Below are 115,343 nucleotides of genomic sequence, written 5' to 3'. Positions count from 1 at the left end.
TACACGCAGCCGAAAAGCAATATGAACAGACAGGGCTTATCCGCATCACCTCATACGAGGACATTCCACTGGATGTGGAGATTTATAACGTGCTCTGCTTCTCCTTTGATCAAGCCAAGCTGGATCGGGGGCGTGAGCGTTACCGAGGTTTTCACGATTTGAACATGGTTATCTCCTCAGACCGTAACTTTGAAGTCGAGCACAAAGATGCATCCAAAGGCAATGCATTGCGTTATCTGGCGAATCATCTGGGCATTCCCATGCAGGAGACCGTGGCGATCGGGGACAGCTATAACGATATTTCCATGCTGACGATGGCCGGAAAAGGCATCGCCATGGGCAATGCAAACGACGACATCAAGGCCGTCTGCTCCGAAGTGACCCTGACCAATGTGGAGGATGGCGTCGCTCATGCTCTGTTGAACATACTCAAAACCGTCGAGGCTGAAGCTGACATTGTAAACTGAAAATTCACATGTTTGTGCAGCACCATTTCGCCTAATCCGTTATTATATACATTTTCCAGTCCCGCTTATACAGATTTTTCCGATCATCGTATTTCAAAACGGATTATTGACAAAAAGGGATATATACAAAAAGGACACTCGCAAGCATCATTCCGATGCACACGAGCGTCCTTTTCTGTTACAAAAAACCTACGGAGAGAGAGGGATTCGAACCCTCGCACCGCTTTCGCAGCCTAACCCCTTAGCAGAGGGTCCCCTTATAGCCACTTGGGTACCTCTCCATGGCTCCCCGAACAGGACTCGAACCTGTGACAACTCGATTAACAGTCGAGTGCTCTACCAACTGAGCTATCAGGGAACATTGCTGTAAATATTCATACAGTATGGTTAATTTACCATGATTCAGGGGGTGCCGTCAAGTGCTAACAAACGGAGTTTACTTCCACATTTACCACAGCGGTAACGCTGTGGATTCATTTTACGCCTCCGCAAATATTCCTGCCCACAGGAAACGCACACCAGCTTGTAGCGATAAGGCTGCGGCTTTCGCTCCAATCTTCCCGGCAGGGTCTGACAATGCCTGCTTCCTCCTACACGGGCCAGCCATGCCTTGAAATCTGCATCCCGATGCCGGTAGCCCATTCCGCGCAGATGCAAATGATAGTGGCACAACTCATGCTTAATAATTTTTTCTACCTCAGAACGTCCGTAGGCTGCAAGCTGATGTGGATTAATTTCAATATGATGACTTTTCATAAAATACCGCCCACCTGTAGAAGACAGACGCGCATTGAAGCGGGCTTGATGCTGAAATGGCACACCGAAGCTTTCCATCGAAATATGCTCCACCCACTCCTGAAGCTCTTCATTACTCATGGACTTGGACTCCATCCTGGCCTTTCTCCCCCTTTGTCCCATACTGACAAGCATATTACAAAATAACGATCGAAGTCTAACCCCAATTCAGAAGCACACTTTAGGTACTCATCCCATATGCTAAGCAGACAAAAGTAACGTGGAGGAGGAGATTGGCTTGCCTCAATGGCTCAGCAACCAGCTCATGCGGGCCTTTTACAAAAAGGACCGTCGTCAAATCAAACTGTTGAACGATTGTTGGTTTTTTTATCATAAAGCCCCTGGCGTGGAGTTTGATGCCAACAATGGCTAAACGCAAAGGCATCAAAAATGAAAGCCGGAGTCTCCGATGCGGTTCGGAGATTCCGGCTTTTTTTTGAAGTATTATGCCTGCGATTGCGCCTCTGCTGGAGGTTTCATCGTCAGACCCACTCTGCCCTTTTTCAAATCGACATTCAACACCCATACCGTTACATTATCGCCAACAGATACGACATCCATCGGATGCTTCACGAAGCCGCTGCGCAGCTGCGAAATATGAACCAACCCGTCACTTTTAATGCCAATATCGACAAAGGCGCCAAAATCAATGACATTGCGGACGGTTCCCTGCAGCTCCATGCCAGGTGCCAAATCTTCGATCTTCAGCACATCCTTGCGGAATACCGGCAACGGCAGTTCATCACGCGGGTCACGCCCCGGACGCTGGAGACTCTCCAAAATATCGCGCAGCGTCGGGACACCAACCTCCAGCTTCGCAGCCAATTGCTCAATGCTGGAGATATTTAATGCCTGCCCCGCAGCCTTCGTACCCAAATCGTGGGCACTGATCCCCAGCTCAGCCAACAAGCGGTCAACCACAGCATACGATTCAGGGTGAATCGGCGTGCGGTCCAACGGATTTTCTCCACCCGGTATACGGATAAAGCCAATGGATTGCTCGTAGGTTTTTGCACCCAGACGCGGGACCTTTTGCAACTGACGACGATTGCTGAACTTACCGTTTTCCTCACGGTACTTGACGATGTTTTTGGCAATCGTCGCGTTAATTCCTGCTACATAGGACAACAGTGCCGGGGAAGCGGTGTTCACATCTACACCGACATGGTTAACGGCCGATTCTACAACATCCTTCAAGCTTTCATCCAGATGCTTCTGCGATACATCATGCTGGTATTGGCCTACCCCAATGGCTTTGGGCTCAATTTTGACCAGCTCAGCCAGCGGGTCTTGCACACGACGCGCGATAGAGGCCGCACTGCGCTCAGCCACGTCCAAATCTGGAAACTCCTCCTGTGCCAGCTTGGAGGCAGAATAGACGCTCGCGCCCGCTTCATTGACAATCAGGTATGCCAGGTTGCTGTCGCCAATCTCCGCGATGACTTCAGCTACGAACTGCTCTGTCTCGCGCGAAGCGGTTCCGTTACCAATGACGATCAGCTCAATGGCGTATTGGGCAATCAGCTGCTTGAACTTCTCGGCAGCCTCGCGCTTCTTATTGTTCGGCGGTGTCGGATAGGTCACCGCCACTTCCAGCAGCTTGCCCGTGTCGTCGACAACCGCCAGCTTGCAGCCTGTCCGGTATGCCGGATCGACACCAAGCACACGGCGGCCTTTGATCGGAGCCTGCAGCAGCAGGCTGCGCAGGTTGCCTGCAAAGATAGAGATGGCTTGCTGCTCGCCCTTCTCCGTCATTTCGGCGCGCACCTCACGCTCAATCGATGGCGCGATAAGTCTTTTATACGCATCCTCAATGACGCCGCGCAGCAGCTCCTCCACAACAGACGAGCCTTTAATCACTTGACCTGCCACGTAATTGTAAATCGAATCTGGCACGACCTCCAGTCCGACCTTAAGAATTGCTTCACGTTCCCCGCGGTTAATCGCCAGAATGCGATGAGGCGGCATTTTCTTAGCCAGCTCACGATAGCTGTAATAGTTCTCATACACAGACTCTTGCTCCGCATCCTTCGCTTCGGAGGTCAACATACCATGGTCGAGTGTATATCGACGTACCCATTGGCGAATCGTCGCATCGTCTGCCATATTTTCTGCTAAAATGTCCAAAGCTCCCTGAATAGCCGCTTCGGCGCTTTCGACTCCCAACTCTGCATTCACATAGGATTCGGCTTCTTTCAGAGCATCGCCCTGCTTCGGCTGGCTCCAGATCCAGATAGACAGCGGCTCTAATCCACGTTCCTTCGCCACACTCGCGCGGGTTTTGCGCTTTTGCCGATAAGGACGGTACAAATCCTCCACTTCCTGAAGCTTGACGGCAGAGGTGATAGCGGCTTGGAGTTCTTCTGTCAGCTTCCCCTGCTCCTCAATGATGCGGATGACCTCTACCTTGCGATCCTCCAGATTACGTAAATACAGCACACGGTCTTCAATTTCACGCAGCTGGTTTTCGTCCAGCTCTCCTGTCATTTCCTTACGATATCGCGCGATAAAAGGAATCGTATTTCCTTCATCCAGCAAGCTGATCGTTGTCCGGATTTGCTTGAGTGCCAGCGACAGCTCTCTCGCCACTTGTTTGACAATCCGCTCCTGGCGTTCTGCTTCGTTCGGCCCCTGTCCGATTTCCGTTTTCGTTTCCTCGTTAGACAAACCTATCCCTTCTTCCTTACAGCTCTTGTCATACACCATGTCTTTCATTATCACAAAAAAAGATTCAAAGCGCCAGCAGGGGACGTTAAAGCAAGGCCCTGCCTGCATTTTCATCGGACATGCAAAAGGACAGCGCCCAAGCGCTGCCCTTTTCCCGTTTCACTCGTCGTTCCAATATGCTAAAAATCAATCAAACCAAGACTGATTTGAAGCGAATCGCTCACTTTGCGCATGGTTTCTTCATCCAAATGGGTGATTTTGTCGGTAAGCCTTTGTTTGTCGATCGTCCGAATTTGCTCCAGAAGAACGACAGAATCGCGATCAAATCCATGCGTCGCCGCGTCGATTTCCACATGTGTGGGCAGCTTTGCCTTCTGAATCTGGGCGGTGATGGCTGCCACGATCACGGTAGGACTGAACCGATTGCCGATATCATTTTGAATGATCAGCACTGGTCTGACGCCACCTTGCTCGGAACCGACTACGGGTGAAAGGTCTGCAAAAAAAACGTCGCCGCGCTTTACGATCAATATGGATTACACCCCGCTAACTGTACGGCCCAAGGTGCTGTTTGCATCTTCCTCCGCGTGAAAGGCTTCGGATGCCATGGTCAAGTTAATTTTAGCCATTTCCATGTATCCACGCTGCATCGCTTCACGAATGTAACGTTTTTTACGTTCGCCTACATACAGCTTCATGGCCTGCCTAATAAATTCACTGCGATTGGAATTTTCCATAGCTACGATCCCGTCCACTTCCTGCAAGAGATGATCCGGCAAACTGATCATTATTCTTTTGGTGTTCTGCAAATTGGCCAACTTCTCTTCCACCCCCAAAACCTTGTCGCCATTGTACCATTATAACGTTATTCCCGGTAATTTATTCAAACGGAATATAAGAGAATGTATATGATATTCGTATATCATCTATGCTGCATTCCATTATAAACTACGCAGTTCGCTTTCGTACAGGCGTTTGATCCCCGAAATACAAGTGTCAGCGGAGCCTGGTGCGTTTTTTGACAGCTATAGCCCTCTTTTCTTTGCTTTGTACATATTTCGGGACGTTCTGCGAAAACTCCTGCTTTTCTCCGGTAATTTACGTTATGAAATTAATTCCAGCGGGTTGGAAGAAGCGAATTCACTCGAACAACAGGAACATTGCCACGTGTGTATACACGCGGTACCCTGTCTGCAATCATGCAGATCACCTCATAGTGGATCGTACCTAGCTTGGATGCCAGCTCATCCGCCGCAATCATTTCGCCGGACTGCTGACCGATGAGAACAACCTCTTCGCCGATTTGAATTTCTTCCGCATCCTCTGCGAAAGATTGTAAGGAAACCATACACTGGTCCATGCATATTGTACCGAGTACCGGGACGCGGCGACCGCGTATCAACACTTCGACCTTCCCACTCAGCATGCGGGAGTATCCATCCGCATAGCCGATCGGCAAGGTACCGATCCGCTCTTCCGTGGAGGTCACATACCGGGTGCCATAGCTAATCCCCCAGTCGGGAGGAAGCGTTTTGGCATAAACCACCGCCGTCTTCAATGACAGCACAGGCAACAGTTCGATAGCTTGCCGGTTCACCTCATCAGACGGATACAGTCCGTATATACTGATACCAATTCGTACCAAGTTAGGGGAAAGCGAAGGGGTATCAATGCTGGCCGCGCTGTTGCCCGTATGTATAATGGGAATGGTAATACCATGTTCCCTTAGCGCTTCAACCACGCCCCGAAACCGATCATATTGAAGCAGTGTATAGCTTTTGTCTTCTTCATCCGCGCGGGCAAAATGGGTGTACATGCCTTCCAGCTGCACTTGCTCTAACTGCTCGGCCTGCCGGACAAAGGCAATAGCCTTTTCTCCGGGTAGTAGCCCCAGTCTTCCCATGCCGCTGTCTATTTTGATGTGCACCTTCAGCTTGCGTTCGCTTCCTTTGCGATCCAATCGGCGGATACCCTCCAGCACTTCCTCACTGAACACCGTTAGTGAAATGTCATGCTCCCATGCCGCTTGTACAGCTTCTGGTGAGGTATAACCGAGTACAAGGATCGGAAGTCCAATCCCCGCATGACGAAGCTCCAAAGCCTCATCCAAAAAAGCGACGCTCAAATAATCCACACCCAGGCGTTCCAATTCCTTTGAAATTTCTACGGCACCGTGTCCGTAGGCATTAGCCTTGACACAGACCAGCAGCAGCTTGTCCGCTGGCAATGCCTTGCGAAAAGCTTCATAATTGGCGCCAAGGTGATCCAGGTTGATTTCGGCCCGGGTCGATCTGTATTGTGCTTGCAAAATCCAGTCACCTTCTTCAATTGTTAGCCTGTAACATAACCTTTTACCATTCGGAATGTTGCAAAGTCCTTACTTCTAAAGGTTAATGGTAATGTTCAGAAACGTGGCTGTCAATGGCAGGGGACATTTGCCAGCCTCCTCCAACAATCTCTGCAATGAACAGGACGTACAAGCGATGCACATCTTAGACTGCGAATGAACAAAAGACGGATACGGGCGGCAGCAGAGCATTTTACACTCTAGACCGTCTGCATCCGTCTTATAAGGTTTTATTTACCCGATTGATCCTGTATAGAAGCGGCAATTTGCATCATTTCGCTCACAGGCAGGTCAGCACTGGTGATTCGGAACTCGATTCCATCATTCATCCAGGTCAGGGTCTGCTGCTCACTGCCTGTCAGAACGGCAAAGCTTCCTCCAATATCAACCAGTTCACCTGCGGCCAGGGCGACCGCCCGATCTTTCGGACGTGCCTCCACAATCGTATAATTGTACGTTCCGCTATACCGCAACATCACCGCATGTGTACCAATTTCATCCAGCTCCGGCGTATCCTTGATTTGCACCCCGGCTGGCGTATAGGACGGTTCGATCAACCCGAACTCACCCATCATAGCTTCTGCAGCATCCGGGTCCGCCGATGTTCCGGCCGCTGCATCAGATGCTCCCGGACTTTGCTGCTGCTCCGTGCTGGCTGCTGTATCCGGTTTCGAGGTATCGCCTGTGGCAGCTCCGTCCACCTTCGCTTCCCCAGACGGCTGCTGAGTCGCATCTCCCGTTGTTCCCTGCTCTTGTCCGGCTTCGCTGGACTTCACGCCAGTCGCCCCATCGATTGCACCGCTAGGATCAAGCTGACCACTAGAATCCACTGCTCCGGAAGATGGCGCCCCTTCACTCTTCGTATTCGTTTTACCTGAAGCCATATTGCGCTCCATATCAAAAGAGTCCTTGTCGAACTTCGTATCAAACGCAAATTGATCGAATTTCAGATCAACGACGACCTTGGCGTTCGCATCAGAAACCTGTACCTGAGTGGGTGCATAGTTGCTTTTGGACAGCCATATTTTTTGTCTGACCAGCGCGTGGCTATTATAATTCGCCGCCACATCAAACACATAGGATTTATCATCGGTAGCCAGCTGACGTGAGGCATCTCCGATAATGCTGCGAACCAGCGTTTCATACAAATATACCTGGCCTTGGTTGTTCGGCCAGTCGCTTTTAAAGCGAAAGCTCTTGTTCAGGCTGGGCGTTAGTACAAATACACCCTCATCATTACGCAGTACGATCTGCGTAACATCTTTTTTCTCGTTCGTCATGGCAATTCGGTAATAGGACGGCTTGCGGTAGGAAATATCCACCTTGTATTCCTGTGGCGTGTCGCCGGTGTGCAGCGTCATCAAGGCTGTACCGTGGTAGCTGTTCAGGTCGCTCACCACGTCACTCAAATCTTTAACCACATCGTCCGCGCTCTTCTTGCCGCACCCGGCCAGCAGCAGCGTTACACACATGACCATGGCAAGCATCCATGAAATCCGGCGCATGTCATCAACCCCTTCAGCACATGTTTTAAATGAATTAGTACATGTCTATGAAGGACTTGTTCGATTTATGCAGACTGGCATGACAAGCTTGAGCGTATCTATTGCAGTATCTAATGTAGCAATGCTATAAAATCTTTTGAATACTTAAAACAAATTTATACAGGAAATAAACCGAAAAACCAATCAAAACCACACCAGCACTGATCGTAACCCACTTGATGGCAGTTCGATTCATGGCTTTGCGTGTTGTCGCTACAAGAGTCATCAAGCCTAAATCATGGATAAGAATACCCAATAGAATACCTAAGCCAACAATCAGGAATTGACTTGTATTTGACCGATCAAATGAACTTGCCAGCACCGTCCCAAAAACACTCACCCAAAACACTAAATTTCCTGGTGAAACGGCTACAAGCAGCCCATTTTTATAGGAAGAAAATAATGATTTTGTCTTTTTCTCTCCTTCCAGCGCAATATCATGATCCGCATTTTTAATACTGTCGTACCCCACGTAGCACAAAAATATGGCTCCAATGAGCCACATGATCACCTGTACAACAGGTAATGACAAGACCGAGGCCAAGCCAAAATATAAACCAATGATTAATAACAAATCGACGGTCATTCCCCCAAGGCCCACAATCCATCCATGCATGAATCCATTCTTTAGCCCTTGCTTCGTCATTTCAACCGTAATGGTACCTACAGGTAGTGCTATAGAGAAGCCAAGTAAAACATATGTAATAAACAATGCCATTTCCTAAACCCCTTTCAAATGTATAAAAAGGACATTCTATATCATAAAAAATGACAAATCAATAGATTTTTGAAGGCTGTACAAGCCAAAAATACATGAGGCTTATTTTGTACAAAATCGGATTCATTGACCAAGTTTGTCCATTGAGTATTGAGGGACCATCGCTTATTATTGCTTTTGTGATAATAATTCTCATTTACAAAATTCTGAATCACCCAATCATACGGAGGTTACTATGATCAACAAGAAAGCTACGATCAATAAGAAATCTACTCGACAATACACTGCTCTGATCTGCCTATTCTCTCTTATGGGGGCATTGCTGCTGGGATGCGGCGCATCTGACAATCAGACTGCAAACAGCAACACAACAGCACCCGTAGCAGGATCAGCAGCATCCACAAAGACTTCAGAAACAGCTTCAACACGCGCCTACACAGACTATATGGGACATACGGTGAACATACCCGTGGCTCCCCAGCGCATTGCTTACTTCGGAGAAAACTATGGGGACCTATTGGTTCTAGGCGTACAAGCTGTAGGTACATCGACTTCTACGATTGAAGGCAAGGTATATGAGAAACAGGTTCAGAATGTGTCGGACCTAGGGTTTCCCATTGATTTGGAAAAAGCATTGGCTCTACAGCCAGATCTGATCATTACAGGCAATACGGATGAAAAGCAATACACAGCGCTGACTAAAATTGCTCCTACGGTTATGTTCGATACCTTCGCTCCAATAAACGAACGCTTGCTACTTCTCGGAGACATTGTGAACAAGAAAAAGGCTGCTGAAGACTGGCTTGCCCAATATAAAATCAAGGAAGCGGAGATGTGGACCAAGCTTCACGAAAACGGTGTTAAGGCGGGAGAAACGGCTTCAGTCTTTACCTACTATCCCGGTGACCGCTTGTTCGTAATGGGACGAACAGGATTGTCACAAATTTTGTACGAAGAGAACGGACTCAAGCCGACAGCTCCTATTCAGAAAGCACTGGATGAAGACAAAGGATTCGTGCAAATATCGCAGGAAGTGATCGGACAATACGCTGGAGATCGGATTTTTATATTGAGTACTCCAAGTTCGGAAGCCCAGCAATCCACCGAACAGTTAATGAAAAGCAAGCTGTGGCTCCAGCTCCCTGCCGTCAAGCAAGGACATGTATATATACAGGACATTGGCAAAACTGAAAGTGATGCATCCACCCGAGAATGGCTACTGGAGGAATTGCCTAAGCTCATAAAATAATTTTAAAGAAGCTTATCGACACTTGTTGATAGGCTTCTTTTTTGTTGAAACGAAAGAAGGTATACTTAGATTCATATGATAACCATTCTCAATAAAAGGAGCGTTACACCGTGAATCTGTTCTCGTCGTCCTCATCCCCTCCTCCGTCCAACTCGCTGCTTTTTCATTTTAAGTGGATTGAGCTGGTTGGCGAGCCTGTAGCTCCCTCATGTCCAGTTCCAGCTCACTGCCTGCTTATGTTCATCGGCGGGACAGGTATGGTGGACATGGGACAAGAGCAGTATCTATTCCATACAGGTCATGGGTATTGGCTAACGCCAGGTGAATCCTATCGAATCGCTCCCATTGATGGAACGGTGTCCGAATACTATCGGATCACGTTCGAGGTCATTGCTATGCCATCGGAACCACCATCAGACGCAGCTTTGGGTGAACATACAACGGGCATACCATCCATATATAATGGACCTGTCCTGCCCAGACCACGTGAGCACATCGTTTCCTCTTCTTTTAAGCTCATTCAGTTGACCGAGCAATTATTCCATAGCGCCCAACAACCGATGCACCAGCATAACCCCATGTCCGCATTACAGCAGCAAATCATGTTTCAGGAGCTGCTCCTGCTGTGGCAGGAATCGCATGAACAGGCAAGGAATAGAGCCAGCTCTAATTCTGCATTGCCAGCATCCGTCGAAGGCACCATCACTTTTATGGAAAATCACTATGAAAAGCCTATCACCGTCAAGCAGCTTGCCGAGCAGGCGAACGTTTCCATATGGCAATACTCGCAAATGTTCCGAAAAATGACAGGCAAAAAGCCGCTGCATTACCTCACTGAGCTGCGCTTGAATCATGCCAAGCGGCTACTGCTGGAATGCAAACGGCCTTTACGTGAAATCGCCCGTCAGGTTGGTTTCTCTGACGAATATTATTTTAACCGACGCTTTAGGCAAATGACCGGGATTCCTCCGGGACAGTACGCGCTTAACATTTCCTGTTCCGTAGGCGTCAAGGATTGGACAGGCCACCATATTCATATTCCGCGCCGTCCAAGCCGCATCATCTATCACGGAGAGACGATGGGCGATCTGCTTGCGTTAGGGGCCAAAGCCGTTGGAGGAAGCCTGCGTCTCAGTAAATACAGTGTCTATAAGCATCGTCTGGGGAGCGTTGCCGATATCGGACTTCCGCTAGATACCCGTTTGACCAGCGCTCTCGAGCCTGATCTGATTATCCTTGCCAACTCGGATGAACAGGAATATGAGCGCATTGCCAACATCGCACCTACTGTCACCTTCAACTCCTTCGCCACGTTGGAGGAACGGCTGTGCACGCTTGGCGTCTGGCTCGGCAAGGAACGCGAGGCCGAACGATGGCTGTCTACCTTCGCTGCCCGTAATCTGGCGATGTGGCAGCAGCTTGGCACGGTAATCACAGCCGGGGAAACAGCCTCCGCCTTCATCTTCGACCATGGGCATCGGTTGTTTGTCATGGGCATGTCCGGTTTCTCATCGGCCCTCTACCACCCGCAGGGCTTTCAGCCTGTCGAGCCGATCCAAAAGGTGCTCGACGAGGGACACGGCTTCGTAGAAATTGAGCCGAACGAGTTGCCTGACTACGCCGGGGACCGCATATTTATGCTCGTCCCCACAGCTCCAGACTCCAGACGCACGCTGGAGCGCATGATCAACAGCTCTCTTTGGCGCAGCCTGCCTGCCGTGCGCCAAGGCAGGGTATACTTCGTAGATGCAGACCGCTGGAACTGGAGCGATGCCATGACCCGGCAAAAGCTGCTCACCACCCTGCCCAAGCTGCTTGGCGCGTCATTATAAGATGGTAGTATTTTTCATGAAAATACTACATTAAGCCCTGAATACTTCCATCCGCCTCCAGCGACATATGCTCGGCAGCCGGGGATTTAGGCAGTCCAGGCATCGTCATCGTATTGCCCGTCTCTACGACCACAAAGCCTGCGCCTGCGGATAAAGAAGCGCTGGACACGTGAATTGCAAAGCCCTCCGGGGCTCCCAGCAGAGACGGCTGATCTGAAAAAGAATAGGGTGTTTTGGCCATGCACACAGGCAGTTGTCCGAAGCCAAGCTGCTCCATACCGGACAACGCCCGTTTAGCCGCAGGGGTGTATACTACATCTGCCGCACCGTATAGCTCTTTCGCTATAATGCCAATTTTCGCTTGCAGGTCAAGCGCAGTATCATAGAGAGGTGCGAAGCTGGCTTTGTCCTCCTGCAGCAGACTTAACAGGCTTTGAGCCAAGCGTTCTCCCCCACGGCTTCCCTGTGCCCATACCTGTGACAGCTCGGCAGGTACACCCAGCCTGCGGCATTCCGCCAGAATCAGCTCCAGCTCGGCTTCATGATCTGTTACAAAATGGTTAATCGCTACCAGTACAGGCACGCCAAACTTTTGCAAATTCCGTATATGTCGGTTCATATTGGCCAAGCCAAGCTGTAATGACTCCAGATTTTCCGCATCCAGCTCGTTTTTGGAGACACCGCCGTTATATTTCAGTGCTTTCGCGGTGACGACCAATACAGCTGCGTCCGGCTGCAACCCGGACTGACGGCACTTGATGTCAAAAAACTTTTCTGCCCCCAGCTCAGCCCCGAACCCCGCCTCTGTGACGACGACCTCTCCCAGTTTCAACGCCAGCTTTGTACCGATCAGACTGCTGCATCCATGTGCAATATTGGCAAAAGGTCCACCATGCACAATAACGGGAGTTCCCTCCAACGTTTGCACCAGATTGGGCTTCAATGCTTCCCGAAGCAGCACAGCCATGCCTTCCACCGCGTGCAGCTCCTCTGCTGTTACCGCCTTACCCGCTTCGTTATAGGCAATCACCATCCGGCCCAATCGCACTTTAAGATCGTCCATATTTTCACTTAAGCATAGTACCGCCATGACTTCCGAGGCCGAGGTAATCAGAAAGCCGCTTTCTCTCACTGCTCCATTCCCCGTACCCAATCCGGTCACAATACTTCGCAAGCTCCGGTCATTCATATCTACAGCCCGTTTCCACACGATCCGTTCCGGCTTCAGCCGCAAAGCATTTCCATGAAACAAATGGTTATCAATCATCGCTGCCAGTAAATTATGTGCTGCCGAAATCGCATGTATATCACCTGTAAAATGCAGGTTAATGTCTTCCGCCGGAACAATCTGGGCCTTTCCTCCCCCGGTTGCTCCCCCTTTCATACCAAAGCAAGGTCCAAGGGACGGCTCGCGTAGTGCAGCAACGGTTTTGTGTCCAAGTGCATTCAGCGCCTGTGACAGCCCGATGGTTGTTAGCGTTTTTCCCTCTCCCGCCGGAGTAGGATTCATCGCCGTAACCAGCACCAGCTTCCCATTCGGACGATCCTTCAACTGCTCCCACAGAGACGGATTCAGCTTCGCTTTATATTTTCCATACGTCTCCAAATACTCTTCTTCAATTCCTGCTTCCTTGGCTACATCAATAATCCTCTTCATTGCTCGTTATGTACCCCCCGTTTTTAAATCAGATCTATGGTGTCAAATACTTTATATTCTATTTTACCAAAGTGTGCCGTTTATTGCGCTATGATTCATTTCATCGCAAGCACTACCATCATATGAGCTGATAAAAAAGAGTATCCCCGTCCGCATGAACTTTGGTGGATACTCTTTTGGCACGTTTTGTTTAACGAACGGCTCTTTAACCTCAGCGTTATCAGCTCAAACACGTTCCAGGTTATAATGCTTTTCTAATGCTTCTTTAAAAGTATCAACAGGATACTGGTATTGAACCGTTTTAAACACAATCCGGTTGTTGCACTGGTTTTTTTCCAACTCGCACCCATGCTCCATATCCAATTCCTTCATGACAAAAATAAGCTCTTCCAAGGTTCTCATCACACTATGGCTGTTTGTCGTCGTAGCCAGCATATGCTCGCCTTCCTGTATGTATGCCTCTACGATCTGCTCATCAAAGCCTTCGCTGATCATGAATTCCTTCAAGGCTTGAATAAAAAGAGTCGGCAGATTTTTGTACTGCGATTTTTTAATGCCAAACAGCGTAATGCTCAAGCGGGTTGCATCATGCATAAACACAATATTTTTTCTCCGATTCAGTAAAAACAAGCTGGCATGCCAACTATTTAAAGGCGGATAAATATCAACGTGAAGTGGCTCGGTATCCCATTCCTTCAGCAGTTTTTGTGTTCCCCGTATAACAAACATCGTTGCTCTCCTTTATTGACGGTCCTGTGCCGCAGCTCATGATTCGACATGCCTGATCTTTTGCATAAAGCATGTCCCGGATATCATAACACCTTATTCCTAAGATTGGATTGTAAACTCTTTCAGTATAATATAGGGGAATTTCAACTGCTAGTAATTTGATTACATGTTGTGGTTAAAGATTGGTCAAAATCCGGGTGATCACGGAAATTTTCAAAATACATAGTTACTCAATTCCCCTGTTACAAAGCAAAAACCGGACAGTGGAACATCGCTAGGATGTACACTGTCCGATTTAATTTTTCATTATGTAAGCTGATTGTACTTTTTCCTGCACCATTAGTTCCAGCAAAAATCGTCATTCTAGATGTGGAACTATTCATGGAATTCATACTCTTTACGAATTCCCAAAGTATCGAAGACGATTTCATACTTCTGTCCATTAGCATCTTCGCGTACACGCTTGCCATTTTTAATATAGTAAATAGAAGCTCCTGCTTCCTTTGCTTGCTTACGGGCAAATTCATTTGCTTGTTTTAATATACGCTGAAGTTCTTCTCTATTCGTATGCATATTCTTTCCTCCAAACAAGTCGGCAGTAATCTTATTTTAGCATAAACCTCCTTCGGAAATTTGCCTACACATATTCATTGGATATTTTTTATGGAAATCCCCTCCACTGCTCTATATAATTCAGGTACAGTTCGTCATACGAGCTTAATCCAAAAATTAGGGGTGTTCCACACCTATGTCACAGAATATTTTACTTATTGAAGACGATCCATCCATTGCTGAAATGCTACACAAAGCACTTATCAAAGAAGGCTACAAGCTAACCACCGCTTCTGACGGTGAAGAAGGGCTGCTTGCCTTTGTTCGTTACACCTACGATCTGGTTCTGGTGGATTTGATGATGCCGAAGGTGGATGGTATGGAAGTCATCCGGCGAATCCGCACCAGTAGTGCTGTGCCGATTCTGATTATGTCAGCCAAGGACAGCGACGTGGATAAAGCACTTGGACTGGGATTTGGAGCGGACGATTATGTCGCCAAGCCCTTTTCGATGCTGGAAATGACCGCACGTATTCAATCTGCCATCCGCAGATCCACTACATATGCTCGGCAGCAACAGCAGGAGGGACAACCGAAAGCACCAGTTTTGACCTATGGCAAGCTGCATATTGATTTGGATCATTTTACAGTCATTCGCAATGAAAATGAAATTCAGCTAACCGCCAAAGAATCCGATATTCTCAAGCTGTTTGTAACCAATCCGAACCGCGTATTTACGAAAGCTCAATTATACGGATTTATCTGGAAAGAGGATTATATGGGCGACGAGAACGTGATTAACGTCCATATTCGCCGCCTGCGTGAGAAAATCGAAGAAGATCCCTCTCACCCCGTCCATATAAAGACGCTTTGGGGGATCGGCTACAAATGGGAGAACGGCTGATATGAACATCGAGAACATTTCGGAATGGATTGTCGTCATCATCCTGACCGTCGTTATTTTATGGCTTTGGCGGGAGCGTGTGGCCTACAAGCGCAGTATTAAGGATGTCCGAACCCTACTGGAGCGGATTGTAACGGTGAACCATGCGGAGAAGCTGCTGTATGTCACAGGTGATGCTGAGCTGCAACGGCTCATGACAGAAATCAACCGTCTGCTGGACCTGAATCTCAGGGTGTCGGTAGATTACAACCGAAGCCAAATCGCCATGCGCAAAATGATTTCAAACATTTCGCACGATCTTAAGACCCCGCTTACGGTAGTGCTCGGATATGCCGAGATGCTGGATGGTGATCCGAATATTTTGCCGGAAGAACGTGTAAAGCTGTTATCCAAAATTCATCAAAAAACAAACGAAGCGATTGAGCTGATCGGCAGCTTTTTTAGCTTGGCGAAGCTGGAGGCCAATGATACGGACATTCCACTGACACGGCTGGAGGTTGGAGAACTGTGCAGGCGCAGCATTTTGGAGTTTTATGATCTGCTGACCACACAGGGGTTTGCCGTGCATCTTGATATCCCGGAGCATCCCGTTCATGCCTTGGGGAACGAAGGAGCATTTGGGCGGGTGCTCAACAATCTAATTTCTAATGCGATTCGCTACGGAGCAGACGGCCGAACGCTGGGACTGACTCTATTGGAACAGCAGGACACCGTGCGTATAGAAGTATGGGATCGTGGGAAAGGCATACAGGAACCGGAGCAGGACAAGGTTTTTGAGCGTATGTACACATTGGAGGACTCACGCAATAAGGCGGTACAAGGCAGCGGACTGGGCCTTACGATTGCCAAACGCCTGGTCGAGACGATGAACGGAGAGATTCAATTGACCAGCAAGCCTTATGAGCAGACGGTATTCTCTTTTACCTTGAAGAAAATCAACTATTAACTATTCATTGAACTTAATAAATTTGTAAGAATCACGAAAGAAAAATGAATATTTCACCCTTTATTCTTGAATCATCAACAGTACACGAAGGGAGAACACCCATGACTTACATATTACGTACACATCAGCTGACCAAAGCCCTGAAGGGCAATGAAATTGTAGCAGGGGTCAGTATGAATGTCCGAAAGGGGGAAACCTACGGCTTTCTCGGTCCCAATGGAGCGGGCAAAACGACGATGATGAAAATGATTACCAATCTGCTCAAGCCGACATCAGGTGAGATTGAATTGTTCGGTGAAAAATTAACGCCAAAATCGTACCATCTACTCGGACGGATGGGTTCGATTATTGAATACCCGATTTTTTATGACAGGCTGACAGCCCAGCAAAATCTGGAGCTGCACTGTGAATACATGGGCTATTATAACAAGCAGGCTGTTCAGGATGCACTGGAGCTAGTGAACTTGCGCAACGCGGGTGACAAGCCGGTAAAGGATTTTTCCCTGGGGATGAAGCAGCGTCTTGGGATCGCCCGAGCCATTGCTACCAAGCCGGAGCTGCTGATATTGGATGAACCGATTAATGGTCTGGACCCGGTGGGAATCAAGGAAATTCGCCAGTTATTCCACATGCTGTGCAAGGAATACGGGATGACCCTGCTCGTGTCCAGTCATATTTTAGCGGAAATTGAGCAGATTGCAGATACAGTGGGCGTCATTAATCACGGGCGGCTGGTTGAGGAAGTGTCGATGGAACAGGTGCGGGAAACCAATACCGAGTACATCGAATTTTCAACCAACGATTGCAAAAAAGCAGTCTACGTCCTTTCCCATCATCTGAATCTGAGTAACATTCGGGTGCTGAACGAGCAAAGTGTACGTATTTACGATACAAGTGTACCGCAAAAGCAAATTACGAAAACCCTTATTATCAATGATGTTGAGGTCGATTCCATTCATCAGAAAAACAGTACGCTGGAAGACTACTTTTTGCGTCTGCTAAATGGAGGTGAACTCCATGCTTAAATTGATGCAGCTGGAGCTGAAAAAATTTCATCTGGCGGGATATATCCGTTCAGCCCTGATCGCCAATGCCTGTATTCTTGGGCTGATCTGCCTCATTGCGCTGGACAGCCAAAGTGAAGGAGTGCCCGAATTTACACGGTACACTCAGCTTCTGGATCTCATAGACAACTTTGTCAGAGCCACCTTTATCATATTTGCCTCTGTTTTGCTGTGTCGCTTTATTGTAGGTGAATTCAAGTCCAAGTCGATTACCATCTTGTTCATGTACCCCATTCACCGCAAAAAGCTGATGATTGCCAAACTCTTGGTCGTGCTGCTGTTTACGTTCCTGTCCATAATTATATCGGAAATTGTCATTACGGCTGCCATTCATCTGCTGAACCAGTTTGTTGTTATTGTACCGGATCAGCTTACTCTTGCTGTATTGGGCCAGCAGTCTGTGCGGACGCTGATGAATGCCGTTGCCACCAGCTTTATGGGATTGGTTCCACTGTATATGGGAATGCGAAAATATTCTGTACCCACAACCATTGTGACCTCGATCCTGATTGTAGCATTGCTTTTCTCTAATAATAACGGCTCTACGCTTAGCTCCATTGCCCTCGTACAAATTGGCTTTTCTGTGCTGGGAATGCTTGTCGCTTATGCAGCGATCCGCCGCATTGAGTATAAGGATATTGCCTCGTAAAATAAGTACACACATTTTTCACTGGACTTCATTCTAAAACGGGTATATCCTATAGGAGAAATTAAAAAAACGGAATAAGGATCTTCGGGGTAGGGTGTGATTCCCAACCGGCGGTATGGCTCATGGAGCTAAGCCCGCGACTCTGTATCTGGCAACAGGATACGGACTGATTTGGTGAGATGCCAAAGCCGACGGTAAAGTCCGGATGGAAGAAGATCGAAGCATAAACATGCCGTGAAGTAATGAGTGCTGCGAGATTAGTTGGGCGGCAGCCTTCATTTAACTTCTGTAAAGCGGCAAGTTTATTTGATCAACCCCCGTCTTGCATGGCTTTCGTCATGGACGGGGTTTTTTGTGCCACCGGTCCTGTATTCGCAAGGAGCTAATTGAATATGAGTCAATCATCAACTGTACTAACTTCCAAGAGCTTTGATCGCAGCTCTCACATGAAAAGCGGTTTTTGGCTAGTCGCGATTGGAGCAGCCTTGTGGGGTGCTGACCCACTGTTTCGTATTATTTTGTTAAAATCATTCACCTCAGCCCAAATTGTACTGATGGAGCACGTGCTGCTTTTTATTGCTTTGGCACCGATCCTGTGGAAGCACCGCGAGGAGCTTAAGACAGTAAGGCTTCGTCAGGTTTTTGCTATTTTGTTCGTCTCGTGGGGCGGATCAGCTCTGGCCAGCGTGATTTTCACCATGGCACTCAGCAACGGTGATTTGAATGCCGTTCTGTTACTCCAAAAGCTGCAACCGTTGGTCGCAATTATTTTGGCACGTATTATTTTGAAGGAAATGCTGCCGCGTAATTTTGGATTTTTAATTGTTATCGCTTTGTTGGGGACGTATCTTCTTACCTTCGGCTGGTCGCTCCCCTTTGGGCATGCCCATGATTTTGTCCAGGTCGGCAGTCTGCTGGCACTGGGAGCAGCGGTACTATGGGGCGGCTCCACTGTTATGGGAAGCTATTTGCTTCGCTCGATGAAATATGAGACGGTAACCTCCCTGCGCTTCATGGTGGCGCTCCCTATGCTGATTGTCCTCACCTCTGTGGAACATGCGCCATGGAATATGCCTGCTGGTACATGGGCGGGCGCAGCCGTGATTATCAATCTGTTATTGCAGGCGCTGCTGCCGGGTCTTCTCAGCCTGCTGCTGTATTACAAGGGATTGAGCACGACCAAAGCATCTTATGCCACCATGGCGGAATTGAGCTTTCCCATGGTCGGTGTCGTAATTAACTGGATCGCATTCCAGCAAATTGTTACCATAGCACAACTGACTGGTTTTATGCTTATCTGGATTACGCTGTTTATGATTTCACGTCAGCAAAAAAACTAACAGGTTCATCATATCCATTTCATCACTAACTTAAGCCAAATCGCGATGATGCTTTTGCGTCTCCGATTTGGTTTTTTATGTATAAGTATTAATACATAATATGATACTTTTGAACTATTTTTAAATAAAAACAGCTAAAACATGCAACTATTCCTCGTTTGCCATAGATTACATCTATAAAATCAACTGCTTTTTGTCGAATAAAACAATGTAGTGATCATCAGACACAGAGGAGAACAACTATGACTAAAGCAAAACAAACAATTCCGTGGTGGGCCAGATTTCTCAGACAGTTTTATTTAATGAGAACAAGATTGATTGTAGCTTTTTTGGCTGTCTTATTGATTCCAAGTGCACTTATTGGATACTTTTCTTATCAAGGTGCTACAACGCAACTCAGTCAGCAAATGGGCAGTTCTGTGTCCACGAATCTGTATCTGATTCGAAGCAATGTCAATCAGTATGTATCGCCTATTATGAAGGATGTGGACGTGCTGGCCACTGAAATCAAATCTGATTCCATTGCTGCCGACGAAGATGCCCTTCAGAAAAAATTGAATGTCATCGTCAAGGCTCATCCCGAGTTGGATGCTGCGCTCCTCGGCAATGCGAAAGGACAATACATTCGTACGCCGAAAAAAAAGGAGGCCGATTATGATCCAAGGGAGAGAAAATGGTACAAAAATGCGATGCAGGAAAAGGACAAAGTATCCGTCAGTGTTCCAGCTGTCAGCGTCACGACAGGAAATTTAGTGGTTAATTTATCAAAAACGCTGGAGGACGGTCAAGGAGCTATTGCCCTCTCTTTGAGTCTGGACAAAATGAGTCAAAACCTCCAGTCCGTTAAGATTGGCGAACGCGGGGGACTCTTTATTGTTGATTCTAATCATAAAATTGTGTCTGGAGCTGGAGCAGCCTTTAACAATTCAGGAAAAAAACCGGCAGACACCATTAAGGGACTTCCCGAAGTGGAGAAAAACGCTGAAAATGATACTCCTTCCATATCACAAATTCAATTTATGAATAGAGACGTGCTGGCCTTTACACTCAGGGACTCTGTCACCGGGTGGAACATAATCGCACTGTCGGATCTGGAGGATTACAGTGATGCTGCTCAACCGATTTTGAAACAAAGCCTCATCGTTATCGCCATATCCGTACTGGTTGCTGCTATCATTATTTTCCTGATGATTCGTTCATTCCTGATTCCGCTGCGCAAGCTGCAAGCAGGGACACGTATCGTCCGTGATGGAAATCTGACTGAACGTGTTAATCTGTCCAGTAAGGATGAATTCGGCGAGCTGGCCCAGAATTTTGACCAGATGACACATGCCTTGCATACGATGGTCTCCGAGGTTAATCAAACGTCCTCCCGACTTGCTTCCTCTTCCCTGATGATCAAGGAAAGCACGGAGCAAACGACCGAATCGGTACAGCATGTCGCGGAAACCGTCATGGAATCCGCCGAAAATGCAGCCACCAGCGCCGAGGCTTCTGAGCAAACCGCCAATGCCGTTGAAGAAATGGCCAGAGGTGTCGGCACCATTGCGGAATCGGCAAGCTCCATCGTGGATTCCGCAGGACAAACCGAGCATGATGTTGCTCAAGGCAGCAAAATGATCAGCAATGTGCGGACACAGATGGACCGTATTCTGGAAGCTGTAAGTCAAACGGCTAGCCTGATGGATGAGCTGTCACAGCTCTCCGACGATGCGAAGCAGATGAATAGCGCTATTGCTGCCATTGCCAAGCAAACGAACTTGTTGTCTCTGAATGCATCCATTGAGGCTTCCAGAGCAGGCGAAGCCGGGCGTGGATTTGCCGTGGTCGCAGTAGAAGTACGCAAGCTGTCGGAGCAATCCAAGGAAAGCGCCGATTCCATCAGTCAGATTATTACGCAGATGCTGGATCTGATTCAACGCTCTACCGCTACAATGAACGGCAATGTTCGTAACCAGGTGGGCGAAGGATTGCGCATCAGCAAGGATGCAGAAGGTGCTTTCGCAAATATTGAGCGCTCCACCTCTCATATCGTGGAACAAATTCAAAGCGTATCCGCTGCCGCTGAAGAAATCTCGGCCAGCACGGAAGAAGTTTCGGCTACCGTGACCCATCTGGCAAGTCTGTCCCGCAGTTCGGCGGACAGTTCACAGACTACATCCGCTGCTGCTCAGGAGCAGATGGCGGCCATGGAGGAAATCGCTTCTTCGTCCCAGGAGCTGTCCAGGATGGCACAGGATTTGCAAGAACTCGTGAAGCGATTTAAAATTTAACTTCCACATTAAAAACAAGCCTTCGTCCGTATACGAGGGATTGAACCCTGTCTCACTAACAAGGTCAGTCCCTCATTACAAGCGAGGGCTTTTTTTATTAAACGGGTTAAATGAAGTTGTTACTTGCTTATATATCCATCTGCCCCGTTAACTGACGCCGTTTATCCCCTTCCGGGTCATACTCCACAGTGATATTCTCATGAAAAAGGGTCGTAGCGCGTTTTTCCCTGTCATACGCCGGCCATTCCCTTTCTGGTAGCACAGGCCTTCCAGTACATGCAAAAGTCACCCATGCCTGCTGCATATCCTGAGCCAACGTCCGCATCGACGGTTGAATATCTAATGCGAGCTTGCCCAGTAGCTCCAGATTATCGAAAACAAACGCAATTTCCGCGCCATGAACTGCCTTGCTAAAGGTTGGATGCTCCTGAAATGTCCAGTCAAAACGATACATCCATACCGGCGCGTATGCTGACTGTGCAGCCGCGAGAGCTAAGGCAGGACGCCAAAAAATCAGATCGGTCAGCATTTGCGCCTGACCCTCAATCGTAACAGGAAAAGGTTCTGTCACCTCGGCGATATCCGGCATACCCGTCATCATTTCCAATGCGAAACACGCTGTCTTTTTGTCCATAAGATGGGATTCTTTACGGATGAAATAGTCACCCTCATGCAAGTTTGTTCCGATCAGAACACTTACCTGCTTCGCTGCTCCTTGTGCAATCGCAGTCAGAGGCTCGTTAGGCAAAGTCACACCGTCCACCACGGGCTGGTAAATCATCGCCATACCCGGTCCGATCACTTCATGCGTCTTCGCCATCGCAAGCATCAGGGCATCCGTCGGCAGTGTAAACAACCGTTCTGGATGTTGAGTGTCCACACCCAATTGCTGCAGATACACAGCTGCTATTTGCTCTGCCTGCGGAGTAGGCAGCACCTGCGAAGCACCGCTCTGCAAGATCGCGCGCTGGAACAAACCTTCAGCAGTCGGCATCGCCAATAAAGTGGCAATACTCATCGCACCCGACGATTCACCGAACACCGTTACCTCATCCGGGTTACCGCCAAAGGCGGCGATGTGGTCCCTGATCCATTCCAGCGCAGCAATTTGATCCAGCAGCCCCGCATTAGAGGTCAGACCATCTCCACGTGGAGTCAGATGCAAAAATCCTAACGGCCCCAGCCGATAATTGATCGTAACGACGACAATATCACCCTTTTGAGCCATTCGCGCCCCATCATATAAAGGAATAATTCCAGACCCGGTGACGAAGGCTCCCCCGTGAATCCACACCATCACCGGACGTCCCTCCACAGGAGCCTCTGAAGCTGGTGTCCACACGTTCAGGTACAAACAATCCTCCGACTGCGCAGGCGGTTCTGCCAGATTCCCGGTCATACTGTCTGCTGATGGCATAGGTTGCGGACAGATCGGCCCAAACCTCGTCGCAGCCCGCACACCCTCCCAAGGCTTCAAAGGCTGAGGTGCGTGAAAACGCAGTTCTCCAACAGGAGGCTGGGCATATGGGATACCTTTCCATGAATGATATCCGTCCCCCGACTCCCCACGCAACTGACCTAGACGGGTATGTACTGTAATATTCTCCATCATCAACCCTCCTTTATCTCGTATGTTCAACACAAACGGACAATATCAATCCTTACATATTCTCTATTATACCTTGTGCAGAGGGACAAACCAAAAATCGAGTGAAGCCAATCCATCCATTTTAAAGTGAAACACAAAAAAACCGGAAGCGCTTTTGGCGCTCCGGCATGTTGCAGACAGGATAGGACAAAGGCAATTAATCTTGTACTTCTTCCTTCGGAATCAGCTTGTAAATTTCTTCACTCTCCAAAGAGTCAATTAATCGGTCTAACCACTTATAATAAGCTACGGCCTGCTTCATTTTCAGACGGTCTTGCTGGAGAATCGCCTTAAATTCCTCATATTCTCCACCCTGCTCTATCAACCTGTTCAGCTCATCAATGGCTTTACGCAGCACCAGCAAATTCGTTTCCACCGCTTTTCTCCATTTAATAGCGAAGAAGTCAGTGAATGTTTGATGCCAATCATATTCGACTTCATACAAGTCCTTGCGCGAGCCTTTGCTCCACACCTTGTTCACCATTTTCAAATCCAATAGCGTCCGTACACCCGTACTCATGCTCGTTTTACTCATTTCCATTTCACGGCCCATCTCATCCAGCGTCATCGGTTTATCCGCAAAAAAAAGCAAACCGTACAAATGCCCCGCAGACAGAGTGATCCCATACAAGTCCATGTTTTTACCTATAGCTTCTATGACACGTTTGCGAATTTTTTGCAGCGAAGCCTGCTGCTCATCACCTAACTGGTACAAGCTCATGCTTGCAACCTCCTAATTTTAGAGCATTTTGCACAACTTAATATGAACGAATCACCCGTGGTCGTTCAAAATCATAATTCGCAAAATTGCTAATGATAGTTAATTTTCAAAATTATGGATATTTATAATTCTTTTTCTTATGGTTATATTTCATTGTCTATTTTAAAAAAAGCACTATCGGTTGTAAAGTTCCGAATGTTTGAGCATTCTAAAGAACGAAGGAGCATTTCGGAGTAAATTTTGTACAGTTTTTTCTGTACGTACTTTACAAACAGTTTTTTCGTTTGAAAAATAAACGAAGCTTCTGTTACAATTAATTTTGTCATTAACCGTTCAGGATGCTCGGAATTATGATTTTTTATACCCAATCCATCATGCAACACGGGGTTAATACCAAGCAAAGTATAGAAAGAAGAGGTGTATGTATGACGATTTTGGAAGTCAAAAATGTCAGCAAACTCTTTGGTCCTCACGCAGAGCAAGGTGTTCCGCTCCTGGAGCAAGGCTGGGGTAAGGAAAGGCTGGCCAAAGAGAAACAAATTACTGTTGGTGTCAATAGAGCCAATATGGAGATTAAGCAGGGCGAAATATTTGTGATTATGGGTCTATCAGGCAGTGGCAAGTCCACCTTGGTGCGAATGCTAAATCGCTTGATTGAGCCTACCGCAGGTGAAATACTTGTCCACGGCAAGGATCTCCGTAAGATGAACAAAGAACAACTCCGCGAGGTTCGCCGTAAAACCATCAGCATGGTTTTTCAAAAATTCGCACTGTTTCCACATCGGACTGTATTGGAAAATGTAGAATACGGCCTTGAAATTCAAAAGGTAGAAAAAGTGTCGCGCCAGGAAAAGGCACAGCAAGCGCTGGAGCTGGTGGGTCTTAAAAATTGGGGCGATAAAATGCCGGATGAGCTGAGTGGCGGTATGCAGCAGCGTGTCGGTCTGGCACGGGCACTGGCTAACGACCCTGAAGTGCTCCTGATGGACGAAGCGTTCAGCGCATTGGACCCTCTCATTCGCCGCGACATGCAGGATGAGCTGCTGGAGCTTCAAGATAAAATGAAGAAAACAATTGTTTTTATCACCCATGATCTGGATGAAGCGCTTCGGATCGGTGACCGGATTGCATTGATGCGGGACGGGGCGGTTGTACAAATCGGTACACCGGAAGAAATCATGATCCAACCGGCTAACTCATATGTAGCGCGCTTCGTCGAGGATGTGGATCTGTCCAAGGTATTGACGGCCGCCCATGTCATGCTTCGTCCAGAAACAATTACCATGGATCGTGGTCCACGTGTTGCTCTGGAATTGATGCGGGAACGCGGGATTTCCAACCTGTTCGTCATTGACCGTGCCAAAAAGCTCCTGGGTGTTATTAACGCCGAGGATGCTGTTCATGCACTGCGCAACAATTTGAAGATTGAAGATATTTTGATGACAGACGGGCCGCAGGTTGCTGCCGATACCGTCATTAACGATTTGTTTGAAATTACTAGCTCGTCCAAGGTTCCACTGGCTGTCGTCGATGATAAGCAAAAGCTGCTGGGCGTTATCGTCCGTGGAGCTTTACTGGGCGCACTTAGTGGAGATGTATCCACTACAAAGGAGGTGAATGCTCATGATACCGAAACTGCCAATCGCTGAGTGGATTCAATCCATTGTAGACTGGATGGGTATTCATCTGGCAGGATTATTTAATGTTATTTCTTCCGTTATTGAAGCGGTAGTAGGCTTTTTCTCAGGCCTGTTCATGCTTCCACACCCGCTGGTGTTTATCGTAATCATCGGGATTATCGCCTTTATGATCGGTCGGGTTCAGCTTACGCTGTTTACCGTCATCGGCTTCCTGCTGATTGACAATCTGGGCTATTGGAGCGAAACGATGAACACGCTCGGACTGGTCATCACGTCTGCGCTCATATCCATTATTGTCGGGATTCCCATCGGAATCTGGTGTGCATACAGTAAATCGGCGTCACGCATAATCACGCCTTTGCTTGATTTTATGCAGACAATGCCCGCATTCGTGTACTTGCTCCCTGCGGTTACCTTTTTTAGCCTTGGTGTTGTACCGGGCGTAATCGCCTCGGTCATCTTTGCCATCCCGCCGACCATTCGCATGACGAATTTGGGGATTATGCAGGTGTCGGGTGAGCTGATTGAAGCCTCTGACGCATTCGGTTCAACATCAGCGCAAAAGCTGTTCAAAGTGCAGCTTCCACTGGCATTGCCTACTCTGATGGCTGGTATTAATCAGACGATTATGCTGTCACTGTCCATGGTGGTTATTGCTTCCATGATCGGTGCGGAAGGCATCGGTGCGGTTGTGTACCGTGCTGTGACACAGCTGCAAATCGGTAAAGGTTTTGAAGCCGGCCTGGCTGTCGTTGTTCTGGCTATTGTGCTTGACCGTTTCACGCAAAACCTGATCAAGCCAGCGAAAAGAAGCAAAAGCCGTGTATCCGGCAAACAAAAAGTGTGGATTGCCTCTGCGGTTACAGCCGTCATTCTGATCGCCGGCGCATCACAATATTTTGTTGGAGCCGATCATTCCGCATCTGGGAAAGGTAACGCCGCCGTCAATCCGGTTGGCGAAGAGGTCGATTACAAGATTATCGGTATTGACGCCGGGGCAGGCATTATGAAATCAACTGCCAAAGCGATTAAGGACTACAATTTATCCGATTGGAAGCTGGTAGAAGGCTCCGGTGCAGCCATGACGGCAACTCTGGACAAAGCTATTAAAGCGAAAAAACCGATCATTGTTACAGGCTGGACTCCTCACTGGATGTTCAACAAATATGATCTCAAATATTTGGAAGACCCTAAAAAGTCTTATGGTGAAGCCGAGGGTATTCATACGATTGCACGTAAAGGACTGCAGAAGGATGCCCCTGTCGCTTACGAATTCCTGAAACGCTTCAAATGGACTCCGGAAGATATGGGTGAAATGATGGTTGCCATTCAAGCCGGAACCAGTCCTGAGCAAGCTGCCAAAGATTGGGCAGAGAAGCATGCCGATAAGGTGCAGGAATGGACTCAAGGACTGCAACCTGTCAATGGAAGCCCTTTTAAGCTGAGTTATGTGGCTTGGGATTCCGAAATCGCGAGTACGAATTTGCTAAAATATATTTTGGAAAATAAACTGGGTTACAAAGTAACCGCATTGCAAGTTGAAGCCGGCCCGATGTGGACGGGAGTTGCCAGCGGTGATGTCGATGCTTCGCCAGCAGCATGGCTGCCGTTGACACATGCGGACTACTGGGCTAAATACAAGGATAAGCTTGACGATCTGGGTGCTAATATGACCGGTGTTAAAACCGGATTGGTCGTTCCAGCTTATATGAATGTTAAATCGATTGCTGATTTGCAGGACAACGGAGTTGCTTCGGCTCCAGCTTCTGCCACCGCTGGGGGCTTTGGCAAGGAGGTCGGCTACCGCATTGTCGGTACCGATCCCGGCGCTGGCTTGATGAAGCTGACTGCCAAAGCCATGAACGACTACGGCCTGTTGGACTGGAAGCTTAATACACTTATATATTTATAACCAAAAGGCAGATCAGGAGTAACATCTGATCCGCCTTTTTATATTTGGAATATTAAGAGTTAGTTTCAGCCTTTAAGCGTGAAACCTTCTTGAGCGGGAACATCAGCATGCTGCCCCGCCGTCTGATGCTGTCTAAAAAACAGCGGATAGATAGCGAAGGACACCAGAAGACTCACACAGCCAATGACGCCCAAAGCAATCGTATCCTTAAAGACGTATGTGATATCCAGTCCTTTGAGCGTAATATTTCGTACAGCATCCAGATAATACGTCAGCGGTAATATTTCGGCAATCCCCCGCAAGAAGCCAGGCATTGCTTCCAGCGGCCACGTATAGCCTGATAACATAAAGGAAGGAACAGCAATCAGCATCAGAGTTTGAGTGGCATCCACTCTTGTCTTGGAAAAAAGACTGAATAGAAATCCTAAACCACACAATGCAAAGTTAAAGGCCAGCGACACCAAAATCAGCGGAAGAACCTGTCCCCTGAATGGAATATCAAAGCATAGCGCGCTGATACTGAATACAGTCAGCACATTGAAGGCTCCCGCCGCATAATACGGTGCCAGCTTGGCAATAGCCAAGCGCCAGGGAGTATTTTTCCATGCGCCAAATCTCCCCCACGTTCCTGTCTCCTTATCACGTGTGCAGGATAAAGCAATACCAAGCAGCAAGCACTGCTGGAGTGCCGCCGAAATAACCCCTAAGGGCATGAAAAGCTTATAATCATAGACCGGGTTAAATAGTACTCTGGATCGGAACGGGATCGTACTCAGCGTTGAGGCAGCCTGATCGGCGTTCATTCCCTTTTGCTTCATAGAATTGATAGATACTCCGGCACTTACGCTACTGATGACCTGATTCGCGATCCGACTGGCACTATTGGAATACATCATATTGCTGCCGTCAATCAGAGTTAGCACCGGCGGGTTCTCCCCATGCTTAAGCCGAGTGGTGAAATTGTCGGGAATGACGATCCCGACCTTCGCTTCCCCGGTCTCCACCTGATGGACAACATCCTCCTGATTGGTCGCTTGCCGTGTAACGGCAAATGAATCTGTCGCGTCGAATGCCTGAATGATTTGGCGACTGAGCTGTGAGTTATCTCCGTCATATACCGTGACAGGCATCTCGGTAATCCGCTGATGTGAATACAGGAAGCCGAACAGTATCGTATACACAATCGGCGTAATCAGCAGAATTGCCATAAAGCGGCGATCCCGGAAGATGCTCAGCCACTCCTCGCGAAATACATCTCGGATACGAAGTCTTTCCTGTTGATCCTGCATACTATTGCGCCCCTTTGCCTGTAAACAGAACCGTAGAGCCTGTTGGAACCGAGGCAGCAAGATCCGGCAATGCTACCTTAACGCCAAAGGAACGGACATCCTTATCACCGGAGCTTTGGCTCGGCTTTTGAATGGCGAAGTCGGCAGCCGATTCCAACAGAATCACTTTACCCTTCAGCTCCTTGCCACCCGACAGCAGTTTAATTTGAACGGTATCCCCTGCTTGCAGACCATTCAGAGATGTTTCCGGTACATAGAACTTAGCCCAACGCTGTGTCGAAGTTTCAATCGTATAGACCGGGAACCCTGCACTAGCCATTTCCCCCAAGCTAAGTGATTTGGATTTCACGATTCCATCCTCGGACGCACGCAGTGTGGTGTAGCTCAAGTAGGTTTGTGCTTCCTGGAGCGCGGCTTCCGCTTGTGCTACCTGTGCATTGGCACCTGCAACCGCAGATTGTGCCTGTTCCACCGTGGATTGCGCCGCCTTCACAGCAGATTGCGCTTGCTCTACCGAAGCCTGTGCAGCTTTGACATCTTCCTGCTGCAAAACGACTTTGCCTGCTCCTGCCTGTGCTTCCTTCACTGCAGCCAATGCCTGACGGTACTGCGCTTCAGCCGCCGTAATTTCCTCCTTGCGGCTTCCCTCACGTACCATATTCAGCTGTTGAGATGCCGAATTGTACTTGGCTTCAGCCTGTTGATGGTCCAGTGTCGCTTGATCCAATGACGCCTGTGTTGCCGCTCCGGCTTCTTGGAGCTTTTTGGCACGCTCCAGATTTTTAACGGTCAAATCCAGCGTTTCCTTGGCTGCCTTCACAGCTACTTGGGCTTGCTCAAGTTCCTGCGGTCTTGCACCGCTCTTGAGGGCATCCAGCTTGGCTTTAGCCGCAGCCGCAGCCGCTTGTGCCTGTTCAATCTGGCTGGAGGAAGCCTGTGCAGTTACACCGACTGCTGTTGATCCCTGGCTTTTCTTGGCCTGAGCTGCACTCACAGTAGCCTGTGCCTGGCCTACTCCTGCTTGAGCCTGCAGTACACTGGCTTTCGCTTTGGACACATTACTCTTGGCTGCCAGCAGTGCAGCCTGTGCCTGCTTCACTTTATCTTCCAGCTCACGACTTTCCAGTTTGGCTAATACCTGCCCCTTTTTCACCTGATCGCCCTCTTTTACAAACATCTGGTCAATGCGTCCTGCCATCTTAAAGCTGGCATTAAGGGTATCCGATTCTACGTAAGCGGTGGGAATAGAAGAGGATTGATCCGCAGATAAGCTGCTGCCTCCCCGTGGGAAAGCCGTCAAGGCATAGATCCCTACAGCGATTAAAATAATAAGTACGGCGTAAATCGTATATTTTTTAGCTTTCATGTTCCATCACTCCATCTGTCTATTAATGATGAATGCCTAGTGCATTACATACAAATAATTCAGTACTTTCACGAACTTCCTGCAAATTCATCGTTTCGCCCCATACCATCGAACGCATCGGAATAAAAATGTAAATACCGAACAGGCAATTTGCCGTCGTTTTTGCATCCAGCTTGCTCGAAATTTTCCCGTAGAACTTACCGGAATCGATCTCTGCCTCCATAAAATCAAAATAGTCAGCCAGCACCTGCCTGATATTAAAATGCTGCTCTTGCGAAACCCATCCTTTGCTGACCAGCAGACGGCAAAAGTCCGGCTCTCTCCCAATAAACTCAATATGTACCTGGATCAGCTTGCGAATCCTTAGTTCTACCTGATCCTTGGGAGTTTGAGCCATCGCTTCATGGATATCCCGGACAAAACGTTCCATCCCCATCTTCAAGATGTAGATGTACAATTCTTGCTTATTTTTAAAATTATAGTACAGGGTTCCTTTGGCAATGCCACATACCTTGGCGATCTCCTCCATATTCGTTTCATTAAAACCTCGTTCGGAAAAAGCCTTGAGTGCGCCGTTAAAAATAATTTCCTTTGTCTGCTGTTTCATGCTTCCTCCTTCTTTGAACTGACCGTCCAGTACAAAAATTATGTATTTATTATAAACCCACTTTTAGTTATCCAGCAATAGGAAAAATGCAAATCATTCATTTTAGACAATTCGTCTAAACGGTCGTTCTAAAAAGAAAACAACGTAAAAAACGGATTGAATCAGTGAGAGGGTCACTCATTCAATCCGTTATTTTATAAAAGCGGCCGATAAAGGGGACGTATTACAGTTTACCCGTCGCTTTTAAGGGAAGGCCGATTATTTTTTGACCGTTTGATTGTATTGTGCAATTTTGCCTGTAATCTCCTGCGCCGCCTGATCCAATGCCTGTTTTGGCTGTTGCTGGCCGCTCAGAACGGCCTCGATTGCACCTTCAACAATTTGACGCGCTTCCGGGAATACACCCATCACAGCACCTTGTGTAGCGGTAGATTGCGCCGATGCATGCAGTTGGTCAACCGCCGTCTGGAATTGCGGGTATTTGACCATATTGTCTTTGAGCACCTGCTCATTATAAGCCGCTTTGGTGATCGGGAAGTATCCGGTATTCACACTCCATTGTGCCTGTACGGCCGGAGAAGTGACGAATTTAATGAATTCCCAAGCTGCCTTTTGCTGGGCTTCAGGCTTGTTGTTCATAATGTACAAGCTCGCACCACCTACAACGACGCCACCTTCTTTAGCTTCAGTTGCTCTGGGCAAGAATCCCGTACCTACTTCGAATTTATCGCCAACCTGCTCCACAATATTACGCAGTGAAGCAGTGGAATCCAGAGTCATCGCAATTTGTCCTGCGGAAAAGGCTTTGGCAGTATCATCCGAGTTACGTCCCAGATTGGATACAACCTTTTCATCCATCATTTTCTTCCACCACGTCAGGGTTTTCACACCTGCATCCGAATTCAGCAGTGATTCCGTTGCAGCCTGATTGCGTCCGTTGCCATTATTCACATAATCCGCATTCTGATTGGCAAACAATTGCTCCATAAACCAGCCATAGATGGCGATGGATGCACCGGATTTACCATCCTTGCTCAAGGCTTTGGCAGCCTTTTCGAATTCATCATAGGTTTTTGGAGGATTGGCCGGGTCAAGTCCCGCCGCTTTGAACGCATCCTTGTTGTAGTACAAAATCGGGTTTGACGTGTTGAACGGCATGGCGTTCAATTTACCATCAATCGTATAGTATCGCGTAATATTCGGCTCAAGCTGAGACAGATCGAACTTGTCTGCATCAATAAATTGTTGTACAGGCGTGATCATTTTGGAGTCGATCATGAATTTGCTGCCGATTTCATATACCTGAATGATGTCCGGGCCGCTGTTGGAACCAAGCGACGCTTTCAGCTTGTTCAGGCTGTCATCATATTTGCCCTGGTATACGGGCTCCACCTGAATGTCCTTGTGGCTGGCGTTAAAGTCAGCCGCGATCTGTTTGATCGCTTTTTCACCGTTACCGGACATCGAATGCCACCAGGTCAGCTTGACTGGAGAACCCGCTGCAGCCCCTGCATTACTGTCATTCCCCGGCTTTTCTGCCGCCGTATTGTTGCTACAACCTGCTGCAACCACCATTGCAGTCAGAATAAGCAGGGTCAAGGCACTTTTCAGACGAACAAATCTCATCATCTCTCTTCTCTCCCTTGGATTAAATCATTCTCGAATACGGCAATCTTTTACGAGACTATTTTGTGATCAAGCTTTGTATATAGGCTGCTTGCGCAGGTGTTGCTATTAACTTTGGATAAGAAGCTTAATATGAGCTTGATCAGCCTTTCAGCGCACCCGCGGCCATCCCGCGTACCAGTTGCTTTAGTCCAAAGACCAGCAGGAGCAGTGACGGTAAAATGACAAGTGCAGTGCCCGCAAACACCAGATTCCATGAAGTGGATTCCTGAAATTCAAGCATGGAAATGCCAATCTGTACGGTACGCATATTTTCGCTATTCGTAATCAGTAAAGGCCACAGATACGAATTGTACATGTTCAGAAACGAATATACAGCCAGTGTTCCGAGCGCCGGGCGCGATAGTGGAAGCACATGGAACAGAAAGTAACGGATATGTCCACACCCGTCCATGCGGGCAGCCTCGAACAGCTCCTTGGGAAGCTGGAGAAAAAATTGTCTTAACAGGAATGTCCCGAAGGCTGTTGCCAAAAATGGGACCGTCAGCCCCTGATACGTATCAAGCCAGTTCCAGCTGCGTACCGTCAGGTAATTCGGAATAATGGTCACTTCCCAAGGGATCATCATGGTGGCTACAAACATGCTGAAAATAAAGTTTTTTCCCTTAAACTCCATTTTGGCAAAGGCATAGGCTGCCAGACTGGCCGTAATGAGCTGACCGATCATCGTCAGGCCCGAAATGAGAAAGGTGTTGCCGATAAAAGTCGCTATTGGAACGATTTCAAACACGTCGGTAAAATTGGCCCAATGAAAGGAATGCGGAATAAAGTGCGGCGGATAGGTGCTCGCTTCCTCAGGCGACATTATCGCCATAAAAAAAGTATAGATAACCGGATATAAAATCAGAGCAGCCGCAATCGTAAGCAGTACATACAGCAACGTTGAATTAAGGCGTCCCTTCATTGGTAATGCACCTTTCCTTCCACCCATTTGAACTGAATCATCGTAAGCAGCAGAATGACGACAAACAATACGATCGCCTGTGCGCTTCCCGTGCCAAATCGGAAATTAACGAAGGCCTCCTGATAAATGGAGTATACAAACACATTCGTACTGTTCACCGGCCCGCCCTTGGTCAAAATGTTAATTTGCGCGAAGGACTGAAAGGCCCCGATAATGGAGACTACCGTCACAAAAAAGATCGTTGGCGATAGCAATGGCATGGAAATACGCCAGAACGTGACCAGCGGACCGGCCCCATCCATTTTGGCACTTTCATACATGTCGTCCGGAATCCCTTGCAGTCCGCTGGATAAAATAATGTAATTGAAGCCTAGATTCATCCAAATGGTCATGATGGCTACCGAGAACAGCGCCCAGTCAGGGCTGGTCAGCCATGGAACCGGATTGATATGTAACAGGGAAAGCACGTAGTTGAACATCCCGAGTGTCGGATGAAAAAGAAACTTCCAAATGACGGCGGATGAACCGACCGATAGCACCATCGGTAGTGAAAACGCGAACTGGAAAATGCGCATCCCTCGCAGTTTACTATGGGTCAGTGCAGCCAGCACGAGCGCCAATAAAATACCTACCGGAACCGTCAATAGCGCGAACAGAAGCGTGACCTTGATCCCTTGCAGAAACTGACCGGAACTGAAAAGTACAATAAAATTGTCTAAACCTACATAAGCTGCAACATTTCCTGCTGGATCTGTGGAATGCAGGCTGAGATAAACTGACTTCAACATCGGATAAAACATAAATACAGCAAATAAGATGAGCGACGGAGCCAAAAAGGTATACGCCAGCGCATTTTCGCGCATTCTCTGAATTTTTAGCGAACCTGTGCGTATGTGGTCCTTAGAGGAAGCCAGATGCCGGCTTCTCGTCCCAAGTCCCATCGATTTGTTAAGCTCACTCAAAACGAAACGCCCCTTTCTCTTCAAACCAACCTCAGTAAGTGTATCGTTTTGATGTAAAGGGATCATCAAGTTGACTGGTGTATACTGTAAATTTTTCTCCTCTTTGTAAAAAAAGATCCCATAGGTATAAGCACAACGACATAGACTCCTGCATACGATGCATCATTACATGGTATGGAGGTTAGAGGCAAATGTCCTACAGTACCGTTAGTCCACAAACGTTATATCAAGCCAAACCGGAATTCCAGACAAAGCTTGTCAAGGCTCGCCAGCACCTGCATCAAAGGCTCAAACCACACCTCAATCAAACCGTCCGGGTCCAAACGATAGATCATCATGTGTATGAAGGAACGATTGTTCACATGGACGCCGATCATCTGTATATAAGGATTCCTCAGCCGTATCATTCGCCTTCCCCAGGCACTCCACCCCCTTACCGTCCCTATACCTACAGCAATGTCATTCTACCGTTGGTACTGTACACGCTGCTAGTGATGATACTGCTGAGCTGACGCACAACGCATTCAGTTCCTGACAAAAAAACCTCCAAATTCGTTAATATGCCGATAGTCGGCTATTCACAAATTTGGAGGTTTTACGTATTTATTTTACATATTCAAACAGGAATTAAAAGGAATCTAAAAGCAGATAAATTTCGCAAACGAGGAATGGTATGTGTACCTTCTTGGCAAGCTAATGTGAGAAAACGTCAGAACGGAGAAGATGCCTGATGAAATATAACCGATTACTGTCTACAAGTGTCGCTGTTGCCTTGTTCTGTGCCAGCTTTTGCCCCACACCCTATACCAATACTACACAGGCCGCATCGTATGCCTCCCCTGCTCCTACAAAAGGAAGAGCCTATTATGAAGAACGAGGGGACATCGTATGGGAAGTTCCTACCTCTCGCAAGGTGATTGCCCTCACCTTCGACGATGGACCGGATGAGATCAAAACGCCGGCCATTCTGGATTTGCTCAAGCAATATGACGCCAAAGCGACCTTTTTTGTCGTCGGCAGCCGTGTAGAAAAACTCCCTCACATTGTGAAACGGGAACGAGAAGAAGGACATGATGTCGGCAACCATACCTTCCATCATTCATCCTTCCATCGTATTTCCCGTAACAAAGCTCTGTCTGAAATGGATCAGGGCCAAGCCAGCATCGTTCAAGCAACGGGTACAGAAACCCATCTTTTCCGTCCACCGGGTGGTTCCTATACCGACTCGCTCGTCAAACTATCTAAAGAAAAAGGGCTGAAAATGATTTTATGGTCCTGGCACCAGGACACCCTGGATTGGCGAAGACCCGGCGTACACCGCATCGCTAATAAAGTGCTCCGCAACGCCCGGAACGGCGATATCGTCCTCATGCACGATTATGTATATAAAAGTACACAAACCGTTGAAGCCCTCAAAATCATTTTACCTGAGCTGAAAAAAAGAGGGTTTACCTTCGTCACCGTATCCGAACTGCTTGCCAATCGTAAGACGCCCGAAGGACTTATTGAAGTGAATAAATAATTTCATAGGAATAAATCCCAAGACAATTTCCCCCTATGAAATTATTGGCTACATAAAACGTTCTTCGTACGGAAAATATAATAGAGAATTACCAACTATCTCAAGGAGGCAATAACATGAAGAAAGCAATATTGGCTGTAGCGTCCCTGGCTGTATTTCTGTCAGCAGGTTCCATGGTATCTGCATCTGCACCCGCAACAGAAAAGCATGAGCACAAAGTACACCAACATAAGGTTAAGGCTCATGCCAAACATGAACACAAGCTGCACGCCAAGAGCAAACATGAGAAAGTCCACAAGCTACATGCACATAAAGCTGCGCCTGGCAAAATCATTGGAGGAAAAAGCATTCATGCCAAAAGTATGAAAGCGAAGGCTACTAAATTACCCAAAACCGGATTTGGTGGCGCAAGCGAGCAAATGAATTAGGGAGGGCAAAAGGAGGGGGTTGGCTTGTAAACCCTCTCTCTTTCTTCATATGAACAAAAAGTGGAGTATTCGTATCATAATGTTATTGATTTTGCTGGGTAGTACAAGCTGTTCGTCTTCGGCTGAACATCAAGGCAACTCCACCCACGCTCCGGCTAAACCTGAAATTCAACAAACTAAAGTGACGAAGCCATTACAGGTTAAAAATAAACCTTTTCCAGGGATCATTCCACATAAAATTGATATTCCTGCGGTTCGTATTCATTCGATTATAGAACCGGTTACCTACCTAGAAAATGGACAGATGGGCGTTCCGGGTAACACGGATCGAGTAGGTTATTTATCTACTGGTATATTGCCAGGAGCGGCAGGTAATGCAATTATGGACGGACATGTTGATACATACACGGGTCCAGCAGTTTTTTATCCTCTTAAAAAACTGAAAAGGGGGGATTACGTGTATGTGACTGGCGGTGACGGTTGTAAGCTTCAGTTTGTGGTGGAGTCGGTAAAATTTTATCTAACCCCCCAAGCACCGATTCAAACGATTTTTGGCCCTACTGAAGAACACCGTTTAAACTTGATTACCTGTGCCGGACGCTACAGTCGAAGCAAGAAGGAGCATGAAGGAAGACTGGTCGTCTTTACCAAATTAGCACACATGAATTCAGCTTGTGAGAAACTTACGGTTCAAAACTAGGACAACCCAATCATTTTCAAGGAGAATGAATAACTGTGCTTAGAATCACAAAATTACAATTGCTGTGCATGACCTTAATATTGATTCCCGCTTGCAGCTTCTCTTTATTTCGTGCACAAGCCGAGCCAGCTAAACAGGATAACGTTGTCCCCTTCCTTCAAGAATTGTTTGAAGACCGCACTCGGTTGTTGATGGATCAGGATAAAACGCATATTGAGGACCATTACTTGTTAACAGATAAACGAAGCAACTACGCGTACCTTCATGAAATAAACAGGGCCGAATACATTCAAGAATGGGCCAAGCATCGTAAAATGAAATTTGTGAATGCGGAAAGTTCCATTCGGGTAGCTCGTGCTGTAGTGTTGGGCGATACGGCAAAAGTGTCTCTTGTTCAGTCCTTGAAATTGAGTTATGAGTATATCGATAACTATCCCGGTCGGCATGATTTTGGGATTGGAACTCGTCATGGCATTACACTGAGAAAAAAAGACAGTCGTTGGTACGTGGAACGTGAATGGTATTCAGATCCTCTGGAAGAAAATGCAAAGAAAATTGAAAAATCCGACTTGTTTTTCACTTCCCATAAAGATCCACCAACACCAGAGAGGGTTATTCATAAATACAACAGAGCCCGCGCCGTTGACTATGCGAACAAGTATGCAGGAACGACATGGGGGGCAGGTAATGGTCAACGATATAATCAAAAATATCTGGATTATAACTCCAAAGGAGGCGACTGTACCAACTTCTCTTCTCAAGTGATCGGGGACGCAGAGGAAGGCGGAGGACTGTCTATGAAATCAGGATGGCATTACTTGTATGGCCACGGAGGAAGCCAAGCCTGGGTTCAAACGGACGCATTTAAAAATTTTCTGATACGCTCCGGCTATGGCAAGATTATAGGGCAAGGAAGCTTTTCCGATATTGTCCAATCGGTCAATGAACGGCAGCAGCAGCTTGATAAACCCCAACTGATGCCAGGTGATTTAATTGCTTACGTATTAAAAGGAGATGTTGACCATTTCTCTATAGTAGTTGGATTTGATCAGCGTGGCTTTCCTTTAGTCAACTCCCATACCGCGGACCGTTACAGAGTCCCCTTCGACTTGGGATGGGATAAAAATACCAAGTATTTGTTGATTCATATACAAGATTAAACATTAAATGACCTGTCACACTTGTTCATATCCCGGAGGATGCTGTCATAGGAATAATATGGACAGCTTCTAATGGGGTGAAAATAATTTGAAATTACCTCTTTTATTAAAACAAACCATGGTGAGAGCTAATGCGATGATTGTTGTGAAAGCCATCGGTTTGGTTGGAAAAGTATTTATGACGCGACTTGTTGGAGCCGAAGGAATGGGTCTTTATCAGCTAGCCTACTCCTTCTATAGCTTAATATTGATGATTATTTCAGGGGGACTGCCGACAGCTTTGGGTATGTTTACAGCTAAGCATACTGCAAGAGGCTGGCGTTTGTTCAAAATTTTTTCTATATTCCTGATGCTCACGGGATTGGCATGCAGTGTCTTAACCTTTTGGCTTTCAAAGCCGATTGCTTCTTTGCTCGGTTATCCACAGCTCGATTTTGTGATTCGATGTCTCTCCCCTGCAATACTGGCAGTTCCCTTGCTAAGTCTGCTACGCGGATATTTGCAAGGGCTTGAGAAATACACCGCAATTGCTCTTTCGGAAATCATAGAACAGACCATTAGGATTGGTACTTTAATGTGGCTGGTGCCATTATTTATTCAATCCGGCATTGAGTCTGCTGTAGGCGGAGCAGTACTTGGAACCTTTACAGGCGCATTGTTAGCCTTTGCTATGCTTTCAGCTTTTTTTATGTATAATCGTCCCTCTGTAGCTTTGTCTCCCCCATCAACTCGAACAGATCTACCTTTGGTGGTACAAGCTTCATTTGCTATTGCACTTACACGCTTGCTTATCCCGGCTTCCGACTTTATGGATGCGATCATCATCCCTCAACGATTACAGGTTGCCGGGGTTTCTCCCAAAGAAGCAGCGGAGATGTTCGGTATTGTCACGGGTATCGCTCTTGTGGTCGCTTATATGCCTACTTTGATTACGGGCTCGCTAACACATACGCTCACGATGAAAATAACTACAGATTGGCAAAATAAGGAATATAACGTCTTCTACAAAAAAAGCCATACCGCCCTTCAGATAGCATGGGTCTGGGGATTAGCCTCAGGGTTTTTCATTTTTGAATATGCCTCCGAAATTTCCCTATTTGTTTTTGGTATACAACATGCCGAAATTCCCATTAAATCATTGGCAATGCTACCGTTATTCGTCGGATTGCGGGAAATCACAACAAGCATCTTATGGGCACAAAATCGAAAGAAAACTCCCTTTATTGGCCTTGGCACAGGAGTCCTTGTCAACTTCATTATTCTTTATTCCCTAGTTGCTGTTCCCGGGCTTGGATATGCCGGCATGTCCCTTGGAATCATTATGCTCGAATGGATCGCGATGGCCTGGAATTTCAAAGCCCTGAAGCTTTTTCAGCGAATTAATTCCCGCATAATCATTATACTGTTAGTGGACATTCTTGTTTTCGAAGCCATTCTGATTATGGTTACGCTGTGTTCCAAGTCGTTGTCCTCATTGGACTGGCCGGAGACGGTCCAAATTATTGTCGAGATCCTTCATTACTGCTTATGGTGTGCCTTGTATTTGAAAGTACGATTAAAGAGCGTTTTCGAAGACTAGACAAGGCCTCCCACCAGTTTATTGAACTCGTGAGAAGCCTTTTTTTCTATTTGATAATATTATTAGCTTTCAGATTTCTAATCAGCTATTGGTCATCATCTTCTTGTCGAGCTGATCAAGTACCATTGGCCATGCCTGCTCATGTTGGTCCCTCGAATTTGTATCTGGAAAACCTGCGTGCGTTAGGCGAAGCTGTGTGCCATTTCCGTTGAGTTTAAGCTCAACGGTGAGCACCGTTTCATACCCCTTTGTGCCCCCTTCCCCAGTAACCCAGGTCAGTTCGATAAGGCGATCTGGTTCAAGTCTTAGAAACCTTCCGTAATGCGGATGGCGTTTCCCCTCAAAATGCGTTTCGAAAAAGAAGGCCGTATTCACTCGGGCCTCCATGATGACTGTCCCTGGAGCTGCAAACCATTGGTCGAACTGCTTGGTCCACGCTTGATACAGGACAACAGGTGACGCCTCCATTTTTCGTTCCACCGTCAGATGATGCGGCCTTTGTGAAATATCCGGCAAAGAAACAGGTAGTGTCATTTCATCTTCAATCCCTTCAGTCCAACAGCATTTTGATCCTCACTACAACATTATACCCATAAAGATGTAGGATAAAAAAAGCCACTCATTACATTTTTTATTTTGGATGAGCCGTCTTATTGGCATGTAATCAAACCAAAGAAAAAAGGCTGCTCAAAAGTTCAACGAACTCATGAGAGCCTCAAAAAAATCTGATCAGAGTTAACATCTCCTAATCCCTTGCTACAACAAGGGCTTTTGTCATTTTCACATCATGCCGTCCATGTTGTGCGATTGGTATATTGGAGGATGGGTTTTTCAATACGGTTGAGGTCGGCATTCTTCCTCATTTCCAGTACTTCCACCGTACTTATGAACGTGAGGAATGCTACCGTTTACTGTGGTACATCCTTCAAAACGGTGGTAATGGCCACCTCTTGGCAAGGGAATGGCTGGTCCTGTTGTTCCTTTAATAAGATGCTTATGTTGCTCGTTACATGATGTTTCCGCATAATAATGATGAACATGCGGAACACCACTTGGAGCCGGCTTTGTTACTCCACAGTAATGGTGGCAGTGTCCCACATCAAATGATGTAGTCCCCTTAAAAGGATGCACGTGATCATTATTAACGGGTCTACCGTCCCACGAAGTAATAAAAAGCCTATGCGAATGGTCAGAGTCAGAATCACCGGAATGTACAACAAAACCTGTTACTGGTATTTCCATCAGCAACCTCCTCTCCTCATCAACTGCTACATACTATGAAAGAGGTAGTGTAAATGCTCAATCTAAACAAAATATTGGCGTATTACCTAGATTTTTGTGAAATAAGGCTTTTTTCATTCGAGTGCAACATTTCAAAAAGCTATTCCGTTTAGTAACTTGAACAAACAAGTTGAAAGAGAGTCATTAAAATGAAAAAAACAGCAATTAGCGCAATCTGTGCTTTAACCTTACTTTCTGCTTCACAGGCAGCCTTTGCCGCAGAACCTATTTTAATAGCCAAACCACCTGTTACTCAGGCTAAACAAAACAATCAGAGCCAATACCAGGTTTTAATTAATGGTACAAAACTGGATATGCGATTGGTATGTCCGCCCCAACCAAATTAGGTGCAGCTCCTACAACTGTAAAAGGCAACGTATATGTTCCAGTAGAAATATATAATGTTCTTTTCTCCAATCCTAAAACGGTTAACGTTACCCAAAAAACAATTACTATTAAAACACCACAAGAGGAAAATGTACAAATTCCAAATCCGCTCGTAGAATTTAAAACATTACAAGCTGCTGAAAAATCTGTAGGCTTTGCAACTTATGCACCTTCAATCCTTACTGATGCATACAAGCAAGATCTGATTCAAGTCATTAGCAATTCAGTCGTTGAAGTTTCTTATAGCAATGGCAAGGATACTATTCATTATAGAGTTGCCGAAGGCAGCGAGGATATTAGCGGAAATTATGAAGTTTATAGTCAAGCCTCCAAGAAGGATATAAATGGTATACCTGTAACAATAAAGGGAAATAATAATGTGGTAAATCAGGCAACATGGACGCAAAATCATAAAAGCTATTCCTTGTATTTGGAAGCTGGCGTATCTACCCAAACCCTGGAAAAAATTCTGAATCAGTTGTCTGTCTAAACATATTCATAAATTGACCAGCCCCCCATCACTCTCACAAGCTGATGAGGGGCTTTACTTTTTAACGATGTACCTATGAAGCTATGAAGCGTGTCGGACACGATGATCCGGAAACTACATAACTATACTTTTCAGTCCAATGTTTTGGAGGCCAGCCATTGCATCATCGTTGTTTTCTTTCCGTTAATCACCTCTGATACTTCGTTGTTATACACGTAAATCCAGGACCAGTGGCCATTGTATTCATACGGTGTTTTATCGCTTTTCTTGTACAAGCCGGAAGTATCCACTACGTTGTCAAATAACGACATATGGACATCCTTTGCTCCGGCATTCACCAAACGGTTGTAGGTTGGAATCATATAATCGTTGGGCGGTACTATGGTGTCGGTTTTGGCAGCCACAAACCAGATCGGCAGGTTCTTCATTTCGTTAATTTGTTCATCAGTAATAAGACTATCCTTCAAGGCTTCACACGCGACCACGGCTGCTGCAAAATAGTCTTTATAATCACGGATCATCAGCATGGTCATATAACCGCCGTTGGAGTCTCCACCAATGTAGATTCGATCTGTATCAATGTCTTTGTTCTTGGCCACATAATCCTTAATTAAGGACATCAATGCTTGCTCGTACTTGGAGGTGCCGTCTCCGAAGCCTGTAAAGCCATCCATCCAGTAGGTTGGGGTCTGAGGTGCCAGCACATAAGCCCCGCCAAAATGGGATTGAATGTCCTTAGAAGCAAAATTCACTGCTTTATTTCCGGCAATCGGAATGGTTGGATCTGTGCCTCCCTCTCCCATACCGTGCAGCCAGATCACTAGAGGATTTTTCACTTTGTCTTTTGCCGGTGCATAGTCCGCATAGGTTAAATTAACCCCGTCATAAGAAGCTTTGCCGGTTGTAAATTGGTCAACAAGCTTCCGTATCTCACCTGTAGAAGTATCAATCTTCAAGCCGGAAATCGTTCCTGATTGGGTTTTAATAGCTTTTTGCTGCGTGATCGTGTATTTGTTATCAATCCATGCGTTAAACCCGGAGCCTGCATCATAATGAATAGCAGAGCTTAATGTTATGGCCGGACCGATCTCCATTTCCAACACAACGTAGCTCCCGTTTTTCTTTACAGGGTTGCCGTTTTTGTCCGATACATAGGCCTTGGTGATCTTCCGGTTGCCTTTTTCAACAAAGGGATTTACCAGCCTGCTATCGCTTCTTTCTACATGCACCTTAAATGTATCCTTTGTTATCGCATCTTTGGGCACCGGCTTACCCAAGTTAACAATAATCTTAGTAATGGTTGCTCCCCAATCCTTAACCTCCGCAACCGTCCGGTATGAGGTGGGCTGTATCTTTGCATCCTTGGCCCATGCACCAGAACTGAAAGCCAGGGTCGTACCGAAAGCCAAAGTGATTAACATAGTTGTTTTAGTAGCCTTTTTAAACCGTTTAAACATGATGTCTTACCTCCTAGGTCCATTTATAAAACGCTTACATTCATTATTTTAATAAATTCTTTTATTTGCATCCTGTCTTTTATTAACCTAATTAGGGTCAATTACTGACTCCTTGCCCCAAAGAATACCCTTTGTTCCCTTTTCGATATTGATGCGGTGTTGCCTGATAAACCTTCTTAAATACCCTGACAAACGATTTCTCGTTCGGAAACCCGTGCTCCAGCGCAATTTGGATGATGGAATGATCCGTATTCATAAGAACCCGAAAAGATCTCTCCAGACGGATGGCATTGATATATTGAAATAGGGTCATACCTACATGCTTGACAAAGAAACGGGACAAATACTCGGGAGATAACCCAAAAACCTGGGCTATGGAATCCAGGGATAAGCTTTGATCGTAATTCTCTTGGATATAATCGGTGATCAACGTCAGCCGTTCCAAATATTTATTGGAATTAAAGCCGCGGATAGATTCATTGTCAATTTTAAAATGCATTAATAAAAGATACACCAGCTTATAAGATAGAGACGTTAAATGGATATGTTCTAAAGGGTCATTATGCCGGTTGAGGTAAGCCGCAAATAATGTGTCTAGCAAATCACGCAGCTCCGCAAATTGCTGCAATCTCTGCTCGTTGGTTTCGAAAATGGATATACAGTCAAATGAAACGGGGTTACTGCTGTTAACATTTTCTCTAATAAATCCAGAAGGGATCAGGACGGTTATAGCCTCTCTTCCTTCTCCCTTAGCCACAGAAAAGGAATGAATAGCATTCGAATTGATGAGCACAATATCTCCTTCTTTGGAGCTTAAATTCGCGCCATCAATGTAGATATTGTCGATTCTTCCTGAAAGCACATAGGATATTTCTATGCTGTCGTGCCAATGCCTGGGTATGTATGCTGGTTCATTTGAGGAATGAACTATAATTTTTAACGGAAAATGATTGTCAGCCTGGACCAGCTCATATTTGTATTCCAAATTATCACTCCTCTCTCTATAAACAAAAAAACCTAAGTATAACAAAATACATAAGATCCTTGGATCTTAACATTTTGTTCCTTAGGTTTTGCCTGCGTAACAGTAACAATCCTAATGCTATGCAGTTAACTATGCTAAGTATATAGTGGGTTGAAAGTTATGTCAACGCTTTCATTTTAAGTCATAATAAAACAGCATGTAAAAATCTACAAAGTGTTACATATTCATTGTCAGTTTTCGATAATAAATTTAACAAGATAAAATGAGCAAATTCCCAGCCGATGGGGTCATAGAAGGATGTAAAGAAAAATGTTTTCTTCGTTTTTAATTGTAATCAGTTCGGCTTCCTTTGTGCTTTTTCTCCTTTGGGGAATAGTCTCTCTATTCAAGCGAACTAAAAAAGCCAAATGGAATTTTTTAATCTCACTATTGAGTTTAGTCATACTTTTCATAGCTACACCTGCCGATCAGTCCAAACCAGCATCTGAGAAAGCCTTAACTCAAGCACAAGCTGATGTATCTTCTAAAGTAAGCAATGAAGATGTTGAGAGCACGCCTTCATACAGTGAAGTTGATAAGAAAAACGCTCTTCAAATTGAAAGTCTCATTAATAAATACGAAAACGAAATGACTCCCTATGAGTACCAAGGCAACGGGGTTTTCGACATGATGAAGGCTGATAAAGTCGATGATTCTGCCATTTGCAAGGAAATTCAACGGGTCAATGAGAAATATAAAGAGACAATTAAAAAAATTAATTCAATAAAAATTCCTGACGGGTTACATAATGACCTAAAATACGACTTGGAAAACATGTTAAGAAGTGCAAATGGATACTACACTTCTCGCTTTATAGCATACGAACATTTATTAAAGTACATTAAGGAGTCGGACGATACACACATAGATACAGTGGTTCAGGAATTGACTAATGCAAAAGATTTTTCTAAACAATATAAAATGTATGTACACATGTTATTTACAAAAACAGGGCTGCCCGATGAATTGAAAAACAAAGAATAACAAAATATATTTCCAAACGCTTAGAAAAGCCCGAAAGTATAACGATATTTTAAAACAAGCCGCGCTGATCATGGGACGAAAGTAGCTATCATCCAGAACAATCGGGATAAATACTCGGGATCAGCAATGTGCGACGTCCTGCAAATCGCAAGAAGCACGTACTACTATGAAACCAAAGAACAAGCGAAGGAAGACGACGTGGCCACAGCCATTGTGGACATCTTCCACAAGAATCGAAAAGCCTACGGCACCCGAAAAATCAAGGTCAAGCTCCACGAACGTGGGCTGGTCGTTTCCAGACGCCGAATCGTGAGTTTACCCAAACTGAAGCGAAGCGCTTCGTTGTCAGTGACCTGACCTATGTGAAGGTTCAGAACCAATGCACTATATTTGTGTGCTTGTGGATCTGTTCAATCGAGAAATCATCGGCCATATGCAGGTCCCCATAAGGACACAGCACTGGTTTCCCGTGCCTTTGCGACCGTGAAAGGCGACTTGCGTCAGATTCAATGGTTCCACACAGACAGAGGTCTTCATCATCTGAAATTGGAGCTTTTTGATTACGTAAACGGGTACAACAAGCATCGAATCCATGGAACCTTGGGGAATATGACCTCTGTCCATTATCGAAATGAAGCCCTTAAAAAAGCTGTTTGATTTTCTGTTGACAATCCATATACTCTTACCTGACTTAAGGTAGCCGCAAATAGTTCGATATCCGATTTCAACACTTTATATGTATGATTCATGCTGATCACCTCAGGATAGGTATTCGGTGAATAGTTTGAGAAATCCTTCAATAAAAAAGCCCCGGAGCAATCCAGGGTTTTTTTATTGTTTGAAGTATCTGTTTGCATCACCCAGCGGCATAATGACCTTCTGAGCACGGTCCCACAATATTTTTCTCTTTAGCGAAACTTATTTCTTGTCGTCTATTCTCCCGTATGCTTCTGCAGTTTCATCTCCTGTAATGACTACGTAGAAATAACCCCCACTAGGTACGTCAACATAATCAGTAAATGATCTCCCACTCATAAAAGTGTCAAAACTATATGTACCTATTGGACCATATCTGGATGTACCGTCAATAGAGTACATAAACATTATTGTGGCTTTACCTGGGCCAGTATAACCACCACGTAATCTAACTTTTCCGCCATTTGTATGAATAATGTCACTTTGGGCGTAGGTTTCGTTTTTCCACTTAGTTTTGGTTACGTAATTTGAGGCTGAAGCGCTTGTAGCAAACATTAGAAAAACAGCAATCATTACTAGCAACATAGGTTTAAACTTTTTCATACAGTAATACCTCCTAGTATATTATTATGATTACATAATAAATCTACTATTCCAAGCGTGTCGAAGTAAGGGGAAACTTGTCCTGCTAAAAAAGATTCTATCAGACTTTGGCAGATAAAATCCTTATCCTTTATTTAACGATAAACTTCACTCGTGTCCCATCAGGATATTCGTCCAGCTTGTGACCTACCCATGATCCAGCTCCACGATTATCCTTTGGGCTTATGTATTTAATATCTGCACCCTCTCCACCTTCTTCGCGCATCGCCATAGGCCATTCATCACAATCTTTACCCTTGCGTGTGAGTACGCCTTTAAGAGATAGCTCGCGGTTATGCTCGGCTCCTTCACGGTCAATTGTACATACTGACGACTTCCCTGCTGCTATGGCCTCTTTAATGTGCTGGGCAGTCTCGGGATATTTTGCTGACGGAAATTCCAACTTGACGGTGTCTGCCTGACACCTGTGTTACTGGAGCAGCTACAGGCTCATTTTTAGCGGGCTTAGCAGCATCTTGCTGTATGCTGCAGCCAGCTAATAGAACTGTTATCAGTACGGTAAATATCCATCTAAACATATGTATACCTCCCCCTAAACGTAAAAAACACCCTAAAATAAGTAAATAAAGGGTGTTTTTTCTGTAACTCATTTCATTATATTTACATATTAAATGCTTTGGTAGGGCCCCTATTTATCCAGCCAAATGCTCATTAAAAGAAAAAATAAAATATGTAAAAAAAACATTAAGTTTACCTCATGGTTTGAATGTAGATGCAGAAGCAGCAGGATTAAATTTTTCGAAAATATTACAGAAATTTTTGAGAGAAGAACTAGCAGACAGGAAAATAAAGAGCGACATAAATTAAATAGTTACAAAGAGTGAAACAAAATTAAAAATTAGACGACCAAATAAGATTAGTCGCACTCATGTGAGTGCATGAAATGAAACTCTTTGGAATTGCAGAAAGAATTAAAATAATCTTCAGGACTCTTAAAAAAAGTTCAGTGGCTTAACATGTACAATTTGAATTACGCATAACCGTTGTTAACAAACATTTTGTAATGTATCCTTCCGAAGTTGATTAACATCACATAACATAATATTCAAGCTGCGGCTCCTGGCGGGGCCTCGGTCTGCGAGAAGGATTTCGAAGAGGAATTTCAGCAGACAGCCTCTTTGGGGTTCATGAATATAAAAAGCGTTGTATGTAATTCAAAATCCCCACCGACCTATTAAGGTTAGCGGGGATTTCGTTTTATTTTGAATATTCACTTACTTCAAACGTAAGAATACGATCATACAGCATATAATCCTTTCGGCTGCTGAATGGTCCTTTATTATTGTCGTGCTTATTAATGGCATATGAAGCTGATCCAGCTCCAGACTGTTTGCTCTCATACCAAGCGATAAAGTCGTTGACCTCTTTCATGCTCAGGTCAAACTCTTTTTCCAGACCAGTTGTCATAGTGACCACCAAAATTGCACGGTTGCCTGAGGGTTGCTCGGGGTCAGTTTGACCACCTCCTTGTGGAGTTGCAGATGCTTCATTGGAGTATTCAGAATCCACACCATTGACCTTAGCACTTACAACAAAGTAATATTTCGTTCCGTTAGTTAACTCTGGAATAACGAAGTTGCCATAGGAATCTTTTGTTGCTGTTACAGTTTCGATGTATTTACCTGATTCTGTTCCGTATTTTACTGTATAGCTTTCTGCATTCTCAACTTGATCCCATTTTAAAGTAACCTGACTGTCTCCAGAAGTGGCTGTCAATCCCTGAGTTTGGAATTTTCCAAGAGTTATCTCGCCTATGGCAATCCATGTATCAGAAGATTCAGCAGCAATTTTTATACCACTATACTTACCTGGTGTCACATCAAAAGGGGGTAAAATACTCGCTTGATTAAGCTTCTGTTCAACTTTAACTTTTTTGGCACTACTAATGGGAACCCAAGTTCCATTTACTTGACCATAAATTGTATAGTTAACATTAGATAGGTTGGGACTTACCACAACAGCTAATTGAACGTTTTTGAGAGTAATCGGTGCCGGGAAAATTAATTGCAAATACTCTGAGTAACCTTTACTATTCCAATATGTTTTTAGATCATTATCAAATGCATATTCTCCTGGCCTAGCATTGCTAATACTACTGACTTGTACTGCTGTTCCTTCAGGAGGTCTAACTCCTAACATTCCATCAACAGTTCTATTTTCATCTGCTGCATATACCATTGACCCACCAAATAAAAATAACAAACTGAACATTATTACCGCTTTTATAATATTATTCTTCACACTATTTTCCTCCTAGTATTGAACAGATTTTAAGATAATATGTTCCTTGTGACATGTTAAATATAAACTTGCTGGTCTATGAAAATAATCAAATATATTCATATTTCCAATCGCCCGTACTCGTAGCTCTAGCGGACTTTCCTTCTACATAAGCCTCGGCAAGAATGTACGCAATCACTGCACCAAATGCTCCGATCACCCCAGTTACCCGGATCACCGTGACGTTACTGGCCACAAGAGCAGTAAACAAGCTTGTTATCAGCGCAGCCAGCAGCACTCAAATCTTTCGGCTGTACAATTTGCGTTTCCAGTCTGTCATTATGCAGCACCTCCCTTCTTGAATATACCAGCCCGGTCGAGTAAAGTGACTATGCGGTAAAAGTCATAAGAGCCATCGTTTGCTGTGTCCAGCACTCCTGCAGCCTCGGCATTAATGCAGACCCCCAAATTCTCGGCTAATGATAATCCTCCACGACCAGTATAAAAATAGATTGCTGCCGTCCGGAAAATCGGTGACCCTGGTTGTAACCAATCGTCCAATCGTGCGGCCAGTCCTACGACCATCAGAACCGTAGCCTTACGGATGCCACCCAAAACATCACGTTGCTGTCCACTTTCTTATTTTTAATAGCTCCTGCAACTCCAGAAATATAATCTAACGCTATCAATATAAGCAGCACCTGCAGTGATTTATCCCATCCGCCCGAAAATGCAATTATCAGTCCGACAAGCGCAGACCAGCCCCCTGGCCGCTGCTTCCTTCCCTGATGTGCCTACATTGCGGCCCACATGATGCTGCCAAACATTTTTATTAGGCTCATTACTTGCTCCCCCTTTGCAAAATAAAACCCCCGATCACCCGGGGACATAAAAAAAGCGTATCCGATTGGATACGCTGATTACTCTTGCTCTGTTTGTTTTGCTGGCATGCCCCCCTTATCCTATTGCAAGCCATTTGTAAGCAGTGACCGTACCTTTAAAGCTAGCTGCTATATAACACCTGATCTCTCTCCATAGTACCATTGACCAGAGAACTCCAGGATTTGCTTCCGCTACCGCCACCTTTTTATAAAAGAAGAAAACAAAATGACCTTTGAGGAACTATCGGAAAAGTAGCTGAATCATTATAGAGTTCATGGAAAGCCTAAGAAGGATGGTACTATAGGATGAAGAGACTCTTAAAACTAGCTGGTCTTAATCCTGATCTCACCCCGCATTCACTTCGTCACACCCACACGTCGCTATTAGGTGAAGCTGAAGTTTCTCTCGCATAAATCATGCAACGGAAAGGACATGCAATGACGAGATAACACGCAGAATATACCTTCATATAACTAAGCCAAAAAGAAAGAGGCTGCTCAAAAGTTCAGCGAACTAATGAGAGCCTCAAAAAAATCTGATCAGTGTTAACAAATCGTTAACAAATCATTGTAACAATCCCCTAAACCCTTGCTGTAACAAGGGTTTTCAGGCCCTTTGTTACATCATGCCGCCCATTCCACCCATGCCGCCCATATCAGGCATTGCAGCCTTTTCTGGTTCTGGCTTGTCAGCGATAACTGCTTCGGTAGTCAGGAACATTGCTGCTACGGATGCAGCGTTTTGCAATGCATAACGAGTTACTTTCGCAGGGTCAACGATACCTGCGTCGATCATGTTTACCCACTCACCAGTAGCTGCGTTGAAACCAACGCCAACTTCTTCGCGTTTCAGACGCTCAACGATGACAGAACCTTCTTCACCTGCGTTAGCAGCGATCGTACGGATCGGAGCTTCCAAAGCGCGCAACACGATGTTTACGCCTGTTTGCTCGTCGCCTTGCAGTGCAACGGCTGCAACCGCATTGTATACGTTCAGGAGCGCTACACCGCCACCAGATACGATACCTTCTTCAACCGCAGCACGGGTTGCGTTCAGGGCATCTTCGATGCGCAGTTTGCGTTCTTTCAATTCTGTTTCAGTAGCCGCACCGACTTTGATTACTGCTACGCCGCCGGACAATTTAGCCAGACGCTCTTGCAGCTTCTCTTTGTCGAACTCGGAAGTGGTTTCTTCCAATTGTGTACGGATTTGGCTTACACGAGCGTCGATGTCGGCTTTGTTTCCAGCACCGTCAACCACAATCGTATTTTCTTTCGTGATACGCACTTGACGTGCAGTACCCAGTTGGTCTACGGAAGCTGTTTTCAGGTCCAGACCCAGTTCTTCCGTGATCACTTGACCGCCTGTCAGGGCAGCGATATCTTGCAGCATTGCTTTGCGACGGTCACCAAAGCCTGGAGCTTTAACAGCTACAGCGTTGAATGTACCACGCAGTTTGTTGACAACCAGCATCGCCAGCGCTTCGCCTTCGATGTCTTCAGCGATCAGGACGAGCGGCTTGCCTTGTTGTACGATTTTTTCAAGCAATGGCAGGATTTCTTGTGTGTTCGTGATTTTCTTGTCTGTGATCAAGATATACGGATTGTCCAGTACAGCTTCCATTTTGTCCGTATCTGTAATCATGTACGGGGAAATGTAGCCACGGTCAAATTGCATACCTTCAACGACTTCCAGCTCTGTTGCAAAACCGCGGGATTCTTCAACTGTGATGACACCGTCTTTACCCACTTTTTCCATAGCTTCAGCGATCAGTTCGCCTACTTCATCGTCAGCAGCGGAAATTCCGGCTACTTGTGCAATGGATTGTTTGCTTTCGATTGGTTTGGAGATGGATTGCAGTTCAGCAACAGCCGCTTTAACCGCTTTGTCGATCCCTTTGCGGATACCGATTGGGCTTGCGCCAGCAGTTACGTTTTTCAAACCTTCTGTGATGAGGGCTTGAGCCAAAACCGTAGCTGTAGTTGTACCGTCACCAGCTACATCGTTGGTTTTGGTTGCTACTTCTTTAACCAGTTGAGCACCCATATTTTCGAATGCGTCTTCCAGCTCGATTTCTTTTGCAATCGTTACACCGTCATTGGTGATGAGCGGGCTACCGAATTTTTTCTCAAGTACAACGTTGCGGCCTTTCGGACCGAGTGTTACTTTAACAGCGTTAGCCAATGCATCTACCCCGCGCAGCATGGAGCGGCGAGCGTCTTCACTGAATTTAATGTCTTTAGCCATTTGTGTAAAACCTCCCTATGGATTATGAATGATTTGTTCGATTCCTATATTCAGGTCCTGTCCGGATTCCGGTTAACCGATGATCGCGTGGATATCGCTTTCTTTCATAATCAAATATTCTTTACCTTCATATTTGATTTCCGTTCCAGCGTATTTAGAGAAAATGACACGGTCGCCTTCTTTTACTTCCAGAGGAATACGGGCACCGTCTTTCAATGCGCCTGCGCCAACCGCGATAATTTTGCCTTCTTGCGGCTTTTCCTTGGCAGAGTCAGGAAGTACGATTCCGAAGGAAGTCGTTGTCTCTTGCTCAATTGCTTCCACCAATACGCGTTCACCCAAAGGTTTGATCATGAAAAAATAGCCTCCTTATTAAGTGTTTTATTCTTTAATTCGGTTGTTATGCTGTATGTATTAGCACTCGACAGTCGTCAGTGCTAACAACCAACTTTATGATACTCAACTTGAGATTGAATTTCAAGTCCCTAATGTATTTTTTATGGGAATTTTTACGGACAGCCCTTCTCGATTATTTCCATCTGACTTAAAAATAACCGTTGTCCGGGGCGAATGCTTATTTTGAAGGCAGTCCAACCGCTGCTTTTCATGATCTGCAAGTTGCCATTTTAGCTACAGGACCTGAAAAAATCATTTTACCAAGCCCGTTCAGGTCCTGCCTCACTATTCATGTACTACACGCATTTGGGCCTCCCGTTCCTCCTGTGCACGCAGTTGCCTGCGATACACGACCGATGACAAGTACACGCTCACTTCATATAGCACCAGCAACGGGATCGCCACCAAAAAATCGGATATAAAATCCGGCGGGGTAATGACAACCGCGACGAACACAAGCAGAAAATAAGAAATCTTCCGCCATTTGCGAAGCCGCATCGGAGTTAAAACATGAATCCCCGTCAGAAACATGATTAGCAACGGGAGTTCAAATAAGAGCGCCACAGGCAGCACAATATTAAACATAAAGGTGAAATACTGCGAGATACCGTACGTTTCATGCAATCCCATGCTTTTGGTGACAGACGACGTAAACTGAATCGCCATCGGGAAAATAATGAAATAGGCAAAAGCTGTACCCATGATGAACAGCAGCAGCACATATGGCACATAACGTAACGTCGCACTCCGCTCCTGCGGCCGCAATCCAGGGCTGACAAACTTCCATAGCTGATAACATGCAAACGGCAGCGCCACTGCAATCCCGATGATCATAGCAATCTTCATGTAGATACCGATCCCGTCCCAAAAGGAAAATGCATTCAGCTGAAAAGCTTGTGCCGAACCGGAGCGAATAAGCCAGTCATAGACAGGCCCCGCCGCGAACAAGCCGCCAACCAGCGCCAGGACAAATACAATCAGCACATAAATAATTCTGCGACGAAGCTCGCCCAGATGCTCCATTAGCGACATTTCTTGCTCTGATGGGGCCAAGCCCACTCCTCCCTTCCGAACGGAACGCTGTACTGTAGCAACCCTAAAAAATAAAGCCCTTCCCTGAAGAAGAGGCTCATGTTCATAAATTTACGACAACCGTTTATCCTCAGGCTGAGGCTGAACTTCTGAAGACGTCGGCTGGGATGCTTGAACCACACTATCTTTGACGCCTTTACGTTCCGTCCGTTCGTCTTCGGACAAAATATCGCGTGCCCCATTTTTAAACTCACGGAATGTACGGCCCACAGCTCGTCCCAACTCAGGCAGCTTGTTCGGGCCAAATAGCAGCAGGGCCAGAATAATCAACAAAATATAACCCGGTGCTCCAATATTGGGCATGTGCAGCAATCCTCCTTAATCAATCCTTACGGGTATCATACCACACACAAGTGCTGCCTTCTACCGGAACTGGCCTGTCACCATAAGAAGCGCCTCCGGGAGCTGATCCATAATAGCCGCCAAATTTTCATGCACACCTTTGGGCGTACCCGGTAAATTTACAATCAGTGTGCGCCCACGTATTCCCACAATTCCTCGGAATAGCATAGCCGCCGGATTTTTCTGCATCACGCTCATTCTCATCGCTTCCGCCATACCTGGCACTTCCCGTTCCACGACCCGCCGAGTTGCCTCGGGTGTCACATCACGGATTGCCAGCTCGGTTCCGCCCGTAGTCAGTACCAGGTCTGCATGAAAATAATCGGTCATTTCGATTAAAGCCGCAATAATTTCATCCGGTTCATCGGGAACGATCCGGTACTCTACAATTTCTCCGCCCAGTTCTTCTTCGACGAGCTCCCGGATGACCTGTGCGCTTGTATCCTCACGCTCTCCTCTTGCCCCTTTATCACTGGCTGTCAGGATCGCCGTTTTCCACACCATAAGATCACCCTTCTCCTATCATGAAAGAATACTTTCTCTTCTGAAAATCAGAAACAGCCACGCTGCATCCTCCATCACATCACAGTACCCTCTCGGCGACAATGTTATCTATGTCAAGGTTCCCGGTGGTCCTCCCTTTGAAAATCCCCATGCTTGCCGCCTGTTTTGGATTGCAGCATGGTAGGGCCGATGATCATATCTTTTTGCAGCGCCTTGCACATATCATACACGGTTAACGCCGCGGCTGAAGCCGCTGTCAAAGCTTCCATTTCTACACCTGTCTTACCCTCGGTCTTCACTTCAACCTCAATATGGAGCACATCATATCCATTATCGGAAAAAGTAATATTTACGCCTGTCAGGGCCAGCGGATGACACATCGGAATCCAGTCCGACGTTTTTTTCGCGCCTTGAATCCCTGCGACCTGCGCTACAGCAAGAACATCGCCCTTGCCGATTCTTCCTTCTTTCACAGCCGTCAATGTAGCCGGATTCATCGTAATTTGTGTCACGGCGACTGCTGTACGAACTGTAGACGCTTTGCCCGAAATATCCACCATACGGGCCCGTCCCTGTTCGTTAAAATGAGTAAAGGAATCCACGACTCCCTCACAGCTCCTTTCACATACCAGATACTTCGTTTCATTGGCCATTTGTCAGTTTTGCATAATCACAATCGAAAGACCCTTCCGTGGTAAAAAGAACGTCCACTCTCAAATCTCCAGGCTCCATGGGTACCCGCTTCAGCAATTGTCCCGGCAGCAGCAGCGAGACATAAAGCGGACCTGTGCAGCCGTTGTTACGCTTCCCTGCCTCTACCTGTGCGGTAAAGCGGTCATAGTAGCCCCCGCCGTAGCCGATTCTGCCTCCCAGGCGATCAAAGGCCAAGCCGGGTACAACAACCCAGTCGATTTGTGCCCACATTTCAGGGGACCATTCCTTGCATGTCGGTGCAGGCTCAGGAATGTCCCAAATGCCGGGCACGATATCTCCGTGCTGATCCATCTCTCTTAGCTCCATGGTCCGGGTTGCCGGGTTCACTCGCGGAGCCAGAACACGATCCCCCTGTGACCAGCAATGCTCAATGAGGGGAGCTGTCGAAATCTCGCTGCCGAATGAGAGATAGCTGAATAACGTTAGCTTGTCTCCGTTTCTGTTTATTCTAAGCTGCTCCCATGCCTCGATTGCATGCCGACAGGCCACAGCCGATGCTTCCTGCCTTGTCAACGGGTCCATGGAGTCCCGCGCTTCCCGTTGTTGCAGACGCAGCGCGTTCTTCACACTACAGATATCCACATATCCGCCCTCCCGCACAATCGTCGATAATGCTTCAAAACGTTACAATAATCCATTTGAGTTCATTTGTCAGTAAGTGCTGTATGTTGCAAGTTTCTTTCATTCTTTTTCAGTCCTCATTTAAGTTTATCATTGTTTATACAAATTGACTACACGTGGCTCAAGGGTTTACGAGGCAAGAGCAGTGCAATAGTGGGTATTTTCATGTAAACTGGAAGGAAGGCACCTGCAGGGAAAGCAGGGAAACTGTGCAAAATGTAATGGAGGAACGATACGCGATGCTATTGCAAGTAACCGGAATTACAAAATCCTATGGAATTGAGCCCGTTCTGGACGGGATTAACCTTCAAATATTGGAACGTGAGCGCATTGGACTGGTAGGTGTGAACGGTGCAGGCAAATCGACCCTGCTCAAAATCATCGCTGGTGAAATATCCTATGACAGTGGACAAATTTTTAAAGCGAAGGAGACCAGCATCGGTTATCTGGCACAAAACAGCGGATTGAATTCCGACCGATCGATCTGGGGAGAAATGATGCTGGTATTCGCTCCGCTGATTGAAGCGGAACAGGAGCTGCGGCAAATGGAGCAGGAAATCGCTGACCCGGCCAATGCGCAGGACGAAAAGCGCTATGCTGATCTGCTGGAACGCTATGCACGACGGTCAGACTGGTTCAAGGATCACGGCGGCTATGAAATGGAGACCCGTATTCGCAGCGTGCTGCATGGTATGGGCTTTGGTTCATTTGCACCGGAGACGCCTGTAGCTACACTGAGCGGCGGACAGAAAACACGTCTCGCGCTGGCACGCATTCTGCTGCTCGCTCCGGACGTGCTTATGCTCGATGAGCCGACCAACTATCTCGATATCCAGACATTGACCTGGCTGGAGGACTATTTGCGCGGCTATTCCGGCTCTCTGCTGGTCGTATCACATGACCGATATTTTCTGGATCGGCTGGTAACAACGATTATTGAAATCGAACGCCACCGCTCCACCCGCTATACAGGCAACTACAGCCGCTATATGGAATTGAAGGCTGCCGAGTACGAAACGAATCTCAAGCATTACGAGAAGCAACAAGAGGAAATCGCCCGTATGGAGGCATTTATACAACGCAATATCGTGAGAGCCTCCACAACCAAACGTGCCCAAAGCCGCCGCAAGCAGCTGGATAAAATGGAGCGTATGGATCGACCTATGGGCGATTTGAAAAAAGCTCATTTTTCCTTCGAAACAGCCTTTATGTCGGGTAAGGAAGTGTTGGAGGTACGCGACCTCTCCGTTGCGTATGAGGGTAAAAAGCCTTTGTTCCAGCATGCAGCCTTCGACTTAAAGCGTGGAGATACGGTGGCACTGATTGGTCCGAACGGGATCGGAAAATCGACGCTGCTCAAGTGCCTGACCGGATCGCTAAAGCCTGCTGCCGGCTCCATTCACTGGGGCACGAAAATTAAAATCGGCCTATATGATCAGGAGCAGACGAATCTGAACCCGGCCAATACCGTGCTGGAGGAGCTGTGGAGCGAGTACCCTCATATGGAGGAAGCACGGATTCGTACGGTACTGGGGAATTTTCTGTTCAGCGGTGACGATGTACTGAAAAAGATATCTACATTAAGCGGCGGGGAAAAAGCCCGTGTATCTCTGGCCAAGCTGATGCTTCGCGAAGCCAATGTGCTGATTCTCGATGAGCCTACCAACCATCTGGATCTGTTCAGCAAGGAAGTGCTGGAGGCTGCTTTGATGGACTATGACGGCACGCTGCTATTCATTTCCCATGACCGTTATTTTCTGAATAAAATGGCGGAGCGTGTCATTGAGCTTCATCCCGAAGGGATACAACATTTCCTGGGGAATTATGATGACTATGTAGCCAAAAAACAGGAGCTGGAGGAGATAGCGCAGGAAGCTCTGGAGGCAGGTCAGACCACTCGCAGCAAAACATCGGCTGCCTCTGCATCCGTAACAGACGAGACCTCACCTAAATCACGCGCGGCTACCTATGCGGCAGACAAACAAGCCAGGAGCGAGGAACGCAGCCGTCAGCGTAAGCTGGAAGCCCTGGAAAACCAAATCAAAGCACTGGAGGAGCAAATTGTAGGGCTGGAGGAGCAAATGACCCTGCCAGAGATTTATCAGGACTATGAAGCGCTTCAGGAAATTCAGGCACAACTCGACAACCATAAACAGGAATTGGCTCAAACCTATGCGTCTTGGGAAGAACTGTTAGAGTATTAAAGCTACTGCATAAAATCTTAGCCCTAGAAATTTCACATTTGCCTCTCCCTTCTTTTTGTACACAGGGATATCCACAGCTTATGTGCATGAACGATATTGAAAAATGGCCTTTTGGGCCATTTTTTTATTGTTAAAAAGCCATCTTCAAATGAAAACCAAATTTATCCACTCTTTTATCCACATTATCCACAGATTCCACAACAGCTAGAGGTACAAAATATCCCCTATCTTGCTATCTCCAAAAAGTCTTAGCCTGCTTGCTTCGAGTATGATTATCCACATTTTCAACGGCATATGTGGATAACTTTGTTCACAACTTGACAAATCAGAGCATTGTTCGAGGAGTATTAAAATCTCTGAGTTTTTTGATGAATCATGAAAAAACATGTACGATGATGACGAACCATGCGGGAGGATAAAATGCTATCATTGGTCAGCTCAAACTCCTTTAATTATACCTATTGAATTTTTATTCTTTTTATATTAAGGAGGATGGAACAAAAAAGACACGACCTCAACTGTGCCGTGTCTTGCTCATTCTTGTTCAATTAAGATTGGACAGACCATTCCTCCAGAGACAGCCCTGGATCTGCCTTCATGTCCAATGAAGTAAATTCCCCGCGCTTCCACTTGGCATAGGCCGCAGCACCGATCATGGCTGCATTGTCTGTACAATATTTCATGGACGGTACAAGCAGCTCGATTCCTTCACGCTCGCAGCGCTCACGCAATGCTGTACGCAGTCCGCGATTGGCGGCGACACCGCCACAGAGCAGAAGCTGCTGTGCACGGTATTCACGCATGGCACGAATCGCTTTTTCCACCAGCACCTCGACTACCGACTCTTGAAAGCCTCTTGCGATAGCTCCGGCTTGAACGGTTTCTCCGCGCATTTTCGTCTGGTTGATCACATTCAGCACCGCAGATTTCAAACCGCTAAAGCTGAAATCATAAGAATCCGGCTCCAGCCAGGCACGGGGCAAAGTAACGACCTCCTCTGATTCATGGGCCACACGATCCACATGCGGACCCCCGGGATACGGAAATCCAATGGCTCGCGCTACTTTATCATAGGCTTCCCCGACCGCATCATCCCTTGTCCGACCAATGAGTTGAAAATGGCCTTCGGACTCCATCAGCACCAGCTCCGTATGTCCTCCTGATACCACAAGTGCGATGCACGGATATACAATATCATGCTCCAGCTGATTGGCATAAATATGTCCCGCAATATGATGCGTCCCGATCAACGGCTTGCCGAACGCCATGGCGGCGCTCTTGGCGGCGACAATACCAACCAGTAATGCGCCGACCAGCCCCGGCCCTTGTGTCACGGCAACTGCCGAAAGCTCGCGGGGCGTAATTCCAGATGCTTGCATCGCTTCGTCCAGCATGTATGTAATGCTCTCCACATGCTTGCGCGATGCCACCTCTGGCACCACTCCGCCAAAGGCTTTGTGTGTTTCAATCTGGCTGGAAATCAGATTTGAAAGTACCTCTGTACCATTTTTCACGACGGAAACAGCCGTCTCATCACAACTCGTTTCCACGGCCAGTATATAGCAAGGCTCGCCGGAGGCGGTGCCTGTACCTGCTTTTTCCTCTTGCGTCATTGCTCCTGCACGCTTCCTTCCTGTTTATCAGATGCCTTATGCGCGGGAAGATCCGCCCACATGATCACGGCATCCTCGTTATTATCCGAATAATAGCCTTTGCGGACACCTGCGGGCTTAAACCCTTTTTTCTCATACAAGCCCTGAGCGATCCGATTCGTTACCCGTACCTCCAGCGTCATACGTTCCATCCCTAAATATGAGGCGGTCTGCATCAGCTCATCCAACAGCTTGTCCCCAAGCTTGCGCCCGCGAAAAGCTTCACGAACCGCAATATTCGTAATATGAGCCTCATCCATAATCGTCCACATGCCCGCGTAGCCGATAGCTTGTCCGTTCAGTTCCATAATCATATATTTGGCAAAATGATTCATCGTCAGCTCATTGCGGAATGCTTCTTCCGTCCACGGCAGCGTGAACGCCTCATGCTCAATCTCCAGCACATCGGGAATATCATCCAGCTGCATCAAGCGAAACTCAAGCTTCTCTTCCCGTTGTATGTTCTTTGCCATGTTGTTCACCGCTCTCTTTAGCGCTGACGAAGCAGATTGGCTTCCGCCTCCGCCAGCTGGGTATAATTCGGAACCAGCGTATGTAGCTCGTCATGCTCCTGACGAAGCAGCTTATCCGCCCCAAGGCGGCCTGCCCATCTTCCTTCCAGCTCATAAGGTACGATCCGAAGCTCGCTCCATGCACGCAGGCCTTCGGCTGTTTCGGCGTGAATCGCTGTCTCACCGACCAGCCAAATAGCTGCAGGCCGCTCTTCAGAAGGCAAAGCCTCCAGCCGTTGCAGCAGGTCCTCGGTCCAGGTGGACATCAGCCGGATCGCATCCGGCTCCAGCCGCTGCGGGCTATCGGTGCCGTCAGCTGTATTCACGGCGAACAGCCCCGTGTAAACCTGTCCACGGCGCGCATCCAGCACAGGCACAATCCAGTCTGCTGCCTTCGCTCCGGCTGGACTTTCACTCATCGACTCACCTTTCCCTGCTTGCTCCTGCGTCACGACACCACGATTCCACCCTCCCCACGCCAAAGCGTGCAAAGTGGATATGGATGTCACCGGGACGTCCCAGGCCCAAGCGAGGGTTTTGGCAGCAGTCACCGCAATCCGGATACCGGTGTAAGAACCCGGTCCGACACCGACTGCAATACCGTCCACATCATCGCGCGTCAATCCTGCTTCGCTCAGGAGCCGTTCCAGCTCGGTAATGACATGCACCGAGTGATTTCGTTCGCCATACACATTGCTTTCTCCCAGCAGCTCTCTTCCGTTCATCAGAGCGGCTGCCATCACGGTCGTCGCTGTATCTAACACCAAAAACCGCTCACGCGGCTTTACATTCTCATCTGTATGCTCTCTTTGCATGGTTCAAACTCCATTCTCCCGCAAATTGCGGCACCATTGTTCATAAGGCTCGCCATACCCGGTTAGATGAATCAAGCGATCCCCCACATCCGTCGTTTCTATATACATATGAAGTCGCTGCTCCGGCAATATATCCGGTATAATACTACCCCATTCCACCAGACATACTCCTGTTCCGTAAAAATATTCATCCAGCCCGAGGTCCTCTGCCTCATCCTGTGAAATACGGTACACATCCATATGGTACAAGGGCAAACGGCCCTCGTACTCCTTGATTAGCGTAAAGGTTGGGCTGTTCACAATACCCGGGACACCCAAATGGCTGGCAAAAGCTTTGGAAAAGGCAGTTTTACCTGCTCCCAGATCTCCGTCCAGCACAATCACCGTTCCGGGAACGGCTTGGGCTGCCAAAAAACCAGCCAATGCCCCGGTCTGCGCCTCTGCGACAGAACGGAACGTAAACTGTTCCTGCGAAATTGTCATATATTTTAATCACCTTTCGTCCACAACGGACCGTTCCAACTTGTTCTTTATTATATAGTTCACCTTATGTCGCCGCAAGGCATGAAGACATGCTATTGTATGTTAAGGAAGACACACAAGGAGGGAATCGAAACGATGGGACAAAACGTTTTACTCTTGATTGATGTTCAGCAGGCTATGTTTATGTATGATGAGAAGCTGTATCGTGAGCAGGAAGTTGTAGCGAATTTGCAGCAGCTTTTGACCAGAGCCAGAGCTGCAGGCACACCGGTGATTTTTGTGCAGCATACCGATGAAGCGGATGAGGACTTCCGGGAAAACAGTGCAGGCTGGCCCATCGCCGACGTGGTGCGTCCTCTTTCCCATGAACGAATTGTCCGGAAATCTTCCTGGGACAGCTTTTACCAAACTGAATTGCAGCAAGTGCTCCAGGAATTAGGGGCCGATCGGCTCGTAATCGCGGGGATGCAAACCGAGTTTTGCCTCGACACGACTTGCCGAAGTGCCTATAGTCTGGGATATCAGAACAATGTGCTTGTATCAGATGCGCATAGTACATTTGATAGCAAAGTGCTAAGCGGGGAACAAATTGTAGCTCATCACAATGCGGTGCTCGGTAATCGTTTTGTGCGTTTGCTTGCGACGGCAGATGTACATTTTGTGTGAGCTTGACCATCATAAAAAAATAGCCCCAGTTTGCCGTCAGGCGAATGTGGATGACAGATATCACTTATATCCTCACCGATGAAGGATGACTCTACCTGTCTTACACCATTCGGATCGCGGAAGTCAGTATGCAGCTCATGATGAGCGGCTAGAACAAAAGGTTATCCTGCAACAGCCCTTTTCAACTGTTGCAGGATAACCTTTGTCATATAGCTCCGCTGTTACATATGAATGATATCAGGTAAGACATCAGTTCAAGGAATCCACGAGATTCTTAACTTGTGGGTGGAGGTTCAATGCATTTAGAACAATCGTTAGAGCCTCCGCACGTGTGGCATTGCCATGTGGATCAAATGCGCCATTGCTCTTGCCATTGATAATACCCGCTTCTGCGACATTCTTAATTGCGTTCGTTGCATAGGAGCTTGCAATGGATATATCTGTAAAGTTACCTTTGGAATCATCTTTATCCACACCACCCAAGTTCACAATACGGGATAGGATGATAGCCATTTCTTCGCGGCTAATCGTTTGGTTCGGTTTGAATGTTCCGTCGCCATAACCACCAAGTACCCCTGCACTAGCGAGCTTCTCAATAGCTTCCTTAGCCCAGTGACTGCTAATATCACTCATATCAGCGGAATGATCAGCACTGCCGCTGATATCGAATACACGAGAGATAAGCATTGCGAACTCCGCACGTGTGATATTGCCATTAGGTTTGAACTGTCCATCCCCATAGCCTTTGATAACCTGCAGTTTCATGAACGTATCAATCGCCTTCTCAGCCCAGTGACCTTTAATGTCAGCCAATTCAATCTTGGCATTAGCTTCCTTGGCTTCTGCAACCTTGGACTCGATAGCCTTAACTGAGCTTGCTACATTAACAATGCTGCTCTTGAATACATCAACAGTAGGCTGCGCAGGTTCAGGGTTCGATGCCGGAGCAGGCAACGTGGTCTGTGTTGACGATATAGTCGATGTAGAAGATGCAGATGATGTATCCGTTACTGATTTATCTCTCTTTCTAGATGGCGCTGTTGGCGTGACTTCCTTGGAGACAGCGGAAGCTGCACTGCTACCTGCACCATTTTCAGCTTTCACTGTAAACGTATACGTGGTGCCATTGGACAGCCCCGTTACCGTGATCGGGCTTGCCGTCCCTATTGCGGTGATATTCCCTGGTGAGGCCGTGACCTCGTAGCGTGTTATTGGGCTTCCTCCGTTTTCGACAGGGATATTGAAGCTGACAGTCGCTTGTCTATCACCTGCTGTTACAGTTACATCCGTTGGCGATGACGAAACGGTTTTGGGCGTTTCGCTCACTTCATTGGAAGCAGCGCTTTCTCCTCCCGGGTTCGTTGCTTTGACGACAAAATAGTATGTGGTGCCATTCGTCAAGCCTGTTACATCATAGCTGTATACCGAACCGCTTACCGTGGTTTCTTCTGACCCATAAGCCCCGGAAGTCGTACTTTTGAATATTTTGTACCCCGTGGAACCGATCACCGGATTCCAAGCAAGGCTTACTTGCGAATCGCCCGCTGTGGCAGGCAGCAGTACTGGCACTCCAGGCGCTGAAACTTGAGGCGTTGCACTCGCTTCATTGGAGTTATCGCTGTTGCCTCCTGCGTTGCTTGCCTTGACTACAAAAAAATACGTCACACCGTTCGTTAAACCTGTTTCCGTGTAGCTGTAGGTCGCCCCGCTCACGGTCGCAACCGGGGTTGACCCGTAGGACCCCAATGTTGTTCCTTTGTAAACATCGTAGGTGACTGCTCCTGAAACACTGTTCCAGCCTAAAGTCACTTGTCCGTTACCAGCTGTCGCTGTGAGTCCTCCTGGTGCCGCAGGCGGGTTAATATGTGGCTTTGCGCTCACTTCATTCGAGGCAGAGCTATCCCCGTGTTCGTTGCTGGACCTAACCGCAAAGTAATAAGTTGTACCGTTGGTCAGTCCTGTTACTGTTGTAGTTGTGCCGTTGACTGTCGCAACCGGAACTGCATCGTATATACCTGGCGATGTTCCTTGATACACTTTATAGCTCGTTGCATCCAATACGCTGCTCCAGTTTAACGTTACTTGCTCATCACTTGCTATAGCTGCAACGTCGGTTGGCGCATCCAGCGTGGTATTGTATAGTTGGAATTCTGTAATGTCAGGATATAAAGACCACGAATTAATCGTAACCTTCACATATCTTGCACTGACAACTCGAGGCAATGTTTTATTGATAGTTACATCAGTATTTCCAGATACTGTATCCACTACAGTCCAAGTTGAATCATCATTGCTTGTTTCTAATGTGATCGCACTGTTGTACCGACCTGACAATGTCTGTACCATATAACTATTAAATTGTGTTACTGAGCCTAAGTCAACCTTGAGCCACGGAGAACCGCTTGCGGATGAAGGTCCCCACTCACTAAGTGGATTACCGTCGACTGCATTACTTGGAAAAGCATTAGAATAGGGCCATATACTGCTAGCTGTTGCCGTTTTATTCAATGCCAAGTTCGTAGCGGCTGCATGTGCAGGGGTCATACCTGCCAGAAGAAATAATACCGTTAACAAAGAAATACACCGTTTAAACATCTACTTCTTTCACTCGCCTCTCGTTATATTCTATGATGACTTCATACGAGTTTTGAAACGCTCGATTTGCCTGAACTCCCAACCGTATCGGTTGATTCACTCCCCCATATCGCCTCTCCCTCCCGTTGCAATGCATTTTATCAAACCGTTCTCACAAAATTCTCACAAAACCACGAATGCTATCGATAAAACAAAAAAGAGGCTATCCCCGATAGATTTTTCTACTGGGAATAACCATCGGCTAGTTGTGCCTAGCTTGGGTAGGCGCACAAAAACAAAAGAGCCAAGTGCAAAATACACTTGGCCCTTTTATTGAGAGAAACGGTATTAGTTAAATGAATCCAACAGCGTCTTCAATTGCGGGTTGAGATTCAGCGCATTCAGGATGATCTGCAGAGCTTCTGCACGTGTGGAGTTGCTCTTGGTATCAAACTTTCCATCTGCTCTGCCGCTGATGATACCTGCTTGTGCTTCAGCTTTGATCTCGTTTGCTGCATAAGAACCCTCCAGATCAACGAAATTGCCTTTGGTGGTATCTTTCGATACGTTGTTAAGGTTTAAGATGCGGGATAAAAGGACAACCATTTCCTCCCGGGTAATCGTTTTATCCGGCTTGAATGTACCGTCCTCATATCCGCTGATTACCCCTGCCTCTACAAGTTTCTTGATTGCGTCTTTTGCCCAGTGACTACCAACGTCCTTCAATGCAACACTAGCATTGTTGCCACCTTGGATATCGAACACGCTGCTCAGAATCACTGCGAATTCAGCGCGTGTAATCTTACCATCCGGCTTGAACTTACCATCGCTGTAACCTTCAATTACATGCAGCTTTACGAAAGTAGCGATAGTCTTTTCAGCCCAGTGCCCTTTAGTGTCCGAAAGAGTTACTGTAACCGGAGTTTTTTTAGCTTCCTGAATCCGATTCTCAATGTTCTTAATAACATTGATGTCACCCTTCACTACATCTGACTTGAACACATCCTTTGCAGCATCAGGTATCGGAGTAGTAGTCAGTGCAGAAGCTGGTACAGGAGTCTGTACAGGTGCAGGAGTCAGATTAGTGTCAGTTGTAGTAGAACTACCACCACGGCTAGAAGAACGTTTGTCGATCGTTATGACTTTCATTCCCACAACACCTGATCCATCATGAGCAACTGCCTGAATTGTAATCGTACCAGCTTGAGTTGCAACGAGTACACCATCAGCATTGATCGTTGCTTCCCCTGTACCAGCAATTACCGACCAGCTAAAGGTTTTATCCGTTGCATTGTCAGGAGTTACATTTGCCCTAAATTGAAGAGAGTCTCCAACGGACATTGTTCCACTAGCGCCCGACACTGTGATAGCAGTAACCAACTGTGGAGCCCGTGTGACATTGACCGTATAGCTTTTCGTCGTTCCATCCTGTGCAATCACTACAAAGCTAATGATATTTGACCCCAAACTTAGACTAATCGGATTGTTAACCGGAGTCCCATTGAGCTGAAAAGCAGCCGTCGCGTGGCTATCAGTAGTTGTATACGTAGCTGTGGTGACAGAAACATCGTTAGGCACAGTTGCAGTGTAGGCGTACACATTTTCACTTACCGTTTGATCGAGCGTAATGCCGCTTAAATTCAGCGAGCTTAAGGCAGCACTATTTGAACCAGCTCGTGTAACAGTTACCGTATAGCTTCTCGTCGTTCCATCCTGTGCAGTCACTACAAGGCTAATGATATTTGACCCCAAACTTAGACTAATTGGATTGTTGACTGGGGTACCATTGAGCTGTAAAGCAGTCGTCGCATGGCTATCAGTAGTTGTATACGTAGCCGTGGTGACCGAAACATCGTTAGGCACAGTTGCAGTGTAGGCATACACACTTCCGGTTACCGTTTGGTCAAGCGTAATATCGCTTAAATTCAGCGAGCTTAGTGTGGCATCCGAAGAAGCAGGAGGATTCTGGCCAGAGGCCATAGCTGTAGAAACCATGAAAGTCCCCACCATAAACGGACCATTACTTAAAGCTATTGTATTAATTACCTGATTATCAGATGTTCTGATTACGCTCATATTGTCGCTGCCGTAATTGACCGTAAAGGCTCTACTACCATCGCTCGAGACACCGATCACATAGGGATAAGAACCAACCGCAACGGTGCTTTCCACTGTATTATTAGTTGTATTGATAACAGAAACAGTGTTAGCGCCACTATTAGCCACGTAAACTCTGCTCCCGTCGGGAGACACCTCAGTAGCCGAAGGCATGCTGCCCACAGCTACAGTTGCTTCCACCGTGTTGTCCACAACGTTGATGACAGAAACTGTTTTGTTCCCTTGATTGGCTACATAAATCTTGGTACCCGCAGGATTAACCGAAAGACCATACGGGCTGGTTCCCACCGTAATTTGACTGGTAATCGTATCGTTGGTAAAATCCACGACTGCTACTTTGTTAGCGCCAGACTGAGTCAGATAAAGCTTCTGGCCTGCCACTACCATTGCTACAGGACGTGATAATACACTTATTGTACCCGTAACTGTAAGCGTTGCTGTATTGATTACTGACAGTGTGTTGCCGCTCATATTAGCTACATAAGCTTTGCTGCCATCCGAGTTAAAGGCTACTCCATGAGGTTGTGAACCCACTGTTATTGTGCCAACCACCGTATCAGTAGCCGGATTAATCACCGAAACAGTTCCACTCGCTCTGTTTGTAACAAAAACCTGGGTACCGTTCGGGTTGAACGCTGCGCTATTAGGCTCACTCCCGACCGTAATTTTGCCCAATTCCACCGTACCGCTTTCCAAATTCACCACATCAACTTTGCCAGTATTGAAGCTTGTAATATAGGCTTTCTTTAATATGTCAGTAGTAGCCGCAGAAGCGGCATTAAAATTACCTAACAAAGTTGAAATCATACATAGAATAGCTACCACTGCCGCAAGCTTTATTTTTTCTTTTCTAAACATTTTTTCCTCCTGATCACTATATATATTACTACCGTCGCTATTTACATGTTGCTGCCCGTCCTCATCTAGTTTTCCATAGCTCCCGACAGTTCACTTAAATCACTCCCCCATATCGCCTCTCCCTCCCGTTGCAATGCATTTTATCAAACCGTTCTCACAAAATTCTCACAAAACCACGAATGCTGTCGATAAAACAAAAAAGAGGCTATCCCCGATAGATTTTTCTACTGGGAATAACCACTTTCTTATTAATCCAGTATTCAGTTTTCGTCGAGCCCTACTCCAAATATGAGGCCTTCTGGCTTCTCAGCTCCTGCGGCGGCTCCAGCCCCAGCTCCTTGCGATAAGAAGCCTCGAACTGCGCGTAATGCCTGACGATTTTCTCCTTGTCCCCGCTGCTTGCATAGATGCTCAGTAAAGTTTGATTCATCTCCTCATTCAGGGGGTACACGGTCAAATACGAATCAATCTTCTGCTCCGCCTTTTTCCAATCCTCCCTGACGAGATAATGCTGGATCAAACTGCGTACAAGCGCTGTGTACTGTTTGCAGAATATGGCCTCCAGCGGAGCTTTCCAGAAGTAATCCTTTCTCTCCAGCAGCGGACCTTTGTAGAGCGAACATAGATGTTCTGTTTGTATCACATCCTGAAACCCTTCCGCAAGAGAAAAGTCGTACCGCCCATATTCCAGCACATCGTATGTTCGATCCGATGGTTCCAGCATGTATCCTTCGTTCGTTTTCTGAATCTCCATGCCGATTTCTTGTTCTTTCAAAAGTTTCTTTAAACGATACATCGTATTATGCAAATTATGCGACGCACGGTCCTCGCTCATATCCGGCCACAACAAATCCGCCAACCGCCACTTGTTGAGATTCTGACCCGGATGGCAGAGGAAATAAGCGAATAGTTCCTCCGTCTTGCGTGTCGGAAAGCGGATTAGCGATCCCTCCCGATTTCGAACCTCGAATCCTCCGAAGCACCGAATTGAGGCAAGCCCCACCGGCTGTTCAGCATAGACGACAGGCCGATGCAGCTTGACCAACCGGTTCGCGACCCGCTCGATCGCCCCAGGTGTCACGGGCTTCAAAATATAGTCGAAGGCATAAACCTTGAATGCATCCAGCGCATAATGCTGATAAGCCGTCGTGAAGATGATTTTTGTCTGCTCCGACGCTTCGTTGATATTTTCTGCGAGTTCCAGCCCGTTCATCTTTGGCATTTCCACATCGAGGAAAGCAACATCTGGCCGAAGCTCAGGCAGGCTGTCCAGCGCCTCAAGCGAGCTTGTAAAAGCACCTATGATCGTAAAATACGGGTTTTGCCCGATGATGTGTTTCATTAAATTCAAAATCGGTATTTCGTCCTCCACAATGACCGCATTAAACAACCTCGCTCCTCCTTCGTTTACCCGATCCGGCCACTTTGTTATTCCTTACAGGCAAATACATCGTTATTTTAGTTCCTATTCCCACATCGGAGCTGATGTTTAGCGTTGCCCCTTGCAGAGAGTCCAGACGCTTGCGGATATTATGGATGCCGATGCCGCAATCCTGCAGATTTCCTTGGGACATGCGGTGCAGTAGATCATTCGGTATGCCGACACCGTTGTCTTCGACTACCACCCGGATGTAACCATCCTCCTCATTGATCACAATCGTCACCTTGCCGTGTCCTTCCTTCTCGAACAAACCGTGCCGAATCGCATTCTCGACAAAAGGCTGGATGCATAAAGAAGGAATTTCCAAATGCTTTATACGGTTATCGTAGTGAACGTCATAGTCGAACCTCTCTCCGAAACGGGCTTTCTCAATCTCAACATACGCCTCGATCAACTCCATTTCCTGGTAGAGAGGAACGAACAGCGTGGAAGAATCCATGTCCAGGATGTAGCGCAAGTACTGACTGAGCATCGATAACAAGTACGCAGCTTTTTCCCCGTCCGTATAGCAAAATGAAATAACACTGCTCAAGGCGTTGTAGAGAAAATGCGGTTTAATCTGTGCTTGATGGAACGCCTGCTCATTGCGAATCGCTTCTTGGAGCGATGTTTTCACAGCGATCAGGGTCTGGATTCTGGCAATGAGCGTTTCCGCCTCAAACGGCTTGGTCAAATAATCGTTCGCCCCGGCCCTGAAGCCGAGCGCAATGTCTTGGGGCGTATCCTTAACTGTTGCGAATAAAATGGGCAGGTCGAGAATGGAGTAGCTGCTTCGCAGTCTCTGACACAACTCAATACCTGATATCCCCGGCATCATCACATCGAGAATGACAAGATCAACTTGCGGGTACTCTTCTATTTTCTCCAATGCTTCTTTTGCCGAGAAAGTGGTGACGACATTATAGCGATGCCGTTTCAAAATATTCAACAAGGTGTGGATATTGGAGGCTTCATCATCAACAATCATTACGGTATGCTCGTGTCCATCCCAAATATTCAGCTCCTGATCCTTATCGGTATATCGCTGCTGTTCTTCCAACGCATATGTCGTTTCACGATTATCCGGTACTTGAACTGCGCTTGGCAATGTAAACATCATGCGCGTGCCTAGACCGACCTCCGACCAATCCACCCGAATTTCTCCACCCATCCGTTCGACCAACTTGCGGCTAATGTACAAACCAACGCCCATTCCTGTATATCCATCCTTAGGCAGCGGCCCATCGAGTTGCTCAAAATATTCGAAAATTACAGCATGTTTATCCTTAGGAATCCCTGTTCCGGTATCCTCGACAGAAATCGTAACAGTTCCTTTGGCAACGCTCGATACCACCTTGATCGACCCTTTGTCTGTATGCTTTATGGCATTGCTGACCAGATTGTACATGATTTGACGCAGCCGATTCTCATCCGCTTGCACCCAGACGTCGGAACCGACTTGATTATCCAGTCGCACATTTTTGCCCAAAAGTTCAAATTGCAGCACGTCGAATACAATCTGTGTTACCATTCTGGCATTCACAGCGGTCGGATGCAGACTCAGTTCCCCGTGCCTCAAACGGGTAACATCGACTAAATCGTGAATGAGCATGGACAGCTTGATAGATGTATCCTTGATCAGCAAAAGATTCCGTTTTTGCTTCGACGACAGATTTCTTTCCTCATCATCCAGCAAATAAGACGTCATATTCAGAATCCCATGCAGTGGAGTCTTGAGCTCGTGGGACGTATTCATCAAAAATTCGTCCTTGAGCTGATTGGAGATCTTCAGTTGATCTGAAAGGAGCTCCGTCTTCTCATAAGCATTTGAGAATCGAACCACGAGCAGGATATTCATGATGATGATGAAACAAACTACTCCGAGTTTTCCCAGCAGATCGGTCGAAACCATATTCTCCGAATAGAGGCTTCCGTCCACCAGAAAGATCATCATCGAAACGCTTCCGCCAATAAACAGCATTAATTCCTTCCGATCGGATGAGCCGCCTTGGCTTTGAATGTACAGATACGCCATTCTGCCAATAATGTATAGGATAACGATGACTAAGTAAAGAAAGAAAACGTATTTTACTTGGATATGCACACGGTAAGGCAGCACGACAACCGCCGCAATATATAGGGCTAACGGAGTCAGTATCAGCTTCATCATCCGAGACGACATGAGGCGGGCTTCAACTGAACTGAAAAACAGGATGAGCACCACAGCGCCGACAAATTCGCTTACATCCAGCAGCTTGTAAGCAATGTCAAAAGGGAGGCCAGGCAGTACCCTCTGTAAAATCTTTTCGCCAAAAAGTGCTTTTTCCAATAAAAGCAGCAGCAAATACAGCCCGCTGAGCCAATATGTTTTCTCTCTTCGCCCTAGCAGCCAGAAGCTGAGATGATACACACCAAACATGCCAAGAATAAATATAATTCCGATATCGGTGCCGATCTGTATACTGTTTAGCTTCGTCACATCTTCAGCCAATCCGAACGGGATCGAGCCAGCAATACCACCGGTGACAAATACGTAGTTAGATACTTGAATCACAATTTCGATTTCTTTGGTATCCGTGTGGAAAAACGCACTGTAAGGCGTATTTCCGGGCTGATGCGCCTTGATATCTACTGCTGGGCGCCCACTCTCGCCTTCTAACTTGCCGTTAATGAACAATCGATGGGAAAGGCGAATACTCCTTATTTTTAAACCTAAAACCTCATCCGTATCTTTAATCAGCACTTTCAACCGATACGTACCATACCCTGTTCGGTTCATACCGCCATTCGTTGATTTTCCTTTCCACGTGCCAGGTACGGATAAATACGAGACTTCCTTACGCGTTCCTTCGCGAAAATCGGCAGGCTCCAGTAATTCGCCTTCATAAAATTCCCACTCTCCATCCAGATTGACCCATCCCTGCTTGTGAAAATCCCAATTCGACAAATCCAGCACTCCCCGCTTCACAGGCGGCATGTCCTGATTGGGTATCGTTTGGGAATAAATAGCGACGAACAACGCAATGGAGAGCGAAAAGATCAAGCCAATTCCGATGGCTTTGCGGTAATGCCCCCTTTTAATACATAGCTCCCCCTCAGAATCAATTCAACACTATTTATTCTATCATTATGCACTTCACGAAAAAATCAGTAGATTGGTATCAGTGACCCATTTTTTTTATGACTTCCATCAAAAATTAGCTCATTAGATTACCAAAACCAAATGAACTGATCTTGGGTTTATACAAAAAAACCGCATAATCATTAAGATTAGCGGGAATCGGTTCATCTTTTAAGATATTCTGAATAAAAATGGAATTCAGGAAGTTTTGAAGCTCTTAATAAAATACTATAGGCAGTTCGTTCACTCGCAGGTTTACCAAACGACTCTATTAGACGAATTAAATCTTGGTAGAGATTACAAAAAAACCGTTGGAATCAAAATTCCAACGGTCCATATTATTTATTCAAAATTTTCTTTGACATTCGGCATGTACTCTAGAAGATCACCCGGAGTTACACCTAATCCTCGACATAATGCACCTAGCGTATCGTAATCTATCCGTTTGGTTGCGTTACCAGCAAGCGAAGTAATCGTGTTTCGACTCACACCTGTTAAATCCACTACATCTTTATTTTGCAGTCCCCGCTCTCGCATAATATCACCGAGGCGACAACGTATACTTAAAGGGTTCATAAAATTCCTCCAAAAAATAAGCACAGAATGTTGACAATAACTATCCAACAGGGGGTAAACATATGTTTATAAAAACAAAAACGAATTCATTCGTACTAGAACGGGCAGCGATGGTATTTGGACCTTATGATCAATCTCATAATTATGAGATATTTGAGGGGATCATTTACGACGGACAATACTTTTTTCACATAGAGGACGGGCGTTTGTGGCTTCGGCATGTGCTCAAAGTAGACCATCCTGAACATACCCACTTATTCGTCGACGGTGACAGCGGTGGACTCCAACTGGCAGAAAACATTCAGTGTGACCTTATGGAAGCTGTATCCAATACAATTGAAAGACTACATACTATGGACAGCATGACATTTCTAATTAACGAATTGCTGTGGCTAAACAATCGTGGAGACATTAAACTTAATTTTATTAAATAGCAATAAATAAGTATGCTTAGATAAGCTTGCATGACTCATCAGAAAAGAACAAATTGAAGTCACTATTGATCCAGTTCACAAGTTTTTTGCTATCTCGCAAAGGGGTCATCATCTTTATTGGAATTCCAAATGTATTCAATTTGATTGGCTACCTGTTGAGCTTTTTCAAAACCAAACTGATCGGAAACAAAGCCTAAGGACATATCCATTCCAGCAGATACACCGGATGAAGTATAGAACTTTCCATCTACTACCCATCTTGCGTTTGGAATCCAGTTAACCTCTGTGCCAATGGATTTGACCCAATCAAAGGCTAATTTATTGGATGTGGCGCGCCTGTTTTTTAACAAGCCTGTTTTGGCAAGCAGCGCGGAACCCGTACAGACGGTTATACAAAAATTGGACTGTTCCGCAATCTCTTTGATCTGTTTCATAAATGTATCGTCATGGATTAAGCCCCTTGTCCCCTGTCCGCCCGGGATCATGAATATGCCATTGGGTTTTACTTGTGCAATGGGTTCTGTCACAATCTTGGTTTTTTGCCGGCTCTCAACAATTCCCCCGTCCATGGAGAAATATTTTAAGTCATAAACTTCTGGTAGGCGGCCAAAAATCTCAACGGGTCCGAATACATCCAGTGTTTCAAAATCATCGAACAAGCATATGTTAAAGTCCATACGGCTCACTTCCTTCAAATATTAATCATACTATACACCCCGTTTCCTGAATTAGACAATATAAAAAGCGCCTTCGCGGGCGCTTATTTAGTGTGCTTTAAGGCGGTCTGGTACCCTTTTATGAGCGTAAAATCCAATTCGCCACCTGCTCAGCTACCTTTGGATGATTAAGATAGGCAAAGAAGTTGTGGGGATTGGGGCGTCCGGTATGACTATCTTTCCAGAACGTGTAGATAAGCGGCTGATCATTAATGCTTTCTATTAAATTCCGACTCAGCATCAGATAGAAATCATCTTCGATCGCAGCGTCATGCGCAATGTAGTCATCCACGGCGTTAATGTTGGTCCAATGTCTAATATTTGCAGGATACATGCCATCGTCAGGCTCATTGGAATCATACAAGCTGCGCTTTACGGCAGGCTCGCCTAACGGATTACCCAATGTTAGCCATTCGTTAACCTTGTGTTCCCATAGATGCTTGTATTCACTCATACGTGAGAATTTCCATAATACATCGTAAGCCACCATGCACCCCATACTATGGGAAAGAAGCATTACGTCGTCTCCACTACTTAAAGCCTTTGCTAGAGGAGCCTGTAATCTTTCACGAATTTGGGAGCCTACTACACGGCTGGTCAAGTAAGCTCCCAGATCAGGGAGAAGCTTTTTGATAGCGCGGGTGCTCATACCAAACAAAGACAGGTAAGGGCTGAGTTTTTTTGCAGCATCATCATAGAAGTGTATGATGGGTTCGTTTGCTATCAGGCGGTCGTATTCCTCCGGCGTCATTTGATCGGTGGGTCGATTGATTAATTGCTGCATACTCTCGTCGTAAAAATGGTCTGGAACGTAGAAGTTTCCATCCTCTTCTTTTTCAAAAAGTTGTCCGTACCGAGGCCGGCTCTCTAATAAGAGGCGATTGTTGATATCTCCATAATAACTAAATGTCAGGGAAATATGCTCTTGCTCCAGCCTTTGAGCCGCTTCCTCATTCACTCGACGCAATCCTGCGATCAGCGCCATTTTGATGAGACGAAGCATTTCGTCGCATTTGGGCTTTTTGTCACGACCATGGATAATGACCAGATGTTTAGTACCCATCTCCTATTGTTCTTTCAGACGATCCACACGGACAGTTTGAGTATTGCCGGGTCTGCTACCTATCTGTACAGTTGCCATGCTGTTCGCTTCGTCTACATGCTCAATCCAGATCGGTTTTCCATCCAATTGTACGGCAATGGTATCGGGTGAATCGTAAATCGCTTTTGCTCGCTCTACATTCATGCTGTTCTCCCCCTGCTGATTGTTTTTGTGTGCATTCATTTAGAAATATAGGTGACCTAGTCCTCGTCTATAATCCGTTCAACGTCCAATGAAGGGATGCTATGAGAAGGCGAACTTGAAACCACAGCCTCCAAATCCACATGACCCACAGCTACGGGAAAAGGCGGGCGAACTCCATGGGAAAGGGCAAACTCGGGCGGCAATGCATCCTGTTCGCCTCCAGCGGGCCCCCGAAAGGCGATATGACTTTGACCCACACGATGACTGATCTGCCGAGGATAGGATTTTCCGGGCATAAATTGTGTACCTCCTTTTGAAGCGGATATGCCTTACTATGCACCAAAAAAGCTGCAACCATGCGCAGGGGAAGCAATTCGCAGCCTTCATTTACACCTCATACAATCCTTTGTACGAAGCATACTAAATGAAACCTTACTAAGCGAAAAATGATATGCCCACAGCCGCGACACCCGAAATCGAATGATACAAAATGCTGACTAAAGAAAAGGAGGACTGGCGGTATGCATACGGTCTGGAAAGGCGCAATCAGCTTCGGGCTGGTTCATGTGCCAGTTAAAATGTTTTCAGCGACAGAGGACAAGGATATTTCCATGCGCTACATTCACAAGGAGTGTGGGAGTCCGCTTAGCTATGTACGGAAGTGTCCTGTTTGTGATAAGGAGGTTGAATGGGAGGAAATTGGAAAAGGCTATGAATATGAAAAAGGGAAGTTCGTCATGTTCGATAAGGAGGAATTGGAGCAGATCAGCGGACAAGCGGATAAAAATATCGTCATTTTGGATTTTGTAGACCTGCAGGAAATTGATCCGATTTATTTTCAAAAAACGTATTATTTATCCCCGGATCAGGCTGGCTCCAATGCGTATAAGCTACTCATGAATGCGATGAAGGATACCGGAAAAATCGGCATTGCCCAAATCTCCATCCGCTCCAAAAGCAGCCTGGCAGCTATTCGGGTGCTGGATGAGTGTTTGGCCGTGGAGACGATGTTTTACCCGGATGAAATTCGTCCCATTGCTCAAGTTCCTAACCTACCGGGGCAAGAGGAGGTTAAAGAGAAGGAGCTGACGATGGCAAAGATGCTGATTGAGCAGCTATCTACACCTTTTGACGCAGCCAAGTATACGGATCAGTATCGCGAGCGTCTGCTGGATCTCATTCAGCATAAAGTGGCCGGAGAAGAGGTGCGAGTCGCCCCGACACAGCCGCAGACCAATGTCGTGGATTTAATGGCTGCTCTTCAGGCCAGTATTGAGGCCGTAAAGCCCGTCGTAACTGATCCTGGTCCTGGTGCTCCCGGCCCTGCTGCCGCGAAAAAACGCCCTGCGCGTAAACCAGCAGCGCCGACAGCACAGCAGGCGGTGGCAGGCGATGCCATCTCTCCGACTCCAGTCAAAAAGAGAAGAAGCACCGCCAAACCTAAAGAAACCTGATAAAGAAACCCGATAAAGAAACCTGATAAACAAACTTGAGATCATACAAAAAAGCTTCTAAGGGGTGGCGATGATACCGCTTTGGTACGACAGGAGCTGGCTGAACGCCCCCCGCTCCTCTTGTACCAGCTGTCGATAGTTTCCTTGCTGTATGACCTCGCCTTGCTCCAGCACGACAATCTGATCCGCGTGACGGATCGTTGACAGGCGGTGAGCGATGACGATCAGCGTCATTTGACCTTTCATCCGCTCCAGCGCTGCCTGAATGGCGGCTTCATGCTCACCATCGAGCGCACTTGTCGCTTCATCCAATATGAGGACCGGAGGATGATGCAGGACAGCCCGCGCTAATACCAATCGTTGGCGTTCCCCGCCAGACAGACGAATCCCGCGATCCCCAATGACTGTGTCCAGCCCTTCGGGCAGTCTGGCAACAAAGCTGTCTGCGGCTGCAAAATGCAGCGCCTCCCATAGCCGCTCCTCGCTCGCATTCCTGTCCGCCAGCTTCAGATTTTCACGAACGGTGGCATGGAACAGAAAAGGGTCTTGTGACACGTATCCAAACGATTGCCGCCACTGTGGCAACAGTTCGTCATCCAAAACACGTCCATCTATTTTAATCTGCCCCCCAGTTGGACGTAGAAAGCCCATCAGCACATCGACCAACGTACTCTTGCCCGCTCCTGATTTCCCCACAATGGCTGTCATCCCCCTGGCAGGTATAAACAGATTAATTTGGTGCAGTGCAGGATCTGCCGCACCATCATAGCGATAATCCAGACCGCTGCATTCAATCCCGCTACGCAGAAACAAGGGGTACCGCGTCGATGTAGCTACATGAAGTTCCGATTCAGCAGATCCAGCGGATGGAACGCGAGCGGCAGAGGATGCAACTGCAAGCAACGACGGATCTGAGAAAGCTTCGCATTCCTGCTGTACTTTGGTCACACTTTCAAAAGCTGAGATCATGGACATGATATATTCCAAACTCGCTTGAATCAGGGCGAACCTCGGCCATAAGCGGGAAAATATGAGGATCAGCACAATCAGCTTTTCAGGTGAAACATGCAGCCATTGCAGGGACGCGAATATAAGACAAACGACAAATACAGCTGCTGCTGTGCGATGCAAAAACTGCGTAGTGGCATTTTGCCGAACAAATTGGGTCGAATTATCCTCCATGCGACGCGTCAGGGAGCGAAACCAATCTATGTTGGCTGCCTCCAGCAGATTGCTTTTAATATCCTTCATTCCATTCATATGATCGGTAATGCCGGCAAAATAAATCTGTGAAAGCTCAGTGGTACGGTCACCTAGCTGCTTGGCATTTCGAATAGAGCGACGGAACACGACAAACAGTCCCAATCCACTCAGGAATACCAATCCGGTTAAGGAAGGGGATAACCAAAAAGCCAGCGCAATCTGGATCAGCGTAAACATGATGGCTGTGGTGAGTTGAAGAAGCAAATTGGTTCCCTGACTGACACGTGCCAGCTCGGTCGTCATCACATGGCTAAAATCAGATTTACGCTGGCGCAAATAAAAAGTCCACTGTGCCTTCATAAAGGAGGTATACACGTCTATTCTAAGCGAGCGCATAAAACGCTGCTGAATCTGTGAGCTCAGGACCGATTGGTAACGCTGAAGCAGAGCCTGCCCTGTAAGCAGCACCACAAAAAGCAGCAGCATCCCCGGCAATAGCCAGCTTTTGGGAATGTACGACAAGAAATGATCGAATCCATCGGACAGAAACGGCAGTCCTGAATGACCGGCGAATACGCCGATGGCCGCCAGCATAGGCACAAGCATATAAATGCCAAAGCCCTCCAGCAGGCTGACAATCATCATACATACGATATTGAGAATTAACGTACCACCGTTCACGGTGTACAGCTTGGTTAAATATAATCGCAGGTGAGCCATAACGCACACTCCTTATCGGGTCAGTGCTTTGAAAATCGCCGTTTCAGCCAAAGAAATGGACGTAAAGGGATGTACAAAAAATGCAGCTTGCGAGGCAGCGGCAACAAGATCGGATCACCCGTAGAAGGAAACAAACGGCTAATAAGATAAAGTAATCTGTGTCTTGGCTCCTTTAGGGAAAGCAAGTAAGCTCGGCTAATGGGCTGAGGGGTGACCGCTGTAGCTACAGCTACGGCAGGGCTTGAGGCGGCTGTAGCAGAAGCTACAGGCATAGTAAGACTGCTCACAGCAGTGTTCAATGTGCTCACCGTATCACCCGTCACGCTACCGACTTCTCTCGCGATGCCAGTAGCGTCACTGACATCGTGCAGAGCCGCTTCGCCAAAGGCATCGCCAGCTGCTGCACCGCCGACTGAAGCACCGCCATCCGAAGGGGCGGTCTCCACCGGCTGCGTCAAAGCTATGCTTTGCGACAGCTCTGACGCAGCCGTTCCGTTCGCACCCGGCCCGCTGGCAACCGGGTGCGGTGCGGGTACGCTGGCCTGCATGAAGGCCAGCGCGCTCAGCGCGAGCCTGTGCGCCTGCCGGGTCTCTGATATCGGACGCATCGGCTCCGGTATCGGCGTACCCAGCAGCGCAGCGGCGAGCTTCCAGGCCTGCCCGCCCACAGGCAGGCCTCCGTAGCGGCGCAGCAGCAGCAGCAGCGCCTCCCAATCGACATCGCAGGCGGTGAGTCTGTCGATGTCGACTAGCCAGCGCAGCCTGAACCAGCCGTGACGAGCGCCGTGGGCGCTCAAGTACAGGAACTGATGCTCGCCGCCGAGTGTGTACGTACTGGCTGCCATCGCCGCTGTGCTGTCAGCGGATGCCGACTGTCCCCCCCGACTCGCTCCTGCGGATTCACTGAATTGACGGCGGTCCCACAATTCATCAAAAGAGGGTTCCCCGCCGGCATCCGGGTGGAGACGCCAATGCAGCTCCACCTCTACCCGCTTTTGCGGATGAAGGAAAGATGTATGATGATCCTTCCACTTCCAGCTGCCAAGGACACGCGTTTCTCCGCTTTTGGACTCATAACCGGCTTCCCGTATCCAATGCTCGGCTTCATCCATGTCATCCGGCGCAATGAGCAAATCTATGTCCTTGGAGGTACGCAGGGAAACATCCCCGTACAATTGCTGCGCCAGTGCAGGCCCCTTGAGTATAAATACACGGATGCCATGATCCATGAGCAGCCTGGTCAGCCGCGCAGCCTCTGCTTGAAGAAGAAGCATACGCAGCGTATTTCGGTGATATTGCACCTGCAGGCTCTCCAGCAATGGTCCGGGAATGGCCGGATCATTCGACTTTTTTAGTTGGAGATATATCAGCGGTACTACCCGGTGATGATCTGCCAGGCGCAACAGGCGAGCCCAGTCCAGCTTATGCAGATGAATATCAGCGAACGTACGCTGCGATGGAGCAACCTCTTTTTTTAATAAAGAAAGTAATATCGTTAATTCATGATCCTTTTTCCAACGGGCAAGTTCCAGAAGAGACTTGGTGGGCATACTTTCTTCTCCTTCGATTGTTTGAACATCTTTTTGTCTCATCGCATTAAGAATGGCCTTTATTCGCCATTTGCGTATTCGTGGCCGTCACGGTTCGTCTCCCGAATAGACCCACCACCGTAAACGCCCCCATCTCCCGTTCACCTGTAACATAAATCGGTCCGCTTCGTACCCATGCATGTGCTGCCAACCGTCCAGCAGCATTTTTGGCTGTACCCAAATATAGCGTACAGTCCAGTTTTCTGCGCCCCAGCAACGTCATCGCGGCAGAGGCCTGTACAAGACAGCTACTGCGCCATGGGGTGTAACGGCTTGCCAGCTCCACAGCATGTGAAATATGCCGAATGGACTTTTCCTGCTGCGGGTCACATTGCCAAGAGGTTTCTTCCATACGTATCCCCCATTGGCCTGAGTAATCCTCAAAAGAACGAAGCTGACGAAGCCTCGCCCATCCCAGCGCCAGCCAGGCTTCCGGCAATAATCTCCTGACCTCTGGAGCCAGGAGAAGAAGCCGTTGTATCCGCATATTAAACCGTCTCCCGCTGGAGCTTTAGCAGTCCTTCCCGTTCCAACTCAGCCACAAAGGCATGTACCTGCTGTCTGCACTGTTCCTCGTTCACTTCATATTCATCCGTCAGGGCAGCTACGATCTCTCCGAGTGAAGGACTGGACTCCGCCAATTCCCAGATACGCCCTCCTGTAAAGCCCAGGTTATAATATTTTCCAGTGTTAATACTCATCATGACCTTTTCTCCGTCCATGTCACTGACATAGACCTCTTCACTGTAAATGACGCGGTAATGGTCTTTGGCTGGATCAGTGGCTGCCATAGCTGTTTTCCTCCTTATGAATGAGTTCAAGTACCCGTTGTACAATCTCGGATGCGGTAAAAGCGGAGCTACTCCTGAGCAATCGCCAGCCCTCCACTTTCCCAGCCATCCGGGCCGCCGTTCCAAAATACCATTCACCCAAACCCATTCGCGAAATTGTCCCCCTACGATATGTATGCAATAGTAATGTATGCAAGCACCCCAGTACGTTTAAGGGCTGTTCCGTAACCGCGGGTAGCTGGTTGGATGGCTCTGCCACAAGCTCGAATACACCGCCCAGGGAAAGCGGTTCGTTATAAAATTCGTCTACTGTAGGGACGGCATATTTATTCCATTCACCTGTGAGCTTAAGCAGTTCCCCATATTGTGGCAGCGCAGGCTGTCCAGACGTTAAAACAAGCCTGTGCTTTTGGGGGCGCACATGCTTGTTTCCCTGTAAAGACTCCAGTTGAAGCAGGCTGTCCAGCCCCAGCTTTTGTTGCGGATAAGCCGGATAAACGATGAGCTCGGATGCCGTAGCTTTTACAGCAATAACATCATCACTGACCATCAGATAGCCTGCCTGTCTAAAAGCAGCAGCCAGCGTCGATTTTCCCGCACCGGATTCGCCTACAAAAGCGTAGGCCTTGCCCCCGATAACGACCGCGCTTCCATGAATAGGAAATATATGTCTTTGCATCAGAAGGACGCCCATGCATGAACCCAGTAAAAACAACCGCACAGTGTCCATATCGGCTCCGGGGTAAGGGCATACCTCAATCTCCCTGCCTTCCCTGACGGCATATATGGCCGTGCCGGGTATTTGGAACATAAAGCGTTCACCCTGCATCACAAAATTAGCCTGCTCAAGCTGATCGCTCCATGCTGTCAAATCCGCCTGATGAATGACCACATCCTCTATCGCCTCCGATGCTGACAGTACCAGCTCAGGAAGCTTCAGTTCACTCGCAATCCTGAGTCCAAAGGCTGTATATTGGGCCCAGCCGACACTTGCACTCCTGTCATGCACGATAGGACTCACTCCCTCTGTCCTTAAAAAAATCCCGTCTTTATTTCCTTGAGCAGCAAGCATCTCTAACCCAAAAGAAATAAAGACGGCTCATTACAGATCTATCTTTTATGACTGGCTTCAATGTATGACCATCTGTTAGCTTGGATTATAAAGATCGGCGTCGTGGTCGGACACCCAATCAATCTGTTTCCAGCCTTTCCCCGCCATGGTCTGGTTAATGTCCAGCACCTCTATCGTCGGTTCCTGCCATTCTTTTTTACTCATCTCATCACCTCCCTTCCAACGAATGTGAACGATCCGGCGTGATCAAATCAGATCAGATCGAATCAATTCAATCCACAAAGAAAACGGTACACGATCAAACTGTGCATAAGCAGTCGTATATTGGGATCGGACGCCTGTTCGGGACCGGGGTGACGGAGTTTCGACATGGCCGTCTTAATAAGCTCTATATTGAGATATTCGGCGGCCCGTAAATCATGGCACATCATTTGAAGCTCCCCCATAAACGTATCCCAGCAGGGAATCATACGATGTAGCCAATCTGCAGGCTGCACGCCCCGCACACGCTGGTTCAACCGAACAACATCAGGCAGATGATCCTTCATAGCTGTACGAATGAGTGCACGGTCTCGACCGTTTTGCACATACTGCTCAAATGGTACGGATAAGCAAAAGCGAATCACCCGGCTGTCTCCTGTCGGATCACGTTCCCACAGGCCATAACGCAAAGAAAGTTTGGTCGCGACTACACCATTTTTGTTGGCAATCGCCAGATTCGAAAATTTCTCTTTTCTCGTCTGGTCGGCATTCTTCATCCAGCCTGTTCCGCTCAACACCGGAACATCCTCGACATGCATCCGTTTGGCAAACTCCGGGTGAATCAACGAAGGAACCGGACTTCGTTTGCCCCGAAATAACGATACATGAGTATCTAGCAAGGTAGCTTTTTTCAGCATCACGGGTAGCAGACGAGACATACGTCTTCCGGTCAGCCTGCTATAGCGCCACAAGCCCTGAAAGGATTGCAGCCAGTGCAAACGACGAAACTGACGGGCATAATAGTCCAGTGCAGGGCCCCATGAAACGGTAAAATTGCCTCGTGCCCCGGTCAGCAGTACACCGACATTATGTTCCTGTGCTTTTTCATAAAAACCTCTGATCCAGAAGGAATTTTCAAAATATTTATAGGGAGCCTCCATAAGCTCCAGCCAAGTATCAATTTCGGAAAACGGGCTTTTCCCCTCAAAATCCAGATAATTTTCGTGAATGTTGCCTACATAGCGAGCCGTAGACTGAATATAGCTTCGTTCGTTCGCCAGCAGTGCAGGCGATGTCCAATCCTCAAAATCCTGAACAGGTACATAGCTGTACGCATACAGCGGCTTTTGTTGCAAATGCAGCGATGGTGCGGCAAAGCTGGCAACCGCTCCGGAATCCAGTCCCCCGCTCAAGGCAGCCCCTACGGCGCGATGCGTCCGTAATCGGGCAGTGACCGCCTGTGAGAACACCTCGCGGAACGCTTCTATGTACTCGCCTCTCGTTTTGAGCCGCAGCGGCTCTACCTCATCCAGACATGCATATTGATGAAGAATTCGCTTTCCCTCCTCCATAGTGAACCAATGTGCGGGAGGAAGCTGGTTGATATGCTTGTAGACGGTCGTGCCGATATCGACGGATTCCTGCATGGAGCGGATCGACAGAAATTCGGCCAGCCACGGTTCATGCAGTTCTTTTCGCAAAGAGGATAAGGTCAAGAGCGGAGCTACGACCGTGCTAAATGCAAAGCCTGAGTCATGCTGATAGGTGTACAGCGTGCGGCTTCCCGTCATATCGCGAGCGCCGTATAAACGCCGTCGCTTGGCATCCCAAATGACAAAGGCAAAATCGCCTATCAAATATTGGGCCGCATCCACCCCCCATTTGTCATATGCCAGTAAAATCAGCTCGCTATCCGTGATTTCCTGCCGTCGCTCCTGTCTGACCCCGAGCCGTTCAAGCAGCTCGGAACGATTGTCCAAAATCGCATCCGCAGTGATAGCCAGATCTCGCTCCTCATCATAGAAGGGGAGACGTTCATGGACAGATTCCGGGGTCACATGCTGGGCATGACATCCCAAAAAAATGGAGCCTTCACACCAGGCACATACGCGGTCGGCGGGATATTTTCGCAGGGCTTGCATCATTTTACCGCCTTCTTCGGCGCTTGCGGACTCACGCCCAAAGTTGTAGATTCCAGCAATTGCACTCACGTTCTCCCCCCTTTTTCTCCAGCGATTGAATCCGTCGTTCATTCACAATCTGCTCCATATCCATCCTTGCAGGACCGAGAGGGGCCGCATGATGTCTTTCATTCATTGCATGTATTGAATTTATTTCGTTTATCGCGAGTTCCCTGTTATGTGTATCTTGTTCATCCAGCATTCGATAAGCAGTCTTCCATTCAAAACCGCTCTGCTGGAGAAACTGGTGAGTACGTCGGCTGATCAGCTCCACATCCGGCTCATCCTCAAAGCGTGCTCCAGTGATTTACTCGGCCTGTTCCAGCGCCTCCACGTAGCCAAACTGCCTAAATATGCGAGACCCGATGCTTCTGCAATACAACTCGATTTCCTGTTTACTCAACAGGTGTTGCCAGCTATGTACTGAATCCTGATGGGGCCTTGCTTTTCAATCAAGAATACTCCTCCTCTAGCTCTACTCAAGACACTTTTATGGATACATTTCGTATATAATTATAAATTTATGATACAAATTGTATCTTGTCAATCCCTTTGATGGATAAATTCTGTACATGACGCTCATCTTAATGCATAAGTACATCTTGGATAAGCGATAGCGGTCGCCTAAAAGCTTTCCAGAGAAGGAGCCTAGCACTATGGGACAAGCTGTTAAAGGTACGATTAGCATTGAAGGTCAGGAAATTCCCATCACCAACCCGAATAAACCACTGTGGCCGGAAGCCGGCGTGACCAAAGCGCTATATCTTCGCAAGCTCGCGGTGTTAGCTCCTTTCTTGCTCAAATATTGCCAGCATCGCCTGCTAACCGTCATCCGCTGGCCACATGGTATCCACGGTGATTTTTTTTATCAGAAAAATGCCCCGCGCCCCCGGCCGGATTATATTGAAACCACGCTGCATGACGGTATTGAATATATCGTGCTTAACAAGCTGCCTCAATTGCTATGGCTCGGCAATCAGGCTGCACTGGAATTTCACCCCTCCCTGCATCATGCGAGAAGCCACTTGCCCTGTGAATGGATGATTGATTTGGACCCGTCCAGAGAAGTGGAGCCACGCATTATGGAGGCTGCCTCCATCGTCGGTGAAGTGCTGGCTTCGCTTGGTTTGAATTCGATCCCCAAAACATCCGGAGCCACCGGAGTGCAAATTATCGTCCCGATTCGAACAGGTGTAACCTTCGACGAGCTTCGCAGCATCGGGCTGCTGGTCGGACAGTTTGTGACGGAAAAACACCCGCATCTGTTCACACTGGAACGGTTAAAGAAGGATCGTGGAACAGCCATCTATTTTGATTATTTACAGCATTATCAGGGAAAAACGCTGGCTGCTCCCTATACCCCGCGGGCACGCCCCGGTGCTACTGTATCCACTCCGCTTACATGGGAAGAGGTACGGCGGGATGTATCACCGCTTGACTACCATTTGCTGAATATTGAGGAACGGCTAAATCAGATAGGTGACTTGATCGGCAAGGTTCCTCCCCAGCCTGTCGAGGATGTTCTAAAGCATATGCGTGCCAAGGCTCATCCAACCTGATTTTTTGCCTATGCAGCACAAAAAAGGGGACAACTCCCGCAACCATAATGGCTGAGAAATTGTCCCCTTGAGCTAGTGTATTCCCTTTTTCTTAAAGCGTCCGCCCTTCACATCGTGAATGTTGCCAATCGCTACAAAAGCGTGGGGGTCCCAATCTTCAACGATGTTCTTCAGCTTCGCTTCCTCCAGACGGGTGATGACGACGAAAATGACTTTTTTGCTGTCGCCTGTAAAGCCGCCTTCACCTTCCAGGTAGGTTACACCCCGTCCCAGACGATCTGTCAGAGCATCCCCGATGTCGCGGTATTTTTCACTAATAATCCAGACCGATTTGGACTGATCCAGACCTTCAATCGTAATATCAATCATTTTCATGGCGATATAATAAGCAATCATGGAATAGAGGGCATTCGGCCAGCCGAATACAAAGCCTGCGCTTCCCAAAATGAAGATGTTCACGAACAGGACGATCTCACCGACCGAAAAAGGAGTTTTTTCGCTGACGAGAATAGCTACGATCTCTGTTCCATCCAGCGAGCCGCCAGATCGAATCACAAGACCTACCCCAACGCCGAGAATAACACCGCCAAAGATAGCTCCGAGCAGCGGTTCGCCAGGTGTCAACGCACTTACATTGTGAAGTAATGCGGTTCCGATGGACATGACAATAATGCCGAATAATGTGGATAAAGCGAAGGTTTTACCGATTTGTTTGTAGCCGATAACTAGAAATGGAAGGTTCAACAGGGTCAGGAAAATGCCGAGCGGGTAACCAGTAATCTTGGAGGCCATAATAGAAATACCTGTAACGCCTCCGTCAATAACGCCGTTGGGAACCAGGAATATTTCCAGGCCCACTGCCATCAGAGCCGCACCAACCACAATCATGGCTGCACGCTGCAACAGGCGTTTTATTTTGTTCTTAGGATTAGCTGGAATTTTGCTGATCTTGGTCAACTCTCCGGTCACATCTGTGATCTCAGATAAACTTTGGACTTCCTTGCTCACTACACTCATATATAAATCCCCCCGTTACAGTATGATATATTGGACAAAAAAGGGGCTGCTATCCGCAGTCCCCTCTTCTTTACCGCGCTATTTATATAAATAGTATATCACAAAACTGTGATTTTGCGCAAAAAAGTTAGTAAAAAGCACATAAATCTCAATAAAGCGGGATTATATTGATAAAAACGGCGAAAACCGCCTTTAAAGGAGTGGAGAGAGCATGCGAGCTAGAATTTCAGCTGTTTTCTGCGCTCGTGACCGTCTGCGGAATACGTTTAAATCTATGCACGAGGAGTTGGAAATGTCCTCTTCAAAGTCGGTCGAAAGGCGTTCCAGCGCTGAACACGCAAAGAGTACAGCAGTCAGCTCAAAATTATAGAAAAAGCTGCGCATGTCTATATTCGCGGTCCCTACCGAGCCGAGCAAGTCATCCACAATCACTACTTTGGCGTGAATAAAGCCTTTTCGATACTGGTAGAACTCCACCCCCGCCTCCAACAGTTCCTGCACATAGGACAGAGACGCCAGATGAACCAGCTTCGAATCCGATTGATATGGAATAATAATCTTCACATCCACACCGCTAACCGCTGCCAGCTTAAGCGCCTCATAAATAGCCGGGTCAGGAATAAAATACGGTGTCGTAATCCAGACTCGCTTCTTGGCAACTGACAGCGCTCCAAAGCACATCTCCTGAATCGTATCCCATACCTGATCGGGACCGCTGCTCAATATCTGTACCTCCTCATCCTCTGAACAGGTATGCGGGGGAAACAAATTCGCATCCATCAATCTCTCCCCCGAAGCCAGCTTCCAGTCACTCAGAAACGCATTTTGCAAAAAATAGACACTATCTCCCTCAATCTGCAAATGCGTATCCCTCCAAAATCCCACTTTGGGGTATTTACCGAGGTAATCGTCGCCTACATTAATTCCTCCCACAAATCCGATCATTCCATCCACTACCACGATTTTACGGTGATTTCGGTAGTTAATCCGGCGATCCAGCGTGGCAAAAAACGGAGGCAAAAAATAATGAAATTCCACTCCCGCCTCGCCACAGGCGCGAATAAAAGAATAGGGCAAATTGTAGCTTCCCACGCCGTCCACCACAAATCGTACTTTAACTCCCTCATGTGCCTTGCGAATCATGACCTCCTGAAACTTTCTTCCGATTTCGTCCGCCCGAAATATGTAAAACTCCACATGAATATGATGCTGTGCCTGCTCCATCGCGGTCAGCATCGCTTCAAAGGTCTCTTCTCCGTTGGTCAGGACTCGCGTGCGATTGCATCCAGTCAACGGATTTTCAGACATGCGAATTAACTGGTTAAACAAACGCTCCTGATGCCTGAAATGGGGATTGTGCATTTGTTCCACCTGCTCAATCACCCTCGATTGAGCCCACAGACGCTCTTTGAATTCACGAAACAGCTGCGATCCCCCTTTTCGAATCATTTTGCGCTTCTTATAATCCTGTGCTACAAAGTAGTACACGACAAAGCCAATGAGCGGGAAGCAGAATAAAATGAATAGCCAGGCTACTGCTTTGGACGGCTTGCGGAATTCGAAGAGCAGGATTGTCCCGGTCTGAAAAATAAAAACGATTAAAACCAACAGCAACCACAGCATGTCCAAGCCTCCTTGTGTTTCCACGTTTTATACCAAGCTCTCCAATTTTTTTGACATGTTTGCCCCTTTAGCTGAATAGATAGTAACCAAGCACTATAGGAGCGATGTCCGGAAAGGAGCGATTATGAAAAAAGGAAGCCTAAATCGCCGGATGACCTTGCTTGTCATTCGGGATGCACAGCAACCGCCCAAGCAGCTGCAATGCTCTACAGCCGCTGTCATTCTCGTCCCGACTCTTGTGATCGCGTCTATCTCTACACTCGTAATCGGGCTGCAAATCCGTTCTTCCCATATTATTTCCCAAATGGAAACGAATCTTGCTGTCCAGAGTTTGCAGATGGAGGTTACGGTAGCAGACAAGGATGCAGCCATCGGACGGCTACGACGCGAGGTCATGGGTCTGACGAATCAAGCGACCAGTATTCGTGAACGCCTCCAGCGCATAACGGAACTGGAACAACAAATGCAGCAATTTATTCGTAAACACGGAAATTCCTCTAGCGCAAGCAGCAATAAATCAACCATAACTCCGCTCTCCTGGGATGCCTCCGGCCATACCGGGGGCGAGCTCATTGCAGTTCACGAAAATACAGTCCTGCTGGCTCGCCAGGCCATGGATGATTTTCAAGAGATCGAATCCCTGCTGGACACGGTGGAACGCACGGTTCCCCGCTCTATTCAGCAGGCGAATGCCGTACAACAGAATCTGGAGCGTAAACAAGCTGCGCAACTGCTTCAGACCCGCAGGCTGGCTCTTGCCGAGCAAGGTAAGCCCTCCATTTGGCCTGTAGGCTCACGCCGAATGTCCTCCAGCTTCGGCTATCGCAGCGATCCGTTTACGGGCAAATCGGCTTTCCATTCAGGCCTGGACATCGCCGGACAAACGGGAGATCCCGTCTATGCGGCGGGGGCAGGCACCGTACTGGAGGCCAATTCCAGCGGAGCCCGCGGCAAGTGCATTATCATCCAGCATCCTGACGGACTCCAGAGCTGGTATATGCACCTGAGCGGGATGCAGGTGGCTCCGGGAGATCATGTCCAAAAAGGACAGACCATCGGCCTGATGGGAAGCACCGGACGAAGCACGGGACCTCATCTTCATTTTCAAATCGTCAAGCATAATCAGCCTGTCGATCCATTACTGTATGTACAATAAAAGATTGGGGGAAACCATCATGTTCAAGGAATCGAAAAGAAAGCTCTCCACTCCAGTAACAGATACGCTGCTGGCTAACGGCACCAGCTTTGAAGGTACTGTTGAGGCTGAGGCCAATATTCGGATTGACGGCCATTTTCAAGGTGATATCCGCAGCACTCATACCGTCATCATTGGAGAAACCGCTGTTGTGCGTTCAGACATTATGGCACGGGACGTTGTTCTTGCCGGTAAGGTATTCGGCAGCATCACCACAGAGGGACGGCTGACCATTACGCCGACAGGCGAGCTGTACGGGAATACAGCCGCAGCCGCATTAGTCATTTCAGAAGGCGGCGTACTGGAAGGCACAAGTCAAATGATCCGTACGAAGGATGCTGAGCCGTTGACCTCGGCGAACGATTCGAACGACGAATCCTTAACCCGTTCCGACACCTATCCCGGCAAAAGTAAAGAAAACAGCAAAGCCCCCCTGCAATCAGAAGCAGGATAACAACGGGCTGACATTATTCCATTATATCCTCCACTCAGCGCTCCAAAAATAAATGGTATACCTTGCGTATGACGATTTTGGCGCACATATACAGCGGAATCACCAGAATGATACCCAGTAAATTGACCGAATAATCGGACAGAGCTGATAAGGCTTCGTTAAGCATATCCGACAGTCGTGACAGCGGGTCTTCAACCGGAGGCAGCACCTGCCTCAAGGATTGATTATGCCGCCATTGGCTCAATTGATCAACCAGACAACCAGACTTTTAATGAGCTTCGGCGCATTTTCAAATAAATTGGCTACCTGATCCCGCAGCGTAGGCCACACCCCCATAAGAAAATAAACAGCAGCATGGCAATGATTAAACGCAAAACGCCCCTACTGATTGATTCTTGCTGAAAATAGATTCAATAGCGTTAACATAGAAAAAAGGACGTCAAATGGCAGGCATTTGAACGTCCTTTTTGTGATTTTAGCAATTTGCAAAAATTCTGATGCTATGAAAATCAGGCTGTGCAAGAGACTCGGATCAGGTTGCAACATCCCGCTTTACGAAAACGATCCAGGCAATGCCTATAAACACCACATAATAAGCGGCCAGCACGGTTAGGGAAAAGGTAAGACCAGAGCTTACCGTCCCCGGCGGCATGTCAAGATATTTTTTCAGATCCATATGTGTAAAAAGTACGTATTGGGTCCATGCAAAACGATCCGTATCAAACAAGCCAATAGAATTATAGACAAATTTGGTGAACATCATGAACAGCGACAGTCCAATTGCCAAGGCGCTGGAACGAAAAACAGCGGACAGCATAAAAGCAAAGGCCATCGTCACAAATAAGGCGATATAGCTATACAAGAAATTCAGCGTTACGTAAGATATCGGATCACTGAACAGCGGAACAGAACCCGCTGGTGCCTCCTTGGATAGCATCATCCAAGAGGACAGCGTAACCATCAGGATCAAAATAATCGTTCCGAGCAAACTGAACAAAATAACGGATATATACTTGGACAACAAAATTTTGCTGCGAGTCCAAGGTCGGATGAGCAGCAGCTTAATCGTTCCCCAAGTAAATTCACCTGCCACCGAATCAGCGGCAACAATGACCGTAAACGTCGTATTGAGGAAAAATGTAAACATCGTCGTCAACGCAATCCCATCCCACACACTGACCTGATCGGAAATCAGGGAAATCAGCATCGGAATCACAGCAGTGATGACCGCCAGCAGCCCCAGCATAATCCATGTGCGCACACGCAGGTAAATTTTCAGATTTTCGTTATGTACCAGCTTGAAGAAATCAGCCAATGGACCCGCCTCCCGTCACTTCCAAAAATTGATCTTCCAACGTACGGGCAATCGGGCGAATCGCATATACTTTGACTCCGTTGGCAGCCAGCAGACTGTTCATCTCTGCGATCTGTTCCCGCTCCAGGTGAAGCAGCAGTTGATTGCCCTCGACGCGCCCTGCTCCGGCAAGCGCACAAGCTTGCTCGGCATCATTGACCTCAAAAGCAATTTCCTCCGTCTGCACTTCTCCCACTGTATTCTTCAGCTGCTTGATATCAACCAGCCGTCCGCTTTGAATAATGGCTACACGGTCACACATCAGCTCCATTTCGGACAACAAATGACTTGATACGAATACAGTAATTCCCTCGGTACGGCTCAATTGACGCAAATAATCCCGCAGTTCGCGAATACCCTGCGGGTCCAGACCATTGGTCGGCTCGTCCAGCACGAGCAGCTTTGGTCGATGCAAAATCGCCTGAGCTACCCCGAGTCGCTGCCGCATCCCGAGCGAGTAGGTTTTGACTTTATCATGAATCCGGTTGCCGAGTCCTACCAGGCGTATCGCCTCATCCACGCGCTTCTGGGTCACCCCCGGAGACATTCGTGCAAAATGCTGCAAATTTTGATAGCCTGTCAAAAACTTGTACATCTCCGGATTTTCAACAATCGCACCGACATGAGAAATAGCCTTTTCAAAATCCGTATTCATACTGTCTCCACAAATATGAATATCACCCTTGCTTATCGAAATCAGACCCACCATCATACGGATCGTGGTCGTTTTTCCCGCACCGTTGGGCCCGAGGAAACCAAATACCTGTCCCGCCGGAACCTCCAGCGTCAGATCGTCCACAATCGCTTTCGAGGAGATGATTTTACTCACACCCTCCATACGTATGACGGGAACCTGTCCTGTCGCTTGCTGCATGCTATGAAACTCCTTCCATCCGGAGTGAAGCCCAATTCTCTTACTGTTCATTTCCGGTTTTGGAAGTATTATACCATATTTATCCTTTCAGAAACACCTTCCGGGAACACCTTGTCACGTCTATTCCTTTTCCTTGTATATCCAAAGCACCCGCCACTCCTCACCTTCCTGCGTCACATAACAGGGCTGTACAATATCAAAAGTGCCGAATCGGGTCTTGTAATGCTGGATGACCTTAATACGATAGGCCTTTCCTACCTCTTCTCCATCCTGATCTGTACGAATACCATATTCAGCCTGCGGCTCCCCCAGCTCGAACGTAAACGTATCCGTTCCCATATCCTGCATAAAAACGTGCGCACGCTGCTGTACATACGTAGCCTTCTCGAATTTTTTCTTCATTTGTGAATGAAAAAGCTCCCATGAGCCGCCGAAATTTCCCGATTGCTCCATGGTGTAGAAGTCGTTCAGCACTTTTACCGCTTGATTATCCTCCCCCGTAGACATGACTCCGCGCAGTCCCAGCCACAGCAGCCATAACAATCCACATATTAATGCAAAATACAGCAGCTTGCGGATGAACATAAACATTGAAGCTGCTCTCCTTCTAAATAGCACCAATTGTCCCTCCCTCTGTTAGACGATCTACTGGATACTCTACAGATGTATGTGGGACAAGATGAGTTTAGAAGAAAATAACGGGTCCGCTCCTTCAAGTGCACCCGTCTTGCATTTCGTTTAATTAGGTGATACGGCCGTGGTGAGCAGATGCTTCTCCAGCAGCTCATGAATACGCTGACGTTCCTGATCATCCACGAAATAATAATATACTCCGTTGATTTTATTTCCGCGCCCCTTTAGCTCAACCGTATCTGTCTGCTTGAGAGACGGGCCGATCCGGGTCAGAAAGGTTGCCATATCGTCAAAGGTCATATCCGTGCGAATTTGCTCCCCCGCTGCCTCCAGGAACGGTTTGGCCTTTAACAGCCCTTCCTTGCTGACCGACTGTGCAAGAATCTGCTTGAGCAGCTCGCGCTGGCGGGCGTTTCTCCCGAGATCCCCACGCGGATCATCAAAACGCATACGAGCATAGGCCAACGCCTCTGTTCCATTCAATGTCAGATTCCCCTGTGCAAAATGATGGCCCTCATACTGAAAATCAAGTGGATTGTTAACCGTGACTCCCCCCACCAGGTCAACCATTTTCGCAAACCCTTCCATGTTCATCTGTACATAGTAATCTATCGGATGGTTCAAAAAATGCTCTACCGTACGGATTGACATATCCACTCCACCGAAAGCAAAGGCGTGATTGATTTTGTCCTCACGCCCCCTGCCAATCAGCTCTGTTCGCGTATCACGCGGAATATTGAACATCAGCATAGAGCCTGCGGCCGGATTTACGGACAGAACGATCATCGTGTCCGAACGGCCCGAATCATGAGGACGCTGATCTACGCCCAGCACCAGCACGGTGAACGGCTTGAACTGGGAAATGGCTGCCGGATTGGGTGCATCAGGCCCGGTGTCTGCACCTGCTGAGTGTCCCGCTCCGCCTGTCGCTACAGCAGAGACTGCCCCAGGCTGCACAATGCTGCGCGGATGATACATCGTATTGGCCGCCGTTTTAAAGGAATGATACATGTAAGCGGTGTAGGCAGCAGCACCCACGAACAACAACGCAGCAGCACCCAATGTTATTTTCAGCCATCGTTTCATACGGAGCCTCCTCTTTACGGATTCACTACGGACCGCTGATAATCTACATCCATATTGTTCAGCTGCGGCCTGCCGACCGAATAATACGCAAAGGCCGACCGCCTGATCTGCTCTTCGCTGTATACATTGCGTCCGTCGATCATAATGGGGTGTTTCATCAGCTCATTCAGCTCACCCAGCCCCACCTCGCCAAACTCCTCCCACTCCGTCAATAGACACAGTGCATCGCAGCCCTCTGCCGCTTCCTGTGCGCTATCCGCCCACGTTATTTCCGAGCTATCCAGCAGTTTGCGGAAGTTAGCTGTAGCGATCGGGTCATATGCACGAATCTGCGCTCCTGCCTCCAGCAGCGACTGCATAATATCCAGCGCAGGGGCATCTCTTACGTCATCTGTATTGGGTTTAAATGCCAGCCCCCATATGCCAATCGTGGCTCCTTCCAGCTCGCCCAGCGCTTCTTCCAGCTTGCGTATCACATTGAAGCGCTGCCCCTGATTCACTTCCACCACGGATTTTAGCAGCTTGAATTCATAGTCCACATTGCCCGCAATTTGGATCAGCGCTTGTGTATCCTTGGGAAAACAAGAGCCGCCATAGCCAATACCTGCAGACAAAAATGAGGTGCCGATCCGCTGATCCAACCCCATGCCGTGGGCCACGCGCGTGACGTCCGCGCCCACCTTTTCACAAATATTGGCTATCTCATTAATAAACGAAATTTTGGTCGCCAAAAAAGCATTCGACGCGTACTTGATCATTTCTGCCGAACGGATATCTGTGGTTAAGATATTCGCCGTGAGCGGCTCGTGCAGCGCAGTCAGCACTGAGGCCACATGCGGGTCGGAAGCTCCGATGACGATGCGATCCGGATGTAGCGTGTCCAGTACTGCCGAGCCTTCACGTAAAAATTCAGGCACCGAAGCGACGCCAAAAGGATGGCTCGTGCGGCTTGCGATCAGGTTCTGAATACGTTCATTCGTGCCGACAGGCACCGTGCTTTTGGTGACAATCACCTTGTAGCCATTCATGGCATCTGCCACCTCGCGCGCGGCTCCTTCAATATAGGACAAATTGGCTTCGCCGCTTGGCAGCGAAGGTGTACCCACCGCCAAAATAACAATCTCGGCCTCCTTTACCGCAGCGGTTGTATCTGTTGTAAAGCTTAGTCGGCCCTGCTCAGCATTGTCTTTGATTAACGCCTTTAATCCTGGTTCATAAATCGGTACTCCTCCTGCGCGAAGCTGACGAATTTTGTCCTCATTCTGATCGATACAGACGACGGTATTCCCAAGTGCAGCAAAACAGACCCCCGACACCAGTCCGACATACCCGGCACCTATTACACATAGCTTCAAAGCGATTCCCCCTTTTACATGCTGTCTCATTGCATCATGCTTCTGCCCGACTTCACTTCTCAATGCCTCTCCCCGTGTGCCGATTATGATAGAGCGTAAGCCGTTTGTTTTGCCGATAGGATTTGAGAAAACGATAGATATACACCGGATTGTTATAGGCATACCTCTTCCATAAACGCTTCGGCTCACAGATCAGACGGTATAGCCACTCCAATCCCAGTCTTTGTATCGTTAACGGCGGTCTGCGAACCTTTCCGGTAATATAGTCAAAGGCCGCTCCTACCCCAATCATCACGCCCCGGACGCGATCCTTGTTGCGATACATCCATATTTCCTGCTTCGGGCAGCCTAAGCTGACGAATATGATATGCGCACCTGACGCATTGATTTCATGAATGATCCGCTCCTCCTCATCCGGCTGAAGCTCCCGAAATGGCGGTGAAAAGCTGCCTGCGATGTGGATTCCAGGGTAATCCTGTCTCATCCTTTCCTTTAAGCTATCCAGCGTATCCGGCGTACTGCCGTAAAAATATACGCTCACCTCCGACTGTGGCGCACGCTCGCACAGCTTGAGCATCAGACTGGGGCCATCCACCCGATCCTGACGCTCAAATCCGTACAGCTTAAGCGCCCATACCAGCGGCATACCATCCGGAGTACATAAATCTGCACGAGCGAGTGCTTCGTGGAACTCAGGCTGATTCCCCGCCGTGACAATCGAATGCGTGTTGCAGATACAGACATAGCTATTCTTCCGTCCGACTGCCCATTGCTCCAGCGTGTGCACCGTCTCCTGAAACGTAAGCGCCGCAATTTCTGCGTCCGCGATCCTTCCAACTCTATACTGAGGCAGCTGCTTCATCATTACGCTCCTCCATAGCCTTGCTATATATCGCCATCAACTGCTTGGCGTTGACTTCCTCCGTATAACGTGCAGTATATATTGCCGACACCTGCTGTCTCATAGCTGCGTAGCTTTCATAGGCTACTGCACGGCGAATCACGGTCTTTATATTTTCCAAATCATCATGCTGAAAATGGAAACCCGTCACCCCATCCTCTACCACTTCCTCCAGTGCGCCGATCCGGCTGCACAGCACCGGGGTTCCGACGGAATAGGACTCTACAATCGTCATGGGAAAGCCTTCATACCAAATGGAAGGCACCATGACATACATGGCCCGGCTCATGCAATCCAGCACCGTGTCTGCATCCTGCCGGCCGAGAAACCGGATATCCTCCTGCGGGTAAGCGGCAGTCAGCTCCGCCTTTTCCGGGCCATCCCCAATGATGACCAGTCTCAGGCCCGCCCGATCCTCCAGCTGAGACCAGGCTTGCAGCAGATTGCGCACTCCTTTTTCCCGTGAAATCCGCCCTACAAACAACAGATAACGATCATTCGGGTCATACCTGGCTTCCACTGTTTTATGGTGGACAAAATTCGGCTTTACGGCGATGCGATCCAGCGGAATACCGCTTTCTGCAAATTTGTTCTGTGCAAACTCCGTTAGCGCAATGTAGCGGCTTACCTTGTGCTGCCATGTGCCGATCAGCTCGTTGAACTTGATCATTGCCGCCACCGGAATCGTCTGAAGCTGAGAGCCTCGGTAGCAGCCATGACGAATGGAGTGCAGCAGTGTGCCGTGCAGGCATTTTTCACAAACCTCATTCCCCCGCATAAAGGTCGCCGCCGGACAAATCAGCCTGTAATTATGCAGCGTCTGGACGACCGGAATCCCCAGCCGTTCACAGGCATGATAAACCGAAGGAGAAATGACCGGAAAAAAATTGTGCACATGCACCACATCCGGCTTCACCTGCAGAAGCAGCTTTTGGATTCTTTTGAATTCCGGCAGCGACCATGTCGCTTCCACCGCCAGCTTTGCCATATTCGCCAGCCCTTTGCTCTGGATGCTGTCGTTATGCACATAATAATGCTCCGTCTCTATGCCTATGGAGCGCAGCATAGCCGACTCTTGCTCGACAACCTTGTCTTCTCCCCCGCTTTGCTGATAAAAATTGTGGATGATCAGCACCTTACTTACAGGAGAATTCATCTGCCTGCTAACTTGTTCACTCACGTAGCTGCCCCTCTTTCCTGCGCTGATTGCATGGGACGCCCCGAATCTACGGGCCTCATCGATTGATGGCTTAATATTTCATCTGCAATACGGTCCCACGACATGCGCTCAACGGTAAGGGACGCCTGCTCAGCCACACTTTGTCTCAGCTCAGTATGGTTCAGCAAAGCAGATATTCGACCAGCCCATTCCTCTTCCGAAAAGCTTCTCAGCATCACACCGTTCACTCCATCCTCAATCAAGGTAACGGAGCCACCATTCACCGAAGAGATAATCGGGACACGAAACAACATGCTTTCCAGCAGCACCATCCCGAAAATGTCATAGCGGGTCGGAAACAGCATGAGGTCAGCCACACTGTAAACCTGCCACAGATGACGCTGCTCGACCCTTGAAAAATGCAAAATGCTGTCCGTCAGCCCCAGCTCATGAGCATAGGCCCAATAGCGATCCGTATCCGCCTTCCGCCCATCCCCGACCATTAGCAAAAGGCAATCGGGGTGCTTTTGGAGTACCGCTTTGAACAGGCTCAGCATAAAACGAATATTTCTCCGTTCCTCCAATACGCCGACGTATAGCAGCACCGGGCGATCCCCGATTCGTCTCAGCTCATCCGCTACCTCGCGGTTTTCTTCATGTTCACCGCTTCCGCCGTTGTCGCTGTTCTCATGGTTGACACTATTGGATGCTCTCTCTACTTTGCAATGATCCAGTTTACTGCGATCCAGTCCGACCCCAAGCGTAACCACGTTGTCAAAGCCTTTATTCTCCAGATAATGCTTGGCGAGATCGGATTTGGCGTAGGTACGGCGAACAGACTTTACTATCTTCGGCAGCAGCAATACATCGTACAGCTTGCGGACCAGCGCGTGTGTATGATCCCGGTACGGGCCGTGATACAGCACCAGCTTATCGGGACATTTCCGTGAAAGCAGATAGGTCATCATCTGGTTGTATTCGGTTGAAATGATCAAATCATAAGCAGCCAAAAACGAATCCTTGAGGACATCCCGGTAGATGCTGTTGCTCAGGAACTTAAGCCCGTGAAGCCAGATGATGCGCAGGGTGCAGCCTTCATGACGGTAGACTTGTTCCAGACGGGTTTCCTTATGATCGTTGTAGTAGACAATATCGCAATCGTAGCCTTTACGAACGAGCGCTTTGCCCAAGCCGACTTCCTGCAAATTGTACGAGGCTCCGTTCACCTTGCTGGCAAAGTTGCGAAGATACAATATTTTTGGAATCATCATCATTGCTCCTGCCATTACATATTGGGTGAGTTATGGGGGACGGGGTGAGGGCGCTACGTGGATGGATCATTCTTCCGATCGCTGTTACCCCCGGATTTCATCTGATTATATAGACCCTTTAAAGGGTAAAATCCGGGGCAGTTTATGCTTACGAAGCGAGCTTTCCTACGGAAATCTTTCAGGCGAACGCTATCGCTTCTTCAGAACGATTCCATCCACTCCGCTGCTGACCACCGTATCCATAAAGTCACCCTATTTTTAAAAAGGGAACTTTGGCATGAAATGCCCCGCTGCCGCGGGTGACGCGGCGAATGCGCGCAGGTGTTGGCTGTGCCGAACGGCTTGTGAGCTTGGCACGGTTATGTCAAGCTCACAAGCCAGCATGGCTATACTGTCGCCGGCATGTATGCCCGGCGAGAAGCTCACGGCGATAGAGCGAAGCTATCGCCGGACGGCTCTTCCCTCCCCCCCTATGGGCTGGGGGAAATTCTTTTTGGCGGCGGCGGGACGTAGCGGAGGGTAAGGATTTGAATCTGGAGAAGCGGCAGCGTTCGCCTTTGACGTGGGATTCCACCCTTTTACAGGGCCTATTCAATCCAGGGAATCCCATGTCAACAGCGATCGGAAGATCAAATCCGTCCCGAAGCGGCCTCCCCTCTCCAAACGGAATGTTCCCCCAGCCGCTGCCTTTCCTCCATCATCTGCATTTGGAAGTGGTCTGCTCCCTTAAGCTGGGCGGCTGCCATATCCGCCACCAAAGCCACGCTCGATTCCATCGGCACAAAGCGGTATTTGTAGGCAGTTAGCCGATGATCGGTTTCGTGAAATAAAATGTCCTGCGCGTAATTGCCCCAGCGATCCTTGGGCATCAGATCAATTGTCATACCGGCATGTGCAGAGGGCAGCAGCATATTGGAGCCGTGAATGCCGATAACCAATCGGCTGTCTGCATACACCTTGCATACCCGCAGCTCGCTTTCGCGGTCAAAACGTGCGACACGCTCGTCGGCAATCCATGCCGGGAAACGCCCGCTACGCCCTAGTCCGGCGACTGTAAACCGATGATCCGGAAAGGATTCCCGCAGCCTGCGGAACAACCGGATGATTTTGCTGCGCTGGTGATAAATCAGCGGTTTCAGCCCGCGTTTGAACTGCGGAAATTTCTGCACCGCCCTTGCAATATGATGACTGCCGCTCCACAAGCGGTCTTCCCTCCATACGAAGGTAATGCGCGGCTCCGACTCACACTCCTCGTCATAGCGAGGGATACCCGTAAATTGCTCAATATCAAACTGATTGGGATGGGAATACGCCGGGCTAACATATACCTCTTCGAAGCGCATCAGTTCCTCAATCATCCGATGATGCAGCACAGGATGAAAGTTTCGTGCCTTGCTGAACGGCACATCAACCGTCCAGATTTCCGCCACATAAGCAGGCACCATCCACTCCAGCGGCTTTTGCACCATGACGATGATTCCCAGTTCCGGCGATTGTTCGTATTCACGCTGCACATTGAGCAGCTTGAGCAAAGCATGGCCATACAAATAGTCCACCGTGTTGACGATAATGACGCGCTCGAAAGTCTTCATTTTATGCACGGTCATACCGACCGTTAAATCATAGGAAGGATTCATCAACGATTGCCGCAAAGGCTCTCCGAGCCATTTTCTCGACTTCGCATCACCAGTCAGGATATAGTCAGGCATTTCCACTCGATAAGGTGAATAGGTGGCATGACCGACTCGCATATCCTCGATATACTCACGTCCACAGCCCTCACAGCAAGTGCTGACACATACGTGGATTCCCTGCCACAGCACCTCTCCACCGCGTACCTTGTCTCCACAATGCGGGCACTGCCCCTCATGACGAACAAACGGTTTAATGGGTATCATGATTGTTCTCTCCAACTTTCGGTACTGTAATATGAACACGCCAGAAGGTCAGAATCGACTTCATCATCCAACCCAGATTGGCTTTGACTTCTTTAAACAACACATCTAATAGAAATACAGATATCGTAAAAGACAGGATCGTTGCCACGAGCGACCCTCTCACACCGAGCAGCGGGATCAGCGCGTAATTGAAAGCTATATTGGTGACCGCACCCACAAGCGAGGTCAGCAGCGTATATTTGAACAAATTCTCATTGGTAATAAACAGGCTTTTGGCAACACTGAAATTGGTAAAAAACAGACGGATCGCAAACAGGGACAGCAGTGAGCCTGCTTCGCTAAATTCCCTCCCGTAGAGCACAATCACCACCCATTGGGATAACAAAAATAACGGGACCGAGGTCACGAGAAAACAGATAAACATCAGCCGATACACATTAGACAAGGTCTGTCTGTATTCGTCGCTTCCTTTCTGCTTGGAACGGGTTACTACCGGAGCATAGGCCGTTGTAATAACGACCGGAATAAAGCCCAGCACTTCGATAAGCCGGAGCGCAACGGAGTATTGTCCGACCGCAGCATTCCCCAACAGTTCACCGATAATGACCTGATCGATCCGTGCCTGCACATATACAGCAGAGGATGACAAAATAAGCGGCCAGCTATGATTCATGATCCGCCGTGCTATCGTTAGGCGGAACGTCCATTTGTTCACACGCCGCCCTTCCTTGCGGAAGAAATACAGCAACAGCAGGCTCCCCAGCAGGAACTCGCCATGAGCACACAGTGCCACCACCCAAATCGGTACTCCGGTTAACAACAAAATGATTTTGGCGGTGGAACTGAGGACAAAGGCTGTATTTTTGGCAATGACCGTGTATTTGGACAACATCTGCGCACGGAACCAGTAGTCGATGATATCAAACAGCTGAAACACCGAGGCCGTGGCCAGGATTAGATTGATCAACCGTACCGAACTGTCTTCAGGCCTAAGCAGCGAAATGAAGGAACAGGACAGGGCAATGGCTACCAAAGTACCTGACAGCTTCAGCAGGACCGCCGTACCCAACAGCTCGTGCTCATCTTGAGGGTCTTTGACGAGATCGCGTACTAATATGGAATCAAAACCAAGGGTTGTGAAGATCAGGAACATCCCGAAAAAGGATTCGGCATAATTCCATTTTCCAAGCTCCTCCGGTCCCAGTACTCTTGCCATGATGATGCTGACCGCCAGCCCAAACACCATGCGAATCATTTTGTCACCGAACAGCCAGGATGTATTGACCAGCAAGCTTCTGCGCGGTTTGGCGCGATTTTTGACTAATGTCATAGGTTCTACTCCATCTTGAAAAATGACCTTGTGCGCGGCTTTACAACATGTTGATTTGTCAGTACAGCTGCCATCATGTACAACGAAGAGACCTCCCGGCTAGGCGGGTGGCCCCTCCATGTCTTACACGACGACGGAAGCTTCGACTGCAGCCTGCCTTTTTACCCGCTCCAGGTCTGTATCCACCATCATATGAATAAGCTGCTCGAAGCCTACTTCCAATCGCCAGCCCAGCTTCTCCTTGGCCTTGGCACAATCGCCGAGCAGCAGGTCTACCTCCGCCGGCCGGACAAATTGAGGATCAATAACAACATAATCCTCATAATTTAAACCTACATAGGAAAAGGCAATTTGCAGCAGTTCGCGTACAGAATGCATCTCCCCCGTGGAAATGACGTAATCATCCGGTTGATCCTGCTGGAGCATCAGCCACATGGCCTTTACATAATCCCCTGCAAAACCCCAGTCCCGCAGTGAATCCAAATTTCCCATGCGCAGCTCCTGCTGCAATCCCAGCTTGATACGAGCTACAGCATCCGATACCTTGCGCGTTACAAATTCCAGTCCCCGGCGGGGCGATTCATGATTGAACAAAATACCGGAGCAAGCAAACATATCAAAGCTTTCACGGTAGTTCACCGTAATCCAATGGCCATACACCTTGGCGACACCGTAAGGGCTGCGCGGGTAAAACGGTGTTGTTTCCGTCTGCGGCGTCTCCACCACCTTACCGAACATCTCACTGCTCGACGCCTGGTAAAACCGCGCCTCCGGCTTGGCAATCCGCACGGCCTCCAGCATATTGGTGACGGATAGCGCTGTAAGCTGTCCTGTAGCCAAAGGCTGTGGCCATGAGGCCGCTACGAAGGACTGAGCAGCCAGATTGTAGACCTCATCCGGGTCGGATTGACGAACAGCTTCAATCAGTGAAGCCAAATCGGTCATATCACCGGAAAGCCAGTGAATGTCATTTTGGATATGAGCTACATTTTCAAAATTCGGCGTGCTGGTGCGTCTGCGTACCCCGTATACCTCATAATCCTTGGATAGCAGCAACTCAGCCAGATAAGATCCGTCTTGTCCGGTAATGCCTGTGATCAGCGCTTTTTTCATTCCATTTCCTCCACCGTTTTTTTATTGTTCAACCAGATCCTTACCTTGAAATGCCTGATACACAGACTGTAATCCCTCATCCAGCGAAATACGCGCCGACCAGCCCAGACCGGCAATTCGGGACACATCTACCAACTTGCGCGGCGTTCCGTCAGGAGCAGAGGTATTAAAGGTGATTTCACCCTCATAACCGACCACATCCTTCACCCGTTCAGCCAGTTCCCGGATGGAGATATCCTCACCCACACCGATGTTTACAATCTCATTTCCTTCATAGTTGTTCATCAGGAACAGGCAGGCTTCCGCCAAATCATCAGAATGAAGAAATTCCCGACGCGGCGTGCCGGAGCCCCATACTTCTACAGTTGGAGCTTGATTCAGCTTGGCTTCATGAAACTTGCGAATCAGCGCGGGCAGCACATGAGAGGTCTGAAGGTCAAAATTGTCGCCCGGACCGTATAAATTCGTCGGCATCACTGAAATAAAACGGGTTCCATACTGACGATTATAGGATTGACACATTTTAATTCCGGCAATTTTAGCAATAGCATAGGCTTCGTTGGTAGGCTCAAGCTCACCGGTCAGCAGATACTCCTCCCGCAAGGGCTGCGGGGCAAATTTGGGATAAATGCAGGTGGAGCCGAGGAACAACAGCTTGCTTACGTTCGCCCGGTACGCCGCATCAATCACATTCGTTTGAATGAGCAGATTGTCACGGATAAAATCGGCCGGATATTCGTTGTTCGCCAATATCCCCCCAACCTTGGCAGCTGCCAAAAACACATAATCCACAGGTTCTGTTTCAAAAAAGTGATCTACGGCCTCCTTGTTACGCAGATCCAGCTCACGACTGGTGCGAGTAATCATATGCTGGTAACCTGCTCCCTCAAGCGCTCGAACAATAGCGGAACCTACCAGTCCGTTGTGCCCGGCTACATATATATTGGAATGAAAATCCATGCTTATCCCCTACCCTTCCTTGTTAAAATGACTTTAATATGCATCGTTGGAGCCCAGAAGTACACGAAATGTTTTGAGCATGATGATCATATCGGTGCGTAAGCTGCGTCTGGATATGTACTCCAAATCCAGTTCTACCATCTCGTTAAAGCTCAGATGATTGCGACCACTGACCTGCCATAGCCCGGTACAGCCCGGCGTAACCGTCAGACGCAGCTTATCCCTCACGGTGTAATCATGAACCTCTCTTGGCAGCGGTGGTCTGGGGCCTACCAGACTCATCTGTCCACGCAGCACATTGAATAGCTGCGGCAATTCGTCAATGCTCGTTCTGCGGAGAAATCGGCCCACACGGGTAATTCTGGGATCGTTCCGCATTTTGAACATGGCACCCTCAATTTCATTTTCCTGCAGCAATGCAGACAATTGGTGCTCAGCATCCGATACCATGGAACGAAATTTGATCATGCGAAACGGACGCTCATGTTTGCCAATACGAATTTGATAAAATAACGCGCTTCCTTTCGGGTCCTCCAGCTTAATCAGCAAAATCACGAGCAGGAATACCGGACATAACACGATGATGCCGATGAAAGACAATATAATGTCCATGCTGCGCTTCACGAACGGATATAGGCCCAATCCCTGTCGCCGTTCAAGCCCGTCAGCGACCGAATATACATCCACTGACGCTCCCAAAACTTCGGCCTTGTTCGAGCGGGAAGAAGACACGTCTCATCACCTCGCTCCCTTTTTGATAAGTTTTATTTATACATTGTTAAAAGAATTTTATAAACTTTTCATTCTCCTTCTTTTTAGTTATGTCAGGCTACGTTCCTCCATACCACGCTGCGCGCGAGTATTCGATTGCTTCACATTGTTGAGTACTACGCCCAAAATGCGCGCCTTCACTCGTTCTAAATGGGCTTTCGCTTTCTTAACGACATCCTTTTTGACCTTTCCTGCCTGTACGACCAAAATAACACCATCACACATAGCACTAATAATGAGACCATCCGGAAAAGGCAGTAATGGCGGCGTATCCATCAGGATCACGTCATAATGATCTTTTAACTCAACCAGCAGAGCCTTCATTTTGCGAGAGCTGAGCATTTCGGACGGATTGGGCGGGTTCGGTCCGGCCGTAATCGCATGCAGTTGGTCAATCCCGGTTTCCTGAACCACCTCCTGCCACGCCTGTTGATTGGCAAGTACCCGAGTTAGTCCCGTATGATTGCGCAAGCCAAACATATGATGCAAGGAGGAGCGACGCAAATCCATATCCATAACCAGCACCTTTTTTCCCTCTTGCGCATAGGTTACAGCCAAATTGCTAATCGTGACCGTCCTGCCCTCGCCTGCCTGAGCAGACGCCACCATCATAACCTCAATCGGCTCGTCTATAGAGGAAAACTGGATATTTGTGCGAAGCATACGATATTCCTCCGAAACAAAAGACTGGGCATGCAGGGATGTGACCAGCTGATTATTGATTAATCGCGGCATATTGTCCTTCACCTACCTGTTTAGGAGTTGTAGTGGAGCTGTCAGAGCGTTTATCTTCTTTTTTCATTTTCGTAATCAGGGACAGGGTAGGCAGACCGAGTTCTTTTTCAATATCCTCTTCATTCTTAAAGGTGTCATCCAATACCTCCAACAGAAACGCCAAGCCTATACCCAGCAACAAGGAGATGGCAAAGGCAATAAACATCTGAACAGCGGGATTACTGTTCACAGGAATGGCCGGGTCAGTCAAACTGGCTTCACTTAAAATCGTGACATTGTCCATTTTCATGATAGAGGGAATCTGTCGTTTGAATACTTTGGCTATCGCATTGACGGTTTTCACAGCCTTCGTATACGATAAGTCGCGAACTGTTACATCCATGACCTGTGAATCACCGGCGGTGTTCACTCTTAATTTTTGTGCCAGAACTGTCGGAGTGGCCTTAAGATCGGGGAAGCTGGCGACCACCTGATCCAGAATCGCCGAGGAGATCATGATTTGCTTATAGGAGTTCGTTAAGGCTATATTCGTTTGTACGACACTGTAATCGACGACACCAGCACGATCCGGTCGCGGCGTCTGGTTGATAATGAGCTTTGCCGTCGCTTCATACACTTGCGGGGTGAAGTATACATTTTTTATGCCCACTACAGCACACACCAGCAGCACGATACTCCCAATCAACCACATTCTTTTTCGGATCACACGGATGTACTCTTTCAACTGCACAAGACCAGACCTCCCTGATTGACTTGTTTTCGATGTGATAACGCTTGTACTGATCCTCTGCACACCGGGAAAAGAACGATGCATGAGCCTCTAATCTATAGTAAAATGTTGTATAATAGCGCATAGAAGGTCTAGCCAGCGAATAAGCACAAATGCTTAATCATCGGTGGCCTGTTAAGGTATATAAACCATGACAAACGTGAATACTATGAAATGATACGTTATGTAACTTACATAACTAATTTATGATACAAACCGTATCTTGTCAAGTGTAAAATTGCTTTTCTCACTTTCTTTTCAACTTTCTTAACCTTGTATTCAGGAGGAAAAAAGATGAATTATGGAACCCGAATCGCTGAATTACGGGAACATAAGGGATTAAAACAAGAGGAACTGGCGCAATCCCTCGGAATTACGCGGGCGGCTCTTTCTCACTATGAAAAAAATAGACGCAAACCAGACTTTGAGATCCTGAACAAGCTTGCCGATATTTTCGGAGTAACCATTGATTACTTGGTGGGACGCACGAGCCATCCCACAGCGATATTGGATTCAGATGTAAGGGAGTTTGTGGATCAGCTGGAACTGTCCGATGAGGATATTCTGCAACGTTTTAATCTGACGATTGACGGACGTACCTTGTCTGAGGAAGAAGCCAAGCGCTTTATCGCGTTTGTCCGTATGGAACGAATGATGAAATAAAGAAGACAGCCGGAAGGAATTACACACGCTTGTCCTTCCGGCACTTGGTTTTGTCTGGGTCGCTCTCTATCCATTCTGGCATCGTAATGCCACATTGGAGCAAGATGTCACGGATGTCCAGGTGGACGATAGATTTGCCTGCTCTCCGTGTGTTGTTTCGAAGAAGAGGGCTGTCCACCCTTGTTTCTGTCTCCTTGTTCATACAGTACTAACCTCACTTTATTATTCTTATTCACTGGAAAAAGATTCCTTACAAACCACGTATGTATTGTTATGAACAAACCTATTATATATGAATACATACCTGCAATGTTGTCGTCTTATGGCGAGAATATTAAAGGATTTTCGTGTTTTTTTCTCCATTATACGTAATGTATTGCCAATTCAGTACGAATTTCTAATAAAAAAAGAACCTGTCAGGTCCTATTTTTCCTGATAGGTTCTTTTTTGTTTTTCTGGCGATATTAGATGGGCATTCTTCAGCCAAGGTCCTATACTGCCTCGCAGTAATCATTAAGCAACCTCGGCTGCTTGAGATATCTGGGTGCCTCCGGTCGCTCGGATTTTGTAGGCGTAGTGGCTTCCGGCTTTCACTGTACGATCCGTGTAGGTGCTTCCCGCTACTTGCGAGGCAATCACCTGATAAACCCCGTCTGTCCCATCTGCACGCAATACATCATAGGAGGATACGCCTTCTGCCTGAAGCCAATCAATCTTTACCACCCCATCCTGAACAGGGGCGGCTTTTACTTCTGTTGGTGCTGAAGCTGTGGTTTGATCTGTACTCTTTAGTTCCAAAATATATTGTACCGATTCACCGGGGCCCAGCTTTTCTTCAAAATCAAGGGAAGGTGAGGCCTTGAGTCCCGATATGGAACGCTGTGCCTGGGTGTAGGTAGCGCCGGCTCCAAAACGCTCACCGGCGTACACGCCGGCTTTCGGCATCGTTACTCGTACACGAATGGTCTGTGCTGAATCCTCGAAATTCACCAGATTCACCAGCAATTTGTCCGAGGTAGCGCCGCTGCCTGCCAGCGGTTTAAGCTTGGACGTGTCTACTGCACGAACATAGACCATCTTATCCTTGGTATCCTCTGGATTCAGCACCGTATAAGTCAGCGGTTTGCCGTGGGTGGCATACGCCAGGCTCAAGCGTCTCATGATCTTTACACGACTGTCCTGCCCTTGCCCGAATGGATAGATTTCTGTGCTTGCCGGGTTGTGGTTTTGCAGATCAAAGCCGGTTTTAAACAGCGTATAATCCTTATAAAACGCAGCATGCTGGATAAACATATCAGCAAATCCGATTTGCGAGCGCATAATCCGGTCAAAAGCGGCTGCTTGTGGCTGATTGGCCCCGTACTCAGGGTTGTCCCGATGCGTATCGTTCGTACCGAACTCCGTGTTCAGCATCTTCTTGGCCAGCCCGTTGCTCGAACCGCCAAAGGTTTTCAGATTCTGAACGAAGCTGCCTCCGCTCTCTTCGTTATAGGATTCACCATAGGCATGTCCGTTGGTCAGGTCGGTGACGTCCTCCAACTGCTTACGCTGCGCCGGATCTCTTTCCCATCCATCCGGGTCACCGCATTTGAGCGTTCCTCCAGCTTGATTTTTGCAAGCCTTGGTGGAGTACGTAGGCCAATAGGCCCAGCCCGGCGCTACAGTTTTGAGATGCGGTGCCAATTGCTTGCCTTCCGTGTTAAACCACTTGGCCACAGCCAGATTGACTGCCTTCGAGCGATTAAACAACCCGGGTTCGTTATCTACTTCATAATATTGCAAGTATGAACCATATTTTTTTACATAATCGCGCAATTTTTGCTTGGCCGTCTCTGGTAAAGAACCATCCTTTTGCAGCTTGATATCGCCCGTATATAAGTACAGAGCAGACGATTGCATATTATACTGCTTCAGCGTTTGATAGTAATCATCCGCGTCTGTACAAGCCTTGCCCACATTACTGGCACAGGTGACCCTCATGACATTGCCACTATAAGCAATTCCCAGCCATTTGAGAACGTATGGTAAATGCTTAACTGCACCCTGATCATAATAGAATTCTTTGTTGTTCACATTCGTTCCGGTCAATATATATTTACCGTGTATCGGTTCGGTTGCAGGTGAAGCTAACGTCTCCAAGCTCAAGTCATCCCAAGTCCACCACACATTTTTATCTTCTGCAGAGGAGCAGTATAGGCAGCGCGCTGTCTTTAGCTTGAGTACGTTAACACCGCTTTGCAATTGCTCTTTAGGGATATACAACTCGTAGTTGCTTTTGTAATTATATGCACTGCCCGTGCCGGAAACTCCGGCGATCTGAATGATACCTGACAGCTGATGATTTGAAAATACAGCCATTTGCGGAACAGCTTTGCCTGCATCCAAAATCCGTACACGGAATATCATTCCGTTAGGAGGAACCTGATTCAGCGTATACTGGAGCGACAGTTCAGGATTCATGGACGCATTCAAGCCGGGAGGAATATCTCCACTGCCCAGCAATACCGGAGCCGATGTATTCTCTGCTACGGACATCGCTGCCGATGCTCCTTTAGCAGACGTCTCGGTAGAGGCAGCAGATGCGGAAATATTGACACTGTTTCTATCGACCAGCCCTTTAAATTCCGCCGAGGAGTCATCCCTCTGACCCAGCTTCCATACTGGACTGGCTGCTGTTACTTTATCCGTCTGCAGCTCTACACTCCTTGAAGGCGTGTAAATCAACCAAGCAAGCAGCGCTATTATTGCGACCCCCAAAAGCCCTGATAATACTGCCGTATACCTGTGGGTCAACCATTTTCTCATCATATAATCCACTCTCTCTCCTCAAAATTTTTGACCGGGAAAGAGAATCTATTAAGGAAGAAACAAAGCGTTACCGGGAACTACCGCTTTCGCTTCATGCTGACTTTCCCACATCAGACGTGCCATCGCGTCGCCATATTCATCATAATATTCAACTTTTAAATCTACCATTTTTCCCGCCTGCAAAGTGATACTGCCCTTACGCTCTGTCCAGCTTTGTTTGAACCAGCTATCAATAATCAACTTGTCGTCTACCCATACGCGGATACCATCATCGGATATCGTTGTAAATGTATAGGTCTCACTATATTGAGGCCTTATTTTACCGGTCCAGCGAACCGAGAACTGATCAGCGTTCACCTTGGCATCAGCTGCGGCAGCACGCCAGTTGTAGTCCAGCTTGCTATCTGTACGGACCAAAGCAGCACTACCATCCAGATTCATGTTATTAAAATATTCACCCCGCAGCCCGTTCGCATAAACGATATCCGGAACAGAAGGAGGAGCCGGAGATGGGGGAACAATCACTACTGGCGGGACCGGGATGGGGTCGCTTTGCCCGTCATCTGGTATGGTCGGTACATTTGTCCCGGGTTGTTGAATGGCTGCCAATCCATTTTTCACATCATCTCGCGTCAAGCTCCTCGAATCATTCATATAATCCTGAATTTGATCCGTTGTGTTATTCTCGGTCAGCATCTTGCCCCAAGTCATGGAATACACCCATTTGGGCTGAGCCTGTAATACCTCGGAGCTTGGCACCTCACCGTGTTCCCCGATGGCAATCGGCTTATTCCCTGCCAATCCGAGCAGTTCTTCATAATGACTTTGTTTAAAATCATTGTTGTAAATGTCTACAGCCAAGATGTCCACCTTGTCATTTCCCGGATATTTAGGGGTATACGGAAAGGTGTACGAATTAGGAGCATTCGGGCTCCATACCCACAGCAGATTGTTCAATTGATGCGTGTTTACAAAACGGTCATACATGATATTCCATAGCTGATTGAAATTGTTTTTGTTTCCCCACCAGAACCAGTCACCATTCATTTCGTGATAAGGTCTCCATAAAACCGGAACACCCGCATCACGAAGCTGCTTTAACGATACAGCGACCTTATCCAGATCGGCAATGAGGAGGTTGTATTGCGTAGTGCCTGGCGTCACGTATTTATTGAACTCCGTCTGACTTACCTTCGCCTGCACATTGGCCCAAGTCAGTGGTCTACCCGGCAGCGCTTCATGAAAAGCCATCGTCACAATGCCACCGGATCTGCTCCAGCGGATAGCACTATCGACGACATTTTTACGTTGTGCTGCTTCCGTATCGGCAGATTGGCCGGAGATGGCTCCCATCTCATAGCCGTGCACACCCACATACGACTGACTGATTTTTTGGACCTTGTTACTTAATTCATCCGGACTTTCCAAATAATCATGCTGACCGGTGATTATTTTTTTCCCCGAGATGCTGAGTAAATAGCTGTATAGTTCACGGGCCTGATTAGAAGCGTCCGAATTAACAGGCTGTAATGCAGCGGCATTCGCCACGGACAGAGATTCACCAAAAACGACGGGCAACAAAGAAAAAAGCATAACTACGGGGAGTGCATGGCGTATCAGTCGATACAGAGGAATAAAATCGAATCTCACTTTTGCTCTTCCTTTCGGTAGCCAGGCTGCCATCCCTACGGAAGGCCCTTTAGCTTTGCGTACCTACCTTTCGACAGGGCTGCGTTTATCGTTGGAAGGAGTTTGGATTCCTTCTTACCCTAAGTATCGACTTTTTTTTACCAAAATTTAATAGGTAATGTGCATGAATTTACAGATTTTCGCGCATTTTCGACAGTTCGGCTATGAATATTCATCAATTCGTCTTTTTTTTTCATTTTTACGAAGAAATTTATGAAATAAATTGGTGACGAGAAATTTCATTCCAATTCATGCAAAAACGTACAATATCCTCCTCGATCAGCTCAGACCCCGTCTGCACCTCAATCAAATCCACATCGGTCACGGCCAAAATGCTGTGCTTCGTTCCTTCAGGAATGCGCACGACATCACCAGCCTTCACCTTGTGCAGCTTTTCATTCAAAATAATTTCAGCTTCACCACTAATAATGGTCCAAATTTCACTTCGTTTGAAATGCAACTGGTAGCTGATATTTTTACCTTTGTGCACGCGGATTCGTTTGGTCAGCACCTCGTTGCCTTCATCGTACTTTACATAATCCACAACCCGATACTGCCCCCAACGACGCTCCTCATACATCGGGCGCTGATCATGAGCCTTAAGCACTTCCTTAATGCGCGGGCTTTCCGCCTTATTGGTCACAAGAATGCCGTCCGGGCTGGCGGCAACAATGAGATCATTCGTCCCGATAATCGCCACAGGAATGTCCAGCTCGTTAATGAGGCTTGTGTTGACGCAATCCTCCGTTACTACCCCTCTGCCCACTTGCTGATGAGACATTTCCTCTGTGAGCGTATTCCAGGTGCCCAAGTCCTTCCAGAATCCATCATACGGAAGAACCACAATGTCCTTCTCCTTCTCGACTACTTCATAGTCAAAGCTGATTTTTTCCAGAGATGCGTATTGCTTTTGCATTTCTTCATAGTTCAGCGGCAAACCCTTGGCTGCCAAGATATCAAGCAAATAGCTTAATTTGAATGCAAAAACCCCGCAGTTCCATAGAGCATTGCGTTCCATTAGACGCTCCGCCTGCTCACGGTCGGGTTTCTCTTGAAAATGGCTCACTTCACGGTAGCCTGTGCTACCTTGGGTGGCATCGTTTTTCGGAATAATATAACCATATTTCTCAGATGGATAGGAAGGGACAACCCCAATTAATGCAAGCTTGCCTTCACTCTCCTGAAGTGTGTGCTCCAACTGGGCGACTGTAGCAAAAAAAGCATCCTCTACATAAGGATCTACAGGCAATATAGCAATAACTTCATCAGGCGAAACACCAGCAATCGAGTATAGATAAGTCGCTGTCAGTGCAATGGCAGGAAAGGTATCTCTGCGTTCCGGCTCAACAATGATACGTATATCCTGTCCGACCTGGCTCTGGATCATTTCGACCTGTGCTCTCCCTGTCGCAATAAACGAGGACTCGGATAATTGGTTGTCCCCCAACTGTCTCCATACCCGCTGCACCATAGATTCCGAAATCCCCTCCGGGCTCTCCAGTACCTTTAAAAATTGTTTGGAACGGGAATCATTGGACAAAGGCCATAATCTTTTACCGGAACCACCAGACAAAAGCACGAGCTTCATAACTCTCCACTTCCTCTCTATAATGTATGGGTGATCGTTCTGATGATGAGTTGACTACCCGCTACGGTATGGATTTGATCTTACGATCGCTGTTGGACCGGGATTCATTCGATTGTATGAGACATTTAATTGTAAGAATCCCACCAAGCTTATGCTTCCGATGCGAGCTTTCCTTTGGAAAGCTTTCAGGCGAACGCTTCGCTTCTCCAGCTTCAAATCCATCCCTGCGCTACTCAAAAATGCATCATATCGATCATACCGTTTATTGCAAAAGGCACGACCGGACATTATTAAGTCCGGTCAGCCTGTAAAAATCTCACGCCTTCGGCGCAGCCGCATGGCGGCCTTGATCGGAAGGAGCGGCTTCAATCGTGCCGCTCCTTCCGATACGCCCTCCCTGCTCCCACCCCATAAGGTGGGAGATTAAAAACCGTGACTCCACGGCGGAAAGCAGCGGAGCGGGCAGAATTGTTCTGAAGAAGCGTAGCGTTTGCCTTTATCCCCGGATTTTAACCTTTGAATGTTTTACACAATCAAGAAAATCCGGGGGTAACAGCAATCGGAAGAACAATCTGCACGCGCAGCGCCTCCAACCCCGCCACAGTCACTTTTTAAACTTCCACCTTATCCCGATTCCACCCGCTCATCCGCGGACGACCCACGGAGTAGTATTCCAGCCCGGAGCTTTGAATCTGATCCTCTGTGAATACATTACGGCCGTCAATCAGAACAGGCTTGTGCAAAAGGGAAGCCAGTTGTACAAGATCGACTTTTTTGAACTCTTCCCAATCTGTCAGCAAGCACACGGCATCGCTTCCTTCGGCGGCTTGCTGCGGGGAGGAGCACCATACAATATTCGGGTGATTCACACGCTCCTTGAATTTATCCATCGCAATCGGATCATACAGCTTCACAATAGCGCCTGCCTGAATGAGCGTTTCTACGATTTCCAGCGCCGGTGCTTCACGAATGTCATCTGTATTCGGTTTGAAGGACAAGCCCCAAATACCGATCGGCACGCCATGCAATTGACCCAGCGATTCACGCAGCTTGGATACGATCATGAAACGCTGGTCTGTATTCACCTCGACTACCGATTTTAACAATTTAAATTCATAGTCTACATTACCCGCAATTTGGATGAGCGCATTCGTATCTTTCGGGAAGCAGGAGCCCCCGTACCCGATACCTGCTTGCAGGAAAGAGGAGCCAATCCGTTTGTCCATGCCCATACCGTCAGCCACGCAGGTTACGTCCGCGCCAACCTTTTCGCAAATATTGGCGATTTCATTAATGAATGAAATTTTGGTTGCCAGAAATGCGTTGGATGCATATTTGATCATTTCAGCACTGCGGATATCCGTCACATAGATTTTATCCGTGAACACCTGATGCAGGGTAACCATCGTTTCACGCAGCCCGGCATTGTCCAGACCTATAATGACGCGATCCGGGTGGAGTGTATCGTTGATGGCAGAGCCCTCTCTCAGAAATTCCGGAGCAGATACGATGTCGAAGGACAAATTCGTATGCTGGGACACTACGTCTTTGATCTTTTCGTTTGTTCCGACAGGTACAGTACTCTTGGTCATAATAATCTTGTACCCGTTCATCGCTTTGCCAACATCGGCAGCCGCCTGCTCAATGTAAGACAGATTCGCTTCACCGTTAGCCAGAGAAGGTGTACCCACCGCCAAAATAACGATATCCGACCGACGTACCGCATCGGTCAAATCCGAGGTGAACTCCAAACGGCCAGCTTCCTTATTCAGCGAGATCAATTCCTCAATACCAGGTTCATAAATCGGAGATTCCGCCCGGTTCAGCATATCGATTTTATACTGCTCCAGATCGACACAAATCACCTCATTACCTTTATGTGCAAAACACACGCCCGAGACGAGCCCAACATATCCAGTACCGATTACAGCCAGCTTCATTCTGTTCATCCTCCTTTTAGAAAGTTCACATAGGCTTGCTCTACATACTTTTTCAATTGATCCTTGAACGTATTTTCATCAAATTTACGGGCATGGGTGATAATGTCATCCACATTCCATGCATGCTGCTCGACCCTGGCGACTGCTTCCAGCACATCGTCCACCTCATGCTTGCGGAAAAACACACCGTTCACATTCGGGACAATGGTATCCAGCGCGCCTCCGCCCTGAAAAGCGATGACAGGCCGTCCGGCTGCATTCGCCTCCAAAGGCGTAATACCGAAGTCCTCTTCTCCCGGAAAAACGAGCGCCCGGCATTCTGCCATCAGCTTGTTAACCTCTTGATCCTCAAGCC

The 115,343-nt window shown here is 47.6% G+C and carries 107 protein-coding genes, 2 tRNA genes, 7 pseudogenes and 2 riboswitches (2 of these 118 running past the window's edge); of the genes and pseudogenes, 32 read left to right on the top strand and 84 right to left on the bottom strand.

Annotation, left to right across the window (positions count from 1 at the left end; genetic code table 11):
* Positions 1-467, top strand: partial view of a Cof-type HAD-IIB family hydrolase gene (locus BAZ21_RS08035; protein WP_068498790.1) — the 3' portion only. It extends 415 nt beyond the left edge of the window; only the last 467 of its 882 coding nucleotides appear in the window; its start codon lies off the left edge, out of view; its stop codon occupies positions 465-467.
* Between the two features lie 192 nt (positions 468-659).
* Here the strand turns inward: BAZ21_RS08035 and BAZ21_RS08030 are convergent.
* From BAZ21_RS08030 to BAZ21_RS08020, 3 genes are all read right to left on the bottom strand, one after another.
* A tRNA-Ser gene (locus BAZ21_RS08030) sits at positions 660-748 on the bottom strand.
* 1 nt (position 749) lies between these two features.
* Positions 750-825, bottom strand: a tRNA-Asn gene (locus BAZ21_RS08025).
* Between the two features lie 44 nt (positions 826-869).
* Positions 870-1,358: a SprT family protein gene (locus BAZ21_RS08020; protein WP_068498788.1), complete on the bottom strand. Its 489-nt coding sequence runs from the start codon at positions 1,356-1,358 to the stop codon at positions 870-872.
* Between the two features lie 142 nt (positions 1,359-1,500).
* Here BAZ21_RS08020 and cmpA point away from each other — a divergent pair, with 142 nt between their 5' ends.
* A complete protein-coding gene (cmpA, locus tag BAZ21_RS27735) occupies positions 1,501-1,635 on the top strand; it encodes a cortex morphogenetic protein CmpA (protein ID WP_007429337.1) in 135 nt (44 codons plus the stop codon).
* A 71-nt stretch (positions 1,636-1,706) separates the two neighbouring features.
* Here the strand turns inward: cmpA and BAZ21_RS08015 are convergent, their stop codons facing one another.
* The 6 genes from BAZ21_RS08015 to BAZ21_RS07990 all read right to left on the bottom strand — a co-directional run bounded on the left by BAZ21_RS08015 (position 1,707) and on the right by BAZ21_RS07990 (position 8,538).
* Positions 1,707-3,929, bottom strand: coding sequence for a Tex family protein (locus BAZ21_RS08015; RefSeq protein WP_176718119.1), 2,223 nt, complete (start codon positions 3,927-3,929; stop codon positions 1,707-1,709).
* Between the two features lie 179 nt (positions 3,930-4,108).
* Positions 4,109-4,459 carry a type II toxin-antitoxin system PemK/MazF family toxin gene (locus BAZ21_RS08010; RefSeq protein ID WP_007429335.1) on the bottom strand — a complete coding sequence of 117 codons (351 nt, stop codon included), beginning with the start codon at positions 4,457-4,459 and terminating at the stop codon, positions 4,109-4,111.
* A 6-nt stretch (positions 4,460-4,465) separates the two neighbouring features.
* Entirely contained in the window at positions 4,466-4,747 is a 282-nt protein-coding gene (locus BAZ21_RS08005; protein ID WP_007429334.1) for a CopG family ribbon-helix-helix protein, read from the bottom strand.
* A gap of 293 nt (positions 4,748-5,040) precedes the next feature.
* Positions 5,041-6,237 (bottom strand): alanine racemase, encoded by a 1,197-nt coding sequence (alr, locus tag BAZ21_RS08000; protein ID WP_068498786.1) that lies wholly within the window; start codon positions 6,235-6,237, stop codon positions 5,041-5,043.
* Positions 6,238-6,506: 269 nt separating this feature from the next.
* Positions 6,507-7,781 carry a LolA family protein gene (locus tag BAZ21_RS07995; RefSeq protein WP_068498784.1) on the bottom strand — a complete coding sequence of 425 codons (1,275 nt, stop codon included), beginning with the start codon at positions 7,779-7,781 and terminating at the stop codon, positions 6,507-6,509.
* A gap of 124 nt (positions 7,782-7,905) precedes the next feature.
* Positions 7,906-8,538 carry a LysE family translocator gene (locus tag BAZ21_RS07990; RefSeq protein WP_068498783.1) on the bottom strand — a complete coding sequence of 211 codons (633 nt, stop codon included), beginning with the start codon at positions 8,536-8,538 and terminating at the stop codon, positions 7,906-7,908.
* 235 nt (positions 8,539-8,773) lie between these two features.
* Here BAZ21_RS07990 and BAZ21_RS07985 point away from each other — a divergent pair, with 235 nt between their 5' ends.
* Positions 8,774-9,787, top strand: coding sequence for an ABC transporter substrate-binding protein (locus BAZ21_RS07985; protein WP_068498781.1), 1,014 nt, complete (start codon positions 8,774-8,776; stop codon positions 9,785-9,787).
* Between the two features lie 110 nt (positions 9,788-9,897).
* On the top strand, positions 9,898-11,619 hold the full coding sequence (locus BAZ21_RS07980) for an AraC family transcriptional regulator (protein ID WP_068498779.1): 1,722 nt from the start codon (positions 9,898-9,900) through the stop codon (positions 11,617-11,619).
* Positions 11,620-11,644: 25 nt separating this feature from the next.
* Here BAZ21_RS07980 and BAZ21_RS07975 read toward each other — a convergent pair whose 3' ends face one another.
* The 3 genes from BAZ21_RS07975 to BAZ21_RS07965 all read right to left on the bottom strand — a co-directional run bounded on the left by BAZ21_RS07975 (position 11,645) and on the right by BAZ21_RS07965 (position 14,578).
* Entirely contained in the window at positions 11,645-13,276 is a 1,632-nt protein-coding gene (locus BAZ21_RS07975; RefSeq protein WP_068498777.1) for a formate--tetrahydrofolate ligase, read from the bottom strand.
* 225 nt (positions 13,277-13,501) lie between these two features.
* On the bottom strand, positions 13,502-14,005 hold the full coding sequence (locus BAZ21_RS07970; protein WP_068498775.1) for a DUF6933 domain-containing protein: 504 nt from the start codon (positions 14,003-14,005) through the stop codon (positions 13,502-13,504).
* Between the two features lie 375 nt (positions 14,006-14,380).
* Positions 14,381-14,578 carry a hypothetical protein gene (locus tag BAZ21_RS07965; protein WP_007429315.1) on the bottom strand — a complete coding sequence of 66 codons (198 nt, stop codon included), beginning with the start codon at positions 14,576-14,578 and terminating at the stop codon, positions 14,381-14,383.
* A 175-nt stretch (positions 14,579-14,753) separates the two neighbouring features.
* On the opposite strand from BAZ21_RS07965, the gene BAZ21_RS07960 reads away from it, so the two are divergent.
* From BAZ21_RS07960 to BAZ21_RS07935, 6 genes are all read left to right on the top strand, one after another.
* On the top strand, positions 14,754-15,461 hold the full coding sequence (locus BAZ21_RS07960) for a response regulator transcription factor (RefSeq protein WP_068498772.1): 708 nt from the start codon (positions 14,754-14,756) through the stop codon (positions 15,459-15,461).
* 1 nt (position 15,462) lies between these two features.
* Entirely contained in the window at positions 15,463-16,407 is a 945-nt protein-coding gene (locus BAZ21_RS07955; protein WP_068498771.1) for a sensor histidine kinase, read from the top strand.
* 101 nt (positions 16,408-16,508) lie between these two features.
* On the top strand, positions 16,509-17,432 hold the full coding sequence (locus BAZ21_RS07950; RefSeq protein ID WP_068498769.1) for an ABC transporter ATP-binding protein: 924 nt from the start codon (positions 16,509-16,511) through the stop codon (positions 17,430-17,432).
* Positions 17,425-18,120 (top strand): ABC transporter permease, encoded by a 696-nt coding sequence (locus BAZ21_RS07945; RefSeq protein ID WP_068498767.1) that lies wholly within the window; start codon positions 17,425-17,427, stop codon positions 18,118-18,120. The genes BAZ21_RS07950 and BAZ21_RS07945 overlap by 8 nt, the downstream gene beginning before the upstream one ends.
* 76 nt (positions 18,121-18,196) lie before the next feature.
* A riboswitch (FMN riboswitch) is annotated at positions 18,197-18,341 on the top strand.
* 171 nt (positions 18,342-18,512) lie between these two features.
* On the top strand, positions 18,513-19,460 hold the full coding sequence (locus BAZ21_RS07940) for a DMT family transporter (RefSeq protein ID WP_068498764.1): 948 nt from the start codon (positions 18,513-18,515) through the stop codon (positions 19,458-19,460).
* A gap of 242 nt (positions 19,461-19,702) precedes the next feature.
* Positions 19,703-21,733 carry a methyl-accepting chemotaxis protein gene (locus tag BAZ21_RS07935; protein WP_068498763.1) on the top strand — a complete coding sequence of 677 codons (2,031 nt, stop codon included), beginning with the start codon at positions 19,703-19,705 and terminating at the stop codon, positions 21,731-21,733.
* Between the two features lie 127 nt (positions 21,734-21,860).
* Here the strand turns inward: BAZ21_RS07935 and BAZ21_RS07930 are convergent, their stop codons facing one another.
* Together BAZ21_RS07930 and BAZ21_RS07925 are read right to left on the bottom strand one after the other, a co-directional pair.
* Positions 21,861-23,342: a carboxylesterase/lipase family protein gene (locus tag BAZ21_RS07930; protein ID WP_068498761.1), complete on the bottom strand. Its 1,482-nt coding sequence runs from the start codon at positions 23,340-23,342 to the stop codon at positions 21,861-21,863.
* Positions 23,343-23,538: 196 nt separating this feature from the next.
* Positions 23,539-24,102: a GbsR/MarR family transcriptional regulator gene (locus BAZ21_RS07925; protein WP_068498759.1), complete on the bottom strand. Its 564-nt coding sequence runs from the start codon at positions 24,100-24,102 to the stop codon at positions 23,539-23,541.
* Between the two features lie 425 nt (positions 24,103-24,527).
* Here BAZ21_RS07925 and BAZ21_RS07920 point away from each other — a divergent pair, with 425 nt between their 5' ends.
* Both BAZ21_RS07920 and BAZ21_RS07915 read left to right on the top strand, forming a co-directional pair.
* On the top strand, positions 24,528-25,751 hold the full coding sequence (locus BAZ21_RS07920) for a quaternary amine ABC transporter ATP-binding protein (RefSeq protein ID WP_068499036.1): 1,224 nt from the start codon (positions 24,528-24,530) through the stop codon (positions 25,749-25,751).
* Complete coding sequence (locus BAZ21_RS07915; protein ID WP_084011542.1) at positions 25,726-27,654, top strand: glycine betaine ABC transporter substrate-binding protein; 1,929 nt, start codon at positions 25,726-25,728, stop codon at positions 27,652-27,654. Before BAZ21_RS07920 ends, BAZ21_RS07915 begins: the two co-directional genes overlap by 26 nt.
* A 65-nt stretch (positions 27,655-27,719) precedes the next feature.
* Here the strand turns inward: BAZ21_RS07915 and BAZ21_RS07910 are convergent, their stop codons facing one another.
* From BAZ21_RS07910 to BAZ21_RS28900, 7 genes are all read right to left on the bottom strand, one after another.
* On the bottom strand, positions 27,720-28,943 hold the full coding sequence (locus tag BAZ21_RS07910) for an ABC transporter permease (RefSeq protein ID WP_068498757.1): 1,224 nt from the start codon (positions 28,941-28,943) through the stop codon (positions 27,720-27,722).
* A 1-nt stretch (position 28,944) separates the two neighbouring features.
* Positions 28,945-30,309, bottom strand: coding sequence for an HlyD family secretion protein (locus BAZ21_RS07905; protein ID WP_068498754.1), 1,365 nt, complete (start codon positions 30,307-30,309; stop codon positions 28,945-28,947).
* 22 nt (positions 30,310-30,331) lie between these two features.
* The gene (locus tag BAZ21_RS07900) at positions 30,332-30,916 is read right to left on the bottom strand and encodes a TetR/AcrR family transcriptional regulator (protein WP_068498753.1); all 585 of its coding nucleotides are present in this window, start codon (positions 30,914-30,916) and stop codon (positions 30,332-30,334) included.
* A gap of 258 nt (positions 30,917-31,174) precedes the next feature.
* Positions 31,175-32,542 (bottom strand): ABC transporter substrate-binding protein, encoded by a 1,368-nt coding sequence (locus BAZ21_RS07895; RefSeq protein ID WP_068499034.1) that lies wholly within the window; start codon positions 32,540-32,542, stop codon positions 31,175-31,177.
* A 142-nt stretch (positions 32,543-32,684) separates the two neighbouring features.
* A complete protein-coding gene (locus BAZ21_RS07890; protein WP_068498750.1) occupies positions 32,685-33,506 on the bottom strand; it encodes a carbohydrate ABC transporter permease in 822 nt (273 codons plus the stop codon).
* A complete protein-coding gene (locus BAZ21_RS07885) occupies positions 33,503-34,468 on the bottom strand; it encodes a carbohydrate ABC transporter permease (protein WP_068499032.1) in 966 nt (321 codons plus the stop codon). Before BAZ21_RS07885 ends, BAZ21_RS07890 begins: the two co-directional genes overlap by 4 nt.
* 221 nt (positions 34,469-34,689) lie before the next feature.
* Positions 34,690-34,875 (bottom strand): hypothetical protein, encoded by a 186-nt coding sequence (locus tag BAZ21_RS28900; protein ID WP_176718118.1) that lies wholly within the window; start codon positions 34,873-34,875, stop codon positions 34,690-34,692.
* A gap of 323 nt (positions 34,876-35,198) precedes the next feature.
* Between BAZ21_RS28900 and BAZ21_RS07875 the strand changes: the two genes are divergently transcribed.
* The 5 genes from BAZ21_RS07875 to BAZ21_RS07855 all read left to right on the top strand — a co-directional run bounded on the left by BAZ21_RS07875 (position 35,199) and on the right by BAZ21_RS07855 (position 39,857).
* Positions 35,199-35,990, top strand: a complete 792-nt coding sequence (locus BAZ21_RS07875) for a polysaccharide deacetylase family protein (RefSeq protein ID WP_068498746.1) — start codon at positions 35,199-35,201, stop codon at positions 35,988-35,990.
* Between the two features lie 116 nt (positions 35,991-36,106).
* On the top strand, positions 36,107-36,418 hold the full coding sequence (locus BAZ21_RS07870; RefSeq protein ID WP_068498744.1) for a hypothetical protein: 312 nt from the start codon (positions 36,107-36,109) through the stop codon (positions 36,416-36,418).
* Between the two features lie 49 nt (positions 36,419-36,467).
* Positions 36,468-37,118, top strand: a complete 651-nt coding sequence (locus BAZ21_RS07865; RefSeq protein WP_256020106.1) for a class F sortase — start codon at positions 36,468-36,470, stop codon at positions 37,116-37,118.
* Between the two features lie 35 nt (positions 37,119-37,153).
* A complete protein-coding gene (locus tag BAZ21_RS07860; RefSeq protein ID WP_068498742.1) occupies positions 37,154-38,278 on the top strand; it encodes an amidase domain-containing protein in 1,125 nt (374 codons plus the stop codon).
* 88 nt (positions 38,279-38,366) lie between these two features.
* Positions 38,367-39,857 (top strand): oligosaccharide flippase family protein, encoded by a 1,491-nt coding sequence (locus BAZ21_RS07855; protein WP_256020103.1) that lies wholly within the window; start codon positions 38,367-38,369, stop codon positions 39,855-39,857.
* Between the two features lie 81 nt (positions 39,858-39,938).
* Here BAZ21_RS07855 and BAZ21_RS07850 read toward each other — a convergent pair whose 3' ends face one another.
* Together BAZ21_RS07850 and BAZ21_RS27730 are read right to left on the bottom strand one after the other, a co-directional pair.
* Positions 39,939-40,391, bottom strand: coding sequence for an SRPBCC family protein (locus tag BAZ21_RS07850; RefSeq protein WP_068498739.1), 453 nt, complete (start codon positions 40,389-40,391; stop codon positions 39,939-39,941).
* A 297-nt stretch (positions 40,392-40,688) separates the two neighbouring features.
* Entirely contained in the window at positions 40,689-41,099 is a 411-nt protein-coding gene (locus BAZ21_RS27730; protein ID WP_084011541.1) for a YmaF family protein, read from the bottom strand.
* Between the two features lie 188 nt (positions 41,100-41,287).
* Here BAZ21_RS27730 and BAZ21_RS07840 point away from each other — a divergent pair, with 188 nt between their 5' ends.
* Together BAZ21_RS07840 and BAZ21_RS07835 are read left to right on the top strand one after the other, a co-directional pair.
* Entirely contained in the window at positions 41,288-41,485 is a 198-nt protein-coding gene (locus BAZ21_RS07840; RefSeq protein WP_068498736.1) for a hypothetical protein, read from the top strand.
* Entirely contained in the window at positions 41,464-42,015 is a 552-nt protein-coding gene (locus tag BAZ21_RS07835; protein WP_068498735.1) for a hypothetical protein, read from the top strand. Before BAZ21_RS07840 ends, BAZ21_RS07835 begins: the two co-directional genes overlap by 22 nt.
* Before the next feature lie 131 nt (positions 42,016-42,146).
* On the opposite strand, the gene BAZ21_RS07830 is transcribed toward BAZ21_RS07835, so the two are convergent.
* Positions 42,147-43,472: a prolyl oligopeptidase family serine peptidase gene (locus tag BAZ21_RS07830; RefSeq protein WP_068498733.1), complete on the bottom strand. Its 1,326-nt coding sequence runs from the start codon at positions 43,470-43,472 to the stop codon at positions 42,147-42,149.
* A gap of 97 nt (positions 43,473-43,569) precedes the next feature.
* On the bottom strand, positions 43,570-44,457 hold the full coding sequence (locus BAZ21_RS07825; protein ID WP_068498731.1) for an AraC family transcriptional regulator: 888 nt from the start codon (positions 44,455-44,457) through the stop codon (positions 43,570-43,572).
* 309 nt (positions 44,458-44,766) lie between these two features.
* Here BAZ21_RS07825 and BAZ21_RS07820 point away from each other — a divergent pair, with 309 nt between their 5' ends.
* The 3 genes and pseudogenes from BAZ21_RS07820 to BAZ21_RS30380 all read left to right on the top strand — a co-directional run bounded on the left by BAZ21_RS07820 (position 44,767) and on the right by BAZ21_RS30380 (position 46,137).
* Positions 44,767-45,480: a hypothetical protein gene (locus BAZ21_RS07820; RefSeq protein WP_068498729.1), complete on the top strand. Its 714-nt coding sequence runs from the start codon at positions 44,767-44,769 to the stop codon at positions 45,478-45,480.
* 51 nt (positions 45,481-45,531) lie between these two features.
* Positions 45,532-46,011 (top strand): annotated as a pseudogene (locus tag BAZ21_RS29550) (IS3 family transposase); the annotation flags it as partial.
* Between the two features lie 15 nt (positions 46,012-46,026).
* Positions 46,027-46,137 carry an IS3 family transposase gene (locus tag BAZ21_RS30380; protein WP_444939609.1) on the top strand — a complete coding sequence of 37 codons (111 nt, stop codon included), beginning with the start codon at positions 46,027-46,029 and terminating at the stop codon, positions 46,135-46,137.
* Positions 46,138-46,398: 261 nt separating this feature from the next.
* Here the strand turns inward: BAZ21_RS30380 and BAZ21_RS07810 are convergent, their stop codons facing one another.
* The 5 genes and pseudogenes from BAZ21_RS07810 to BAZ21_RS28895 all read right to left on the bottom strand — a co-directional run bounded on the left by BAZ21_RS07810 (position 46,399) and on the right by BAZ21_RS28895 (position 49,760).
* Entirely contained in the window at positions 46,399-46,779 is a 381-nt protein-coding gene (locus BAZ21_RS07810; RefSeq protein WP_068498724.1) for a hypothetical protein, read from the bottom strand.
* Between the two features lie 130 nt (positions 46,780-46,909).
* Positions 46,910-47,357: pseudogene (locus BAZ21_RS07805) on the bottom strand (NucA/NucB deoxyribonuclease domain-containing protein).
* 679 nt (positions 47,358-48,036) lie between these two features.
* Entirely contained in the window at positions 48,037-49,080 is a 1,044-nt protein-coding gene (locus BAZ21_RS07800) for a fibronectin type III domain-containing protein (protein WP_068498723.1), read from the bottom strand.
* An 88-nt stretch (positions 49,081-49,168) separates the two neighbouring features.
* A complete protein-coding gene (locus tag BAZ21_RS07795) occupies positions 49,169-49,357 on the bottom strand; it encodes a hypothetical protein (protein WP_256020100.1) in 189 nt (62 codons plus the stop codon).
* 41 nt (positions 49,358-49,398) lie between these two features.
* Positions 49,399-49,760: pseudogene (locus BAZ21_RS28895) on the bottom strand (phage holin family protein).
* Between the two features lie 483 nt (positions 49,761-50,243).
* Here BAZ21_RS28895 and BAZ21_RS29545 point away from each other — a divergent pair.
* A pseudogene (locus BAZ21_RS29545) lies at positions 50,244-50,490 on the top strand (tyrosine-type recombinase/integrase); the annotation flags it as partial.
* A gap of 69 nt (positions 50,491-50,559) precedes the next feature.
* On the opposite strand, the gene groL reads toward BAZ21_RS29545, so the two are convergent.
* From groL to BAZ21_RS07755, 7 genes are all read right to left on the bottom strand, one after another.
* Entirely contained in the window at positions 50,560-52,188 is a 1,629-nt protein-coding gene (gene groL / locus BAZ21_RS07785) for a chaperonin GroEL (protein WP_068498719.1), read from the bottom strand.
* A 72-nt stretch (positions 52,189-52,260) separates the two neighbouring features.
* Positions 52,261-52,542, bottom strand: coding sequence for a co-chaperone GroES (gene groES, locus BAZ21_RS07780; protein ID WP_007429271.1), 282 nt, complete (start codon positions 52,540-52,542; stop codon positions 52,261-52,263).
* Between the two features lie 327 nt (positions 52,543-52,869).
* Positions 52,870-53,637, bottom strand: coding sequence for a twin-arginine translocase subunit TatC (gene tatC, locus BAZ21_RS07775; RefSeq protein ID WP_068498718.1), 768 nt, complete (start codon positions 53,635-53,637; stop codon positions 52,870-52,872).
* A gap of 90 nt (positions 53,638-53,727) precedes the next feature.
* A complete protein-coding gene (locus BAZ21_RS07770) occupies positions 53,728-53,979 on the bottom strand; it encodes a twin-arginine translocase TatA/TatE family subunit (protein WP_068498715.1) in 252 nt (83 codons plus the stop codon).
* A gap of 60 nt (positions 53,980-54,039) precedes the next feature.
* The gene (locus tag BAZ21_RS07765; RefSeq protein WP_007429268.1) at positions 54,040-54,522 is read right to left on the bottom strand and encodes a MogA/MoaB family molybdenum cofactor biosynthesis protein; all 483 of its coding nucleotides are present in this window, start codon (positions 54,520-54,522) and stop codon (positions 54,040-54,042) included.
* 113 nt (positions 54,523-54,635) lie between these two features.
* Positions 54,636-55,124 carry a cyclic pyranopterin monophosphate synthase MoaC gene (gene moaC / locus BAZ21_RS07760; RefSeq protein ID WP_068499029.1) on the bottom strand — a complete coding sequence of 163 codons (489 nt, stop codon included), beginning with the start codon at positions 55,122-55,124 and terminating at the stop codon, positions 54,636-54,638.
* Between the two features lie 40 nt (positions 55,125-55,164).
* Positions 55,165-55,818, bottom strand: a complete 654-nt coding sequence (locus tag BAZ21_RS07755; RefSeq protein ID WP_068498713.1) for a 5-formyltetrahydrofolate cyclo-ligase — start codon at positions 55,816-55,818, stop codon at positions 55,165-55,167.
* Positions 55,819-56,096: 278 nt separating this feature from the next.
* Between BAZ21_RS07755 and BAZ21_RS07750 the strand changes: the two genes are divergently transcribed.
* Positions 56,097-58,061 (top strand): ABC-F family ATP-binding cassette domain-containing protein, encoded by a 1,965-nt coding sequence (locus BAZ21_RS07750; protein WP_068498711.1) that lies wholly within the window; start codon positions 56,097-56,099, stop codon positions 58,059-58,061.
* Positions 58,062-58,609: 548 nt separating this feature from the next.
* Here the strand turns inward: BAZ21_RS07750 and tsaD are convergent.
* From tsaD to tsaE, 4 genes are read right to left on the bottom strand one after another with little or no spacing between them, the layout of a single operon-like run.
* A complete protein-coding gene (gene tsaD / locus BAZ21_RS07745; protein ID WP_068498710.1) occupies positions 58,610-59,674 on the bottom strand; it encodes a tRNA (adenosine(37)-N6)-threonylcarbamoyltransferase complex transferase subunit TsaD in 1,065 nt (354 codons plus the stop codon).
* Positions 59,671-60,186 (bottom strand): ribosomal protein S18-alanine N-acetyltransferase, encoded by a 516-nt coding sequence (rimI, locus tag BAZ21_RS07740; protein WP_068498708.1) that lies wholly within the window; start codon positions 60,184-60,186, stop codon positions 59,671-59,673. Before rimI ends, tsaD begins: the two co-directional genes overlap by 4 nt.
* 17 nt (positions 60,187-60,203) lie before the next feature.
* Positions 60,204-61,040 carry a tRNA (adenosine(37)-N6)-threonylcarbamoyltransferase complex dimerization subunit type 1 TsaB gene (tsaB, locus tag BAZ21_RS07735; RefSeq protein WP_068498706.1) on the bottom strand — a complete coding sequence of 279 codons (837 nt, stop codon included), beginning with the start codon at positions 61,038-61,040 and terminating at the stop codon, positions 60,204-60,206.
* Between the two features lie 3 nt (positions 61,041-61,043).
* Positions 61,044-61,523 (bottom strand): tRNA (adenosine(37)-N6)-threonylcarbamoyltransferase complex ATPase subunit type 1 TsaE, encoded by a 480-nt coding sequence (tsaE, locus tag BAZ21_RS07730; RefSeq protein ID WP_068498704.1) that lies wholly within the window; start codon positions 61,521-61,523, stop codon positions 61,044-61,046.
* Between the two features lie 135 nt (positions 61,524-61,658).
* Here tsaE and BAZ21_RS07725 point away from each other — a divergent pair, with 135 nt between their 5' ends.
* Complete coding sequence (locus BAZ21_RS07725) at positions 61,659-62,189, top strand: cysteine hydrolase family protein (RefSeq protein ID WP_068498702.1); 531 nt, start codon at positions 61,659-61,661, stop codon at positions 62,187-62,189.
* Between the two features lie 249 nt (positions 62,190-62,438).
* Here BAZ21_RS07725 and BAZ21_RS07720 read toward each other — a convergent pair whose 3' ends face one another.
* The 7 genes and pseudogenes from BAZ21_RS07720 to BAZ21_RS07700 all read right to left on the bottom strand — a co-directional run bounded on the left by BAZ21_RS07720 (position 62,439) and on the right by BAZ21_RS07700 (position 72,856).
* Positions 62,439-64,763, bottom strand: coding sequence for an S-layer homology domain-containing protein (locus BAZ21_RS07720; protein WP_256020095.1), 2,325 nt, complete (start codon positions 64,761-64,763; stop codon positions 62,439-62,441).
* Positions 64,764-65,111: 348 nt separating this feature from the next.
* Positions 65,112-65,291, bottom strand: a pseudogene (locus BAZ21_RS30375) (S-layer homology domain-containing protein); the annotation flags it as partial.
* Positions 65,292-65,365: 74 nt separating this feature from the next.
* Positions 65,366-65,447 (bottom strand): annotated as a pseudogene (locus tag BAZ21_RS30370) (S-layer homology domain-containing protein); the annotation flags it as partial.
* A gap of 108 nt (positions 65,448-65,555) precedes the next feature.
* Positions 65,556-67,688 (bottom strand): annotated as a pseudogene (locus BAZ21_RS07715) (cadherin-like beta sandwich domain-containing protein); the annotation flags it as partial.
* A 328-nt stretch (positions 67,689-68,016) separates the two neighbouring features.
* Positions 68,017-69,129, bottom strand: coding sequence for a response regulator (locus BAZ21_RS07710; protein WP_068498696.1), 1,113 nt, complete (start codon positions 69,127-69,129; stop codon positions 68,017-68,019).
* Positions 69,122-72,265, bottom strand: coding sequence for a hybrid sensor histidine kinase/response regulator (locus BAZ21_RS07705; protein ID WP_068498694.1), 3,144 nt, complete (start codon positions 72,263-72,265; stop codon positions 69,122-69,124). Before BAZ21_RS07705 ends, BAZ21_RS07710 begins: the two co-directional genes overlap by 8 nt.
* Positions 72,266-72,622: 357 nt before the next feature.
* Positions 72,623-72,856 carry a helix-turn-helix domain-containing protein gene (locus BAZ21_RS07700; protein ID WP_007429253.1) on the bottom strand — a complete coding sequence of 78 codons (234 nt, stop codon included), beginning with the start codon at positions 72,854-72,856 and terminating at the stop codon, positions 72,623-72,625.
* Between the two features lie 62 nt (positions 72,857-72,918).
* Here BAZ21_RS07700 and BAZ21_RS07695 point away from each other — a divergent pair, with 62 nt between their 5' ends.
* Complete coding sequence (locus tag BAZ21_RS07695; protein WP_068498692.1) at positions 72,919-73,290, top strand: hypothetical protein; 372 nt, start codon at positions 72,919-72,921, stop codon at positions 73,288-73,290.
* Between the two features lie 89 nt (positions 73,291-73,379).
* On the opposite strand, the gene BAZ21_RS07690 is transcribed toward BAZ21_RS07695, so the two are convergent.
* From BAZ21_RS07690 to BAZ21_RS07675, 4 genes are all read right to left on the bottom strand, one after another.
* Positions 73,380-73,949 carry a DJ-1/PfpI family protein gene (locus BAZ21_RS07690; RefSeq protein ID WP_256020092.1) on the bottom strand — a complete coding sequence of 190 codons (570 nt, stop codon included), beginning with the start codon at positions 73,947-73,949 and terminating at the stop codon, positions 73,380-73,382.
* Positions 73,950-74,085: 136 nt separating this feature from the next.
* Positions 74,086-75,069: a hypothetical protein gene (locus BAZ21_RS07685; RefSeq protein ID WP_068498688.1), complete on the bottom strand. Its 984-nt coding sequence runs from the start codon at positions 75,067-75,069 to the stop codon at positions 74,086-74,088.
* A 3-nt stretch (positions 75,070-75,072) separates the two neighbouring features.
* Positions 75,073-75,252, bottom strand: a complete 180-nt coding sequence (locus BAZ21_RS07680) for an H-type small acid-soluble spore protein (protein ID WP_007429249.1) — start codon at positions 75,250-75,252, stop codon at positions 75,073-75,075.
* Positions 75,253-75,308: 56 nt separating this feature from the next.
* Entirely contained in the window at positions 75,309-75,548 is a 240-nt protein-coding gene (locus BAZ21_RS07675) for a hypothetical protein (RefSeq protein ID WP_068498685.1), read from the bottom strand.
* A gap of 225 nt (positions 75,549-75,773) precedes the next feature.
* On the opposite strand from BAZ21_RS07675, the gene ku reads away from it, so the two are divergent.
* A complete protein-coding gene (ku, locus tag BAZ21_RS07670) occupies positions 75,774-76,706 on the top strand; it encodes a non-homologous end joining protein Ku (RefSeq protein WP_068498683.1) in 933 nt (310 codons plus the stop codon).
* A 57-nt stretch (positions 76,707-76,763) separates the two neighbouring features.
* Here ku and BAZ21_RS07665 read toward each other — a convergent pair whose 3' ends face one another.
* The 8 genes from BAZ21_RS07665 to BAZ21_RS29540 all read right to left on the bottom strand — a co-directional run bounded on the left by BAZ21_RS07665 (position 76,764) and on the right by BAZ21_RS29540 (position 84,517).
* Positions 76,764-78,629: an ABC transporter ATP-binding protein gene (locus tag BAZ21_RS07665; RefSeq protein ID WP_068498681.1), complete on the bottom strand. Its 1,866-nt coding sequence runs from the start codon at positions 78,627-78,629 to the stop codon at positions 76,764-76,766.
* A gap of 20 nt (positions 78,630-78,649) precedes the next feature.
* On the bottom strand, positions 78,650-80,179 hold the full coding sequence (locus BAZ21_RS07660) for a nucleotidyltransferase domain-containing protein (protein WP_068498678.1): 1,530 nt from the start codon (positions 80,177-80,179) through the stop codon (positions 78,650-78,652).
* Between the two features lie 46 nt (positions 80,180-80,225).
* Positions 80,226-80,705 carry a lasso peptide biosynthesis B2 protein gene (locus BAZ21_RS07655; protein WP_068498676.1) on the bottom strand — a complete coding sequence of 160 codons (480 nt, stop codon included), beginning with the start codon at positions 80,703-80,705 and terminating at the stop codon, positions 80,226-80,228.
* Between the two features lies 1 nt (position 80,706).
* Positions 80,707-81,009, bottom strand: coding sequence for a lasso peptide biosynthesis PqqD family chaperone (locus BAZ21_RS07650; protein WP_068498674.1), 303 nt, complete (start codon positions 81,007-81,009; stop codon positions 80,707-80,709).
* Positions 80,996-82,018, bottom strand: coding sequence for a serine kinase (locus tag BAZ21_RS07645; RefSeq protein ID WP_068498672.1), 1,023 nt, complete (start codon positions 82,016-82,018; stop codon positions 80,996-80,998). Before BAZ21_RS07645 ends, BAZ21_RS07650 begins: the two co-directional genes overlap by 14 nt.
* A 138-nt stretch (positions 82,019-82,156) precedes the next feature.
* Entirely contained in the window at positions 82,157-82,285 is a 129-nt protein-coding gene (locus tag BAZ21_RS28430; protein WP_013369856.1) for a paeninodin family lasso peptide, read from the bottom strand.
* A gap of 62 nt (positions 82,286-82,347) precedes the next feature.
* Positions 82,348-84,273, bottom strand: a complete 1,926-nt coding sequence (locus BAZ21_RS07640; RefSeq protein WP_068498670.1) for an asparagine synthase-related protein — start codon at positions 84,271-84,273, stop codon at positions 82,348-82,350.
* Positions 84,236-84,517, bottom strand: coding sequence for a hypothetical protein (locus BAZ21_RS29540; RefSeq protein ID WP_068498668.1), 282 nt, complete (start codon positions 84,515-84,517; stop codon positions 84,236-84,238). The genes BAZ21_RS07640 and BAZ21_RS29540 overlap by 38 nt, the downstream gene beginning before the upstream one ends.
* A 382-nt stretch (positions 84,518-84,899) precedes the next feature.
* Here BAZ21_RS29540 and ligD point away from each other — a divergent pair, with 382 nt between their 5' ends.
* Positions 84,900-85,802 (top strand): non-homologous end-joining DNA ligase, encoded by a 903-nt coding sequence (ligD, locus tag BAZ21_RS07630; RefSeq protein WP_068498666.1) that lies wholly within the window; start codon positions 84,900-84,902, stop codon positions 85,800-85,802.
* A 72-nt stretch (positions 85,803-85,874) separates the two neighbouring features.
* Here ligD and BAZ21_RS07625 read toward each other — a convergent pair whose 3' ends face one another.
* Together BAZ21_RS07625 and cls are read right to left on the bottom strand one after the other, a co-directional pair.
* On the bottom strand, positions 85,875-86,819 hold the full coding sequence (locus tag BAZ21_RS07625; RefSeq protein ID WP_007429236.1) for a YitT family protein: 945 nt from the start codon (positions 86,817-86,819) through the stop codon (positions 85,875-85,877).
* Between the two features lie 192 nt (positions 86,820-87,011).
* The gene (gene cls / locus BAZ21_RS07620; protein WP_068498664.1) at positions 87,012-88,442 is read right to left on the bottom strand and encodes a cardiolipin synthase; all 1,431 of its coding nucleotides are present in this window, start codon (positions 88,440-88,442) and stop codon (positions 87,012-87,014) included.
* Between the two features lie 124 nt (positions 88,443-88,566).
* Between cls and BAZ21_RS07615 the strand changes: the two genes are divergently transcribed.
* Positions 88,567-89,598, top strand: a complete 1,032-nt coding sequence (locus BAZ21_RS07615; RefSeq protein WP_068498662.1) for a M23 family metallopeptidase — start codon at positions 88,567-88,569, stop codon at positions 89,596-89,598.
* 19 nt (positions 89,599-89,617) lie between these two features.
* Positions 89,618-90,091 carry a bactofilin family protein gene (locus BAZ21_RS07610; protein WP_068498661.1) on the top strand — a complete coding sequence of 158 codons (474 nt, stop codon included), beginning with the start codon at positions 89,618-89,620 and terminating at the stop codon, positions 90,089-90,091.
* 34 nt (positions 90,092-90,125) lie between these two features.
* Here the strand turns inward: BAZ21_RS07610 and BAZ21_RS29535 are convergent, their stop codons facing one another.
* From BAZ21_RS29535 to BAZ21_RS07565, 9 genes are all read right to left on the bottom strand, one after another.
* A complete protein-coding gene (locus tag BAZ21_RS29535) occupies positions 90,126-90,335 on the bottom strand; it encodes a hypothetical protein (protein ID WP_256020087.1) in 210 nt (69 codons plus the stop codon).
* Positions 90,336-90,623: 288 nt separating this feature from the next.
* On the bottom strand, positions 90,624-91,406 hold the full coding sequence (locus tag BAZ21_RS07600; protein ID WP_068498657.1) for an ABC transporter permease: 783 nt from the start codon (positions 91,404-91,406) through the stop codon (positions 90,624-90,626).
* Entirely contained in the window at positions 91,399-92,319 is a 921-nt protein-coding gene (locus BAZ21_RS07595; RefSeq protein ID WP_068498654.1) for an ABC transporter ATP-binding protein, read from the bottom strand. The genes BAZ21_RS07600 and BAZ21_RS07595 overlap by 8 nt, the downstream gene beginning before the upstream one ends.
* Before the next feature lie 120 nt (positions 92,320-92,439).
* Positions 92,440-92,937 carry a hypothetical protein gene (locus BAZ21_RS07590; protein WP_068498652.1) on the bottom strand — a complete coding sequence of 166 codons (498 nt, stop codon included), beginning with the start codon at positions 92,935-92,937 and terminating at the stop codon, positions 92,440-92,442.
* Between the two features lie 120 nt (positions 92,938-93,057).
* Positions 93,058-94,038: an LCP family glycopolymer transferase gene (locus BAZ21_RS07585; protein WP_068498650.1), complete on the bottom strand. Its 981-nt coding sequence runs from the start codon at positions 94,036-94,038 to the stop codon at positions 93,058-93,060.
* A gap of 14 nt (positions 94,039-94,052) precedes the next feature.
* Complete coding sequence (locus BAZ21_RS07580) at positions 94,053-95,393, bottom strand: UDP-glucose dehydrogenase family protein (protein WP_068499027.1); 1,341 nt, start codon at positions 95,391-95,393, stop codon at positions 94,053-94,055.
* 52 nt (positions 95,394-95,445) lie between these two features.
* A complete protein-coding gene (locus BAZ21_RS07575; protein WP_068498649.1) occupies positions 95,446-96,258 on the bottom strand; it encodes a WecB/TagA/CpsF family glycosyltransferase in 813 nt (270 codons plus the stop codon).
* Positions 96,233-97,474 carry a glycosyltransferase family 4 protein gene (locus BAZ21_RS07570; RefSeq protein ID WP_068498647.1) on the bottom strand — a complete coding sequence of 414 codons (1,242 nt, stop codon included), beginning with the start codon at positions 97,472-97,474 and terminating at the stop codon, positions 96,233-96,235. The genes BAZ21_RS07575 and BAZ21_RS07570 overlap by 26 nt, the downstream gene beginning before the upstream one ends.
* A complete protein-coding gene (locus tag BAZ21_RS07565; protein ID WP_068498646.1) occupies positions 97,471-98,721 on the bottom strand; it encodes a glycosyltransferase family 4 protein in 1,251 nt (416 codons plus the stop codon). The genes BAZ21_RS07570 and BAZ21_RS07565 overlap by 4 nt, the downstream gene beginning before the upstream one ends.
* A 280-nt stretch (positions 98,722-99,001) precedes the next feature.
* Between BAZ21_RS07565 and BAZ21_RS28425 the strand changes: the two genes are divergently transcribed.
* Entirely contained in the window at positions 99,002-99,247 is a 246-nt protein-coding gene (locus BAZ21_RS28425) for a hypothetical protein (protein WP_141694950.1), read from the top strand.
* A 106-nt stretch (positions 99,248-99,353) separates the two neighbouring features.
* On the opposite strand, the gene BAZ21_RS07560 is transcribed toward BAZ21_RS28425, so the two are convergent.
* The 7 genes from BAZ21_RS07560 to BAZ21_RS07530 all read right to left on the bottom strand — a co-directional run bounded on the left by BAZ21_RS07560 (position 99,354) and on the right by BAZ21_RS07530 (position 106,261).
* A complete protein-coding gene (locus tag BAZ21_RS07560; RefSeq protein ID WP_068498643.1) occupies positions 99,354-100,622 on the bottom strand; it encodes a hypothetical protein in 1,269 nt (422 codons plus the stop codon).
* The gene (locus BAZ21_RS07555; protein WP_068498642.1) at positions 100,609-101,952 is read right to left on the bottom strand and encodes a flippase; all 1,344 of its coding nucleotides are present in this window, start codon (positions 101,950-101,952) and stop codon (positions 100,609-100,611) included. The genes BAZ21_RS07560 and BAZ21_RS07555 overlap by 14 nt, the downstream gene beginning before the upstream one ends.
* 123 nt (positions 101,953-102,075) lie before the next feature.
* Positions 102,076-103,065, bottom strand: a complete 990-nt coding sequence (gmd, locus tag BAZ21_RS07550; RefSeq protein ID WP_068498640.1) for a GDP-mannose 4,6-dehydratase — start codon at positions 103,063-103,065, stop codon at positions 102,076-102,078.
* A gap of 21 nt (positions 103,066-103,086) precedes the next feature.
* A complete protein-coding gene (gene fcl / locus BAZ21_RS07545; protein WP_068498636.1) occupies positions 103,087-104,025 on the bottom strand; it encodes a GDP-L-fucose synthase in 939 nt (312 codons plus the stop codon).
* Between the two features lie 33 nt (positions 104,026-104,058).
* Positions 104,059-104,757 (bottom strand): sugar transferase, encoded by a 699-nt coding sequence (locus BAZ21_RS07540; RefSeq protein WP_068498635.1) that lies wholly within the window; start codon positions 104,755-104,757, stop codon positions 104,059-104,061.
* Positions 104,758-104,844: 87 nt separating this feature from the next.
* Entirely contained in the window at positions 104,845-105,531 is a 687-nt protein-coding gene (locus BAZ21_RS07535) for a CpsD/CapB family tyrosine-protein kinase (protein ID WP_068498633.1), read from the bottom strand.
* Positions 105,512-106,261 carry a YveK family protein gene (locus BAZ21_RS07530; RefSeq protein WP_068498631.1) on the bottom strand — a complete coding sequence of 250 codons (750 nt, stop codon included), beginning with the start codon at positions 106,259-106,261 and terminating at the stop codon, positions 105,512-105,514. The genes BAZ21_RS07535 and BAZ21_RS07530 overlap by 20 nt, the downstream gene beginning before the upstream one ends.
* 333 nt (positions 106,262-106,594) lie before the next feature.
* Between BAZ21_RS07530 and BAZ21_RS07525 the strand changes: the two genes are divergently transcribed.
* The gene (locus BAZ21_RS07525; RefSeq protein ID WP_068498629.1) at positions 106,595-106,963 is read left to right on the top strand and encodes a helix-turn-helix domain-containing protein; all 369 of its coding nucleotides are present in this window, start codon (positions 106,595-106,597) and stop codon (positions 106,961-106,963) included.
* Positions 106,964-106,982: 19 nt separating this feature from the next.
* Here BAZ21_RS07525 and BAZ21_RS27695 read toward each other — a convergent pair whose 3' ends face one another.
* The 6 genes from BAZ21_RS27695 to BAZ21_RS07500 all read right to left on the bottom strand — a co-directional run.
* Positions 106,983-107,165: a hypothetical protein gene (locus BAZ21_RS27695; RefSeq protein WP_084011538.1), complete on the bottom strand. Its 183-nt coding sequence runs from the start codon at positions 107,163-107,165 to the stop codon at positions 106,983-106,985.
* A 311-nt stretch (positions 107,166-107,476) separates the two neighbouring features.
* A complete protein-coding gene (locus tag BAZ21_RS07520) occupies positions 107,477-109,771 on the bottom strand; it encodes a hypothetical protein (protein WP_068498627.1) in 2,295 nt (764 codons plus the stop codon).
* A 48-nt stretch (positions 109,772-109,819) separates the two neighbouring features.
* Entirely contained in the window at positions 109,820-111,421 is a 1,602-nt protein-coding gene (locus tag BAZ21_RS07515; RefSeq protein ID WP_068498625.1) for a glycosyl hydrolase, read from the bottom strand.
* A 13-nt stretch (positions 111,422-111,434) separates the two neighbouring features.
* A riboswitch (cyclic di-GMP riboswitch) is annotated at positions 111,435-111,515 on the bottom strand.
* A 156-nt stretch (positions 111,516-111,671) separates the two neighbouring features.
* Entirely contained in the window at positions 111,672-113,048 is a 1,377-nt protein-coding gene (locus BAZ21_RS07510) for a sugar phosphate nucleotidyltransferase (RefSeq protein ID WP_068498623.1), read from the bottom strand.
* Positions 113,049-113,659: 611 nt separating this feature from the next.
* A complete protein-coding gene (locus tag BAZ21_RS07505) occupies positions 113,660-114,988 on the bottom strand; it encodes a UDP-glucose dehydrogenase family protein (protein WP_068498620.1) in 1,329 nt (442 codons plus the stop codon).
* Positions 114,989-114,993: 5 nt separating this feature from the next.
* Positions 114,994-115,343, bottom strand: partial view of a glycosyltransferase gene (locus BAZ21_RS07500; protein WP_007429207.1) — the end only. Its footprint extends 751 nt past the window's final position; the window shows 350 of its 1,101 coding nt (coding positions 752-1,101); its start codon lies beyond the right edge, outside the window; the stop codon is at positions 114,994-114,996.

This window comes from Paenibacillus kribbensis (genome assembly GCF_001705305.1).
Taxonomy (GTDB): Bacteria; Bacillota; Bacilli; order Paenibacillales; family Paenibacillaceae; genus Paenibacillus; species Paenibacillus kribbensis_B.
This window is presented reverse-complemented; position numbering and strand designations above follow the sequence as displayed.

What these genes read in the sequence shown, in the direction of transcription:
- BAZ21_RS07520 (WP_068498627.1), bottom strand. Translation starts at nt 109,771, where the DNA reads ATGATGAGAAAATGGTTGACCCACAGGTATACGGCAGTATTATCAGGG.
- ligD (WP_068498666.1), top strand. Translation starts at nt 84,900, where the DNA reads ATGGGACAAGCTGTTAAAGGTACGATTAGCATTGAAGGTCAGGAAATT.
- BAZ21_RS07925 (WP_068498759.1), bottom strand. Translation starts at nt 24,102, where the DNA reads ATGAGCTTGTACCAGTTAGGTGATGAGCAGCAGGCTTCGCTGCAAAAA.
- BAZ21_RS07820 (WP_068498729.1), top strand. Translation starts at nt 44,767, where the DNA reads ATGTTTTCTTCGTTTTTAATTGTAATCAGTTCGGCTTCCTTTGTGCTT.
- BAZ21_RS07905 (WP_068498754.1), bottom strand. Translation starts at nt 30,309, where the DNA reads ATGAAAGCTAAAAAATATACGATTTACGCCGTACTTATTATTTTAATC.
- BAZ21_RS07985 (WP_068498781.1), top strand. Translation starts at nt 8,774, where the DNA reads ATGATCAACAAGAAAGCTACGATCAATAAGAAATCTACTCGACAATAC.
- BAZ21_RS07725 (WP_068498702.1), top strand. Translation starts at nt 61,659, where the DNA reads ATGGGACAAAACGTTTTACTCTTGATTGATGTTCAGCAGGCTATGTTT.
- groL (WP_068498719.1), bottom strand. Translation starts at nt 52,188, where the DNA reads ATGGCTAAAGACATTAAATTCAGTGAAGACGCTCGCCGCTCCATGCTG.
- BAZ21_RS07840 (WP_068498736.1), top strand. Translation starts at nt 41,288, where the DNA reads ATGAAAAAAACAGCAATTAGCGCAATCTGTGCTTTAACCTTACTTTCT.
- BAZ21_RS07675 (WP_068498685.1), bottom strand. Translation starts at nt 75,548, where the DNA reads ATGCCCGGAAAATCCTATCCTCGGCAGATCAGTCATCGTGTGGGTCAA.
- BAZ21_RS07555 (WP_068498642.1), bottom strand. Translation starts at nt 101,952, where the DNA reads ATGACATTAGTCAAAAATCGCGCCAAACCGCGCAGAAGCTTGCTGGTC.
- BAZ21_RS07950 (WP_068498769.1), top strand. Translation starts at nt 16,509, where the DNA reads ATGACTTACATATTACGTACACATCAGCTGACCAAAGCCCTGAAGGGC.
- BAZ21_RS07765 (WP_007429268.1), bottom strand. Translation starts at nt 54,522, where the DNA reads ATGGTGTGGAAAACGGCGATCCTGACAGCCAGTGATAAAGGGGCAAGA.
- BAZ21_RS07990 (WP_068498783.1), bottom strand. Translation starts at nt 8,538, where the DNA reads ATGGCATTGTTTATTACATATGTTTTACTTGGCTTCTCTATAGCACTA.
- BAZ21_RS07810 (WP_068498724.1), bottom strand. Translation starts at nt 46,779, where the DNA reads ATGAAAAAGTTTAAACCTATGTTGCTAGTAATGATTGCTGTTTTTCTA.
- BAZ21_RS28900 (WP_176718118.1), bottom strand. Translation starts at nt 34,875, where the DNA reads ATGATACGGCTGAGGAATCCTTATATACAGATGATCGGCGTCCATGTG.
- BAZ21_RS07615 (WP_068498662.1), top strand. Translation starts at nt 88,567, where the DNA reads ATGAAAAAAGGAAGCCTAAATCGCCGGATGACCTTGCTTGTCATTCGG.
- BAZ21_RS07930 (WP_068498761.1), bottom strand. Translation starts at nt 23,342, where the DNA reads ATGGAGAATATTACAGTACATACCCGTCTAGGTCAGTTGCGTGGGGAG.
- tsaD (WP_068498710.1), bottom strand. Translation starts at nt 59,674, where the DNA reads ATGACGCAAGAGGAAAAAGCAGGTACAGGCACCGCCTCCGGCGAGCCT.
- gmd (WP_068498640.1), bottom strand. Translation starts at nt 103,065, where the DNA reads ATGAAAAAAGCGCTGATCACAGGCATTACCGGACAAGACGGATCTTAT.
- BAZ21_RS28425 (WP_141694950.1), top strand. Translation starts at nt 99,002, where the DNA reads ATGAAATGCCCCGCTGCCGCGGGTGACGCGGCGAATGCGCGCAGGTGT.
- BAZ21_RS07965 (WP_007429315.1), bottom strand. Translation starts at nt 14,578, where the DNA reads ATGCATACGAATAGAGAAGAACTTCAGCGTATATTAAAACAAGCAAAT.
- BAZ21_RS28430 (WP_013369856.1), bottom strand. Translation starts at nt 82,285, where the DNA reads ATGAGTAAAAAAGAATGGCAGGAACCGACGATAGAGGTGCTGGACATT.
- BAZ21_RS07850 (WP_068498739.1), bottom strand. Translation starts at nt 40,391, where the DNA reads ATGACACTACCTGTTTCTTTGCCGGATATTTCACAAAGGCCGCATCAT.
- BAZ21_RS07960 (WP_068498772.1), top strand. Translation starts at nt 14,754, where the DNA reads ATGTCACAGAATATTTTACTTATTGAAGACGATCCATCCATTGCTGAA.
- BAZ21_RS07650 (WP_068498674.1), bottom strand. Translation starts at nt 81,009, where the DNA reads ATGGCAGCCACTGATCCAGCCAAAGACCATTACCGCGTCATTTACAGT.
- BAZ21_RS07935 (WP_068498763.1), top strand. Translation starts at nt 19,703, where the DNA reads ATGACTAAAGCAAAACAAACAATTCCGTGGTGGGCCAGATTTCTCAGA.
- BAZ21_RS07920 (WP_068499036.1), top strand. Translation starts at nt 24,528, where the DNA reads ATGACGATTTTGGAAGTCAAAAATGTCAGCAAACTCTTTGGTCCTCAC.
- BAZ21_RS07835 (WP_068498735.1), top strand. Translation starts at nt 41,464, where the DNA reads ATGTCCGCCCCAACCAAATTAGGTGCAGCTCCTACAACTGTAAAAGGC.
- BAZ21_RS07665 (WP_068498681.1), bottom strand. Translation starts at nt 78,629, where the DNA reads ATGGCTCACCTGCGATTATATTTAACCAAGCTGTACACCGTGAACGGT.
- BAZ21_RS07525 (WP_068498629.1), top strand. Translation starts at nt 106,595, where the DNA reads ATGAATTATGGAACCCGAATCGCTGAATTACGGGAACATAAGGGATTA.
- BAZ21_RS07870 (WP_068498744.1), top strand. Translation starts at nt 36,107, where the DNA reads ATGAAGAAAGCAATATTGGCTGTAGCGTCCCTGGCTGTATTTCTGTCA.
- BAZ21_RS07505 (WP_068498620.1), bottom strand. Translation starts at nt 114,988, where the DNA reads ATGAAGCTGGCTGTAATCGGTACTGGATATGTTGGGCTCGTCTCGGGC.
- BAZ21_RS07895 (WP_068499034.1), bottom strand. Translation starts at nt 32,542, where the DNA reads ATGAGATTTGTTCGTCTGAAAAGTGCCTTGACCCTGCTTATTCTGACT.
- BAZ21_RS07945 (WP_068498767.1), top strand. Translation starts at nt 17,425, where the DNA reads ATGCTTAAATTGATGCAGCTGGAGCTGAAAAAATTTCATCTGGCGGGA.
- BAZ21_RS07695 (WP_068498692.1), top strand. Translation starts at nt 72,919, where the DNA reads ATGTTTATAAAAACAAAAACGAATTCATTCGTACTAGAACGGGCAGCG.
- BAZ21_RS07970 (WP_068498775.1), bottom strand. Translation starts at nt 14,005, where the DNA reads ATGTTTGTTATACGGGGAACACAAAAACTGCTGAAGGAATGGGATACC.
- BAZ21_RS07875 (WP_068498746.1), top strand. Translation starts at nt 35,199, where the DNA reads ATGAAATATAACCGATTACTGTCTACAAGTGTCGCTGTTGCCTTGTTC.
- BAZ21_RS07975 (WP_068498777.1), bottom strand. Translation starts at nt 13,276, where the DNA reads ATGAAGAGGATTATTGATGTAGCCAAGGAAGCAGGAATTGAAGAAGAG.
- BAZ21_RS07865 (WP_256020106.1), top strand. Translation starts at nt 36,468, where the DNA reads ATGAACAAAAAGTGGAGTATTCGTATCATAATGTTATTGATTTTGCTG.
- fcl (WP_068498636.1), bottom strand. Translation starts at nt 104,025, where the DNA reads ATGGATTTTCATTCCAATATATATGTAGCCGGGCACAACGGACTGGTA.
- tsaB (WP_068498706.1), bottom strand. Translation starts at nt 61,040, where the DNA reads ATGCAAAGAGAGCATACAGATGAGAATGTAAAGCCGCGTGAGCGGTTT.
- tsaE (WP_068498704.1), bottom strand. Translation starts at nt 61,523, where the DNA reads ATGACAATTTCGCAGGAACAGTTTACGTTCCGTTCTGTCGCAGAGGCG.
- groES (WP_007429271.1), bottom strand. Translation starts at nt 52,542, where the DNA reads ATGATCAAACCTTTGGGTGAACGCGTATTGGTGGAAGCAATTGAGCAA.
- rimI (WP_068498708.1), bottom strand. Translation starts at nt 60,186, where the DNA reads ATGGCAAAGAACATACAACGGGAAGAGAAGCTTGAGTTTCGCTTGATG.
- BAZ21_RS07890 (WP_068498750.1), bottom strand. Translation starts at nt 33,506, where the DNA reads ATGAAGGGACGCCTTAATTCAACGTTGCTGTATGTACTGCTTACGATT.
- BAZ21_RS07535 (WP_068498633.1), bottom strand. Translation starts at nt 105,531, where the DNA reads ATGCCGCGATTAATCAATAATCAGCTGGTCACATCCCTGCATGCCCAG.
- BAZ21_RS07995 (WP_068498784.1), bottom strand. Translation starts at nt 7,781, where the DNA reads ATGCGCCGGATTTCATGGATGCTTGCCATGGTCATGTGTGTAACGCTG.
- BAZ21_RS07680 (WP_007429249.1), bottom strand. Translation starts at nt 75,252, where the DNA reads ATGAATGTAGAGCGAGCAAAAGCGATTTACGATTCACCCGATACCATT.
- BAZ21_RS07565 (WP_068498646.1), bottom strand. Translation starts at nt 98,721, where the DNA reads ATGATTCCAAAAATATTGTATCTTCGCAACTTTGCCAGCAAGGTGAAC.
- BAZ21_RS07915 (WP_084011542.1), top strand. Translation starts at nt 25,726, where the DNA reads ATGATACCGAAACTGCCAATCGCTGAGTGGATTCAATCCATTGTAGAC.
- BAZ21_RS07700 (WP_007429253.1), bottom strand. Translation starts at nt 72,856, where the DNA reads ATGAACCCTTTAAGTATACGTTGTCGCCTCGGTGATATTATGCGAGAG.
- BAZ21_RS07940 (WP_068498764.1), top strand. Translation starts at nt 18,513, where the DNA reads ATGAGTCAATCATCAACTGTACTAACTTCCAAGAGCTTTGATCGCAGC.
- BAZ21_RS07830 (WP_068498733.1), bottom strand. Translation starts at nt 43,472, where the DNA reads ATGTTTAAACGGTTTAAAAAGGCTACTAAAACAACTATGTTAATCACT.
- BAZ21_RS07610 (WP_068498661.1), top strand. Translation starts at nt 89,618, where the DNA reads ATGTTCAAGGAATCGAAAAGAAAGCTCTCCACTCCAGTAACAGATACG.
- ku (WP_068498683.1), top strand. Translation starts at nt 75,774, where the DNA reads ATGCATACGGTCTGGAAAGGCGCAATCAGCTTCGGGCTGGTTCATGTG.
- BAZ21_RS07585 (WP_068498650.1), bottom strand. Translation starts at nt 94,038, where the DNA reads ATGAAACGATGGCTGAAAATAACATTGGGTGCTGCTGCGTTGTTGTTC.
- cls (WP_068498664.1), bottom strand. Translation starts at nt 88,442, where the DNA reads ATGCTGTGGTTGCTGTTGGTTTTAATCGTTTTTATTTTTCAGACCGGG.
- BAZ21_RS07770 (WP_068498715.1), bottom strand. Translation starts at nt 53,979, where the DNA reads ATGCCCAATATTGGAGCACCGGGTTATATTTTGTTGATTATTCTGGCC.
- BAZ21_RS07900 (WP_068498753.1), bottom strand. Translation starts at nt 30,916, where the DNA reads ATGAAACAGCAGACAAAGGAAATTATTTTTAACGGCGCACTCAAGGCT.
- BAZ21_RS07750 (WP_068498711.1), top strand. Translation starts at nt 56,097, where the DNA reads ATGCTATTGCAAGTAACCGGAATTACAAAATCCTATGGAATTGAGCCC.
- BAZ21_RS07625 (WP_007429236.1), bottom strand. Translation starts at nt 86,819, where the DNA reads ATGAGTGTAGTGAGCAAGGAAGTCCAAAGTTTATCTGAGATCACAGAT.
- BAZ21_RS07910 (WP_068498757.1), bottom strand. Translation starts at nt 28,943, where the DNA reads ATGCAGGATCAACAGGAAAGACTTCGTATCCGAGATGTATTTCGCGAG.
- BAZ21_RS07660 (WP_068498678.1), bottom strand. Translation starts at nt 80,179, where the DNA reads ATGCCCACCAAGTCTCTTCTGGAACTTGCCCGTTGGAAAAAGGATCAT.
- BAZ21_RS07955 (WP_068498771.1), top strand. Translation starts at nt 15,463, where the DNA reads ATGAACATCGAGAACATTTCGGAATGGATTGTCGTCATCATCCTGACC.
- BAZ21_RS08020 (WP_068498788.1), bottom strand. Translation starts at nt 1,358, where the DNA reads ATGGAGTCCAAGTCCATGAGTAATGAAGAGCTTCAGGAGTGGGTGGAG.
- BAZ21_RS27730 (WP_084011541.1), bottom strand. Translation starts at nt 41,099, where the DNA reads ATGGAAATACCAGTAACAGGTTTTGTTGTACATTCCGGTGATTCTGAC.
- BAZ21_RS07595 (WP_068498654.1), bottom strand. Translation starts at nt 92,319, where the DNA reads ATGCAGCAAGCGACAGGACAGGTTCCCGTCATACGTATGGAGGGTGTG.
- BAZ21_RS07560 (WP_068498643.1), bottom strand. Translation starts at nt 100,622, where the DNA reads ATGATACCCATTAAACCGTTTGTTCGTCATGAGGGGCAGTGCCCGCAT.
- BAZ21_RS07510 (WP_068498623.1), bottom strand. Translation starts at nt 113,048, where the DNA reads ATGAAGCTCGTGCTTTTGTCTGGTGGTTCCGGTAAAAGATTATGGCCT.
- BAZ21_RS07655 (WP_068498676.1), bottom strand. Translation starts at nt 80,705, where the DNA reads ATGCGGATACAACGGCTTCTTCTCCTGGCTCCAGAGGTCAGGAGATTA.
- BAZ21_RS07685 (WP_068498688.1), bottom strand. Translation starts at nt 75,069, where the DNA reads ATGGGTACTAAACATCTGGTCATTATCCATGGTCGTGACAAAAAGCCC.
- BAZ21_RS27695 (WP_084011538.1), bottom strand. Translation starts at nt 107,165, where the DNA reads ATGAACAAGGAGACAGAAACAAGGGTGGACAGCCCTCTTCTTCGAAAC.
- BAZ21_RS07575 (WP_068498649.1), bottom strand. Translation starts at nt 96,258, where the DNA reads ATGATGAAGCAGCTGCCTCAGTATAGAGTTGGAAGGATCGCGGACGCA.